The 114,172-nt window shown below is 71.7% G+C and carries 102 protein-coding genes and 1 tRNA gene (2 of these 103 running past the window's edge); 62 read left to right on the top strand and 41 right to left on the bottom strand.

Features of this window, described 5'->3' with window-relative positions:
• Positions 1-228 carry the start of a helix-turn-helix domain-containing protein gene (locus E0F75_RS20270; RefSeq protein WP_187623953.1) on the bottom strand. The gene continues 552 nt to the left of window position 1, outside the view, so the window shows 228 of its 780 coding nt (coding positions 1-228); the start codon lies at positions 226-228; the stop codon falls past the left edge of the window.
• Between the two features lie 113 nt (positions 229-341).
• Positions 342-414: transfer RNA gene (locus E0F75_RS20275), tRNA-Leu, on the bottom strand.
• Between the two features lie 99 nt (positions 415-513).
• Between E0F75_RS20275 and E0F75_RS20280 the strand changes: the two genes are divergently transcribed.
• Positions 514-1,167: an ANTAR domain-containing response regulator gene (locus E0F75_RS20280; RefSeq protein ID WP_187623954.1), complete on the top strand. Its 654-nt coding sequence runs from the start codon at positions 514-516 to the stop codon at positions 1,165-1,167.
• An 89-nt stretch (positions 1,168-1,256) separates the two neighbouring features.
• Here E0F75_RS20280 and E0F75_RS20285 read toward each other — a convergent pair whose 3' ends face one another.
• The 7 genes from E0F75_RS20285 to E0F75_RS20320 form a co-directional block, all read right to left on the bottom strand.
• Positions 1,257-1,973 carry an ABC transporter ATP-binding protein gene (locus E0F75_RS20285; RefSeq protein WP_187623955.1) on the bottom strand — a complete coding sequence of 239 codons (717 nt, stop codon included), beginning with the start codon at positions 1,971-1,973 and terminating at the stop codon, positions 1,257-1,259.
• Positions 1,970-3,031, bottom strand: a complete 1,062-nt coding sequence (locus tag E0F75_RS40065; protein WP_187623956.1) for an ABC transporter ATP-binding protein — start codon at positions 3,029-3,031, stop codon at positions 1,970-1,972. Before E0F75_RS40065 ends, E0F75_RS20285 begins: the two co-directional genes overlap by 4 nt.
• A gap of 3 nt (positions 3,032-3,034) precedes the next feature.
• Entirely contained in the window at positions 3,035-4,867 is a 1,833-nt protein-coding gene (locus E0F75_RS20300; protein WP_187623957.1) for a branched-chain amino acid ABC transporter permease, read from the bottom strand.
• Between the two features lie 5 nt (positions 4,868-4,872).
• Positions 4,873-5,802: a branched-chain amino acid ABC transporter permease gene (locus tag E0F75_RS20305; RefSeq protein ID WP_056645839.1), complete on the bottom strand. Its 930-nt coding sequence runs from the start codon at positions 5,800-5,802 to the stop codon at positions 4,873-4,875.
• Between the two features lie 116 nt (positions 5,803-5,918).
• Positions 5,919-7,136 carry a branched-chain amino acid ABC transporter substrate-binding protein gene (locus E0F75_RS20310; protein WP_194481362.1) on the bottom strand — a complete coding sequence of 406 codons (1,218 nt, stop codon included), beginning with the start codon at positions 7,134-7,136 and terminating at the stop codon, positions 5,919-5,921.
• A 562-nt stretch (positions 7,137-7,698) separates the two neighbouring features.
• The gene (locus tag E0F75_RS20315; protein WP_187623959.1) at positions 7,699-8,193 is read right to left on the bottom strand and encodes a PaaI family thioesterase; all 495 of its coding nucleotides are present in this window, start codon (positions 8,191-8,193) and stop codon (positions 7,699-7,701) included.
• A 65-nt stretch (positions 8,194-8,258) separates the two neighbouring features.
• Complete coding sequence (locus tag E0F75_RS20320) at positions 8,259-10,541, bottom strand: FdhF/YdeP family oxidoreductase (RefSeq protein WP_187623960.1); 2,283 nt, start codon at positions 10,539-10,541, stop codon at positions 8,259-8,261.
• Positions 10,542-10,675: 134 nt separating this feature from the next.
• Here E0F75_RS20320 and polA point away from each other — a divergent pair, with 134 nt between their 5' ends.
• Positions 10,676-13,387: a DNA polymerase I gene (gene polA / locus E0F75_RS20325; RefSeq protein WP_187623961.1), complete on the top strand. Its 2,712-nt coding sequence runs from the start codon at positions 10,676-10,678 to the stop codon at positions 13,385-13,387.
• Between the two features lie 46 nt (positions 13,388-13,433).
• On the opposite strand, the gene E0F75_RS20330 is transcribed toward polA, so the two are convergent.
• Positions 13,434-14,339 (bottom strand): DUF4184 family protein, encoded by a 906-nt coding sequence (locus E0F75_RS20330; RefSeq protein ID WP_187623962.1) that lies wholly within the window; start codon positions 14,337-14,339, stop codon positions 13,434-13,436.
• A 283-nt stretch (positions 14,340-14,622) separates the two neighbouring features.
• Here E0F75_RS20330 and E0F75_RS20335 point away from each other — a divergent pair, with 283 nt between their 5' ends.
• The 3 genes from E0F75_RS20335 to E0F75_RS20345 all read left to right on the top strand — a co-directional run bounded on the left by E0F75_RS20335 (position 14,623) and on the right by E0F75_RS20345 (position 17,813).
• A complete protein-coding gene (locus E0F75_RS20335) occupies positions 14,623-16,425 on the top strand; it encodes a lytic transglycosylase domain-containing protein (RefSeq protein ID WP_187623963.1) in 1,803 nt (600 codons plus the stop codon).
• A 257-nt stretch (positions 16,426-16,682) separates the two neighbouring features.
• Positions 16,683-16,823: an SPW_0924 family protein gene (locus E0F75_RS20340; RefSeq protein ID WP_106975990.1), complete on the top strand. Its 141-nt coding sequence runs from the start codon at positions 16,683-16,685 to the stop codon at positions 16,821-16,823.
• Positions 16,824-16,832: 9 nt separating this feature from the next.
• The gene (locus E0F75_RS20345; RefSeq protein ID WP_187623964.1) at positions 16,833-17,813 is read left to right on the top strand and encodes a DUF3068 domain-containing protein; all 981 of its coding nucleotides are present in this window, start codon (positions 16,833-16,835) and stop codon (positions 17,811-17,813) included.
• Here the strand turns inward: E0F75_RS20345 and E0F75_RS20350 are convergent.
• Both E0F75_RS20350 and E0F75_RS20355 read right to left on the bottom strand, forming a co-directional pair.
• Positions 17,797-20,496: an ATP-dependent helicase C-terminal domain-containing protein gene (locus E0F75_RS20350; protein ID WP_187623965.1), complete on the bottom strand. Its 2,700-nt coding sequence runs from the start codon at positions 20,494-20,496 to the stop codon at positions 17,797-17,799. The two genes, E0F75_RS20345 and E0F75_RS20350, sit on opposite strands and share 17 nt — an antisense overlap.
• A gap of 83 nt (positions 20,497-20,579) precedes the next feature.
• Positions 20,580-21,419, bottom strand: a complete 840-nt coding sequence (locus E0F75_RS20355; protein ID WP_187623966.1) for a class I SAM-dependent methyltransferase — start codon at positions 21,417-21,419, stop codon at positions 20,580-20,582.
• Positions 21,420-21,765: 346 nt separating this feature from the next.
• On the opposite strand from E0F75_RS20355, the gene rpsA reads away from it, so the two are divergent.
• The 4 genes from rpsA (at position 21,766) to E0F75_RS20375 (ending at position 25,512) form a co-directional block, all read left to right on the top strand.
• Positions 21,766-23,280 carry a 30S ribosomal protein S1 gene (rpsA, locus tag E0F75_RS20360; protein WP_187623967.1) on the top strand — a complete coding sequence of 505 codons (1,515 nt, stop codon included), beginning with the start codon at positions 21,766-21,768 and terminating at the stop codon, positions 23,278-23,280.
• A gap of 240 nt (positions 23,281-23,520) precedes the next feature.
• Positions 23,521-24,459: a PAC2 family protein gene (locus E0F75_RS20365; protein WP_187623968.1), complete on the top strand. Its 939-nt coding sequence runs from the start codon at positions 23,521-23,523 to the stop codon at positions 24,457-24,459.
• Positions 24,460-24,490: 31 nt separating this feature from the next.
• Entirely contained in the window at positions 24,491-25,093 is a 603-nt protein-coding gene (coaE, locus tag E0F75_RS20370; protein WP_187623969.1) for a dephospho-CoA kinase, read from the top strand.
• Positions 25,094-25,143: 50 nt separating this feature from the next.
• Complete coding sequence (locus tag E0F75_RS20375; protein ID WP_187624134.1) at positions 25,144-25,512, top strand: tetratricopeptide repeat protein; 369 nt, start codon at positions 25,144-25,146, stop codon at positions 25,510-25,512.
• A gap of 48 nt (positions 25,513-25,560) precedes the next feature.
• On the opposite strand, the gene E0F75_RS20380 is transcribed toward E0F75_RS20375, so the two are convergent.
• On the bottom strand, positions 25,561-25,830 hold the full coding sequence (locus E0F75_RS20380) for a DUF6343 family protein (RefSeq protein ID WP_187623970.1): 270 nt from the start codon (positions 25,828-25,830) through the stop codon (positions 25,561-25,563).
• A gap of 75 nt (positions 25,831-25,905) precedes the next feature.
• Positions 25,906-26,244 carry a hypothetical protein gene (locus tag E0F75_RS20385; protein ID WP_187623971.1) on the bottom strand — a complete coding sequence of 113 codons (339 nt, stop codon included), beginning with the start codon at positions 26,242-26,244 and terminating at the stop codon, positions 25,906-25,908.
• 208 nt (positions 26,245-26,452) lie between these two features.
• Between E0F75_RS20385 and E0F75_RS20390 the strand changes: the two genes are divergently transcribed.
• The 3 genes from E0F75_RS20390 (at position 26,453) to E0F75_RS40420 (ending at position 31,504) form a co-directional block, all read left to right on the top strand.
• Positions 26,453-29,311: a DEAD/DEAH box helicase gene (locus E0F75_RS20390; protein WP_187623972.1), complete on the top strand. Its 2,859-nt coding sequence runs from the start codon at positions 26,453-26,455 to the stop codon at positions 29,309-29,311.
• Positions 29,308-30,576, top strand: a complete 1,269-nt coding sequence (locus tag E0F75_RS20395) for an SWIM zinc finger family protein (protein WP_187623973.1) — start codon at positions 29,308-29,310, stop codon at positions 30,574-30,576. The genes E0F75_RS20390 and E0F75_RS20395 overlap by 4 nt, the downstream gene beginning before the upstream one ends.
• Before the next feature lie 124 nt (positions 30,577-30,700).
• Positions 30,701-31,504 carry a chaplin gene (locus E0F75_RS40420; protein ID WP_187623974.1) on the top strand — a complete coding sequence of 268 codons (804 nt, stop codon included), beginning with the start codon at positions 30,701-30,703 and terminating at the stop codon, positions 31,502-31,504.
• 47 nt (positions 31,505-31,551) lie between these two features.
• Here E0F75_RS40420 and E0F75_RS20405 read toward each other — a convergent pair whose 3' ends face one another.
• The 3 genes from E0F75_RS20405 to E0F75_RS20415 all read right to left on the bottom strand — a co-directional run bounded on the left by E0F75_RS20405 (position 31,552) and on the right by E0F75_RS20415 (position 34,014).
• Positions 31,552-32,241 (bottom strand): DUF2293 domain-containing protein, encoded by a 690-nt coding sequence (locus E0F75_RS20405; RefSeq protein ID WP_187623975.1) that lies wholly within the window; start codon positions 32,239-32,241, stop codon positions 31,552-31,554.
• A gap of 13 nt (positions 32,242-32,254) precedes the next feature.
• Complete coding sequence (locus E0F75_RS20410) at positions 32,255-32,713, bottom strand: hypothetical protein (protein WP_187623976.1); 459 nt, start codon at positions 32,711-32,713, stop codon at positions 32,255-32,257.
• An 89-nt stretch (positions 32,714-32,802) separates the two neighbouring features.
• Positions 32,803-34,014, bottom strand: a complete 1,212-nt coding sequence (locus tag E0F75_RS20415) for a pyridoxal phosphate-dependent aminotransferase (RefSeq protein WP_187623977.1) — start codon at positions 34,012-34,014, stop codon at positions 32,803-32,805.
• 91 nt (positions 34,015-34,105) lie between these two features.
• Here E0F75_RS20415 and E0F75_RS20420 point away from each other — a divergent pair, with 91 nt between their 5' ends.
• Complete coding sequence (locus E0F75_RS20420; RefSeq protein ID WP_187623978.1) at positions 34,106-34,747, top strand: helix-turn-helix domain-containing protein; 642 nt, start codon at positions 34,106-34,108, stop codon at positions 34,745-34,747.
• 85 nt (positions 34,748-34,832) lie between these two features.
• Here the strand turns inward: E0F75_RS20420 and E0F75_RS20425 are convergent, their stop codons facing one another.
• The 3 genes from E0F75_RS20425 to E0F75_RS20435 are packed head-to-tail and all read right to left on the bottom strand — an operon-like array spanning position 34,833 to position 36,441.
• Positions 34,833-35,189 carry a MerR family transcriptional regulator gene (locus E0F75_RS20425; protein WP_194481369.1) on the bottom strand — a complete coding sequence of 119 codons (357 nt, stop codon included), beginning with the start codon at positions 35,187-35,189 and terminating at the stop codon, positions 34,833-34,835.
• Between the two features lie 26 nt (positions 35,190-35,215).
• Positions 35,216-35,968 (bottom strand): SDR family NAD(P)-dependent oxidoreductase, encoded by a 753-nt coding sequence (locus tag E0F75_RS20430; protein ID WP_187623980.1) that lies wholly within the window; start codon positions 35,966-35,968, stop codon positions 35,216-35,218.
• Between the two features lie 56 nt (positions 35,969-36,024).
• Positions 36,025-36,441 (bottom strand): VOC family protein, encoded by a 417-nt coding sequence (locus E0F75_RS20435; protein ID WP_229312752.1) that lies wholly within the window; start codon positions 36,439-36,441, stop codon positions 36,025-36,027.
• Positions 36,442-36,552: 111 nt separating this feature from the next.
• Between E0F75_RS20435 and E0F75_RS20440 the strand changes: the two genes are divergently transcribed.
• Entirely contained in the window at positions 36,553-37,188 is a 636-nt protein-coding gene (locus E0F75_RS20440; RefSeq protein ID WP_187624136.1) for a uridine kinase, read from the top strand.
• A 103-nt stretch (positions 37,189-37,291) separates the two neighbouring features.
• Here E0F75_RS20440 and E0F75_RS20445 read toward each other — a convergent pair whose 3' ends face one another.
• Entirely contained in the window at positions 37,292-38,206 is a 915-nt protein-coding gene (locus E0F75_RS20445) for a carbohydrate kinase family protein (protein ID WP_187623981.1), read from the bottom strand.
• Complete coding sequence (locus E0F75_RS20450) at positions 38,203-39,207, bottom strand: pseudouridine-5'-phosphate glycosidase (RefSeq protein WP_229312753.1); 1,005 nt, start codon at positions 39,205-39,207, stop codon at positions 38,203-38,205. The genes E0F75_RS20445 and E0F75_RS20450 overlap by 4 nt, the downstream gene beginning before the upstream one ends.
• Positions 39,208-39,480: 273 nt before the next feature.
• Here E0F75_RS20450 and E0F75_RS20455 point away from each other — a divergent pair, with 273 nt between their 5' ends.
• From E0F75_RS20455 to E0F75_RS20470, 4 genes are all read left to right on the top strand, one after another.
• Positions 39,481-39,837: a cupin domain-containing protein gene (locus tag E0F75_RS20455; RefSeq protein WP_187623982.1), complete on the top strand. Its 357-nt coding sequence runs from the start codon at positions 39,481-39,483 to the stop codon at positions 39,835-39,837.
• A gap of 312 nt (positions 39,838-40,149) precedes the next feature.
• Positions 40,150-41,490: a discoidin domain-containing protein gene (locus E0F75_RS20460; RefSeq protein ID WP_187623983.1), complete on the top strand. Its 1,341-nt coding sequence runs from the start codon at positions 40,150-40,152 to the stop codon at positions 41,488-41,490.
• Positions 41,490-42,797: an MFS transporter gene (locus E0F75_RS20465; protein WP_187623984.1), complete on the top strand. Its 1,308-nt coding sequence runs from the start codon at positions 41,490-41,492 to the stop codon at positions 42,795-42,797. Before E0F75_RS20460 ends, E0F75_RS20465 begins: the two co-directional genes overlap by 1 nt.
• 3 nt (positions 42,798-42,800) lie before the next feature.
• Positions 42,801-43,796: a PD40 domain-containing protein gene (locus E0F75_RS20470; RefSeq protein WP_187623985.1), complete on the top strand. Its 996-nt coding sequence runs from the start codon at positions 42,801-42,803 to the stop codon at positions 43,794-43,796.
• A 110-nt stretch (positions 43,797-43,906) separates the two neighbouring features.
• Here the strand turns inward: E0F75_RS20470 and E0F75_RS20475 are convergent, their stop codons facing one another.
• Positions 43,907-45,205 (bottom strand): MFS transporter, encoded by a 1,299-nt coding sequence (locus E0F75_RS20475; protein WP_374115416.1) that lies wholly within the window; start codon positions 45,203-45,205, stop codon positions 43,907-43,909.
• A gap of 88 nt (positions 45,206-45,293) precedes the next feature.
• Complete coding sequence (locus E0F75_RS20480; RefSeq protein ID WP_187623986.1) at positions 45,294-45,860, bottom strand: methylated-DNA--[protein]-cysteine S-methyltransferase; 567 nt, start codon at positions 45,858-45,860, stop codon at positions 45,294-45,296.
• Between the two features lie 210 nt (positions 45,861-46,070).
• On the opposite strand from E0F75_RS20480, the gene E0F75_RS20485 reads away from it, so the two are divergent.
• The 5 genes from E0F75_RS20485 to E0F75_RS20505 all read left to right on the top strand — a co-directional run bounded on the left by E0F75_RS20485 (position 46,071) and on the right by E0F75_RS20505 (position 53,305).
• A complete protein-coding gene (locus E0F75_RS20485; RefSeq protein WP_187623987.1) occupies positions 46,071-46,970 on the top strand; it encodes an MHYT domain-containing protein in 900 nt (299 codons plus the stop codon).
• A 62-nt stretch (positions 46,971-47,032) separates the two neighbouring features.
• Positions 47,033-49,162 carry an excinuclease ABC subunit UvrB gene (gene uvrB, locus E0F75_RS20490; RefSeq protein ID WP_187623988.1) on the top strand — a complete coding sequence of 710 codons (2,130 nt, stop codon included), beginning with the start codon at positions 47,033-47,035 and terminating at the stop codon, positions 49,160-49,162.
• A gap of 177 nt (positions 49,163-49,339) precedes the next feature.
• On the top strand, positions 49,340-49,918 hold the full coding sequence (locus E0F75_RS20495) for a TerD family protein (RefSeq protein WP_055601217.1): 579 nt from the start codon (positions 49,340-49,342) through the stop codon (positions 49,916-49,918).
• Positions 49,919-50,100: 182 nt separating this feature from the next.
• Positions 50,101-52,032 (top strand): TerD family protein, encoded by a 1,932-nt coding sequence (locus E0F75_RS20500; RefSeq protein WP_187623989.1) that lies wholly within the window; start codon positions 50,101-50,103, stop codon positions 52,030-52,032.
• A 256-nt stretch (positions 52,033-52,288) separates the two neighbouring features.
• The gene (locus E0F75_RS20505; protein WP_187623990.1) at positions 52,289-53,305 is read left to right on the top strand and encodes a TerC/Alx family metal homeostasis membrane protein; all 1,017 of its coding nucleotides are present in this window, start codon (positions 52,289-52,291) and stop codon (positions 53,303-53,305) included.
• Between the two features lie 76 nt (positions 53,306-53,381).
• Here E0F75_RS20505 and E0F75_RS20510 read toward each other — a convergent pair whose 3' ends face one another.
• The 3 genes from E0F75_RS20510 to E0F75_RS20520 all read right to left on the bottom strand — a co-directional run bounded on the left by E0F75_RS20510 (position 53,382) and on the right by E0F75_RS20520 (position 56,267).
• Positions 53,382-54,680: an MFS transporter gene (locus E0F75_RS20510; RefSeq protein WP_187624138.1), complete on the bottom strand. Its 1,299-nt coding sequence runs from the start codon at positions 54,678-54,680 to the stop codon at positions 53,382-53,384.
• A 178-nt stretch (positions 54,681-54,858) separates the two neighbouring features.
• Complete coding sequence (locus E0F75_RS20515) at positions 54,859-55,515, bottom strand: MBL fold metallo-hydrolase (protein WP_187623991.1); 657 nt, start codon at positions 55,513-55,515, stop codon at positions 54,859-54,861.
• Positions 55,516-55,565: 50 nt separating this feature from the next.
• Positions 55,566-56,267: a maleylpyruvate isomerase family mycothiol-dependent enzyme gene (locus E0F75_RS20520; RefSeq protein ID WP_187623992.1), complete on the bottom strand. Its 702-nt coding sequence runs from the start codon at positions 56,265-56,267 to the stop codon at positions 55,566-55,568.
• A gap of 189 nt (positions 56,268-56,456) precedes the next feature.
• Here E0F75_RS20520 and uvrA point away from each other — a divergent pair, with 189 nt between their 5' ends.
• The gene (gene uvrA, locus E0F75_RS20525; RefSeq protein WP_187623993.1) at positions 56,457-59,528 is read left to right on the top strand and encodes an excinuclease ABC subunit UvrA; all 3,072 of its coding nucleotides are present in this window, start codon (positions 56,457-56,459) and stop codon (positions 59,526-59,528) included.
• 135 nt (positions 59,529-59,663) lie between these two features.
• Positions 59,664-60,101, top strand: coding sequence for a Rieske (2Fe-2S) protein (locus E0F75_RS20530; protein WP_187623994.1), 438 nt, complete (start codon positions 59,664-59,666; stop codon positions 60,099-60,101).
• 166 nt (positions 60,102-60,267) lie between these two features.
• On the opposite strand, the gene E0F75_RS20535 is transcribed toward E0F75_RS20530, so the two are convergent.
• The gene (locus E0F75_RS20535; RefSeq protein WP_187623995.1) at positions 60,268-61,197 is read right to left on the bottom strand and encodes a hypothetical protein; all 930 of its coding nucleotides are present in this window, start codon (positions 61,195-61,197) and stop codon (positions 60,268-60,270) included.
• Between the two features lie 238 nt (positions 61,198-61,435).
• On the opposite strand from E0F75_RS20535, the gene E0F75_RS20540 reads away from it, so the two are divergent.
• Together E0F75_RS20540 and E0F75_RS20545 are read left to right on the top strand one after the other, a co-directional pair.
• Entirely contained in the window at positions 61,436-62,023 is a 588-nt protein-coding gene (locus E0F75_RS20540) for a papain-like cysteine protease family protein (RefSeq protein ID WP_187623996.1), read from the top strand.
• A gap of 5 nt (positions 62,024-62,028) precedes the next feature.
• Entirely contained in the window at positions 62,029-62,844 is an 816-nt protein-coding gene (locus E0F75_RS20545; protein WP_194481313.1) for a hypothetical protein, read from the top strand.
• Positions 62,845-63,441: 597 nt separating this feature from the next.
• Here E0F75_RS20545 and E0F75_RS20550 read toward each other — a convergent pair.
• The gene (locus E0F75_RS20550) at positions 63,442-64,182 is read right to left on the bottom strand and encodes an SDR family NAD(P)-dependent oxidoreductase (RefSeq protein WP_229312754.1); all 741 of its coding nucleotides are present in this window, start codon (positions 64,180-64,182) and stop codon (positions 63,442-63,444) included.
• Positions 64,183-64,252: 70 nt separating this feature from the next.
• Here E0F75_RS20550 and uvrC point away from each other — a divergent pair, with 70 nt between their 5' ends.
• The 14 genes from uvrC to E0F75_RS20620 all read left to right on the top strand — a co-directional run bounded on the left by uvrC (position 64,253) and on the right by E0F75_RS20620 (position 81,614).
• On the top strand, positions 64,253-66,256 hold the full coding sequence (uvrC, locus tag E0F75_RS20555) for an excinuclease ABC subunit UvrC (protein WP_187623999.1): 2,004 nt from the start codon (positions 64,253-64,255) through the stop codon (positions 66,254-66,256).
• Positions 66,253-67,230, top strand: a complete 978-nt coding sequence (rapZ, locus tag E0F75_RS20560) for an RNase adapter RapZ (RefSeq protein WP_187624000.1) — start codon at positions 66,253-66,255, stop codon at positions 67,228-67,230. The genes uvrC and rapZ overlap by 4 nt, the downstream gene beginning before the upstream one ends.
• Positions 67,227-68,252: a uridine diphosphate-N-acetylglucosamine-binding protein YvcK gene (yvcK, locus tag E0F75_RS20565; protein WP_055598491.1), complete on the top strand. Its 1,026-nt coding sequence runs from the start codon at positions 67,227-67,229 to the stop codon at positions 68,250-68,252. Before rapZ ends, yvcK begins: the two co-directional genes overlap by 4 nt.
• Positions 68,243-69,232, top strand: coding sequence for a DNA-binding protein WhiA (whiA, locus tag E0F75_RS20570; protein ID WP_030205188.1), 990 nt, complete (start codon positions 68,243-68,245; stop codon positions 69,230-69,232). Before yvcK ends, whiA begins: the two co-directional genes overlap by 10 nt.
• Before the next feature lie 163 nt (positions 69,233-69,395).
• Positions 69,396-72,347, top strand: a complete 2,952-nt coding sequence (locus tag E0F75_RS20575) for a M14 family metallopeptidase (protein WP_187624001.1) — start codon at positions 69,396-69,398, stop codon at positions 72,345-72,347.
• 218 nt (positions 72,348-72,565) lie between these two features.
• Positions 72,566-73,576: a type I glyceraldehyde-3-phosphate dehydrogenase gene (gap, locus tag E0F75_RS20580; protein ID WP_187624002.1), complete on the top strand. Its 1,011-nt coding sequence runs from the start codon at positions 72,566-72,568 to the stop codon at positions 73,574-73,576.
• A 104-nt stretch (positions 73,577-73,680) separates the two neighbouring features.
• Positions 73,681-74,892: a phosphoglycerate kinase gene (pgk, locus tag E0F75_RS20585; RefSeq protein WP_187624003.1), complete on the top strand. Its 1,212-nt coding sequence runs from the start codon at positions 73,681-73,683 to the stop codon at positions 74,890-74,892.
• A gap of 7 nt (positions 74,893-74,899) precedes the next feature.
• Positions 74,900-75,679: a triose-phosphate isomerase gene (gene tpiA / locus E0F75_RS20590; RefSeq protein WP_030322488.1), complete on the top strand. Its 780-nt coding sequence runs from the start codon at positions 74,900-74,902 to the stop codon at positions 75,677-75,679.
• 97 nt (positions 75,680-75,776) lie between these two features.
• On the top strand, positions 75,777-76,007 hold the full coding sequence (secG, locus tag E0F75_RS20595; protein WP_017238647.1) for a preprotein translocase subunit SecG: 231 nt from the start codon (positions 75,777-75,779) through the stop codon (positions 76,005-76,007).
• A 77-nt stretch (positions 76,008-76,084) separates the two neighbouring features.
• On the top strand, positions 76,085-76,420 hold the full coding sequence (locus E0F75_RS20600; protein ID WP_071891222.1) for an RNA polymerase-binding protein RbpA: 336 nt from the start codon (positions 76,085-76,087) through the stop codon (positions 76,418-76,420).
• Between the two features lie 134 nt (positions 76,421-76,554).
• Positions 76,555-77,769 carry an MFS transporter gene (locus E0F75_RS20605; protein ID WP_187624004.1) on the top strand — a complete coding sequence of 405 codons (1,215 nt, stop codon included), beginning with the start codon at positions 76,555-76,557 and terminating at the stop codon, positions 77,767-77,769.
• Positions 77,770-77,825: 56 nt separating this feature from the next.
• On the top strand, positions 77,826-79,478 hold the full coding sequence (pgi, locus tag E0F75_RS20610; RefSeq protein ID WP_187624139.1) for a glucose-6-phosphate isomerase: 1,653 nt from the start codon (positions 77,826-77,828) through the stop codon (positions 79,476-79,478).
• 4 nt (positions 79,479-79,482) lie between these two features.
• Positions 79,483-79,983, top strand: coding sequence for a PH domain-containing protein (locus E0F75_RS20615; protein WP_187624005.1), 501 nt, complete (start codon positions 79,483-79,485; stop codon positions 79,981-79,983).
• On the top strand, positions 79,980-81,614 hold the full coding sequence (locus tag E0F75_RS20620) for a PH domain-containing protein (protein WP_187624006.1): 1,635 nt from the start codon (positions 79,980-79,982) through the stop codon (positions 81,612-81,614). The genes E0F75_RS20615 and E0F75_RS20620 overlap by 4 nt, the downstream gene beginning before the upstream one ends.
• A 23-nt stretch (positions 81,615-81,637) precedes the next feature.
• Here E0F75_RS20620 and pgl read toward each other — a convergent pair whose 3' ends face one another.
• Genes pgl through tkt form a run of 5 tightly spaced genes read right to left on the bottom strand, consistent with a single transcriptional unit; the run spans position 81,638 to position 88,255 of the window.
• Positions 81,638-82,420 (bottom strand): 6-phosphogluconolactonase, encoded by a 783-nt coding sequence (gene pgl / locus E0F75_RS20625; protein WP_187624007.1) that lies wholly within the window; start codon positions 82,418-82,420, stop codon positions 81,638-81,640.
• Positions 82,417-83,478, bottom strand: coding sequence for a glucose-6-phosphate dehydrogenase assembly protein OpcA (opcA, locus tag E0F75_RS20630; protein WP_187624008.1), 1,062 nt, complete (start codon positions 83,476-83,478; stop codon positions 82,417-82,419). Before opcA ends, pgl begins: the two co-directional genes overlap by 4 nt.
• Entirely contained in the window at positions 83,475-85,007 is a 1,533-nt protein-coding gene (zwf, locus tag E0F75_RS20635; RefSeq protein WP_187624009.1) for a glucose-6-phosphate dehydrogenase, read from the bottom strand. The genes opcA and zwf overlap by 4 nt, the downstream gene beginning before the upstream one ends.
• 5 nt (positions 85,008-85,012) lie before the next feature.
• Positions 85,013-86,131: a transaldolase gene (gene tal / locus E0F75_RS20640; protein WP_187624010.1), complete on the bottom strand. Its 1,119-nt coding sequence runs from the start codon at positions 86,129-86,131 to the stop codon at positions 85,013-85,015.
• Positions 86,132-86,167: 36 nt separating this feature from the next.
• Positions 86,168-88,255 (bottom strand): transketolase, encoded by a 2,088-nt coding sequence (gene tkt, locus E0F75_RS20645; RefSeq protein ID WP_187624011.1) that lies wholly within the window; start codon positions 88,253-88,255, stop codon positions 86,168-86,170.
• Positions 88,256-88,569: 314 nt separating this feature from the next.
• Here tkt and E0F75_RS20650 point away from each other — a divergent pair, with 314 nt between their 5' ends.
• From E0F75_RS20650 to E0F75_RS20660, 3 genes are all read left to right on the top strand, one after another.
• Positions 88,570-89,517, top strand: coding sequence for a heme o synthase (locus E0F75_RS20650; RefSeq protein ID WP_187624012.1), 948 nt, complete (start codon positions 88,570-88,572; stop codon positions 89,515-89,517).
• A gap of 143 nt (positions 89,518-89,660) precedes the next feature.
• Positions 89,661-89,981 (top strand): hypothetical protein, encoded by a 321-nt coding sequence (locus E0F75_RS20655; protein WP_187624013.1) that lies wholly within the window; start codon positions 89,661-89,663, stop codon positions 89,979-89,981.
• 75 nt (positions 89,982-90,056) lie between these two features.
• Positions 90,057-91,157, top strand: coding sequence for an amidohydrolase family protein (locus E0F75_RS20660; protein WP_187624014.1), 1,101 nt, complete (start codon positions 90,057-90,059; stop codon positions 91,155-91,157).
• A gap of 29 nt (positions 91,158-91,186) precedes the next feature.
• Here the strand turns inward: E0F75_RS20660 and E0F75_RS20665 are convergent, their stop codons facing one another.
• The 3 genes from E0F75_RS20665 to E0F75_RS20675 all read right to left on the bottom strand — a co-directional run bounded on the left by E0F75_RS20665 (position 91,187) and on the right by E0F75_RS20675 (position 93,979).
• Entirely contained in the window at positions 91,187-92,155 is a 969-nt protein-coding gene (locus E0F75_RS20665; protein WP_229312763.1) for a heme A synthase, read from the bottom strand.
• 73 nt (positions 92,156-92,228) lie between these two features.
• Positions 92,229-92,978, bottom strand: coding sequence for an ABC transporter permease (locus E0F75_RS20670; protein ID WP_194481378.1), 750 nt, complete (start codon positions 92,976-92,978; stop codon positions 92,229-92,231).
• Positions 92,979-93,043: 65 nt separating this feature from the next.
• Positions 93,044-93,979 carry an ABC transporter ATP-binding protein gene (locus E0F75_RS20675; protein WP_187624017.1) on the bottom strand — a complete coding sequence of 312 codons (936 nt, stop codon included), beginning with the start codon at positions 93,977-93,979 and terminating at the stop codon, positions 93,044-93,046.
• Positions 93,980-94,300: 321 nt separating this feature from the next.
• Between E0F75_RS20675 and E0F75_RS20680 the strand changes: the two genes are divergently transcribed.
• The 8 genes from E0F75_RS20680 (at position 94,301) to E0F75_RS20715 (ending at position 100,894) form a co-directional block, all read left to right on the top strand.
• Positions 94,301-95,026, top strand: a complete 726-nt coding sequence (locus E0F75_RS20680; RefSeq protein ID WP_187624018.1) for a metalloregulator ArsR/SmtB family transcription factor — start codon at positions 94,301-94,303, stop codon at positions 95,024-95,026.
• Entirely contained in the window at positions 95,023-96,438 is a 1,416-nt protein-coding gene (gene sufB, locus E0F75_RS20685; RefSeq protein ID WP_187624019.1) for a Fe-S cluster assembly protein SufB, read from the top strand. The genes E0F75_RS20680 and sufB overlap by 4 nt, the downstream gene beginning before the upstream one ends.
• A gap of 71 nt (positions 96,439-96,509) precedes the next feature.
• Positions 96,510-97,727 (top strand): Fe-S cluster assembly protein SufD, encoded by a 1,218-nt coding sequence (gene sufD / locus E0F75_RS20690; protein ID WP_187624020.1) that lies wholly within the window; start codon positions 96,510-96,512, stop codon positions 97,725-97,727.
• Positions 97,727-98,044 (top strand): bifunctional 3-phenylpropionate/cinnamic acid dioxygenase ferredoxin subunit, encoded by a 318-nt coding sequence (locus E0F75_RS20695; protein ID WP_030322524.1) that lies wholly within the window; start codon positions 97,727-97,729, stop codon positions 98,042-98,044. Before sufD ends, E0F75_RS20695 begins: the two co-directional genes overlap by 1 nt.
• A gap of 7 nt (positions 98,045-98,051) precedes the next feature.
• Positions 98,052-98,819 (top strand): Fe-S cluster assembly ATPase SufC, encoded by a 768-nt coding sequence (sufC, locus tag E0F75_RS20700; RefSeq protein ID WP_024757174.1) that lies wholly within the window; start codon positions 98,052-98,054, stop codon positions 98,817-98,819.
• Positions 98,816-100,084, top strand: a complete 1,269-nt coding sequence (locus E0F75_RS20705; RefSeq protein WP_187624021.1) for a cysteine desulfurase — start codon at positions 98,816-98,818, stop codon at positions 100,082-100,084. The genes sufC and E0F75_RS20705 overlap by 4 nt, the downstream gene beginning before the upstream one ends.
• A 10-nt stretch (positions 100,085-100,094) precedes the next feature.
• A complete protein-coding gene (gene sufU, locus E0F75_RS20710; RefSeq protein ID WP_187624022.1) occupies positions 100,095-100,559 on the top strand; it encodes a Fe-S cluster assembly sulfur transfer protein SufU in 465 nt (154 codons plus the stop codon).
• On the top strand, positions 100,556-100,894 hold the full coding sequence (locus E0F75_RS20715) for a metal-sulfur cluster assembly factor (protein ID WP_055602247.1): 339 nt from the start codon (positions 100,556-100,558) through the stop codon (positions 100,892-100,894). Before sufU ends, E0F75_RS20715 begins: the two co-directional genes overlap by 4 nt.
• 114 nt (positions 100,895-101,008) lie before the next feature.
• On the opposite strand, the gene E0F75_RS20720 is transcribed toward E0F75_RS20715, so the two are convergent.
• The gene (locus E0F75_RS20720) at positions 101,009-102,121 is read right to left on the bottom strand and encodes an oxidoreductase (protein ID WP_187624023.1); all 1,113 of its coding nucleotides are present in this window, start codon (positions 102,119-102,121) and stop codon (positions 101,009-101,011) included.
• A 63-nt stretch (positions 102,122-102,184) separates the two neighbouring features.
• Here E0F75_RS20720 and E0F75_RS20725 point away from each other — a divergent pair, with 63 nt between their 5' ends.
• The 4 genes from E0F75_RS20725 (at position 102,185) to E0F75_RS20740 (ending at position 104,471) form a co-directional block, all read left to right on the top strand.
• Positions 102,185-102,505, top strand: a complete 321-nt coding sequence (locus E0F75_RS20725; protein WP_187624024.1) for a multidrug efflux SMR transporter — start codon at positions 102,185-102,187, stop codon at positions 102,503-102,505.
• Positions 102,505-103,053: a TetR/AcrR family transcriptional regulator gene (locus E0F75_RS20730; protein ID WP_187624025.1), complete on the top strand. Its 549-nt coding sequence runs from the start codon at positions 102,505-102,507 to the stop codon at positions 103,051-103,053. Before E0F75_RS20725 ends, E0F75_RS20730 begins: the two co-directional genes overlap by 1 nt.
• 153 nt (positions 103,054-103,206) lie before the next feature.
• Complete coding sequence (dapD, locus tag E0F75_RS20735; RefSeq protein ID WP_187624026.1) at positions 103,207-104,190, top strand: 2,3,4,5-tetrahydropyridine-2,6-dicarboxylate N-succinyltransferase; 984 nt, start codon at positions 103,207-103,209, stop codon at positions 104,188-104,190.
• A gap of 62 nt (positions 104,191-104,252) precedes the next feature.
• Positions 104,253-104,471 (top strand): hypothetical protein, encoded by a 219-nt coding sequence (locus tag E0F75_RS20740; RefSeq protein WP_187624027.1) that lies wholly within the window; start codon positions 104,253-104,255, stop codon positions 104,469-104,471.
• On the opposite strand, the gene dapA is transcribed toward E0F75_RS20740, so the two are convergent.
• Complete coding sequence (dapA, locus tag E0F75_RS20745) at positions 104,450-105,349, bottom strand: 4-hydroxy-tetrahydrodipicolinate synthase (RefSeq protein ID WP_187624028.1); 900 nt, start codon at positions 105,347-105,349, stop codon at positions 104,450-104,452. The genes E0F75_RS20740 and dapA overlap by 22 nt on opposite strands.
• Positions 105,350-105,482: 133 nt before the next feature.
• On the opposite strand from dapA, the gene E0F75_RS20750 reads away from it, so the two are divergent.
• Positions 105,483-106,235 carry an SDR family NAD(P)-dependent oxidoreductase gene (locus E0F75_RS20750; RefSeq protein WP_187624029.1) on the top strand — a complete coding sequence of 251 codons (753 nt, stop codon included), beginning with the start codon at positions 105,483-105,485 and terminating at the stop codon, positions 106,233-106,235.
• Positions 106,236-106,303: 68 nt separating this feature from the next.
• On the opposite strand, the gene E0F75_RS20755 is transcribed toward E0F75_RS20750, so the two are convergent.
• Positions 106,304-106,762 carry a GNAT family N-acetyltransferase gene (locus E0F75_RS20755; RefSeq protein WP_187624030.1) on the bottom strand — a complete coding sequence of 153 codons (459 nt, stop codon included), beginning with the start codon at positions 106,760-106,762 and terminating at the stop codon, positions 106,304-106,306.
• Between the two features lie 98 nt (positions 106,763-106,860).
• Between E0F75_RS20755 and E0F75_RS20760 the strand changes: the two genes are divergently transcribed.
• On the top strand, positions 106,861-107,574 hold the full coding sequence (locus tag E0F75_RS20760; RefSeq protein WP_187624031.1) for an antibiotic biosynthesis monooxygenase: 714 nt from the start codon (positions 106,861-106,863) through the stop codon (positions 107,572-107,574).
• Between the two features lie 54 nt (positions 107,575-107,628).
• On the opposite strand, the gene E0F75_RS20765 is transcribed toward E0F75_RS20760, so the two are convergent.
• Positions 107,629-109,488, bottom strand: a complete 1,860-nt coding sequence (locus E0F75_RS20765) for an endonuclease/exonuclease/phosphatase family protein (RefSeq protein WP_187624032.1) — start codon at positions 109,486-109,488, stop codon at positions 107,629-107,631.
• 239 nt (positions 109,489-109,727) lie between these two features.
• Here E0F75_RS20765 and E0F75_RS20770 point away from each other — a divergent pair, with 239 nt between their 5' ends.
• The 4 genes from E0F75_RS20770 to E0F75_RS20785 all read left to right on the top strand — a co-directional run.
• Positions 109,728-111,188: a hypothetical protein gene (locus E0F75_RS20770; RefSeq protein WP_187624033.1), complete on the top strand. Its 1,461-nt coding sequence runs from the start codon at positions 109,728-109,730 to the stop codon at positions 111,186-111,188.
• 271 nt (positions 111,189-111,459) lie between these two features.
• Complete coding sequence (locus E0F75_RS20775) at positions 111,460-112,908, top strand: alkaline phosphatase PhoX (RefSeq protein WP_187624034.1); 1,449 nt, start codon at positions 111,460-111,462, stop codon at positions 112,906-112,908.
• Between the two features lie 66 nt (positions 112,909-112,974).
• Positions 112,975-113,718 (top strand): GntR family transcriptional regulator, encoded by a 744-nt coding sequence (locus tag E0F75_RS20780; RefSeq protein WP_187624035.1) that lies wholly within the window; start codon positions 112,975-112,977, stop codon positions 113,716-113,718.
• A gap of 116 nt (positions 113,719-113,834) precedes the next feature.
• A protein-coding gene (locus tag E0F75_RS20785; protein WP_187624036.1) for a 1-aminocyclopropane-1-carboxylate deaminase crosses the window boundary here: on the top strand, positions 113,835-114,172 show its start. It continues 682 nt past the right edge of the window; only the first 338 of its 1,020 coding nucleotides appear in the window; it begins with the start codon at positions 113,835-113,837; its stop codon lies off the right edge, out of view.

Raw genomic sequence — 114,172 nt, forward strand, 5'->3', positions numbered from 1 at the left:
GAGCCCCAGGAGGTAGGCGTAGGCCGGCGCGTCGAAGGTTCGCCCAGTGCACCGGGGGCAGTCTGTCGGGTGCTGGTATCGGACGCCGCGCCGTCGCCGGTCCTCCGAGAGCCACCAACCGACCGTGCCGCGCGGCACGTTGAGTTGTTCGGCGACTGTCCTGTTGCTCAGACCTCGGCGGAGGAGTGCGAGAGCTTCTTCGCGAATCGAAGGATTGTGCTGCCCCATGTCGGCAGCTTGGCCCGACGGGCGCTCCCCGACCTGCAATCGAAGAGGTGTTCACCGTGACGAGTGAAGATCGCCAAGCTTGTTGGATTGATTCCTTGGAATCGAAGGTAAAGTGCCCCGGGTGGGATTCGAACCCACGCTGTATGGTGTTTGAGACCATTGCCTCTCCCGCTGGGCTACCGGGGCTCCTTCGAAACGAAGGTACATGGCAACCTGCTGTGTCTCAAACATACAGGACCTAGGTAGGCTCATGTAGCAGTACCTGCCCCGCAACGAGGAGCCCCCGTGACCGCCCCCGAGTCGCCCCAGCCCGCCGACGACGCCGACGCGTCGCACGTCCCGCCGCTGACGACCCGCGTCGTCATCGCCGAGGACGAGGCCCTCATCCGCCTCGACCTCAAAGAGATGCTGGAGGAAGAGGGCTACACGGTCGTCGGCGAGGCCGGTGACGGTGCCACGGCCGTCGAGCTCGCCCGCGAGCACCGCCCCGACCTCGTCATCCTCGACGTGAAGATGCCCGTCCTCGACGGCATCTCGGCCGCGGAGAAGATCGCCGGCGAGTCCATCGCCCCCGTCCTCATGCTCACCGCCTTCTCGCAGCGCGAGCTCGTCGAGCGGGCCCGGGACGCCGGCGCCATGGCGTACCTCGTGAAGCCGTTCAGCAAGAGCGACGTGGTGCCGGCCATCGAGATGGCCGTCTCCCGCTTCTCCGAACTGCGCGCCCTGGAGCAGGAGGTCGCCGACCTCTCCCAGCGCCTGGAGACCCGCAAGCTGGTCGACCGTGCCAAGTCCATCCTGCAGACCCAGTACGGGCTGACGGAGCCGGCCGCGTTCCGCTGGATCCAGAAGACGTCCATGGACCGGCGCATGTCCATGCAGCAGGTCGCCGAGGCCGTCATCGAGGACGCCGAGGAGAAGAAGGCGGCCAAGGGCCAGTAGCCCAGCCCGCCCCCCCGTACGCGTACGGAGAAGGCCCGCCCCACGACTCTGTGGGGCGGGCCTTCTGTCCGTGGTGCCGACCGGGTGGGTCAGTCCTCGCCGAGGTACGCCTTGCGGACGGACTCGTCGTGGAGCAGGTTCTGGCCGGTGCCGGAGAGCACGACCTTGCCGATCTCCATCACGTGACCCTGGTCCGCGAGGGCGAGCGCGGCCTGGGCGTTCTGCTCGACGAGCAGGATCGTGGTGCCCTGGGCCTTCAGCTCGGCGATGGTCGCCATGATCTTCTGCATCATGATCGGCGAGAGACCCATGGAGGGCTCGTCGAGCATGAGCAGCTTCGGCTGGGACATCAATGCCCGGCCCATGGCGAGCATCTGCTGCTCACCGCCGGAGAGCGTGCCGGCGGCCTGCTTGCGACGCTCGCCCAGGATCGGGAAGAGGTCGTAGGCGCGCTGGACGTCCTTGGCGATGCCCGCGGTGTCCTTCCGGAGGAAGGCGCCGAGGAGGAGGTTCTCCTCGATCGTCATCCGGGGGAAGATGTGCCGGCCCTCGGGGGAGTGGGCCAGACCCAGCGAGACGATCTTGTGTGCGGGGACCTTGCGGAGGGACTTGCCCTCGAACTTGATCTGGCCGCCGACCGGCTTGAGAAGCCCGGAGAGGGTCCGCAGGGTGGTGGTCTTTCCGGCGCCGTTGGTGCCGATGAGGGTGACGACCTCACCGGCTTCGACGGAGAAGGAGATGCCCTTGACGGCCTCGATCTTTCCGTAGGCGACGCGCAGGTCCTCGACTTCGAGCAGTGCGGTCATGCGTCGTTCTCCTTGCCCGAAGCAGGGTCTTGCGTGGTGTCCTCCGAGGAGGTCTCCTCGGCGGCCGGTGCCTCGTCGGCGGCGGCCTCGGGGGTCTCGGTCGCCTCAGGGGCCTCGGGGGCCGCGGGGGCGTCCGCCTCCGACGGTGCGTCCTCGTCCGACGGTGCGTCCTCCTCGGCGGGCGCGTCCTCGGAGGGGGCGGCCTTCGCGGGAGCCTCCTTCGCGGGGGCCTCCTCCGCCGGGGTGTCCGCGACGGGCTCGCCCAGGTACGCGGCGATGACCCGCTCGTCGCTCTGGACGGTCTGGCTGTCGCCCTCGATCAGCTTCTGGCCCTGGACGAGTACGGCGACCCGGTCGCAGAGGTTGAAGATGAACCGCATGTCGTGCTCGATGACGAGCACGGCGATGCCCATGTCCCGGATGGCGAAGATGAGTTCCTCCGCCGCCCGCGTCTCCTGCGGGTTCATGCCGGCGGTGGGCTCGTCGAGCAGGATCAGACCGGGGTCGCTCGCGAGGGCGCGGGCGATCTCCAGCTTGCGCTGCTCTCCGTACGGGAGGTTCTTGGCGAGGTGCTGCGCCTTGTCCTGGAGTCCGATGAACTCCAGGAGCTCCATGGCCCGGTCCGTCGCCTCCGCCTCGGCCTTCTTGAAGCCGGGCAGACGCAGCAGCGCCGACCAGAGGCCCTGCTTCATCCGGGTGTGGCGTCCGACGAGGACGTTCTCCAGGACCGTCATGTTGTGGAACAGACGGATGTTCTGGAAGGTGCGGGCGATGCCGGCGTCGGTGACCTTGTACGAGGTGGGCGGCAGGACCGTGCCCTTGTACCGGACCTCACCCTCGGTGGGGACGTAGAGACCGGTGAGGCAGTTGAAGAAGGTGGTCTTGCCGGCGCCGTTGGGGCCGATGAGACCGACGATCTCGCCGCTGTTGACGGTCAGGTTCACATCGCGCACGGCGGTGAGGCCGCCGAAGCGCATGGTGACCCCGCGCGCGTCGAGCACGGTCTCGCCGGCGGTCGGCGCGGCGGTGGCGTCGGCGGTCTTCGTGGTGGTCGTCATGGTTCAGGCACCTGCCTTGGCGAGCGTGGCGGGCGTCTCGTCGTTCTCGTGGAACTCCAGCTGGTTGCGCCGGTTGGCGATCATGCCTTCCGGGCGGAAGCGCATGAGCAGGATCAGTGCGACGCCGAAGGCGAAGAGCTGGTACTCGCCCATGAACTGGAGCTTGTTGGGGATGAGGAAGAGCAGCGAGGCGCCGACCAGCGGGCCGCTCATCGTGCCCATGCCGCCGAGGACGACGGCTGCGAGCAGGAAGGCGGAGTTGGGCGGGATCGGACCGGCGAAGAGGTACTGCTCCGGGGTCACCGTGTAGGTCACGTGGGCCTGCACGGTGCCGGCGAGGCCGGCGAGGGAGGCGCCGAGTGCGAAGGCGATGAGCTTGACCCGGAAGCCGTTGATGCCCATGGCGAGCGCGGCGGTCTCGTCCTCGCGGATGGCGACCCAGGCGCGGCCGATGCGGGAGTCGCCGCTGCGCCGGAAGACCAGCACGACGACCGCCATGATCAGCAGCATCAGGAAGAAGTAGTTCGCGAAGCGGCCGATGGTGAATCCGGCGATCGAGTGCTCGGCGCCGAAGTCGAACCCGAAGATGTTGAGGTTCGGGATGGACGCGATGCCGTTGGAGCCGTTGGTGATGTCCGGACCGGAGGTGCCGTCGGTGTTCATGACGGCGATACGGAAGATCTCACCGAAGCCGAGCGTCACGATGGCGAGGTAGTCGCCGCGCAGTCGCAGGGTCGGGGCGCCGATGAGGACGCCGAAGACCAGGGAGGCTCCGGCGCCGACCAGGATGGCGGCCCAGAAGGGGAAGTGCACGCCGAACGGCGAGGTCGGGGCGCCCGAGACGAGGGCGGCCGCGTAGGCGCCGACGCCGAGGAAGGCGACGTAACCGAGGTCGAGGAGACCGGCGAGGCCGACGACGATGTTCAGACCCAGGGCGACCGTGGCGAAGATCAGGATGTAGACGCCGAGGGTCGCGTACTGGTCGTCGGTCTGGGTGAAGGGGAAGAGCGCCGCCGCGGTGAAGGCGCCCGCGATGGTGAGGTTCTGGTGCTTCTTGGTGAGCTGCGTGGCCTGCTGCATGAGGCCCGACTTGTTGACCGCGGCGAAGCCGAGGGCGGCCGTGATCAGGAAGCCGAGGAACAGCTCGTCGTACTCGGTGCCGACGCCGTAGGTGAAGACGCCGAGCGCCACGGCGAGGATGCCCGTGATGATCAGGATCTCGACGGAGGAGTGCAGCGGGGGCAGCTTGCGGGCGGGGCCGGTGGCGGCGAAGGCGCCCTTGAAGGCCGTCCAGCCGTTGCCGGCGCGGTGCTTGAACTGGTCCCAGCCGGTGTCCTCGGGGTCCACGGGCAGCACCTTGGGCCGCTCGAAGGGAAGGGCGAGGGCGCCGAGGAGGGTGATCAGGGTGGCGAACGCGACGATCGCGCCGCCCGGCTCCAGGTTGACCGGGCCGCCGAGCGAGATGCTGATCGCGGCGACGGTGTACCAGGTGGTGCCGAAGGCGGCGAGCGCGGCGACCTTGACGGCCGCGTCGGCGCCGGCCGGGGTGAGCCAGCGGGTGCCCTTGACGCCGTACGAGGAGACGGCGAAGAGGGCGGTGAGCAGACCCAGGACCAGGACCTGGAGCTGAAGGCCGGCCGGGGAGCCGTAGTACGTGAGGTCGCCGGGGAACGTGGGCGTCCAGGTCCACGAGAGGAAACAGCTGGCGACGGTGAGGACGGCGCCGCCCAGGGTGAGGGCGCGGGCGGCCTTGGCCGGCACGAAGCCGATGAGACCGGTGGCCTCGTCCTGCTTGGAGACCGGTGCTGCCTGGGGGTTCTCGGAGATGGTGGTCATGGTGCTCACGCCCTGTCCGCGACGCGCTCGCCCAGGAGGCCTTGTGGCCGGGCGAGGAGTACGACGATGAGGAGTACGAAGGCCCAGACGTCGGCCCAGGACTGGCCGCCGAGCTGCTCCATACCGGGGATGTGGCTGATGTACGCCGTCGCCATGGTCTCGGCGATACCGAGGACGACTCCGCCGATCATGGCTCCGTAGATGTTGCCGATACCGCCGAGGACGGCGGCCGTGAAGGCCTTGAGGCCGAGGAGGAAGCCCATCTTGTAGTCGACGACGCCGTACTTGAGGCCGTAGGCGACGGCGCCGACGGCGGCCATCGCGGCGCCGAGGGCGAACGCGATCACGATGATCCGGTCCGTGTTGACGCCCATGAGCTTCGCGGTGTCCGGGTCCTGCGCCGTGGCCTGCATGCCGCGGCCGACGCGGGTGCGCATGACGAAGAAGGCGAGGACGGCCATGCAGATCGGGGCGGCGATCAGGAGGAAGACGTCGCCGGTCTGGATGGTGATGGGGCCGAGCTCGATCGGACCGCCGGGAATCTGCGGGAAGGTCCGGGCGGACTTCGCCTCGGGGTACCACACCCACACCGCGTACTGCAGGGCGAGCGAGAGACCGATGGCCGTGATGAGGGGGGCGAGGCGTGGGCCACCGCGGAGCGGGCGGTAGGCGAACCGTTCCGCTCCGACGGCTATGGTGGTCGCGACGATCACGGCACCGATGATCATGACGGGCAGCGCGACCCACATGCTGGTGCCGCCGGGCAGGATGAGCCAGACCGTGAGCGCCCCGAAGCCGCCGGTCATGAAGATCTCGCCATGGGCGAAGTTGATGAGCTGGACGATGCCGTAGACCATCGTGTAGCCGACGGCGACGAGCCCGTACATGGATCCCAGTAGCAGGCCGTTGACCAGCTGCTGCGGCAGTTCGTTCACCGCATTGTCCTCCGAGACTTTCGACGGATGTGACACCGCGCGGGGAGCCAGGTGCGGCCCCCCGCGCGGTGAAAGTGGTGCTGAGTGGTGCTGGTGATGCGGAGTGGTGAGGTTGATCAGCCGCCGAAGGTGTCGGACTTGACGGGCTTGAAGGCGCCGCCCTCGACCTTGTAGACGGTCAGCTGCTTGTTGGTGGTGTCACCGAACTCGTCGAAGGAGACCTTGCCGGTCACGCCCTCGAAGGAGACACCCTGCATGGCCTCGACGACCTTGGCGCGCTCGGGGGCCTTGCCGCCGTTGCCCTCGGTGGCCTTCTTGACGGCCTCGATGATCGCCCAGGTGGAGTCGTACGCGTAGCCGCCGTAGGCCTCGTAGGCCTCCTTGTAGCCCTTGGCCTTGTAGTTGGCCAGGAACTCCTTGGCGGAGTCGAGGGACTCGATCGGCGCGCCGACGGAGGTGGCGATGTCGCCGTTGGTCGCGGCCGCGCCGCCGAGCTTCACGTACTCGGGGCTGTAGATCGCGTCGCCGCCGACGACGACGACCTTCGCGCCGGCTTCCTTGATCTGCTTGGCCAGCGGGCCGGCGGCCGGGTACTCGCCACCGTAGTAGACGACGTCGGCGCCGGAGCTCTTCACCTTGGTCGCGACCGCGGAGAAGTCCTTGGTGTCGGGGTTGATGTGCTCGGTGCCGAGGACCTTGCCGCCCAGCTTCTCGAACTCGCCCTTGAAGGTGCCCGCGAGGCCGGCGCCGTAGGTCTTCTTGTCGTCGATGATGAAGGCCTTGGTCTTCTTGGCCTCGTTGTAGACGTACTGCGCGGCGAACGGGCCCTGGATGGCGTCCGTGGTCGCGGTGCGGAAGTACGACTTGTAGGTGCGCTTCTTGTCGCCGGTGCTCCAGTTGATGCCCTGGCTCAGCGCCGGGTTGGTGTTGGCCGGGGAGACCTGCACCAGCTTCGCGTCGTCGAAGACCTTCTGCATCGACTCGGCGACGGAGGAGTTCAGCGGGCCGACGACGCCGAGGACGCTCTTGTCGGCGACGAACTTGGTGGCGTTCTGCTGACCGGCGGAGGGCTGCGCCTGGTCGTCCAGGGACTCCAGCTTGAAGGTCACGCCCTTGACGTAGGCCTTCTCGTTGGCGGTCTTGACCGCGAGGTCGGCGGAGTTCTTGATGCCGAGGCCGAGGGCGGACAGCTCACCCGTGAGGGGCGCGTCGAGACCGATGGTCACGGTGACGTTGCCGCTGTCGCCGTCCTTCGCGGCGCCCTTGTCGTCGCGCGAACCACAGGCGGTGAGGGTGAGTGCTCCCGCGGTGACCGCGGTGGTGAGTATGAGCATCGAACGGTTTCGCACGAAGGGTCCTTTCCCTGGCGCGGCCCCCTCGGATGAGGCGGTGCCGTGAAGCTGCGGAGCGAGGGGTGCCGTTTTGGAACGCCGGGCCGTACTGGAGTTGGTACAGGGCCGTGCAGTAGAACGCGCCCGGCGGCGCGGTGACTGGCGGTGACTCTAAGCGCAGGTGGGGAGGGTCGGGGAGCGCCGAGGACAGGATGTGACTGTCTTGTTATGCCGACGGGGAAAGAGTGTGCGCGTCGGGTGGGAAAACCAGGACATAGAGGTCTGTAATGCGGTGTTCACATAGTGAGAACGCGCAGTTCCGCTAAGGGGCTTGAGCGATTCTTGGTACTGACGGTCCGCTCAGCGGACTCTCCGGATATCGGACAACGGCAGAAACCTGAGCGGACGAACCGGCCCCTCCGCTTCGGTATGCGCCACACCGTGTGCATGTGACACAGCGTGACGAATCCGGGGGTGGAGGGGTGCTCGGGAACGCCGAAGGGGCGGCACCCGAAGGTGCCGCCCCTTGGTCGTGCATGGCTGGTCAGGCCCTGTATGTCACCGCTCAGGCGTTCGACGTGTCCGGAATGTTGGACGCGTCCTTCGCGGTGACCTCACGCAGCAGACACGTCAGTCGTGCCGTGCACACCCGCTTGTCCTGTTCGTCGGTGATCACGATCTCGTACGTGGCCGTCGACCGCCCGCGGTGCACCGGCGTCGCCACGCCGGTCACCAGACCGCTGCGCACCCCGCGGTGATGGGTGCAGTTCAGGTCGACGCCCACTGCGATCTTCGAGACCCCGCCGTGCAGCATGGAGCCGATGGAGCCCAGCGTCTCCGCGAGCACCGCCGAGGCGCCGCCGTGCAGCAGACCGTACGGCTGGGTGTTGCCCTCCACGGGCATGGTGCCGACGACCCGCTCGGCGGAGGCCTCCAGGATCTGGACGCCCATCCGGTTGCCGAGGTGCCCGGCCGAGAAGAGCGCCGGGAGGTCGACACCCAGCGCCGCGTACTCGTCGAGGACCTCCTGCGGGAACTTCACGTGCTCCTGCTCACCCATGCCCGGCTCCGTTCGTTTCGTACGTCTTCGTACGGCTGGTCTTCCTGAACTGCCTGAGCAAACGCTTAGGCGGAGGCGGATTCTTCCAGACGGACGATCACGGACTTGCTCGCGGGGGTGTTGCTGACGTCCGCCGTCGACTCCAGCGGCACGAGCACGTTCGTCTCCGGGTAGTAGGCCGCCGCGCACCCCCGGGACGTCGGGTAGTGCACCACCCGGAAGCCGGGCGCCCGCCGCTCGCTGCCGTCCGTCCACTCGCTCACCAGATCCGCGTACGCCCCGTCCGCGAAGCCCAGCGCCGCCGCGTCCTCGGGGTGGACCAGGACGACCCTGCGGCCCCCCTTGATGCCCCGGTAGCGGTCGTCGAGGCCGTAGATCGTGGTGTTGTACTGGTCGTGCGAGCGCAGCGTCTGGAGGAGCAGCCGCCCCTCCGGCACCCTCGGGTACTCCACGGGCGCCGCCGTGAAGTTGGCCTTGCCGGTCTTCGTCGGGAAGCGGCGCTCGTCGCGCGGTCCGTGCGGCAGCTGGAAGCCGCCCGGGTTCGCCGCGAGACGGGCGTTGAAGTTCTCGAAACCGGGCACCACGCGCGCGATGCGGTCCCGGATCGTGGCGTAGTCGGCCTCGAACTCCTCCCAGGGCGTGGCCGATCCGCCGCCGAGGACGGCGCGGGCCATCCTCGCCACGATCGCCGGCTCGGACAGCAGATGCGGGCTCGCGGGCGGCAGATTGCCCCGCGAGGCGTGCACCAGACTCATCGAGTCCTCGACCGTCACGAACTGCTTGCCACCCGCCTGCACGTCCTTGTCCGTACGCCCAAGGGTGGGCAGGATCAACGCGCGCGTGCCCGTCACCGCGTGCGAGCGGTTCAGCTTCGTCGAGACGTGGACGGTCAGCCGGGCCCGGCGCATCGCCAACTCCGTCACCTCCGTGTCGGGCGTCGCCCCCACGAAGTTGCCGCCCATCGCGAAGAACACCTTCGCCTCGCCGTCCCGCAGGGCCTGGATCGACCGGACCACGTCGAAGCCGTGGTGGCGCGGCGAGACGATCCCGAACTCCTTGTCCAGGGCGTCGAGGAAGGCGGGCGCGGGCCGCTCGAAGATCCCCATCGTGCGGTCGCCCTGCACGTTCGAATGGCCGCGCACCGGGCACACCCCGGCGCCCGGCCGGCCGATGTTGCCGCGCAGGAGGAGGAAGTTCACCACCTCGCGGATGGTCGGCACCGAGTGCTTGTGCTGGGTGAGACCCATCGCCCAGCACACGACGGTCCGCTCCGAGGCCAGCACCATCTCCAGGGCCCGCTCGATCTCGGAACGGTCCAGACCGGTCGCGGCGAGGGTCTCGTCCCAGTCGGCCTCCTTGGCCGCCGCCACGAACTCCTCGTAACCATGGGTGTGTTCGCGTACGAACTCCTCGTCGACCGCCCCGGCCGTCTCCAGGACCAGCTTGTTCAGGAGCCGGAAGAGCGCCTGGTCGCCGCCGATCCGGATCTGGAGGAAGAGATCGTTGAGCGCGGCGCCCTTGAGCATGCCCTGCGGGGTCTGCGGGTTCTTGAACCGCTCCAGGCCCGCCTCGGGCAGCGGATTGACCGAGATGATCCGCGCGCCGCCCGCCTTGGCCTTCTCCAGGGCCGAGAGCATGCGCGGATGGTTCGTCCCCGGGTTCTGCCCGGCCACGATGATCAGGTCGGCCCGGTGCAGGTCCTCCAGGGAGACGCTGCCCTTGCCGATGCCGATGGTCTCCGTCAGCGCCGACCCCGAGGACTCGTGGCACATGTTGGAACAGTCCGGCAGGTTGTTCGTACCGAACTCGCGGGCGAAGAGCTGGAGCAGGAACGCCGCCTCGTTGCTCGTCCGCCCCGAGGTGTAGAAGAGCGCCTCGTCGGGGGAGGCGAGCGCCCGGAGCTCCTCCGCCAGGATCGCGAAGGCCCGCTCCCAGGTCACCGGCTCGTACCGGTCGCCGCCCGCCGGCAGCAGCATCGGCTCGGTGATCCGGCCCTGCTGGCCCAGCCAGTACCCGCTGCGGGTCGCCAGGTCCGCCAGCGGGTGCGCGGCGAAGAATTCCGGGGTCACCCGGCGCAGCGTCGCCTCCTCGGCGACCGCCTTCGCGCCGTTCTCGCAGAACTCCGCCACATGCCGCTTGTCCTCTTCGGGCCAGGCGCAGCCGGGACAGTCGAAGCCGTCCTTCTGGTTGACCTTGAGCAGGGTCCGCGCAGTGCGCCGCAGCCCCATCTGCTCCTGGGCGATGCGCAGGGTGTGCCCGATGGCGGGCAGCCCGGCGGCGGCGTGCTGCGGCGGCGTGACCTGCGGTGCGTCCTGGACCGGGTCGCCGACCGGCGGCTTGCTGACCATCGCGCTCTCCCTTGAGCGGTATTCCTGCGGCGTACGTCTCCGATCCTGTCACGCGGCGGTGACAGCCCGGCACCCCGCCGGTGCCGACGGGAACGGTGGGCGGGATTGTCAGTCGTCCGTGGCAGGATCGTCATGTGGCCGAGACAGCATCGAAGAACCCCGCAGACACCCGCCCCCGCCTGCTCCTCATGGACGGGCACTCGCTCGCGTACCGGGCGTTCTTCGCGCTGCCCGCGGAGAACTTCACCACCGCGACCGGACAGCCGACGAACGCGATCTACGGGTTCGCCTCGATGCTGGCGAACACGCTGCGCGACGAGGCGCCCACGCACTTCGCGGTCGCCTTCGACGTGTCCCGCAAGACCTGGCGGTCCGAGGAGTTCCCGGAGTACAAGGCGAACCGCTCCAAGACCCCCGACGAGTTCAAGGGGCAGGTCGAGCTGATCGGCGAGCTCCTCGACGCGATGAACGCGCCGCGGTTCGCCGTCGACGGCTTCGAGGCCGACGACGTGATCGCGACCCTCGCCACCCAGGCCGAGGCCGCCGGCTTCGAGGTCCTGATCGTCACCGGCGACCGGGACTCCTTCCAGCTGGTCTCCGACCACACCACCGTGCTCTACCCGACCAAGGGCGTCTCCGAGCTCACCCGCTTCACCCCGGAGAAGGTCCAGGAGAAGTACGGCCTCACGCCCTCGCAGTACCCCGACTTCGCGGCCCTGCGCGGCGACCCGTCGGACAACCTGCCCGGCATCCCCGGCGTCGGCGAGAAGACCGCGGCCAAGTGGATCAACCAGTTCGGCTCCTTCGACGAGCTCGTCGAGCGCGCCGAGGAGGTCAAGGGCAAGGCCGGCCAGAACTTCCGCGACCACCTGGAGTCGGTCAAGCTCAACCGCCGCCTGACCGCGATGGTCACGGACGTCGCGCTGCCGAAGGGCGTCACGGACCTCGCCCGCGAGCCGTACGACCGCGGGGCGGTCGCCCTCGTCCTCGACACCCTGGAGATCCGCAACCCCTCGCTGCGCGAGCGGCTCCTCGCCGTCGACCCGGGCGCGGCCGAGGACACCGCCCCGGCCCCCGAGGCGGGCGTCGAGATCGACGGCACCGTCCTCGGCGCCGGCGAGCTCGCCCCCTGGCTCGCCGAGCACGGCACCGAGCCCCTCGGCATCGCCACCGTCGACACCTGGGCCCTGGGCACGGGGAACGTGGGCGAGATCGCCCTCGCCGCCGCCGGAGGCGCCGCCGCGTGGTTCGAGCCGAGCGCGCTCGACGAGGCCGACGAGCGGGCCTGGGCCGCCTGGATCGCCGACCCCGACCGGCCGAAGGCCATGCACAACGCCAAGGGCGCCATGCGGGTCTTCCCCGAGCACGGCTGGAGCATCGCGGGCGTCACCATGGACACCGCCCTCGCCGCCTACCTCGTGAAGCCCGGCCGGCGCTCCTTCGCGCTCGACGCGCTCTCCGTCGAGTACCTCCACCGCGAGCTCGCCCCCGCGGCCGCCGCCGACGGCCAGCTCGCCTTCGGCGCCGACGACACCGCCGAGGCCGAGGCCCTCATGACCCAGGCGCGGGCCGTCCTCGACCTCGCCGCGGCCTTCGAGGAGAAGCTCGGCGAGGTCGGCGCCCGCGCGCTCCTCCACGACGTCGAGCTGCCCACCTCCGCCCTCCTCGCACGTCTGGAGCGGCACGGCATCGCCGCCGACCGCGACCACCTCGAGGCCATGGAGCAGCAGTTCGCCGGGGCCGTGCAGCAGGCCGTGAAGGAGGCGCACGCCTCCGTCGGCCACGAGTTCAACCTCGGCTCGCCCAAGCAGCTCCAGGAGGTCTTCTTCGGCGAGCTGAACCTGCCGAAGACCAAGAAGACCAAGACCGGGTACACCACGGACGCGGACGCGCTCGCCTGGCTGGCCGGCCAGACCGAGCACGACCTGCCCGTGATCATGCTCCGGCACCGCGAGCAGGCCCGGCTGCGCTCCACCGTCGAGGGCCTGATCAAGACGATCGCCGCCGACGGGCGCATCCACACCACCTTCAGCCAGACGGTGGCCGCCACCGGGCGCCTCTCCTCCACCGACCCCAACCTGCAGAACGTGCCGGTGCGGACGGACGAGGGCCGCGCCATCCGGCACGGCTTCGTCGTCGGCGAGGGCTTCGAGACCCTCATGACCGCCGACTACAGCCAGATCGAGCTGCGCGTCATGGCCCACCTCTCCGAGGACGAGGGCCTCATCGAGGCCTTCGCCTCCGGCGAGGACCTCCACACCACCGTCGCCTCCCAGGTCTTCGGCGTCGAGCGGTCCGCCGTCGACGCCGAGATGCGCCGCAAGATCAAGGCCATGTCGTACGGCCTCGCCTACGGCCTCTCCGCCTTCGGTCTCTCGCAGCAGCTGAACATCGACCCGGGCGAGGCCCGCGGTCTGATGGACACCTACTTCGAGCGCTTCGGCGGGGTACGGGACTACCTGCGCCGGGTCGTCGACGAGGCCCGCGCCACCGGCTACACCGAGACCATGCTCGGTCGCCGGCGCTACCTGCCCGACCTGAACAGCGACAACCGTCAGCGCCGCGAGGCCGCCGAGCGGATGGCGCTCAACGCCCCGATCCAGGGCACGGCCGCCGACATCGTGAAGGTCGCCATGCTGGGCGTCGACCGGGCGCTGACCGAGGCGGGCCTCGCCTCCCGGATGCTCCTCCAGGTCCACGACGAAATCGTGCTCGAACTCGCCCCCGGCGAGCGCGAGCGGGTCGAGGCCCTGGTCCGCGAACAGATGTCGGCCGCAGCCGACCTGCGCGCCCCCCTGGACGTCTCGGTGGGCGTAGGCCACGACTGGGACTCGGCGGCACACTGACGCGCCACGGCAGGTGGGCGCCACGGCTTCACCCCGCCGGAGAGGATCAGCGAGATCCCTGACGAGGGCGCTCCGCCCGAGGCGCCGGGCGGTCCCCTTCTCCCGGCGACGGGGGAGGGGCGACCGCGGCCTCCGGCCGCGCAGCGGGCGACGCCCCCAGAAGCCGTGCCCCCGTCCCGTACAGCACGAGGCCGACGGCGAGCCCCGCACCGGCCCCGAAGCAGGCCGTCGGAATGACGTCCAGGGGCGTCTCGATCCGGTCCCAGCCCCAGTACGCGGCCCAGCGCAGCACCCGGTGGGCCATCCCGGCGAGGACGCAGCCGCCGATGAGTCCGGCCGCGAGCAGCCGCCCGCGTCGGCCCGGGACCCGTACCCCGGTCGGCAGCTCCACGCCCGCGGCGGAGCGGAGCGCCCGCGCCGTGAACCAGACCAGGAGTCCGAGCGCCAGCGCCGAACCCCCGTACTGCGCATAGAGATAGACGGGGAACCCGGCCACGACGTCACCGAGGAACGGGATCATCCGGGTCCCCCAGCGGTCGAGGTGGGTGAAGGAGTCCCACACGACATGGGTCGTCGAGCCGACGACCGCGGAGAGGCCGAACCACCCGGCGAGCACGGCCGGGTGCCGGTCGCGCCAGACACCGCCCCGGACGAACCCGTACACCCGCCCGCGCCACCGGGCGGGCAGCAGCACGACGAGCGGCTCACGGACCGTCAGCCACAGGGCCACCAGCGCGGCGGTGATCAGGACATCGGCCGTGACGATCCCGACGGGGGAGTGGGTGACGTCCCCGAAGACCATCGCCCCGGGGAGGGCCGTCGCCGCGAAATAGGTCATGTCGGGCGCGAAGGAGCCCGCGACGAGAGCGGACGCGACCAGCGGTCCGCGCGCGGTGCCGTTCCGCCGCAGTCCGGGCAGCACGGCAGCGGCATGGCTCAGCGTGAACGGCAACGGGTGTTCCCCCAGGTTCCGGTGGCGACGGCCGCAGTACATCATCGGCCGCAGTGCAAGAGGTGATCGACCCTCTGCCCGGTTCCCGCCCGGGGGCGCCGGGCCACCTCCGCTCCAGTCGCTCTCCGTGTCCGACCTGGGAAGTCGTCAGGCGGCCGAGAGGTGACGAAAGCGTGAAAGGCGGTCAGGCGCCGGTGTCCGGTGGACCGGAGTTGGCATAGGGTCGCCAGAGGTCTCGCGCGGGGAGCGCGGGACCTCAGTCGAGGGGGAAGGGACCACGGACATGTCAGCGCACTTGGGCCGCAGGCTGCGCAAGGGGGCCACCAGCGGTGCGGTGGTGGCCGCGGCGGTCGCCGCGCTCGCCGCCTCACAGGCGCCGGAGATGACCCCGCCGCCCACCGACAACGCCGGCGGGGACCGGGCCATCGGTGCCGGGGACACCGCGCCGCCGTCCGGCGACGGCTCCGCCACCGGCGACTCGCCCTACTACACCGAGCTGCCGCCGCTGAACACGCCGAACAAGCCCGGGCTGCCCCCCGTCAAGCTGCCGGTGATCACCGGCCCCGCCCAGGCCGGCATACCCGCGTCCGTGCTCGCCGCCTACCAGCGCGCCGAACAGTCGATCCGTTCGACCGCCCCCGGCTGCAACCTGCCCTGGCAGCTGCTCGCCGGCATCGGCAAGGTCGAGTCCGGACAGGCGCGCGGCGGCCGGGTCGACGCCAACGGAACCACCCTCTCGCCGATCCTCGGCCCCAAGCTCGACGGCGTCGGATTCGCCAACATCTCGGACACCGACGACGGCGCCTTCGACGGTGACCGCACCCACGACCGCGCCGTCGGCCCGATGCAGTTCATCCCGTCCACCTGGGCCACCTGGGGCCAGGACGCGAACAGCGACGGGAAGAAGGACCCGAACAACATCTACGACGCCGCGCAGGCCGCCGGTCTCTACCTCTGCGCCAACGACCGCAACCTCGCGCTCAAGGCCGACCTCGACCGCGCCATCCTCAGCTACAACCGCTCGACGGAGTACCTGAACACGGTCATGTCGTGGTTCGAGTACTACCGCCGCGGCACCCACCAGGTCCCGGACGGCACGGGAGTGCTGCCGGTCGACCGAAGCGACGACCGCGGCCAGGACAACCGCCCCACGTCGCCGCTCTCACCGGCCCCGACGACCCCCGCTCCGAAGCCCTCCGAGACGGGCGGGCCGAAGCCCAAGCCCACGAAGCCGGGCGGGCCTTCGGAGGTCACCAAGCCGCCGGTGAAGCCGACCCCGCCGGTGAAGCCCCCGGTCACGCCGCCGACGAAGCCGCCCGTTCCGCCGACCGTGCCGCCGGCCGTCAAGGTCGCGCGCCTCGCGGTCGTCTCCTCCGGTCCCCTCACCGCGACCACCGGAAGCGCCTTCACCAAGGCCCCGACGGTCGCGGCGCTCGACGCCGCGGGCGCGCCGATCACCGGTGTGAGCATCCGCTTCGAGATCACCGGCACCACCGACACCCGCTTCTCCGGCGGCGCGACGACCGCGACCGTCACCACGGGCTCGGCAGGCATCGCCGCCGCCCCCGCCCTGCGGGCGGGCGAGAAGACCGGGTCGTTCACGGTCAAGGCCACCGTCGTGGGCCGCGGCATGGACGCGACCGTGTTCACCGCGACCGTCACCGAACGACAGGCCGACGCCCTCGCCCGGGTCGGCGGCGACCCGCTGTCGGCCACCATCGGCACCACGTTCGGCCAGTCCGTGCAGGTGAAGGCCACCGACAAGGGCGCGATCGCCCCCGGTGTGCTCGTCACCGCCGTGATCGCCGACGCCGCGGGCACCGAGGAGAGCGCCGACGGCCCGTCCTTCAAGGACGGGGTCCGTAGGCTCGTCCTGAAGACGGACGAGAACGGGCTGATCTCGCTGCCGGCGATCCTCGCGGGCGACAAGGCCGGCGAGTACGTGCTCCGCCTCACCGCGCCCGGCGGTGGCACCACGGAGATCAAGCTGATCGTCACCGCGCCCACCGCGACCCCGAGCCCGACCCCGGAGCCGACCTCCTCCGGCACGGGCTCGCCCGAGGCCTCCCCCTCGCCCTCGGCCTGACCCGGCCGCGCATCCCTCTCCTCCCCACGCGCCGCTCCTCCGCCCCCACCGGGCGGGGGAGCGGCGCTTCACGTTCCCCTGGCGGGCGGCGCTTCGCGTTCCCCGGGTGGGCGGGCGAGCGGCCTTTCGGGATGTCGGGGTGGGAGCGGCACCGGGATCCCCGGGCAGGGTGGTGCAACGTGTTCTCATCTCGCGGTCGCGTTGCTACGGTGCCCCCGCCCTGACGACCTATCAGATCGCACCCCGGGAGGCCGACCATGCGTGCCCTCGTCGCCGCCGCCATCGGACTCGCCCCAGTCCTCCTCTTCGTCCTCCTCGTCTCCGTGGTCGATCTGCCGCCCGACGGGCCCACCTCGCCCAAGCCCCTGCTGACCGCCGATCCCGGCCCCAAGAAGTAGGGGGCGACCGTGCGCCGCCGAGCCAGCCTCGTCCTTCTCGCCCTCGCCGTCTTCTGCGTCGCGATGGCCCCGACCCTGCGCTGGTACGCCTTCCCCCGCCTGGCGAAGATCCCGCCGAACCAGTACCAGGAGACCGTCCTGGAGGCGCAGCCCGCGACCCTGCTCAACTACTCCACGCTCAAGGCGGAGAAGGTCGACAAGATCACGATCATCCAGACCCTCAAGGGCAACGTGGAGGAGTCGCGACGCATCGAACGCGACGCCGGGCGCGACGTCGTCGTCTGGGACGCCCTCGCCTACATCACGGGCCCCGACGGCAAGATGGTCTCCAGGATCCCCGAGCGGTACATCTTCGACGCCCACACCCAGGACCCGGTCAACGCCACCGGCGAATCCGTCGACGGCGACCCGGTCCGGCGCGAGGGCATCGAGTTCAAGTGGCCCTTCCTCACCGAGAAGCGGGACTACCAGTACTTCGACGCCCAGACCCGCACCTCGTCCCCCATCCACTACAAGGGCACCCGCACCTTCCGGGGCATGGAGGTCTACTACTTCGAGCAGACCATCCCCTGGACCAAGGTCCCCATGCCCAAGACCATGCCGGTCAAGATCCCCCCGGAGATCATCGCCGAATCCGGACTCACCCGCTGGTACACCACCAAGCGGATGTTCTGGATCGAGCCCGTCACCGGCGCCCCCGTCAACGGCGAGGAGATCCACAAGGAGGAGCTCCGCAACGCCAAGGCGCTGATGGGCGTCGACACCCTCACCGTCTTCGAGGGCCATGTGAAGATGCGCGAGGACTACATCGAGAGCGTCGGCGAGTTGGTCGCCTCCAACCGCCTCACGGTCCTCCTGCTCGTCTCCTATGTCCCCTGGAGCCTGACCTTCCTCGCGCTGCTCCTCCTCGCCCTCGCGCTCTGGCTGGAGGCCCGCTCCCGCCGCCCGGCGCCGGAACCCGCCGCCGCCCCGCTCACCCCTCCCGTCTGAGCCGCGCGCTCGTGAACCGGGTCGCCTCCGCCGCGGAGGGGTCCTCGGGCCACGGATGCTTCGGATACCGGCCTCTCAGCTCCGCCCGCACGGACCGGTAGCCGTCCCGCCAGAACGACGCCAGGTCGGCGGTGACCGCCGCCGGCCGCCCGGCGGGGGAGAGGAGATGGACGAGCACCGGGACCCCCGCCACCCGAGGGGTGTCCGCGAGCCCGAACATCTCCTGGAGCTTCACCGCGAGCACCGGCCGCTCACCGCCGTACTCGACCCGGATCCGCGAGCCGCTCGGCACCTCGATCCGCTCGGGCGCCAGCTCCCCCAGCCGGCCCGCCTCGCCCGACGCCCAGGGCAACAGCCGCCGCAGGGCGTCACCGGCGTCGATCCGCCCCAGATCGGCGCGCCGCGCGGCCCGGGAAAGCTCCGGCTCCAGCCACTCCCCGGCCCGCTCGACCAGCGCCTCGTCCGCCACGTCCGGCCAGGGTTCCCCCACCTCCCGGTGCAGGAAGGCGAGCCGGGCGCGCAGCTCCCCGGCCTCCCGGCTCCATCGCAGCAGCCCGAGCCCCTCGCGCCGCAGCCCGTCGAGCAGGGCCTCCCGCACGAGCGCGGGATCCGCCTTCGCCCCCAGCGGCCGGACCGTCAGCTCGACCGCGCCGAGCCGGTCCACCGACCGCGCGACCACGTCCCCGTCCTCCCAGCGGACCTCCTCACCGGTGGACCGCAGATGCCCGGCCGCCCGCCGCGCCATGTCCTCGTCCACCACCGCCGCCAGCCGCACCCGCGCCGTCGCGTCCCGCGCCGTACGGTCCGCCACCGCCACGGCCAGCCACGGGGTGGCCCGCAGCCCGGAACCCTCACCGAGCCGGGCCCCGCTCCCCGAGACCATCAGATAGCCGCCCTGCTCCCGCGCCCTCGCCACCCGTTCGGGGAAGGCGAGCGCCGTCACCAGACCGGCCACCGCGTCGTCCCCGGTCGGCGCCCCCGCCGAAGCCCCGGCGTCAGCGCGGTGCGCCGAAGCCCCCGAAGCCGTCGAGGTCCCCGAAGTCGCCGAGGTCCGCGAAGTCGCCGAGGTCCGCGAAGTCGCCGAGGTCCCCGAAGCCGTCGAGGTCCCCGAAGTCGCCGAGGTCCGCGAAGCCTCCGAGGCGCCTCCGCCCACCGCCTCCGCCGCCGACCGCTCCAGGCGGCGGGCCTCCGCCTTCCACCGGGCGCCGTACCCGTCGGTGCCCCGGCGCGCGGCGCGCCAGGCCGCCGACAGGTCGTCCCCGTAGTCGCGCGGCGGCTCCTCGCTGAGCAGCGCCACCACCTCCGCCGCCCGCCGCACCCCGACCTCCGGCGCACCGTCCAGGAGCGCACGGCCGAGCCGGGGATGGAGACCGAGCCGGGACATCCGTACCCCTCGATCGGTGGCCCGCCCGGCCTCGTCCACCGCTCCGATCGAGCCGAGGACCGACCGCGCCGCCGTCATCGCCCCGGCGGGCGGCGCGTCGAGCAGCGCCAGCCCCTCCGCCGTCGGGTCGCCCCAGCAGGCCGCCCGCAGGGCGAAGTCCGCCAGGTCGGCGACCTTGATCTCCGGCGACGGGAAGCGCGGCCTGCCCCCGTCGCTCGCCTCCGCCCAGCAGCGGTAGACGAACCCGAAGGCCTCACGGCCCGCCCGGCCCGTGCGCTGGGTCGCCGTCGCCTCCGAGACCGTCACCGTCGCCAGCGAGCCGAGACCGCGGGCGTGGTCCATGCGGGGCTCACGGGCCAGACCCGAGTCCACGACGATCCGCACCCCCGGCACCGTCAGGCTGGACTCCGCCACCGAGGTCGCGAGCACCACCCGCCGCCGCCCGCCCGGCTCCGTACCGCGCAGCACCGCGTCCTGCACCGCCGCCGGTGCCCGCCCGTGCAGCTGGAGCACCTCCGCGTCGACGCCGGCCAGCATCCCGGCCGTCCGTGCGATCTCCCCCGTACCCGGAAGGAAACAGAGGACGTCCCCCTCGTGCCGCTCCAGCGCGAGCCGGACCGTCGCGGCGACGTGCCGGAGCAGCGCCGGATCCACCCAGGTGCCGTGGGCCGGCCGGATGCCCGACGGCGGCGCCTCGAAGAAGACCCGGCAGCCGTGGCCCTCGCCCTTGCTCCACACCACCGGCGCGGGACCGCCGCCGTCCAGGACCGTGAGCAGATCCGCCCAGGCCGCCGCGTCGCTCGTCGCCGACGCGGCGATCAGCTTCAGCTCCGGCCGCAGGGTGGCCCGCACGTCCACCAGGAAGGCCATCGCCGTGTCGGCGTCCAGATGCCGCTCGTGGCACTCGTCGAGCAGCACCACGTCGACACCCGCCAGCTCCGGATCGCGCTGGAGCCGCTGGAGCAGAATGCCCGTGGTCACCACCTCGACCCGCGTCGAGGGGCCGGTCCGCCGCTCGCCGCGCACCGAGAAGCCGACCGTGCCGCCGGCCTCCTCGCCGAGCAGCCACGCCATCCGCCGGGCCGCCGCCCGTACCGCCATCCGCCGCGGCTCCGCCACCAGGACCCGCCGCCGCGGTCCCGCCCCTATGAGACCCGCGAGCGCGAGCGGCACCAGCGTCGTCTTGCCCGTGCCGGGAGGCGCGGACAACACGGCCGTACCGCGCCGGTCGAGCGCGGCGAGCAGCTCGGGGACGGCATGGCGGACGGGGAGAAGGTCGAGTGCGTCGTTTCGGATCACGCACTCAGTCTCGTACGCGCCGCGAAAAAGGTGGGCCCCGTTGTCCACAGGACCCACCTATTAGTAGGACAAGCGCGGTGCCGCTACTCCATGCGTTCGCAGACGAAGACCGCCGTGCCCGGGATCAGATTCCCCCGCAGCGGGGACCAGCCACCCCACTCCTGGCTGTTCCACTCCGGCCACTCGGGCTCGACCAGGTCGAGCAGGCGGAAGCCGCCGGCCACCACGTCCCGCACCCGGTCGCCGATCGTCCGGTGGTGCTCCACGTACACCGCCCGCCCCTGCTCGTCCTGCTCCACATAAGGGGTGCGGTCGAAATAGGAGGCCGCGACCGAGAGGCCCTCGGGACCGGGCTCGTCCGGGAACGCCCAGCGGATCGGATGCGTCACCGAGAAGACCCACCGGCCGCCGGGCCGCAGCACCCGCCGCACCTCCCGGAACACCTTCACCGGGTCGGCGACGAACGGCACCGCGCCGTACGCCGAGCACGCCAGGTCGAAGGAGCCGTCCCTGAAGGGCAGGTCACCGGCGTCGGCCTCCACCAGCGGCACGTCCCCGCCGATCCGCAGCGCGTGCTGGAGCTGGCGGTGCGAAAGGTCGAGGGCCACCGGCCGCGCCCCCTGCGCCGCCAGCCAGCGCGAGCACTGCGCCGCGCCCGCCCCGATCTCCAGGACGTCGAGGCCCTTCAGCGAGGCGGCCGGCCCGAGGAGCCCGGCCTCGGCCTCGTCGAGCCCCTCCGGACCCCAGACGAACCGGTCGTCGCCCAGGAACGGTCCGTGATCGCTCTGGTACTCGTCGGCGTTCCTGTCCCACCAGCCGCGGCTCGCCCGGCTGCTCTCCGCGTCCCCCGCGTCACGCCGGGTCGCCTCCGCCTCCTCCTCGGCCGAGTCGGAGGGGACTTCGTGTTCGTACTCTTGGTTCATCTCGCCCGCCGATGTAGTTTGCGCTCAGTGCCGCTGTGTGCGGATCCCGCCGATGAGGCGTGGAAGGACACGAGTTGGTGCCGGAGTTGAGTAGATCTGCCCCGGGTGCGCGCTTCGCGCATTGACCCTGTCCGGCCGCCCCCGTATGCTAAAGGTTGCGCTGCGGGCCTGCGCGCCTCAGACGGAGCAGGCCGCGCTCGTACCTGTTGTATGTCCCCTCGGTTTTCGAGGCTCCTCCCGTTCGCGGGAAGGGGGCCTCATTGGCTGTCCGGCTTCTTGGTGCGATACGGGCTCTCGGCGTAGCAGTACCTACGACTTTCTGTCCGTAACCGGAGCCCTTTCCCACATGACGAGCAGCACCGAGACCACCGCCACCAGCACCACCCCGCAGGTTGCGGTCAACGACATCGGTAACGAGGAAGCCTTCCTCGCCGCGATCGACGAGACGATCAAGTACTTCAACGACGGCGACATCGTCGACGGCGTCATCGTGAAGGTCGACCGGGACGAGGTCCTGCTCGACATCGGTTACAAGACCGAAGGCGTGATCCCGAGCCGTGAGCTCTCGATCAAGCACGACGTCGACCCGAACGAGGTCGTCAAGGTCGGCGACGAGATCGAGGCCCTGGTTCTCCAGAAGGAGGACAAGGAAGGCCGCCTGATCCTGTCCAAGAAGCGCGCTCAGTACGAGCGTGCCTGGGGCACGATCGAGAAGATCAAGGAAGAAGACGGCATCGTCACCGGTACCGTCATCGAGGTCGTCAAGGGTGGTCTCATCCTCGACATCGGCCTCCGCGGCTTCCTGCCGGCCTCCCTCGTCGAGATGCGTCGCGTCCGCGACCTCCAGCCCTACGTGGGCAAGGAGCTCGAGGCGAAGATCATCGAGCTGGACAAGAACCGCAACAACGTGGTCCTGTCCCGCCGCGCCTGGCTCGAGCAGACCCAGTCCGAGGTTCGCCAGACGTTCCTCACCACCCTGCAGAAGGGTCAGGTCCGCTCCGGCGTCGTCTCCTCGATCGTCAACTTCGGTGCCTTCGTGGACCTGGGTGGCGTCGACGGCCTCGTGCACGTCTCCGAGCTGTCCTGGAAGCACATCGACCACCCGTCCGAGGTTGTCGAGGTCGGCCAGGAGGTCACCGTCGAGGTTCTCGACGTGGACATGGACCGCGAGCGTGTCTCCCTGTCGCTGAAGGCGACGCAGGAGGACCCGTGGCAGCAGTTCGCCCGGACGCACCAGATCGGTCAGGTCGTCCCGGGTAAGGTCACCAAGCTGGTTCCGTTCGGTGCGTTCGTCCGCGTGGACGAGGGCATCGAGGGTCTGGTCCACATCTCCGAGCTGGCCGAGCGCCACGTGGAGATCCCGGAGCAGGTCGTCCAGGTCAACGACGAGATCTTCGTCAAGGTCATCGACATCGACCTCGAGCGTCGTCGCATCAGCCTCTCGCTGAAGCAGGCCAACGAGTCCTTCGGTGCCGACCCGGCCTCGGTCGAGTTCGACCCGACCCTGTACGGCATGGCCGCGTCCTACGACGACCAGGGCAACTACATCTACCCCGAGGGCTTCGACCCCGAGACCAACGACTGGCTCGAGGGCTTCGAGACCCAGCGCGAGGTGTGGGAGACCCAGTACGCCGAGGCGCAGGCTCGTTTCGAGCAGCACCAGGCTCAGGTCATCAAGTCCCGCGAGGCCGACGAGGCCGCCGCTGCCGAGGGCGCTGCCGCCCCGGCCGCCGGTGGCAACGCCGGTGCGAGCATCTCGGGTGGTTCGTACTCCTCGGAGTCGGACGACAACTCCGGCGCCCTGGCGTCGGACGAGGCGCTCGCCGCCCTGCGCGAGAAGCTGGCCGGCGGCCAGAGCTGAACAGGCTCTCCGCTGAGCGCTAGCCGCTAGCGAATCGAGGCCCGCTCCCCTTCGGGGGAGCGGGCCTCGGTCATGTTCCGGGGTCTCCGACTCCGCTCCTCCCCGCCGCGAGAGCCGCGCTCGCCCCGAAAGCCGCGCTCCTCGCCCCGAAGGCCGCACCCGTACGGAAGATCGTGCCGTCCGGGAATGGCGTCGCCGCGCGAGACGTTTCCAGAGAGAACACGAGGAGGAGCGGTAATCGTGCTTGATCCCCAGGATTTGTACGAATGGGACGCCAAGGGCCTGGCTGTCGTCGACCTGGCACTGGCGCAGGAGTCGGCCGGGCTGGTCATGCTGTACCACTTCGACGGCTACATCGACGCGGGGGAGACCGGTGAGCAGATCATCGAGGGCCTGCTCGACTCCCTGCCCCACCAGCTCGTGGCCCGCTTCGACCACGACCGGCTCGTGGACTACCGCGCCCGTCGCCCGCTGCTGACGTTCCGCCGCGACCGCTGGACCGCGTACGAGACGCCGTCCATCGAGGTCCGCCTCGTCCAGGACGCCACCGGCGCCCCCTTCCTCGTCCTCTCCGGCCCGGAGCCGGACGTCGAGTGGGAGCGGTTCGCCGCCGCCGTCCGGCAGATCATCGAGCGCCTCGGCGTGCGCCTCTCCGTGAACTTCCACGGCATCCCCATGGGTGTGCCGCACACCCGGCCCGTCGGCCTCACCCCGCACGGCAGCCGTACCGACCTCATGCCGGGCCACCGCAGCCCCTTCGACGAAGCGCAGGTCCCCGGCAGTGCGGAGGCCCTGGTCGAGTACCGGCTCACCGAGTCCGGCCACGACACCCTCGGTGTCGCCGCGCACGTCCCGCACTACGTCGCCCGCTCCCCGTATCCGGACGCCGCGCTGACCGCGCTCGAGGCCGTGACGGCCGCCACCGGACTTGTCCTCCCCGCGGTCGCGCACTCCTTGCGGACCGAGGCCCGTCGCACCCAGACCGAGATCGACCGCCAGATCGGCGAGGGCGACGAGGAGCTGGTCGCGCTCGTGCAGGGCCTTGAGCACCAGTACGACGCGGCGGCCGGCGCGGAGACCCGTGGCAGCCTGGTCGCCGAGCCCGTCGACCTGCCGTCGGCGGACGAGCTGGGCCGCGAGTTCGAGCGCTTCCTCGCCGAGCGGGAGGGCGACTCCTGACCCGCCGGGGGCAGGCCCTAAGCTGCCGCTCATGCTGAAGGTGGGCCTGACCGGCGGGATCGGCGCCGGCAAGAGCGAAGTGTCACGGCTGCTCGTCTCGTACGGGGCCGTGCTGATCGACGCGGACCGGATCGCCCGCGAGGTCGTCGAGCCCGGCACGCCGGGGCTCGCGGCCGTCGTGGAGGCCTTCGGGGAGGACGTCCTCACCACGGAGGGGACGCTCGACCGGCCGAAGCTCGGCTCCATCGTCTTCGCCGACGCCGGCCGCCTCGCCGCCCTCAACGCCATCGTGCACCCGCTGGTCGGGGCCCGGTCGGCGGAGCTGGAGAGCCGGGCGGGCACGGAGGACGTCGTCGTCCACGACGTACCCCTGCTCGCCGAGAACGGGCTCGCGCCGCTGTACGACCTGGTCGTGGTCGTGGACGCCTCCCCGGAGACCCGGCTCGACCGGCTCGTACGGCTCCGGGGCATGGCCGAGTCCGAGGCACGGGCCCGGATGTCGGCCCAGGCCACGCGCGCGCAGCGGCTGGCCGTCGCGGATCTCGTGATCGACAACGACGGGCCGCTCGACGCGCTCGAACCGCAGGTGCGGAAGGTCTGGGACGAGCTGGAGCGCCGCGCGTCGGTGGAATGAGGGTGCCGGGTCCGGTGTTCAACCACCGGATCGAGGGGAAGGATGCCATGGTGGCCGACAGAAACCCGGAAACGCACGTCATCGATTTCCGCGCAGCCGAGCATCTGCTGGCCGCGCGTGACCCTCGTGGCGCCGTGAAGCTCCTGGACTCGGTGATCGCCGCCCATCCCGAGAACACGGCGGCGCGTCTGCTGCGGGCCCGTGCCTTCTTCGCCGCCGCGCAGCTGCGACCCGCGCAGCTGGAGTTCGAGCTGGTCCTGGAGCGCGAGCCGGACAACGCGTTCGCGCACTTCGCCCTCGCCCGCACCTTCGAGCGATCCGGCCTGACCGCCCAGGCCACCCGGCACTTCCGCCTCGCGGCCGCGCTGGACCCGAAGCCGGAGTACCTCCGGGCCGCCGGGTTCGACACGGAGAAGTAGGCGCGGAGACGTACGCGCGGGGATGGACGAGCCGGCGAAACGCGGGCGTCAGCGACCCGTGCCGCCGTGATCCGGCTCGTACGGCGGGATGTCCCGGCCCGGCTGCCAGTGCGGGCCCTGGCGGATGTGGCGCACCACCATCGCCAGGTCGACCAGGACGACGAGGAACAGCACGCCGCAGGCCGCGGCCCATCCCGGCCGGTCGAGCAGCGAGAAGACGATCGTGCCGAAGGCGGCCCAGAGCAGTCCCCACAGGCCCAGCCAGAAGCGCATCCGCAGGGGACTGCGCGCGGTCGCCGGTTCGTTCCCGGAACGCATGACGGTCACCATCTCCCGTCCGAGCCCCGAAGGGCTCTTCCAGGATGGACCCTGTGGCGGGGTGGAGGGAACCGGCTAGTGGATGACGTTGTAGCTGCGCCACGGCAGGGCGCCCGGCGCGATCTGGTTGCTGCTGTTGGTGGGGAGGTAGATGTTGTGCTTCCCCTTGCAGTCGCGCGTCGGGAACAGCCTGATGTCGACCAGGGTGTTGTTCTCGACCCTGGTCACCCCGCTGGGGGCGAGGAGGCGGTGGCAGCCGTTCACCGAGGGGCTCGTCACGGTCACCACGACCTCGCGCTCCGTCTCGTACGAGAGCGTGCCGACCATGGTGCGTCCCAGGCTCGAACAGCCGGCGACGGCGAAGGTGAGCAGCACGGCCCCGGTGGCGGTCGTGAGACGCCGGCGAACGGACATGGCGGTTCCTCTTCTGTCGGAGTCCGGGTCGGTGTTCCGGCGGCACCTCGGGTGCACCCGGTTCAGGCCACCCTCGCGCGCCCGGGGGCCGGTGTCATCCGCTGCTGGGCCGCTCGGGCGAACCCGCCTGACGGCCGTTGTCAGACCCCCGCCGTAAGGTCGGAGATCCAGTCGACACTCGTCACCCGGTGGGAAGGAGCGCGGAGCCGTGTCACACACCTGGACGACCAGCGCCGCCGTCTTCCTGCCGGCCGCGCTGCCCCGTGAGGGCCGTGTGGCCTTCTGGGCGCCCGACGGCGGTGCGCTGCCGGACCCGGCGGAGAGCGGCGCGGAGCGCGTCGAGCTGACGGTCGCCCGGCGGCACGGCAGCGGCGCCCGGAGCCGGCCCGTCCCCGCCCTGACCCTCCCGGTCGACGCCGCGCTGCCCCATCTCGTAGCGGCCCGCCACCATCCGGCCGCCCACCCCGCGACCGCCGGCTGGGGCGCCGCCGCCCTGCACGCCCTGCATCTGGTGGCCCGCGGCCGCATGCTGCCGGGTCTGACCGCCGACGACCTGGACGCCTGGCGGGCCGGCCCCCTGGACGCCGACGACATCGCCCATCTGCGGGCCGTCGCCGCGGCCCTGCCGTACGAGGCGCACGCCGTGCCCGTGCCCGGGCGGGGACCGCTGCGCCTGCCCGATCCCGAGGCGCTCGTGCGCGCCTTCCTCGACGCGGTCGCCGACATCCTGCCCAGGACCCCGGCCGCCGCCCACGCGGTGGGCGCGCCGTTCGCCGCCCGTGCTCCCCAGCATCTGCCCCGCGCGCGTGCCTGGGCCGCCGAGGCGGCGGCCGGGATGGACGCGGGCGTCCGGGTCTCGCTCCGCCTGGACTTCTCACCCTACGAACTGTTCGACGCCGCCTCCGGCGACGAGGCCGACGACGCCGGCCGGACCCCGCGCGGCGAGCGCCACGCGGCCGCCGCGCTCCTCCAGATCCACAGCCTCGCCGACCCCACCCTGGTCATCGACGCCACGGCCCTCTGGGCGGGCGACGGCGAGCACTTCGGGCCCCGCGCCCGGATCGACGCGGTCCTCGCCCTGCGCCGGGCCGCCCGTGTCTGGCCCCCGCTCGCCCGGCTCCTGGAGCGGGACGTGCCCGACGTCCTCGCGGTCACCGAGGACGAGCTGTACGAACTGCTCGGCCCGGCCGCCGCCCGGCTCGCCGACGCCGGGGTCGCCGTCCACTGGCCGCGCGAGCTGGCCCGTTCCCTCAGCGCCTCCGCCGTCGTCAGCACCCACGCCGCGCCGGGCTCGGCGACCGACGGCACCGCGTTCTTCGACAGCGAGGAACTCCTGCGGTTCAACTGGCAGCTGGCCCTCGACGGCGACCCGCTCACCGAGCGGGAGATGGATCACCTCGCCGAGGCCCATCGGCCGATCGTGCGCCTCCGCGACCAGTGGGTCGTCGTCGACCCCGATCTCGTCCGCAAGGCGCGCAAGCGGGAACTCGGCCTGCTCGAACCGGTCGACGCCCTCGCCGTCGCCCTCACCGGCACCGCGGAGGTGGACGGCGAGACCGTGCCCGCGGTCCCCGTCGGGGCGCTCGCCGCGCTCCGCGACCGGCTCCTCGCCGGACCCGAGGACGTGCAGGCCCCGCCCGGTCTCACCGCCACCCTCCGCGACTACCAGCTGCGCGGCCTCGCCTGGCTGGACCTGATGACCTCGCTCGGCCTCGGCGGCTGCCTCGCCGACGACATGGGCCTCGGCAAGACCGTCACCCTGATCGCCCTCCATCTGCGCCGCGCCCGGCGCGCCCCCACCCTCGTCGTCTGCCCGGCGTCGCTGCTCGGCAACTGGCAGCGGGAGGTGGGGAGGTTCGCCCCCGACGTGCCCGTCCGGCGTTTCCACGGCGCCGAGCGCGACCTCGACGGCGCCGAGGGCGGATTCGTCCTCACCACCTACGGCACGCTGCGGACGAGCGCCGCCGAACTGGCGGGGCGGGAGTGGGGGATGGTCGTCGCCGACGAGGCCCAGCACGTCAAGAACCCGTTCTCCGCGACCGCGAGGGCGCTGCGCGAGATCCCCGCGCCCGCTCGGGTCGCCCTCACCGGCACCCCCGTGGAGAACAACCTCTCCGAACTCTGGGCGCTCCTCGACTGGACCACGCCCGGTCTCCTCGGCCCGCTCAAGGCCTTCCGCTCCCGGCACGCCCGCGCCGTCGAGAACCACGAGGAGATCGAGCACGAGGAGGCCGTCGAGCGGCTCTCCCGGCTCGTCCGGCCCTTCCTGCTGCGCCGCCGCAAGTCCGACCCCGGCATCGTCCCCGAGCTGCCGCCGAAGACGGAGTCCGACCACCCCGTCTCCCTCACCCGGGAACAGGCCTCGCTGTACGAGGCGGTCGTCCGCGAGACCATGGCGCGGATCGAGGAGGCCGAGGGCATCGCCCGCCGGGGCCTCGTCATGAAGCTGCTGACCTCCCTCAAACAGATCTGCAACCACCCCGCGCAGTACCTGAAGGAGGAGGCGCCACGCGGCAGCGGCACCGCGCGCCTCGCCGGCCGCTCGGGGAAGCTCGCCCTGCTCGACGAGCTCCTGGACACGATCCTCGCCGAGGACGGCTCGGTGCTCGTCTTCACCCAGTACGTGACGATGGCGCGGCTCCTCGCCGACCATCTGGCCGCGCGTGGCATCCAGGCCCAACTCCTCCACGGCGGCACCCCGGTGGCCGAGCGGGAGCGGATGGTCGACCGCTTCCAGGCCGGCGAGGTCCCCGTCTTCCTGCTCTCCCTCAAAGCCGCGGGCACCGGCCTCAACCTCACCCGGGCCGGCCATGTCGTCCACTACGACCGCTGGTGGAACCCGGCCGTCGAGGAGCAGGCCACCGACCGGGCCTACCGCATCGGGCAGACCCAGCCGGTGCAGGTCCACCGGCTGGTCGCCGAGGGCACCGTCGAGGACCGGATCGGCGAGATGCTCCGCGCCAAGCGGGCCCTGGCCGACGCCGTCCTCGGCTCCGGCGAGGCGGCCCTCACCGAACTGACCGACCGGGAGCTCGCCGACCTGGTGTCCCTGAGGAGGCCCTCGTGACCACCCCCCGGGGCGCGCGCGGAGCAGTGCCCCGCCACGACGACCGCCGCCGCAGCTTCCCGCAGGTCGCGCCCCGCGAGGCCCCCGACGGGCGGTTCGCCGCCACCTGGTGGGGCAACGCCTGGGTGGAGGCCCTGGAGGACACCGCCCTGGACCCGGCCCGCCTCGCCCGCGGCAAGGCGTACGCGGGGCGCGGCCATGTCGACGCGATCACCGTCACCCCCGGCCGGGTCGTCGCCTACGTCCACGGCAGCCGGCCCCGCCCGTACCGCACCGAGATCAGGATGCGAACCCTCGGCGACGACGGCTGGGAGCGGTTCCTCGACGAGACGACCGCCCGGCCCGACCACATCGCCGCCCTGCTCGACAAGGACGTGCCGCACGCCCTGGAGGCGGTCACCGGACTGCTGCCCGCACCGGGCGACCTCGTCCCCGACTGCTCCTGCCCGGACGACGGTTACCCCTGCAAGCACGCCGCCGCCCTCTGCTACCAGGCCGCCCGGCTCCTCGACGAGGACCCGTTCGTCCTCTTCCTGATGCGCGGCCGCGGGGAGCAGGAACTGCTCGCCGAGCTGACCCGGCGCAACGCCGCCCTGTCCGCCGCCGAGACGACCGCCGCCGCACCCCCGATGCCCACCGTCCCCGCCCGGGCGGTGTTCGACGCGGCGGAGCGGGCCGGGCTGCCGCTGCCCCCTCCGCTGCCGGCCCCGGACCGGCCCGGCCGCCCGGCCGTGTTCCCGCCCGACCCCGACGCCCCCGACCCGCTCGCCCTCGACCTCCTCGCCTCCGAAGCCGCCGTCCGCGCCCACGCGTTCCTCACCACCGGGCACGATCCGGTGGCCGCGCTCACGCCGTGGCAGGACGCCGTCCGGCTGGCCGCCGCGCACCCCGGTTCCGGGCTGACCGCCTCGACCCGTGCCCTCTACCGGGACCTGGCGTACGCGCTGGACCGCACCCCCACCGACCTCGCCCGCGCCGTCGCCGCCTGGCGGCAGGGCGGCGCCGCCGGTCTCGCCGTACTCGAGGAGCCGTGGGATCCGCCGGCGGGTCCGTTCGACCGGGCCAGACCCGCCCTGATCGCCGCCGACTTCCCCGCCTTCCGCCCCTGGCGCAACCGGCTCTCCACCGAGTCCCTCCAGCTCCGCCTCGGCCGGGACGGGCTCTGGTACGGCTACGAGTCGGACGCCGGCCGCGAGGACTGGTGGCCCCGCGGTGCCCCCGACCACGACCCGGTCGGCGCCCTCACCGATCTTCTGGGGCGCTGACCCACACTCGAACGGGGCCCACTCGATGGAGTGAAACCCGTCAACGGCCGGATCCGGCACGTGCGTTTGTCGCGTTGATTCCGGTACGGGCACTTGCCCGCACACCTCCGGAAGGCAGGAAGCCATGAGGCAGATTCGCCGAAGTGGTCTGGCCACACTGTTGGTCACGGGTGGGGCGATCGCCCTCTCGGCCGGCGCCGCGCACGCAGACTCCGGCGCGCAGGGCGCCGCGGTCGGTTCGCCGGGCGTCGGCTCCGGCAATACGGTTCAGCTGCCGGTGCACGTGCCGGTCAACGTCTGCGGCAACACGGTCAGCGTCGTCGGCCTGCTCAACCCGGCCTTCGGCAACGGCTGTGCCAACCGCTCCGCCGAGAAGGAGCCCGACGGCTACGGCTCGGAGGACGGCGGCGGCATCCACAAGGACGAGCCCGGCACCCCGCGCGGCGGCGAGCAGGCAGGCGGTTCGCACGGCGGCGGGTCCTCCGACGGCGGTTCCGCCAACGGCGGCGGGTCCACGGCCGAGACCCACGTCGCGGGCTCTCCCGGCGTGCTCTCCGGGAACGGCATCCAGCTGCCCGTCGACCTCCCCGTGAACATCAGCGGCAACTCGGTCAACGTGGTGGGCATCCTCAACCCGGTCTTCGGCAACACGGCGGTCAACGGCCCCTCGAAGCCCACGCCGCCGGTCGAGACGCCGACGCCGCGCCCGCAGACCCCCGTGCGGAACGTGCCGGTTCCGCAGCCGGAGACCGAGACCGAGACGGCGAAGCCCGTCCCGCTCCCCGCTCCGCAGGGCGAGACGAGCACGGTCGCGCTGGCCTCCACCGGTTCCGACAGCATCGGGTACACCGGCGCCGCGAGCGCCGCGCTGCTGCTCGGTGGAGCCCTGCTGTACCGTCGCGCCCGCCGCACCGCGGACCAGGCCTGACGGTTCCGCCCCCACGGCCGGGCCGACGTGGGCTGACACCCGAGCTGTCAGCCGCGCCGCCCCCGGCCGTCGGTGTCCCCGCCGCGGCGCCAGGCCCGGAGCACCGCCTCGATGGCGGGCGCCACTCTCGTCCGGGCCTGGTGCCGAGGAACACCCCGCATCAGCAAGGTGTCGTACGGCGTGTCGAGATGGCGTACGGAGGCGCGCACCGCGGCCGTGACGGCGCCGCGGTCGAGCGAGCGGCCCGCCGCCGTGCGCCCCACCCGTCCGCTGCCCTTCGCCGAGGCGTGGACGGCGACCTCCGTGGCCCGGTCCGCCGGGATGGACGGGAAGAGCCGCAGGATCTCTGCCCGGAGCACCTCGGTGATCTCCACGTCGAGCGCCGCGCGCCGTACGGCGTCCCGCGCCCGGCGCCTGGCCCGGGCCTCCGCGTCCGCCAGACAGGACAGCTCCGCCTCGGTGAGCGCCGCCTCCTCGACGAGCAGGCCCTGGCGCTCGTAGCGGGTGCGGCGCCGGTTGTGGCGTACGACCACGGCCCAGAGCGTGCTGGCCTCCCGGGCCCGGCGGGTGAGCGCCGTGTCGCCCCGCCGCAGGAAGACGAGATGTCCGAGGTCGGCGCAGTCGAGGCAGACCGGGGCGTTGAACTCGACGATCATCCGCTCGAGGGGCCCCTGCCGGCACTCCGAGCAGCGGCGGCGCTTGAGCGGCTCGACGACCACGGGTGCGACGAGGTCCATGTCCGGGCCCCGCTCAGCGCACGCCGGGCGCGGCCGCGGCGATGAACTCGGCGAGCGCTTCCTTCGCCTCCGCCGAGCGATGGGCGCGCTCGGACTCCCCCCGCGCCTCGTGCATGCAGTGGGTCTGCTCGAAGGCGGCCTCGGCCAGCCGTCGGACCTGCGGGTCGTCGCACACCAACTGCACGCGGAAGAGGGCCTGCCGGGCGGCGGTCCGCTGCCGGTAGGAGGCGTGCCGGGACTCCTCCGCCTCCTCGGAGCCGGGCTCCTCGGCCGCCCGGAACCAGCGGTCGTTCTGGCTGTGCCGGTAGTCGACGACCGCGCCCGCGTAGGCGCTGTACGTCGCGATCCGCTCCTGGCGGAGCTGTTCGGTCCGGGCCAGCGAGGCGGTGCGCTCGGTGGCCCGCCCCTGGAACCAGTGTGTGGCGATGACGCCCAACAGGGTTCCCGCCACCGCTATCAGCGCCACATCCATGACCGGGCGCCCCCTCCCGTCCTGCCGTCCTGTCATCGGCCCGAAGGATCTTCAGGCCCTCAGATCATGACAGTCGAGGGGCTGTCACGTCACTGCCGGTAGCCGCTCAGAAAGCGGCCGATGCGGCTGATCGCGGCGTCGAGGTCATCGGCGTACGGCAGGGTCAGGATGCGGAAGTGGTCCGGGCGGGGCCAGTTGAAGCCGGTGCCCTGGACGACCTGGATCTTCTCGCGCAGCAGCAGGTCGAGGACGAACTTCTCGTCGTCGTGGATCTTGTGCACGGCGGGGTCGAGGCGCGGGAAGGCGTACAGCGCTCCCTTGGGCTTCACACAGGAGACGCCGGGGATCTCGTTGAGCTTCTCCCAGGCCCGGTCGCGCTGTTCGCGCAGCCTGCCGCCCGGCGCGGTCAGCTCGTGGATCGACTGCCGGCCGCCGAGCGCGGCCTGGATGGCGTACTGCGCGGGGGCGTTGGGGCAGAGCCGCATGGAGGCCAGCATGGTGAGGCCCTCCAGATAGTTCCTGGCATGCTCCTTCGGGCCGGTGACGACCAGCCAGCCGGAGCGGAAGCCCGCCACCCGGTACGTCTTGGAGAGCCCGCCGAAGGTGAGGACGACCAGGTCGGGGGCGAGGGAGGCGGCCGGGTGGTGGACGGCCTCGTCGTACACGATCTGGTCGTAGATCTCGTCGGCGAAGACCATCAGGCCGTGGCGCCGGGCGAGCGCGAAGATGCCCTCCAGGATCTCCTTCGGGTAGACGGCGCCCGTGGGGTTGTTGGGGTTGATGATCACGATGGCCTTGGTGCGGTCGGTGATCTTCGACGCCATGTCGTCGAGGTCCGGGTACCAGTCGGCCGACTCGTCGCACAGGTAGTGCACGGGCTTGCCGCCCGCGAGCGTGACCACCGCCGTCCACAGCGGGTAGTCCGGGGCCGGTACGAGGACCTCGTCGCCGTCCTCCAGGAGGGCCTGGACGGCCATCGAGATCAGCTCGGACACGCCGTTGCCGAGGAAGATGTCGTCGACGTCCACGTCCGGCAGCCCCATGCCCTGGTAGCGCTGGGCGACGGCGCGGCGGGCGGAGAGGATGCCGCGCGAGTCGGTGTATCCGTGGGCCTTGGGGAGCATCCGGATCATGTCCTGGACGATCTCCTCGGGCGCCTCGAAGCCGAAGAGCGCCGGGTTGCCGGTGTTGAGGCGCAGGACACTGTGGCCCGCCTCCTCCAGCGCGTTGGCGTGCTCGATGACCGGGCCCCGGATCTCGTAACAGACCTCGCTCAGCTTGCTCGACTGCCGGAACTCCATGTCCGACCTCCCCAAGTCCCCGGAATCAGTGTTGCTTGGTTTTACCAAGTTCGAGCTTGGAAAGTCCAACAACATGTCTAGACTGCGTCGCATGCCACGTCAGCCACGCCGCCGCAGCTACGACCAGTACTGCGCCGCCGCGCGCGCCCTCGACCTCGTCGGCGACCGCTGGACCCTGCTCGTCGTCCGCGAACTGCTCGCCGGGCCGCGCCGCTACACCGACCTCCACGCCGACCTCCCGGGCGTCAGCACCGACATGCTCGCCGGCCGCCTCAAGGACATGGAGGGCGCCGAGCTGGTCACCCGCCGCCGACTGCCGCCGCCCGCCTCGGCGTTCGTGTACGAGCTCACCCCGCGCGGCCGCGACCTGCTGCCCGTGCTGCGCACCCTCGCCGCCTGGGGGGCGCCCGACCTGGGTGAACCGCGGCCCACCGACGCCGTCCGCGCCCACTGGTACGCGATCCCGCTCCTCGGGGCGCTGGCCGAGCTGGGCGCCGGGGTCGTCCAGGTGACCCTGGACGAGGGCGAGTTCTTCGTACGGGTCGGGGGCGACGGGGCCGTGTCGTACGGGGACGGGGTGTACGGCGCCGGTACGGCCGAGGTGCCCGACGCCCGGCTGCGGACCGACGTGGCGACCTGCCGGGCCCTCGCGGCCGGGGAGTCGACGCTCGCCGAGGCGGTCGAGACGGGGCGCGCGACGCTGGAACGGCCCGTACGGGCCGCCCGGTCGTAGCCGCACCCGGGGGTCAGCCCGTTCCCGGGGATCAGTCTGTTCCCGGGCATCAGTCCATCCGCGGGCGCCGGTCCATCCCCGGGCATCAACCCCGGTCCGACACCACGCCCAGCCTTCGGGCCAGCCGGTTCCGGGCCTCGGTCTGTGCCGCGATGCGGGCGTCGAGCACGGCCAGCCGCTCGCGGGCGATCTCCAGGCCGCGGGCGGACGGCGGGGCCGACGGCATGTCACCGTCCAGGCAGGAACGGAACGCGGACACGTCGTCCAGGGTGAGGCCGGCGTCCAGGAGGTACCGGATGTTCGACACGCGCGTCACGGTGTCCTCGCCGTACACCCGGTATCCGTTGGCCGCGCGGGTCGACGTGATCAGGCCCGCCGCCTCGTAGTGGCGCAGGGCGCGCGGCGACACCCCGGTCCGCCGGGCCAGTTCACCGATGCGCAAGGACGCCACCTCCGCGACCACTCCTATCACGCGACCAGCGCACCCCCGTCGACGGGCAGGACGGTGCCGGTCAGGAAGGAGGCGTCCGGCGCCGCGAGCGAGGTGATCGCCCAGGCGACCTCCTCGGGACGGCCGATCCGGCCCAGCGGAACGTGCGCGAGCTGCCAGGCCCGCAAGGCCTTCAGCTGCTCGGGGGAGAGGCCCATGTGGTCCGCGATCGGAGTCTCGATCGGACCGGGGGCGACCGCCACCGCCCGGACGCCGTCGGGCGCGAGCTCCACCGCCCAGCAGCGGGTCAGTGTCTCCAGGGCGCTCTTGGTCGCCGGATAGACGGAGTTGGCCGGCCAGCCGCGCTGGCCGATCGTCGTCGTCACGTTCACCACGACGCCCCGCGACTCCCGGAGCGAGGGGAGGGCGGCCTGCGTCAGCAGGACGGGGGCGACGAGGTTGGTCTCCAGGAGCGGGGTGATCACGGAGCGGTCGAGGGTGCCGAGCGGGCCGCCGAGGGAGATCCCGGCGTTGTTGACGAGCACGTCGAGGCGGCCGTGGCCGGTCACGGCGGCGCGGACGATCTCCTCGGCCGCGCCCTCCGCCGTGACGTCGGCGACGTACGGGTGGATGCCGGGGTGCCCCTCGGAGGTCTCCCGCAGCGGCTCGGCCCTGCGGCCGACGGCGAGGACCGTCGCCCCCTGCCGGGCGAAGGCGTGGGCGGCGGCCCGGCCGATGCCGGTGCCCGCACCGGTGACGACGACGACCCTGGTGGGTGTGGTGGTGTTCATGGGGCTGATGGTCGAACACTGACGCCAGTGACAAGGTCAAGCCGTGGTGCGTGGCGTCAGTGCTCGGGGGAGAGGAACTCGAGCCGGTTCTCGTGGCAGTCGGTGGTGTAGAAGCGCCGGTGTCCGGGGAAGTTGTCGTCCCATGTCACCTCGACGCCCCGGGCGGTCAGCCGCTCGGCCAGGCCGTCGATGTCGGCGACCAGGATGCCCGGGTGCCCCTTGCGGGACGGACGGAAGTCCTCCTCGACCCCCAGGTGGATCTCCAGCGCGTCCGAGCGGACCCACAGGCCACCGCGGGCCGCGAGCACCGGAGGCTTCTGGATCTCGGTCATGCCGAGCACGTCCACATAGAATCGACGGCACACCTCCTCGTCGCCCGGCGGCAGGGCGAGCTGCACATGGTGCAACCCGAGGCCGAACGGGGATGCAACCTCCGTGGTCTCGTAGGGCAGTGGCTGCTGACGCCGACTCATGGGGAACGGATCCTCTCCTCCGGCCGTGCGGTCGTCGCCCGGCCCGGTCACCGTAATGCCGGGGGTGTCGGCCGTTACACGTCAGGGGGAGCTGCGGGCAGGATGAGCGGGATGCGATACGAGGCGATCACCTGGGAACGGCTGGCGGAGGCGCTGGCCCGTCGGCTCGACGGCGCCGCACCGGCCGACGGGAGCAGCCGGCTCAAGGTCGCCGTCGACGGGCCGCCCGCCGCTCCTGGCGGCGAGTTCGCCGAACAGCTCGCCGCGGCACTGCGGACACGCGGGCGCTCCGTCCTCGTCGCGGGGACCGGCGGCTTCCTGCGGCCCGCGTCGCTGCGGTACGAGTACGGGAAGCAGGACCCGGACGCGTACTACGACGGGTGGACCGACACCGGGGCGCTGTGGCGGGAGGTCTTCAAGCCGCTGGAGCCCGGTGGCACCGGACGGGTGCTGCCCGACCTCTGGGACCCGGTGAAGGACCGTGCGACCCGCAGCCCGTACGTGACGCTGCCGCCCGGCGGGGTGCTCGTGCTGCACGGGCCGTTCCTGCTCGGCCACTGGTTCCCCTTCGACCTCACCGTGCACCTGCGGCTCTCGGCCGCCGCCCTTGCCCGGCGCACGGAGGAGGCCTGGACGCTGCCGGCCTTCGCCCGGTACGAGACGGAGGTCGATCCCGGCGACGCGGCGGACGTGGTCGTCCGCGCGGACGACCCGCGCCACCCGGCCTGGACGGGGTTCGGCGGTTAGGGGGGTCGAGGCTTCGCGATCCGCCCCCTGCTTGCGGTCCGTGCCTTGCTTGCGGTCCGTGCCTTGCTTGCGGCACCGCCCGGTGCTCGCGAGCCTCCCCGGGTCACTCGCCCGGTGGCCCCGTCGGCGGTCTGCCGCCGACCGTCGTGACCGCCTGCGCGCCCGCGCGGCAGCCCGCCTCGGCGGCTTTCGCGGGATCCGCGCCCGCGAGCCGGGCCGCCAGGAAGGCCCCGGTGAACGCGTCGCCCGCGCCCGTCGAGTCCACCGGCCGGACCGCAGGAGCCGTCACCCGCGCGGTCACCGAGCCGTCCTCGGCGACCAGGGCGCCCGACGCCCCGAGGGTGACCACGACCAGCGGGAATCGGCGGCTCAACTCGGCCGCCGCCACATCCGGTTCGTCGCGTCCGGTGAGCGACCGGGCCTCGTCGGCGTTGGGCAGCAGCACCTCCGCGCCGTCAGCCGCCGCGAGGAACCGGTCCACCCCCAGCTCCGCGAGGAACCCCGCCGACGCCGGGTCCACACTCACCGGCACCCCCGCCTCCCGTGCGTCCCGCAGCGCCAGCCGGGCGGTCTCGCGGCTCGGCGCGGCGAAGAACAGGTAGCCGGAGAGATGCAGCCGGGCCACGCCGTCGAGCAGGCCCGCCGACCAGTCGCCGGGGGAGAGGCGCAGGGCGGCGCCGCTGTCGGTGAGGAAGGTGCGCTCCGCCGAGGAGTCCACGAGCGCGATCACGCTGGCCGTCGCCGCCTCGGTGTCCGGGACGAGCAGGGGACGCACGCCCGCCCGCCGCAGCGCCCGCTCGTGCCAGTCGGCCGCGTCCGTCCCCACCCGGCCGAGGATGCGCACGTCAGGGCATCCGTAACGCACCGCCCAGCAGGCCGCGTTGGCTCCGGCGCCGCCCGGCAGGGTCCGTATCTCCGCCGCCGTGTCGGTCGCGGGCGTCAGCGGGGTCCGGTGCCGGGCGACGACGTCCGTGACCACGTCCCCGACGACGAGCAGCGCACCCGCCGCCCGGCTCACCGGCCGCCCGCGCCGGGCGCGGACCCGGAGCCGTGCGAGGGCTCGGCGCCGGGCGCGGGTACGGAGTCCCGCCCGGCTTCGGTGCCGGCCGCCGTCCCCGCGCCGTACGCCCCCGCGATCCTCGCCGCGAGCCGCACATTGCCCCGTACCGCCGCCAGGTTGGCCTCCAGGGAGGCCCCTTCCGTGTGCACCGTCAGGTATTCGAGCAGGAACGGCGTCACCGCCTGCCCGGTGATCCCCTTCTCCTTCGCCGCCGCCAGGCCGCCCGCGAGCACCCGGTCGTGCAGCGCGGGATCCAACTGCTCCGCCACCGGCACCGGATTGGCCACGATCAGCGCCGCCCGTGGCCCGCCGAGCCGGTCCTGGGCCCGTATCACCTCGGCCACCGCCTCCGGGGTCCGCAGGGTCCAGTCGACCGGCTCGCCCGAGGAGGCGAGGTAGAAGCCGGGGAAGTGCTCCGTTCCGTACCCGACGACCGTCACGCCGAGCGTCTCCAGGCGCTGGAGCGTCGCGGGCACGTCGAGGATCGACTTGACCCCGGCGCACACCACGGTGGTGCCGACACGGGCGAGCAGCCGCAGGTCGGCGGACTCGTCCTGGGTGTCGGTCCACTCGCGGTGAACACCGCCGAGGCCTCCGGTCGCGAACACCCGTATGCCGGCCGCGTCCGCGAGCCAGGCCGTCGCCGACACCGTCGTCGCCCCGGTCACGCCGGTCGCCAGGGCCGGGGCGAGGTCGCGGTGCCCCAGCTTCCGCACCGCCGGGTCCTCGGCGATCCGGGTCAGCGCCGCCCGGTCCAGGCCGACCCTGGCAGTGCCGTCGACCACGGCGATCGTGGCGGGGACGGCGCCCCCGGCCCGCACCAGCTCCTCAAGCTCCAGGGCCACCGCCAGGTTCCGCGGGCGCGGCAGGCCGTGGGCGATGATCGTCGATTCCAGCGCGACGACGGGACGCCCCTCGTGGAGCGCCTCGCGTACCTCTTCGGACACCTGTGTGGACATGTCCCATTCCTGGCGCGACCACAGGCCCCGCAAACCTCGTCGGCGAGCTCCGGCCACACCGTGGGGGCGCCTTCGGATTCCGTCACGGGGTGCCCGGCGGGGGTGTCCGGGGCGGCCGCGCCACCCGTCCGGCGCTGCGCCGAAGGGGTCGTGCGGATTTCGTCGCCGCGTCGGGTTCCGGGCATCGCGCCTGGTGGGAGGCGAAGCGGAGGGCTTCCGTCCATCCGGGCCCGGCATCGGAGCGGCCCTGGACCCCCGCTACAGTCACCGCCCATGACGACACATGACCAGCCCTCCTTCGCCGTGCACATCCCCGACGCGGAGCTCGAGGCGGAGCCGCTCGACCCCGCCCAGATCGTCTCCGGTACGCCCGAGGTGACGGGCAAGGTGCTGTGGGAGTCCGCCGACGGCAAGCAGCTGCGGGGCATCTGGCAGATCACGCCCGGCGTCGTCACCGACACCGAGGCCGACGAGCTGTTCGTGGTGGTCTCCGGCCGGGCGACCGTCGCCGTCGAGGGCGGGGCCGTCCTGGAGATCGGACCCGGCGACGCCTGCGTGCTCCGCGAGGGCGACCGGACGACCTGGACCGTGCACGAGACCCTGCGCAAGGCGTACCACATCAGCCTCTGATGCCCCCTGGGGCCTCTGAAGTCACGTCGGGCAGCACGGAGTTGAGGTCTGGTAGGAAACCTTCCTATCGGCTAGCATCCCCGGCAGCGGCTTGGCGCGGCGCCCCACCCCAAGGGGCGTGACGCGCTCAGCGAGAGCTCTGACCCGGCCGCCGAGCACCACCCCGCCGTGTGGCGCCCGAATCGCCACCCGGCCGGTCGCCCGTGCCCGTACCCACGGCACGGGCGCCCCGGCCCGCCGCCGCGCGGCGGTCCGTGGTGCGCCGCACCGGTGTCCAGCTCTCGCCGACCCCACAGGCCAGGGAGCCCAGGTATGCGCCTGAACGCCTCCGCCCCACCACGCCGCACCACCACCCCTCTCCCCTTCGTCCTCGCCGCCGTGCTGCTGCTCGTCGGCGGGCTCCTGCTCGCCCTCCCGGACCGGGCCGGAGCCGCCGCCGACGTCCTGATCTCCCAGGGCCGACCGGCCACGTCCTCCTCCGTCGAGGACGGCACCTTCGGCCCGGAGAAGGCCTTCGACGGCGTCTCCAGCACCCGCTGGGCCAGCGCCGAAGGCGTCGACCCCCAGTGGATCCGGGTCGACCTCGGCCCCTCGGCCACCGTCTCCCGCGTCAAGCTCGTCTGGGAGGCCGCGTACGCCAAGGCCTACCGCGTCGAGATCTCCACCGACGGCACCACCTGGACCCGCCTCGCCAACGAGACCGCGGGGAACGGCGCCACGGACGACTGGACCGGACTCACCGGCCAGGGCCGCTACCTCCGCGTGTACGGGACCGCCCGCGGCACCTCGTACGGCTACTCGCTCTTCACGGTGGAGGTCTACGGCACCACCGGCACCACGGAGCCGCCCACCGGCGCGTTCACCGTCGTCGCGGCCGGCGACATCGCCGCCCAGTGCACCGCCTCCAGCAGCTCCTGCGCCCACCCCAAGACCGCAGCCCTGGCCCAGCGGATCGCGCCGTCCTTCTATCTGACGATGGGCGACAACCAGTACGACGACGCCCTGCTCTCCGACTTCAAGAACTACTACGACAAGTCCTGGGGCGCCTTCAAGGCGAAGACCCGCCCCGTGCCCGGCAACCACGAGACCTACGACCCGGCCGGCCCGCTCGCCGGGTACAAGTCCTACTTCGGCTCGATCGCCTACCCGCAGGGCAAGTCGTACTACAGCTACGACCAGGGCAACTGGCACTTCCTCGCCCTCGACTCCAACTCCTTCGACGACGCCGCCCAGATCCAGTGGCTCAAGGACGACCTCGCGCGGAACACCAAGGGCTGCGTCGCCGCCTACTTCCACCACCCGCTGTACTCCTCCGGCGGCCACGGCAACGACCCCGTCTCCAAGCCCGTCTGGCAGATCCTCTACAACGCCAAGGCCGACCTGGTGCTCAACGGACACGACCACCACTACGAGCGCTTCGCCCCGCAGGACCCCAACGGGCGGGCCACCGCCGACGGCATCGTCGAGATCGTCGGCGGCATGGGCGGCGCCGAGCCCTACGACATCGAGACCGTCCAGCCCAACAGCCAGAAGCGGATCAGCGGTCCGTACGGCGTCCTGAAGCTGGACCTCACCGACACCACCTACACCTGGCAGTACGTCGGCACCGACAACCAGGTGAAGGACTCCGGCCCGACCTACACCTGCCACTGATGTACCTCGCGACCACCGGTCGCCCCGACGCGCCGCCCGCCCCCTCGGGGGTCCGGCGGCGCGTCCCCGGCACCGTCCTCGCCCTCGGCGCGGTCAGCCTGGTCACCGACATCTCCTCGGAGATGGTGACCGCCGTCCTGCCGCTCTACCTGGTCCTCGGACTCGGCCTCTCCCCGCTCCAGTTCGGGCTGCTCGACGGCCTCTCGACCGGCGCCACCGCGTTCGTACGGCTCCTCGGCGGCGCCACCGCCGACCGCGGCGGCCGTCACAAGCAGGTCGGCGGGCTCGGCTACGCCCTGTCCGCCTGCTCCCGGCTCGGCCTTCTCCTCGCCGGCGGCGCGACCGGCTGGATCGCGACCGCGATCGCCGCCGACCGGCTCGGCAAGGGCGTCCGCACCGCCCCGCGCGACGCGCTCATCACCCTGCACAGCCCGCCCGAGGACCTGGGGCGCGCCTTCGGCACGCACAGGGCCATGGACACCACCGGCGCCCTGCTCGGCCCGCTGGCCGCCTTCGCGCTGCTGTGGGCGACGGCCGACGCGTACGACGCCGTCTTCGCCGTCAGCTTCAGCGTCGGGGCGTTCGGCGTCCTGCTGTGGGTGCTGCTCGTCCCCGGGCGGACGCGGGGCGACGAGAAGGCACCCGTCGTCCCGGCGGAGCCACGCGCGCGGGGCGGGTTCGCGGAACCACGCGCGCGGGGCGGGTTCCTCGGTGGGCTGCTCGGTGGGCTGCGCTCGCCCGGGTACCGACGGATCGTGATCTGCGCCGGAATCCTCGGCGCCGCCACCATCGGCGACGCCTTCCTCTTCCTGCTGCTCCAGCGACGGCTCGCGTTCGACGCGACCTGGTTCCCGTTCCTGCCGCTCGGCGCGGCCGCCGTCTATCTGCTGCTCGCCGTACCCGCCGGACGTCTCGCCGACCGGATCGGGCGGCGAGCACCGCTCCTGTACGGGCACGGGGCCCTGCTCCTCGCCTACGGACTGCTCCTCGCCCCGCTGCCCGACCCCGTGGTGCTCCTGGGCGTCCTCCTCCTGCTCGGGGTCTTCTACGCCGCCACCGACGGCGTCCTGATGGCCCTGGCGGGCCCCTTCCTGACCGAGGGCCGGCAGGCGAGCGGTCTCGCCGTCGTCCAGACCGCGCAGGCGCTGGCCCGGCTCGGTGCCGCCGTCGCGTTCGGCGCAGTCTGGACCGCGAGCGGGCCGGAGGCCGCGCTCGTCGCCGCGCTGCTCGCCCTCACGGTGGCCCTGTGCTGCGCCGCGCGGCTGCTGCCCACGACTCCTTCCGAGCCCTCCGAGAGGAGCGACTGACCCATGTCCGACCTGACCGGCGCCGGCCCGTCCACCCGTGCGCGCGTGTGGATCCTCGTACTCGCCCTTGTGCTGCTCGGCGGCGGCGCCACCGCCTATACGCTGCGCGCGGCCTCGGGCCGCGAGGCCGCGGTCGCCGGGACCGCCGACCCCGGCTTCACCCTCGAACGCGCCACCGGCGCGCTCTACACGCGGGACACCGCCAGCGGCCGCATCGCGCGCGTGGACCCGTCCGCGCCCGGCGGCCGGGTGGTGGGCGGCCCCTCCTGCGACCGCTTCCACGCGGCCGGGCCCACCGCCCTCTGCCTCCAGCTCAGGCCGGGCGTCCCGGCCCGCTCGTACGTCCTCGTGCTCGACCGGCGGCTGCGCGAGGTCCGCCGGATCGGTCTGCCCGGCATCCCCAGCCGGGCCCGGGTCTCGGCCTCCGGGAACATGCTCGCCTGGACGATGTTCGCGACCGGCGACTCCTACGCGCGCTCGTCCTTCTCCACCCGGACCTCGATCCTCGATCTGCGCACCGGCTACCTGGTGAAGAACATCGAGCAGATCCCGCTCACCCTCGGCGGCCGCCGCCACCACGCCCCCGACGTCAACTACTGGGGTGTCAGCTTCGCCGCCGACGACAACCGCTTCTACGCGACCGTCTCCACGGGCGGCCGCACCCATCTCGTCGAGGGCGACATGCGGACCTGGTCCGCCAAGGCCCTGCGGGAGAACGTCGAATGCCCGTCGCTCTCCCCGGACGGCACCCGGCTCGCCTTCAAGAAGAGGGTCTCCGACGGCCCGAGCGAGCCGTGGCGGCTGTACGTGTACGACCTGGGCACCGGGCGCGAACACGCGGTCGCCGAGCGGCGCGGCATCGACGACCAGGCGCTGTGGACGGACCGGAGCACCCTCGCGTACGGCTACGGGGGAGCGGTCTGGTCGGTCCCGGCCGACGGCACGGGCACCCCGCGCCGGCTGGCGAGCGGGGCGTCCTCCCCGGCGGTGCCGAACTGACCGACGGCGGTGCCGCATGACCCGACCGTACGGCCGTGCCGCATCGACCGACGGCGGTGCCGCACGACCCGACCGGACGGCGGTGCCGCACGACGCGACCGTGCGGAGCCTCACGCCTTCCGGAGCGAGCCCCGGATCACGAGCGCGGCCATCGGCAGCAGCAGGCACGCGGCGATCGCGTTCAGCGGCCCGTATCCCGCCTGCGCCACGATCAGGCCCGCCGCGAGGCCGCCGACGCCGGCGGCGGTGTTCATGATGAAGTCGGAGAGCCCCTGGACCGCCGCCCGAGCGGCCTGCGGCACCGAGTCCGTGAGCAGCGCCGAGCCGGACACCAGACCCGCCGACCAGCCCAGGCCGAGGATGAACAGGCCGAGGGCGGTACGGCCGTGGCTGGGTCCCGCCGTGCCCGCGACGAGCGCCGCCACACCGATGAGACCGACCGCGAGCCCGATCACCGACAGCCTCCCCAGCCGGTCGGACAGCCAGCCCATCAGGGGCGAGAAGGCGTACATGCCGGCGATGTGCCCACTGATGACGAGCCCGATCAGCCGGATGTCCGCCCCGTGGTGGGTGAGGGCCACCGGGGTCATCGACATGATCGACACCATCGCGGTGTGCGAGCCGGCGACGGTGACCACCGCGAGGCGGGCCTTCGGGGACTCCCGCACAGCCCGCATCCCGGCCCGCAGGGAGCGTTCCTCCGGCGCCTCGCCCGCGCCCGTCTCGTCGAGCGCGCGGGCGGTGAGGAGCGGGTCGGGGCGCAGCAGCACGGCCACCACGGCCGCCGCGATCACGAAGACCCCGGCGGCCCAGACGAAGGGGCCCGCGGTGGCGGGTATCCCCAGACCCGCCACGCTCTTCCCGGCCGGCGCGGCGATGTTCGGGCCGAGGACCGCCCCGATCGTCGTCGCCCACACCACGGTGGAGATGGCCCGCGCCCGGCGGTCCGGTTCGGCGAGGTCGGCGGCGGCGAAGCGGGCCGCCAGATTGGCCGAGGACCCGGCGCCGAAGCCGACGAGGCCGAGGAGCAGCAGGGGGAAGCTCTCGGCGACCGCCCCGAGCACGGTGACCCCGGCGCCGACCGCGCCGATGAGGTACGCGAGGACGAGACCGGCCCGGCGGCCCCGCGAGGCCATCAGGGCGGCCAGCGGCATGGCGAGCAGCGCGGGCCCCGCCACGGTCGCCGTGGACGCGAGACCGGACAGCGCCTCGGAGCCGCTGACGTCCCTGGCGAGCACGGCGGCGAGGGCGACGCCGGTGGCGATGCCGAGGCCCCCGAGGATCTGGGTGGCGAGGAGCACGGCCTGGACGCGCCGGCGCAGCGCGGGGAGCTCGGCGTCGGTGACGGGGGCGGGGCCGGGTATGCGGCCGGGCAGGGTGGCGTCAGGGGCACCGGGGGTGTGGGTCACTTACGTGAGTGTGCCAGCCGTCCCACCTGATGGGAACGCCTCCCGGCGCGGCCGGAAGCCCTCCCGGTCCGGCGTTCGGGAGAGGCCCTCAGAACAGCGGCGTCGGCAGCACGCCCTCCAGCGCGAGCAGCTGCCGCTTGGTCTCCAGACCGCCCCCGAAGCCGCCGAGACCGCCGTCGCTCTCCACCACCCGGTGGCACGGCACCACGACCGGCAGCGGATTGGAGCCCATCGCGGCGCCGACCGCCTGCGCCGCCCCCGGCTGCCCCACACGTCTGGCCAGGTCCCCGTACCCGACGACCGTGCCGTACGGCACACCGCTCGCCAGCTCGCGCAGCACCTGCCGGTTGAACCCGGCCGTCAGGCTCCAGTCCAGGGGCAGATCGACATCGCCCGGCTCGCCCGCGAAGTACCGGTCGAGCCGGCGCATCGCGCCCGCGAGCAGCCCCGAGGCGCGCTCCACCGGCTCCGCGCCGAGCTGCGCCGCCAGCCGGTCGAGCATCCGGTCCCGCCGCGCCGCGTCGGCGTGGAACTCGACCCGCACGAGCCCGCGCTCGGTCGCGGCGAGGAAGAGCGGCCCGATGGGGCACTCCATGACCGACCACTCCACCGGGACGGCTCGCCCGCCGCCCTCCGGCCCCGCTTCGATGTCCATGCCGCCCACGGTACGACCCACCACCGACAACGGGGCCCGGAAGGCGGACGCAAGATCACGAACCGGTCTCGCTCAGGTCTCACGAGCGGAAATTCCCCGGTCACGTGGTCGCGTGGCCCCCGGCGCGCCATAATCTCGCCCCGGTAGTACTACCCAGCGGTACCGACTGTTTTCGGACGACGTGGCACCAGGGGTGGAGGACACACGCTCATGCAGGGCACGGTCGACGGATTCAGCTACGGGATCGTCACTCCGGTGGCGGCCTTTCTCATGGCGTGCCTGGGCGGCGCCCTCGGCCTGCGCTGCACCACGAGATCGCTCCGCCACCGCGACAGCTTCAAGGCGGGCTGGCTCGCCCTCGGCGCCACGTCGATCGGCACCGGCATCTGGACCATGCACTTCATCGCCATGATGGGCTTCTCGGTCCAGCAGGCGCCCATCCACTACGACCTGCCCATCACCTTCGCCAGCCTGGGCGTGGCCGTCCTGATGGTCGGCATCGGGATCTTCATCGTCGGATACCGGGGGGCGACCGCCCTCACCCTGGTCACCGGCGGCACCATCACCGGCCTCGGCGTGGCCACCATGCACTATCTGGGCATGGCCGGGATGCGTCTCCAGGGGCGCATCGAGTACGACACGCTCACCGTCGCGATGTCCGTGGTCATCGCCGTCGTGGCGGCCACGACGGCCCTCTGGGCGGCCGTCTCGGTACATGGATTTCTGGCCAGCCTCGGTGCGAGCCTGGTGATGGGCGTCGCCGTCAGTGGTATGCACTACACCGCCATGTCGGCGGTCAGCGTCCACCTGCACGGCGCGGAGCCCGTCAAGGGCACCGGCGACACCGCCACCGCGCTGCTGCTGCCGATGCTGATCGGCCCGGCGGTCTTCCTCATCCTCGCCGCCGTCGTCGTGATGTTCGACCCGCTCCTCGTGATGGGCGACCCGGACTGGCAGGGCCCCGCCGCCCGCACCCCGCACCGCCCCGGCGTGCCCGCCCCGCGCCACGTACCGTCCTACGGCGAGCCCGCCAACTGGACGGCCCGGCCCGCCGGACGCGGGACCCGCAGGAGCGCCCCGCGGGGCGGCCACCGCTCCCAGGACTGGTGACGGAGGGCCGCTGCCGAGCCGATCACCACCCGAGTGTCAGTGCCGGGTCGTACGGTGGTTGCATGCGGCCCGTTTCCAAGATCGAACGTTCGTTGGCGCCCTTCGAGGTCGTCAGTGAGTACAAGCCCAACGGCGACCAGCCCGCGGCCATCGCCGACCTGGAGCGGCGTATCCGCGCGGGCGAGAAGGACGTCGTGCTCCTCGGTGCCACCGGCACCGGAAAGTCCGCCACCACCGCGTGGATGATCGAGAAGCTCCAGCGCCCCACCCTGGTGATGGCGCCGAACAAGACCCTGGCCGCCCAGCTGGCGAACGAGTTCCGCGAGCTCCTGCCGAACAACGCGGTCGAGTACTTCGTCTCGTACTACGACTACTACCAGCCCGAGGCGTACGTGCCGCAGTCGGACACGTACATCGAGAAGGACTCCTCCATCAACGAGGAGGTGGAGCGGCTCCGCCACTCCGCGACGAACTCCCTGCTCACCCGCAGGGACGTCATCGTGGTCGCCTCCGTCTCCTGCATCTACGGCCTCGGCACGCCCCAGGAGTACGTGGACCGGATGGTCCCGCTCAAGGTCGGCGAGGAACTCGACCGCGACCAGCTGCTCCGCCGCTTCGTCGACATCCAGTACACGCGGAACGACCTGGCGTTCACCCGCGGCACCTTCCGGGTCCGCGGCGACACCATCGAGATCTTCCCGGTCTACGAGGAGCTCGCCGTCCGCATCGAGATGTTCGGCGACGAGATCGAGGCCCTCTCCACCCTCCACCCGCTCACCGGCGAGGTCATCAGCGAGGACCGCGAGCTGTACGTGTTCCCCGCCAGCCACTACGTCGCCGGCCCCGAGCGCATGGAGCGCGCGGTCAACGACATCGAGCGCGAGCTGGAGGGCCGCCTCGCCGAGCTCGACAAGCAGGGCAAGCACCTGGAGTCCCAGCGCCTGCGCATGCGGACCACGTACGACCTGGAGATGATGCGCCAGATCGGCTCCTGCTCCGGCATCGAGAACTACTCGATGCACTTCGACGGCCGCGACCCCGGATCCGCGCCCAACACCCTCATCGACTACTTCCCCGAGGACTTCCTGCTCGTCATCGACGAGTCGCACGTCACCGTGCCGCAGATCGGCGCCATGTACGAGGGCGACGCCTCCCGCAAGCGGACCCTGGTCGACCACGGCTTCCGGCTCCCGTCCGCCCTCGACAACCGCCCGCTGAAGTGGGAGGAGTTCCAGCAGCGGATCGGCCAGACCGTCTACCTCTCCGCGACCCCCGGCACGTACGAACTCTCGCGCGGCGACGGCTTCGTCGAGCAGATCATCCGCCCCACCGGGCTCGTCGACCCCGAGGTCGTCGTCAAGCCCACCGAGGGACAGATCGACGACCTGGTCCACGAGATCAGACTGCGCACCGAGCGCGACGAGCGCGTCCTCGTCACCACCCTCACCAAGAAGATGGCCGAGGACCTCACCGACTACTTCCTGGAGCTCGGCATCCAGGTGCGCTATCTCCACAGCGATGTCGACACCCTGCGCCGGATCGAGCTGCTGCGCGAACTGCGCGCCGGTGAGTACGACGTCCTCGTCGGCATCAACCTCCTCCGTGAGGGCCTCGACCTCCCCGAGGTGTCCCTCGTCGCCATCCTCGACGCCGACAAGCAGGGCTTCCTGCGCTCCGGGACCTCCCTGATCCAGACGATCGGCCGTGCCGCGCGAAACGTCTCGGGCCAGGTCCACATGTACGCGGACCGGATCACCCCGGCGATGGAGCAGGCCATCGACGAGACCAACCGGCGCCGCGAGAAGCAGATCGCGTACAACACGGAGAAGGGCATCGACCCGCAGCCGCTCCGGAAGAAGATCAACGACATCGTCGCGACCATCGCGCGCGAGGAGATCGACACCGAGGAACTCCTCGGCAGCGGCTACCGCCAGGGCAAGGAGGGCAAGGGCGCCAAGGCCCCCGTCCCCTCGCTCGCCGCGCACGGCGTCAAGGGCAAGGGCAAGGCCGGCTCGACGGTCGAACTCGGGGACCGGCCCGCCACCGAACTGGCCGCGATCATCGAGGAGATGACCGACCGGATGCGGGCCGCCGCCGCCGAGCTGCAGTTCGAGGTGGCCGCCCGGCTCCGTGACGAAGTGGGAGAGCTGAAGAAGGAGTTGCGCCAGATGAAGGAGGCGGGACTCGCCTGACCGGACGCGGTCCGGTGGAGGATCGGGGGTGTGGTCCGGCGCGCGGTCCGGTGTGTTGCAAGACCGACACAAAACCGGACCGCACCTCCGCGCTGTCAGTGGTGCTGCGTAATGTGCTCGACAACCGCACGCACCGGAACAGCGGGCGCGGGGAACGCTAACGAGAGGGGCAAACGCGTGTCGGTCAACATGACCAAGGGTCAGGCCATCAGCCTGGAGAAGCAGGGTGGGGGCAGCCTCAGCCAGGTGCGGATGGGTCTCGGCTGGCAGGCCGCGCCGCGCCGCGGTCTCTTCGGCAAGCGCACCCAGGAGATCGACCTGGACGCCTCGGCCGTCCTCTTCGCGGACAAGCAGCCGGTCGACGTGGTCTTCTTCCGTCACCTGGTCAGCGACGACGGCTCGGTCAAGCACACCGGCGACAACCTGGTCGGCGGCGCGGGTCAGGGCGGGGACGACGAGGCGATCCTCGTCGACCTCCAGCGGGTCCCGGTGCACATCGACCAGATCGTCTTCACGGTGAACTCCTTCACCGGCCAGACGTTCCAGGAGGTGCAGAACGCGTTCTGCCGCATCGTCGACGAGGCGAACGGCCAGGAGCTCGCGCGCTACACCCTCGACGGCGGCGGCAACTACACCGCGCAGATCATGGCGAAGGTGCACCGGGTCGGCTCCGGCTGGCAGATGACCGCCCTGGGCAACCCGGCCAACGGCCGCACCTTCCAGGACCTGATGCCCGCGATCCTGCCGCACCTGTAGGCAGGACCGCACCGCACCCACCCACAGCTCCCGGAGGCAGCAGGCCACCGGGAGCTGTCCCGCATGAACCGCACCTGTTGTCACGCCGAGAACGCCCAGAACACCGCGAACACCGCGAACACCGCGAACACCGCGAACACCGCGAACACCGAGAACGCCGAAAAGCCGAGGGGACAGAGTCGATGACGGCCGAGCTGGTCCGGGGGCAGAACCACCCCCTGCCCGACACCCGACTGGAGATCCGGGTGTCGGCCGGTCACCCTGTCCTCGCCGGCGCCACCCTCGGCGACGAGCAGGGCAGGGTCCCCGGCGTGGAGTGGATCGCCCACCCCGGAGCGCCCTCCCTGCCCGGGGTCGACGTCCCCGGACAGGCCGCCGCCGACCATCGCCTCTCCGTGGACCTGGAGGCCGTCCCCGGCGCCGTCCACCGGGTCTCCGTGCTCCTCGCGCTGCCCGGGCCGCGCGCGGGCGGAGCTGCCCGCTTCGGAACGGTCGCCGCCCCGTTCGTGGCCGTCGCCGGCCCCGACGGCGCCGAGATCGCCACCTTCACGATCACCGGACTCGACAGCGAGTCCGCCGTCGTCGCCCTGGAGCTGTACCGCCGCCAGGGCACCTGGAAGGTCCGCGCCATGGGCCAGGGGTACGAGGGCGGGCTCGCCGCCCTCCTCGGCGACCAGGGCCTGGAGCGCCCCGCCGACCTGGCCGCGACGATCCTGGAGACCGTCGCGCAGGGACCGGCACCGGTCGCCGCTCCGGCACAGCACGTCCACGAGGCGGAGCGCGTACGCCACACGGCACCGGTGGCGGACCCGGCCCCGACCGCCCCGGCCGGCCCGCCGACCCCGCCGTCGGGCATCGGCACGGACACGCCCGCCCCGGCGACGAGCGGCGGTCCGGTCGACTACGCTCACCCCCGCCGCCAGGCCGCCCCGGCACCCGGTCCCGCACCCGTACCGGAGTCCGAGCCCCGGCACGGGCCGCCCACACCGGTCGCCGGTGACGCGTCGGGCTGGTCCATGGACGAGCGCCTGTACAACCAGGTGTGGGGCATGTTCGAGGACCTGGCCCGGACCGCCGCCGCCTACCGCAGCGCCTGCGAGTTCGCCGAGAACCGGCTCGACCGGGAGCTCGACCAGACGCTCTCCGACTACCGTGCCCGCGCCGACGGCGCCAACGACGCCGCGCGGGCCGCCGCCCGCGCCCGGCACGACGAGCTGGTGGCGCGGGCGCAGGAGGTCCTGGACCGGGACCTCGCCCAGCTCGTGGCCGAGTCCGAGGTCGTCGAGCCCGCCCTGCCCGCCGCCTTCGCCCGCTGGGAGAACCCGGTCTGGCAGGCCTACCGCATCCCGGCCGAGGAGCCGATGGCCGTCCGTCTCGGCGACCTCCACCTTCCCGAGCGGACGGATCTGCGGATCCCCATGCTCGTCCGGCTGCCGCTGGAGCGGGGGCTCTGGGTGGACAGCGGCCGAGGGCACTCCGAGGCCGCCGGTCTCCTCGACGAGGTCGAACTGCGGCGGCTCGCCCTGGACTGCGCGGTCGCGCACGCGGCCCGGCTGCTCGCGGCGCACCCGGCGGGCGCGTTCACCGTCCATGTCGTCGACCCGGCCGGTGCGGGCACCGCCGCGCTCGCGCCCCTCGTGGAGACGGGCGTCCTCGCGGCCCCGCCGGCCCGGGGCGCGGCAGGGGTCTCGGCGGTCCTCGAGCAGCTGACCGAGCGGGTCGACCTGTTGCAGATGGCGGTGCGGGCGGGAGCCTCCGACGCCCTGCCGCCCGGTCTGGACGCGGCCCGGCAGCTGCTGCTCGTGCACGACTTCCCGCACGGCTTCGACGACCGGGCGGTCACCCGCCTCCGGTACCTCGCCGACGAGGGCCCGTCGGTCGGCGTGCACCTCCTGATGGTGGCGGACCGGGAGGACGCGTCCGCGTACGGGCCGCTGCTCGACCCGCTGTGGCGCTCGCTGCTCCGGCTCACCCCCGTCGCGGACGACCACCTCGCCGATCCGTGGGTCGGCCACGCCTGGTCGTACGAGCCTCCGATGCTTCCGCCGGGCAGCGCGGTGCTCCGTCAGGTCCTCGGACAGGTGGCGGCGGCCCGCCACGGAAAGCGGCCCTGAGAGCTGACGGCCCGACAGCCCTGACCTGGCCTCTTGGCGGCCCTTTACCCTTCCCTTTACCTTCTCTTGGGTTTTCGGGTAGTCTTCTCCATGCGGAGGGGAGTACTCCCCATGCGCGGCGTACCCGTCAATACGGACGGATCATCCATGATCCGATCCCGGGGCGTCGGCCCGGCAGCGATCGTCCGTCGCCCGGGTGGAAGAGACCTCCGGCAGCGACGACGCTGATCAGTAGCCGTACGACGCCGGAGGCGCAGTGGACGTTTCAATGACCCTGTGGGTAGTGACCATTCTTGGTCTCGCTGCCCTGATCGGTGCCGACTTCTTCATCGGGCGCAAGCCCCATGACGTGTCGGTCAAGGAAGCCGGAATCTGGACGATCGTCTGGATCGTGCTTGCCGGACTCTTCGGCCTAGGCCTGCTGTTCTTCGGCAACAGTCAGGCGTCCGGCGAGTTCTTCGCCGGCTACATCACCGAGAAGTCGCTCAGTGTCGACAACCTCTTCGTCTTCGTCCTGATCATGGCGAAGTTCGCGGTGCCCTCCCACCTCCAGCAGCGCGTGCTGCTCGTGGGCGTGGTGATCGCGCTGGTGCTCCGCACGATCTTCATCGCCGCGGGCGCCGCGATCATCGCGAGCTTCTCCTGGGTCTTCTACCTCTTCGGCGCGTTCCTGATCTACACCGCCTGGAAGCTCATCCAGGAGGCGCGCGCGGACGAGGACGAGGACGACTGGGAGGAGAACCGCCTCCTCAAGACCGTCGAGAAGAAGTTCGGCGTCGCCGACCGGTACCACGGCACCAAGCTGTTCATCCGGAACAACGGCAAGCGGATCATGACCCCGCTGATGGTCGTCATGCTGGCCATCGGCACCACCGACATCCTCTTCGCCCTCGACTCCATCCCGGCGATCTTCGGCCTCACCCAGGACCCGTACATCGTCTTCACCGCCAACGCCTTCGCCCTGATGGGTCTGCGACAGCTGTACTTCCTGATCGGCGGCCTGCTCAAGAAGCTGGTCCACCTCAGCTACGGCCTGTCGGTGATCCTGGGCTTCATCGGCGTCAAGCTCGTGCTGCACGCCCTGCACGAGTCCGGGGTGCACGTCCCGGAGATCAGCATCCCGTTCTCGCTCGCCGTCATCGGCGGTGTCCTGGTCATCACCACGATCACCAGCCTGATCGCCTCGAAGAGGCAGTCGGAGCGAGCCGCGGCCGAGGGCGTGACCGATGCCGACGGCATCGACGATGCCAAGAAGGACAGCGTCGGCGCCTGACCCGCCCGGCACAGGGCATGAAGACGGCGACGGCCGGCCGGGGACTCCCCGGCCGGCCGTCGCCGTCTCTCCGTCCTCAGGCCGCCGAGGCGGGCTCGGGCTCCGCCCGCCGCTCGGTCTTGGCCTTGGCCGGCAGCGTCTCCGGGAGGAGCGCGAAACAGCCGAGGCTGACGAGGGCGACCACCGTCAGATAGGCCGCGACGCCCCAGGGCGGACCGGAGCCCCCGTCGGAGAGCGCGGTGGCGACGATCGGGGTGAGCGCGCCTCCCAGGACACCGGCGAGGTTGTAGCCGACGGCGGCACCGGTGCAGCGGACGCGGGGCTCGTACAGCTCCGGGAGGTACGCGGCCACCACCGCGAACATCGTGATGAAGGCGAGCAGCGCGCCCAGGAAGCCCAGGAACATCAGGAACGGGCGCGCCGTGTGCAGCAGGGCCACCATCGGGAACATCCACAGCGCGGAGGCCGCGCACCCCGCCAGGCACAGCGGCCGGCGGCCCCAGCGGTCGGCGAGGATCGCGACGAACGGCGTGGTCGCGCCCTTGATCGCGACCGCCGCCATGACACAGGTCAGCATCACCGTGCTGCTCACCCCGAGCCGCTCGGTGCCGTAGGCCAGCGCCCAGGTGGAGACCGTGTAGAAGGTGGCGTACCCGACCGCGAGCGCCCCGGCGGTCAGCAGCACGAGCCGCCAGTGGTCACGGGCGACCTCGGCCAGCGGGGCGCCCGCGGTCTGCCCGGCCGCGGACAGCTTCTCGAACTGCGGGGTCTCCGCGAGCGAGGAGCGCAGCAGCAGCCCGACCGCCGCGAGCACGCCCGCGGCCCAGAACGGCACCCGCCAGCCCCAGGAGCGGAACTCCGCGTCGCTCAGACCGGCCGAGAGCGCCAGCATCACCCCGTTCGCCAGGAGGAAGCCGATCGACGGGCCGATCTGCGGGAAGCTCGACCAGAGCGCGCGCCGGTTCTCGGGGGCGTGCTCGGCGGTGAGCAGGACGGCCCCGCCCCACTCGCCGCCGAGGCCCAGACCCTGGAGGAAGCGGAGCACGAGCAGCAGCAGGGGCGCCGTGATGCCGATCGTCCCGTACGTGGGGACGCAGCCGACCGCGACCGTGGCGCAGCCGGTCAGGAGCAGCGAGGCGAAGAGGACGGGGCGCCGTCCGTACCGGTCGCCGACGTGGCCGAAGAGGACCGAGCCGAGCGGCCGGGACAGGAAGCCGATGGCGAAGGTGCCGAAGGCCGCAAGCGTCCCGGCGAGCGGGGAGAAGTTCGGGAAGAAGAGCGGCCCCAGGACGAGGGCGGCGGCGGTCCCGTAGACGAAGAAGTCGAAGAACTCGATGGCGGTGCCGACGAGCGAGGCGGCGGCGAGCCTGCCCATCGAGGGTGCGGCGGGCACGGCGGGCGGGACGGGCGGAACCGGGGGAGCGGGCGGCGACGGAGCGTTACTGAGGCTCATGTCGCGCCAACTACCCCGCCGCCATCCGGGTTACGGGGCGTGCGGAAGCGCGCGGCTGCTCAGCCGCGCGCTCTCCGTCTCCGCGGGTTTCCCCGAGGGGCTACCAGCCGCGCTCGCGCCACACGGTGAGCGAGGGCCGCTCGTCACCGAGCGTGGTGTCCTTGCCGTGGCCCGGGTAGATCCAGGACTCGTCCGGGAGGACCGCGAAGAGCTTGGTCTCCACGTCGTGGATCAGGCTCGCGAAGGCCTCCGGGTCCTTCCAGGTGTTGCCCACTCCGCCGGGGAAGAGGCAGTCGCCGGTGAAGACGTGCGGGTGGCCGTGCGGGTCGTCGTAGACGAGGGCGATCGAGCCCGGGGTGTGCCCGACCAGGCGGCGCGCGGTCAGCTCGACCCGCCCCACCCGGATCGTGTCGCCGTCCTCGACGGGCACGTCGGTCGCCACCGGGATGCCCTCCGCGTCGTACGCGCCGGCGTACGTCACGGCGCCGGTCGCGGCGACCACGTCGGCGAGCGCCTGCCAGTGGTCCCCGTGCCGGTGGGTGGTGACGACGGACGTGATGCCGTCGTCACCGATCAGCGTGAGGAGGGTGGCCGCGTCGTTCGCCGCGTCGATCAGCAGCTGCTCGCCGGTGGCCCGGCAGCGCAGCAGATACGCGTTGTTGTCCATCGGGCCGACCGCGACCTTCGAGATCATCAGGTCCGTCAGCTCGTGCACGTCCGCCGCCCCGCCGACCTTCACCACTCCGCTGTACGTCATGCGCTCAGACTATCGCCGGGCACCGACGGGCGGGGTCCCGGCCGCCGGGACTACAAGGGCGGGAGCTCCGGAAGGTGGTCGCCCTCGAGGACGGCGAGATGGGCCCCCTTGAGGTCGCGGCCGGAGAGCCAGCCGAGCAGCTCCACGGCGGGGCCGCCCAGGACGACGGGGGCACCGTCGGCGCCGCCGGTCGTCCAGCCGGGGCCGTTCTCCTCGTACCCGATGCGGAGCGTCACCGGCGGGACCTCGGGGCGGCCGGACCAGCGGTCCGCGAGGAACTCGATCTCCCGCAGGACGAACTCCTCGGGAAGGTCCTTGAGGTCGTAGCCGATCCCCAGGTCGACGTGGTGCAGGTCCACCTCGACCCAGCGGCGGAAGGGGATACGGGCGGCCGCGTCCGTGACGCCGTTGCGGAGTTCCACGGTCCGCGCCCAGTCGGCGGGCTCGGCGCCGACGGTCTGGAAGCGCTCGGCGCTCTCGCGCAAGTCGGCGACATGGACGTCCAGCGGGCGCGGGGCGTCGCGCTCGATGTCGGTGTCGCGGGTCGCGGCGTCCTCGTACATGGGCCGGCCCCGGAGGACGTTCACCAGAGCGTCGGCGTTGCGGGCGATGTGGGCCAGAACATGGCCGCGGGTCCAGCCGGGAAGCCGTGACGGCTCGGCCAGCGCCGCGTTGTCCAGGGAGGCGGCTGCGTCGAGGAGTCGCTCGGTCGCTTCGCGTACAGAGGCCAGGTCACGCACATGGTCGATCATGGCGCCGACCCTAGCGCCGCCACTCGATCGGGTGAAGCGGTGCGATCGAGGCCGGAAATCGAATGTACGTGCTATAAGCTCGACGGAAGCATCCGGCATCCTTGGTTGTTGGGTACACAGGCACATCCAGACATCTCTGCGACCCGCACTCTCTGTGCCTCCGCTCTCTCAAGAAAGGTGCGGACCGGCGTGACCGACCGTCTCATCGTTCGTGGCGCTCGTGAGCACAACCTCAAGAACGTCTCGCTCGACCTCCCGCGTGACTCCCTGATCGTCTTCACCGGGCTCTCGGGATCGGGCAAGTCCTCCCTCGCGTTCGACACGATCTTCGCCGAGGGGCAGCGCCGCTACGTCGAGTCGCTCTCCTCGTACGCCCGGCAGTTCCTCGGCCAGATGGACAAGCCGGACGTCGACTTCATCGAAGGTCTGTCGCCCGCGGTCTCCATCGACCAGAAGTCGACCTCGCGCAACCCGCGCTCGACGGTCGGCACCATCACCGAGGTCTACGACTACCTCCGCCTGCTCTTCGCCCGCATCGGCAAGCCGCACTGTCCCGAGTGTCACCGGCCGATCTCCCGCCAGTCGCCGCAGGCCATCGTCGACAAGGTCCTCGAACTCCCCGAGGGCAGCCGCTTCCAGGTGCTCTCCCCGCTCGTGCGCGAGCGCAAGGGCGAGTTCGTCGACCTCTTCGCCGACCTCCAGACCAAGGGCTACAGCCGCGCCCGCGTCGACGGCGTGACCGTACAGCTGAGCGAACCGCCGACGCTGAAGAAGCAGGAGAAGCACACGATCGAGGTAGTCGTCGACCGCCTCACCGTGAAGGACAGTGCCAAGCGCCGCCTCACCGACTCCGTCGAGACCGCGCTCGGACTCTCCGGCGGCATGGTCGTGCTCGACTTCGTCGACCTCGCCGAGGACGACCCCGAGCGCGAGCGGATGTACTCGGAGCACCTCTACTGCCCGTACGACGACCTGTCCTTCGAGGAGCTGGAGCCGCGCTCCTTCTCCTTCAACTCGCCGTTCGGCGCCTGCCCCGACTGCACCGGCATCGGAACCCGCATGGAGGTCGACCCGGAGCTGATCGTCCCCGACGAGGACAAGTCCCTCGACGAGGGCGCGATCCACCCCTGGTCGCACGGCCACACCAAGGAGTACTTCGGCCGGCTCATCGGCGGTCTGTCGCAGGCCCTCGGCTTCAGCACGGACATGCCGTACGCGGGACTGCCGCAGCGCGCCAAGAAGGCGCTGATGTACGGCCACAAGACCCAGGTCGAGGTGCGCTACCGCAACCGGTACGGCAGGGAGCGGGCGTACACGACCCCGGCCTTCGAAGGTGCCGTCTCCTTCGTCAAGCGGCGCCACACCGAGGCCGAGAGCGACTCCAGCCGCGAGCGCTTCGAGGGCTACATGCGCGAGGTGCCGTGCCCCACCTGTGAGGGCACCCGCCTCAAGCCGATCGTCCTCGCGGTCACGGTCATGGAGAAGTCCATCGCCGAGGTCTCCGCGATGTCGATCAGCGACTGCGCCGAGTTCCTCTCCCGCCTCACGCTGAACGCCCGGGACAAGAAGATCGCCGAGCGGGTCCTCAAGGAGGTCAACGAGCGGCTGCGCTTCCTCGTCGACGTCGGCCTCGACTACCTCTCGCTCAACCGCGCCGCGGGCACCCTCTCCGGCGGCGAGGCCCAGCGCATCCGGCTCGCCACCCAGATCGGCTCCGGCCTGGTCGGCGTGTTGTACGTGCTCGACGAGCCGTCCATCGGCCTCCACCAGCGCGACAACCACCGGCTCATCGAGACCCTCGTACGGCTCCGGGACATGGGCAACACGCTCATCGTCGTCGAGCACGACGAGGACACCATCAAGGTCGCCGACTGGATCGTCGACATCGGCCCCGGCGCCGGTGAGCACGGCGGCAAGGTCGTCCACTCCGGCACCTTGAAGGAGCTCCTCGGCAACGAGGAGTCGATGACCGGGCAGTACCTGTCCGGCCGCCGGGAGATCCCCACCCCGGACATCCGCCGCCCGGTCGACCCCGGCCGCCGGCTCACCGTGCACGGGGCCCGCGAGAACAACCTGCAGGACATCGACGTCTCCTTCCCGCTGGGTGTCCTCACCGCCGTCACCGGCGTCTCCGGCTCCGGCAAGTCGACCCTGGTCAACGACATCCTCTACACCCACCTCGCGCGCGAGCTGAACGGCGCCAAGTCGGTGCCCGGCCGGCACACGCGCGTGGACGGCGACGACCTCGTCGACAAGGTCGTGCACGTCGACCAGTCCCCGATCGGCCGCACCCCGCGGTCGAACCCGGCGACGTACACCGGAGTCTTCGACCACGTCCGCAAGCTCTTCGCCGAGACGATGGAGGCCAAGGTCCGGGGCTACCTGCCCGGCCGGTTCTCCTTCAACGTCAAGGGCGGCCGCTGCGAGAACTGCTCCGGCGACGGCACGATCAAGATCGAGATGAACTTCCTCCCGGACGTCTACGTCCCGTGCGAGGTCTGCCACGGCGACCGGTACAACCGGGAGACCCTGGAGGTCCACTACAAGGGCAAGTCCATCGCCGAAGTCCTGAACATGCCGATCGAGGAGGCCCTGGACTTCTTCGAGGCCGTCCCGACCATCGCGCGCCACCTGCGCACGCTCAACGAGGTCGGCCTCGGGTACGTCCGGCTCGGCCAGTCCGCGCCGACGCTCTCGGGCGGCGAGGCGCAGCGCGTGAAGCTCGCCTCCGAGCTCCAGAAGCGCTCCACGGGCCGCACGGTCTACGTCCTGGACGAGCCGACCACCGGTCTGCACTTCGAGGACATCTCGAAGCTGATCAAGGTCCTGTCCGGTCTGGTCGACAAGGGCAACTCGGTGATCGTCATCGAGCACAACCTCGATGTCATCAAGACCGCCGACTGGCTCATCGACATGGGCCCCGAGGGCGGCAGCGGCGGCGGCCTGGTCGTCGCCGAGGGCACGCCGGAGGAGGTCGCCTCGGTCCCCGCGAGCCACACCGGCAAGTTCCTCCGCGAGATCCTCGACGCGGACCGGGTCAGCGACGCCGGGGTGACCGTCCCGGCGGCCCGGGGGACGAGGAAGACGGCGGCGAAGAAGGCTCCGGTCAAGGCGCCCGCCAAGAAGGCCGCGGCCACGAAGACGGTCGCCACGACCAGGAAGGCCGCGGCGACCAAGACGGCCGCCACGAAGACGGCCACGAAGGCGACCGCCACCAAGGCCGCCGCGAAGAAGGCGACGACGCGGGCCCGCAAGGCCTGACGCTCCCGGCAGGGCCCCCTCCTCGGGGGCCCTGCTCCGTCTCGGGACGGACCCCGGGCCCGGCCGCCGGCGCCGGGAACCCCGCCGGTATCGTCGGTTCGGTCACGCCTTGCCCCGATCCACCGTGGAGCGCCCATGTCCGGCCAGTCCAGCCGCCGCACCGTACTGAAGGGCGCCGCTCTCGCCGGTGCCGCCGGGCTGGGAGTCGCCGCGTGCTCCACCGAATCCAAGCTGGGCCACGCCGGAGTCCCGACCCCGACCGCCCCGGTCGCCCTCGGCGCCCCGGACGAGATCCCCGTCGGCGGCGCCAAGCTCTACCGCGAGCAGAAGGTCGTGGTGAGCTGCCCGGCCAAGGGCGAGTACAAGGCGTTCAGCGCCCAGTGCACCCACGCCGGCTGCGTCCTCGACAAGATCGAGAACAACGAGGGCAACTGCCCCTGCCACGGCAGCCGGTTCGACGTGACGACCGGCAAGGCACTCAAGGGCCCGGCCACCGTCCCGCTCCCCGCCGTCCCGGTCCGGGTCGAGAACGGCAAGCTGATCGCGGGCCCCGAGACCGCGCCCAAGGCCTGAGCCGAGCCCCGCGCCCGTCGGGTCCGGTCCGCGTCGGGCCCCGCGCCTGTCGGGTCCGGTCCGCGTCGGGCCCCGCGCCTGTCGGGTCCGGTCCGCGTCGGGCCCCGCGCCTGTCGGGTCCGGTCCGCGTCGGGCCCCGCGCCCGTCGGTCCCCGCCCCCGTCAGGTCAGGTCCAGTCCCAGTCGATCCCCAGGATCCCGGGGCGTACCCCCTGCTCCACGACGTGCACCGTGCGGTGCCGGCCACTCACGGTCAGCTCCGCCCGGCCACCGCGCGGCGCCCCCGTCGAGGCCTGCGCGAACCGCCGGCACCGCACCGGCAGCGCCGCCTCGTCGAAGCGCACCTGCAGCACGTACTGCCCGCCCGCGAAGCTGAACCCGCGCACGTACTCCCCGCTCGGTCCCGCCGTACCGTCCTCGAAGCCGTACGAGAAGGGGTACGTGTCCCCGGCGCGCAGCCGCGTGTCGAAGAGCAGCTCCGCCACCAGCACCCCCGTCCCCGCGTCCCATCGCACCCGCCCCGTCCGGCAGTTCTCCGCCGCCCGCACCGTGACCCGTGACGGGTCACAGCCCGGGTCCCCGTGGTGGATGGCCAGATAGCGGTCCACGCCGTCCCGGTGCGCCCGTACGACCTGCTGCGACTCGCGCCCGACCAGCTCCCGCCCGGCCCCGATCCGTACCCGCTCGTGGTGTCCCACCGTGTGCAGCCCGCCGTCGGTCGGCGACTCGAGGCCCGCGAGGAGCTCCTCGACGGAGCCGGACGCCTCCACGAGCGAGCGGTACGAACGGGCCGCCGGTCGCTCCACCTCGGACCGCGCGGACGCGTCCTCCGTGAGCAGTCGAAGCAGCGAGTTCCCCGGCAGCTGGAGCACCTCCTCCAGCGCGCGGACCGCCTTCAGCGACTCCGGCCGCTGGGGGCGGCGGGCGCCCTGCTGCCAGTAGCTCAGACTCGTCACCCCGACCTTGACGCCCCGGTGCGCGAGATGGTGCTGGACCCGCTGGAGCGGCAGCCCGCGCACGGCCAGCGCGGTGCGCAGCGCCAGATGGAAGGGGCCGGTGTGCAGGAGCTGCACCAGATCGGCCTCGGTGTGGCTCACGAGGGCTCCTCAGTGAACGTTCACGACAGGGGAGCGGAGCGTGGCGCCGCGTGGGGTGGGCGGGCAGGTGGGCCGAGGGCGTCCGTTCACACCCGGGTCACACCGTTCACAGTCCGATGTCATCCCGCATTGAAGCGTGTTGACCGGATCCGGACAACGGCAGATGCTCCTGACCAGCGTCCGGACGCGCTCCTCCACCCCCCACATCCCCACACCCCCCCGCTCTGGGAGGAACGCGATGCGCAGAAGAAAGCTGAACCTCGCGGCACTTGCCGCAGCCGCCCTCTTTCTCGTCCCCACCACCTCGGCGTCCGCCGCACCCGCCGGCGAGGACGTGGCCGCCCTCGGCTCCAAGCGGCTGAACATCACCATGCAGGCCCAGCAGAAGACCAACTGGTGCTGGGCGGCCGGCGGCAACACCATCGCCACCTGGTTCGGCCGGAACTACAGCCAGAACCAGTTCTGCAACGCCGCCTTCAACCGCCAGCAGGGCTACGACTGCCCCAACAACCAGGCCACCCTCGGCAACGTCCAGACCGGCCTCAGCTGGGCCGGCATCAACCCCGGCTCCTACGTGACCGGCTGGCTGCGCTACTCCACCGTCCAGACCGAGATCAACGCCGACCGGCCCGTCGAGACCCGCATCCAGTGGTCGAGCGGCGGCGGCCACATGCACGTGATCTACGGCTACGACGACGCCGACAGCTGGGTCTACTGGGGCGATCCCTGGCCGTCGAGCGACCGCTACAACTGGGCCTCGCACGCCTGGTACGTCGACAACAACTCCTTCTCCTGGACCCACTCGCTCTACCGGATAGGGGCGTGACGACGATGAACGCACGTGCCACGGGTGCGGGGCTCCTCACCGCCGCCGCTCTCGTCCTGCTCGGCGCGCTTCCGGCGGACGCGGCGGAGGCCCTGCCGCCCGCGCCCACCCCCGAACAGGCCGCCTCCGCGCCGGGGACCCTGGACACCCTGTCCCGGTTCTTCGCCCGGGACGGCGCCGTCGCCCGCTCGGCGGCCGCGCCGCGCGTCGAGGGCGGGTCGGTGCCGGTACGGATCCTCTCCCCGGACTTCGTCGCCGGGAAGCCGGGGGCGCCCGTCGCCCGGGTCGAGTTCCGGGCCAGCCGGGCCGTGTCCTCGGACGGCCAGAAGGCATCCCTGTGGACGGTCGAGCGGGCGGGCGGCTGGCAGGTCGTCAACATCGCCACCGGCGACGACGAGATCCGGTACGCGGAGCTGGGCGGCGCCGGCCTGGTGTTCCGCGAGCCGCAGATCGACGCCTGGTACGTCCAGAAGGGGGCGAAGGTCCTGCCGCTGGACGAGGACGCGGTGCGGGCGGTCGGCCGGAACGGGACGAGCCTGGCCGCCTACCGGGAGCGGGTGGTCCGGGCGTACGGGGACAAGCTCCCCGGCTCGGCCTACGCGAGGAAGGGCACGGCGGGGGGTTACGGGGGCTCGGAGGCGGGTGCGCCGGGTGCGCCCGGTGCTGGGCCTCGGACGGTGACGACGGCGGCGTCGTCGTCGGACGGGGGTCCGGCGGTGACGGCGGCGTCGGCTACGGCGGGGGCGGGTGCCGTGCTGGCGCTGCTGCTGATATCGGCGGCGGCGATCCGCCGCCGCCGCTCCACCACCCGGGAGCCCTGACCCCTCACGGGGCCCGGCCCGCTGAGCCTCCTCCCCCGTCGGGGGGTGGAGGATCGGCCCCATACCGGCACAGCGGGCCGCCGCCCGCCCACGTTGTGGGCATTCGTTCCGCTGGGGCGGTGCCCCCGCCGCCCACCTCGTTGTGGGCAGTCGTTCCGCTAGGGCGGAACGGGTGGGCACAACGGAACGGCGCCCTTTGCCGGGCCCAGGCTTCCGCGCCTGAACCCGCACCCCTTGTGCACCGAGCAGGGGGTGCGGGTTCAGGCACAGGGGGCGGAGGCGCCGCCGGAGGGCGCCGTCCCGTGTGCCCACCCGTCCCGCCCTGCGGGACGATTGCCCACACGGCGGTGGGCGGGGTGGCGGGCGCAGCCCGCACGGCGGGCGCCCCCGCGCGTGGGCGTGTGGGGGCAGGCACGGACGGGTGCCGGCCCGCGTGGGCGTGTGGTGGGGGCAGGCACGGACGGGTGCCGGCCCGCGTGGGCGTGTGGTGGGGGCAGGCACGGACGGGTGCCGGCCCGCGTCGGCGGGGGAATCGTCCGGTGCCGCACGGCCCGTGCGGCACCCCCCTGTGGGATGCGGGTTCGCGTATGCGTGGGCTCAGCGGGCCAAGTAGCCGCCGTCTACCGGGAGGATCGCGCCCGTGATGAAGGACGCCTCCTCCGACGACAGGAACACGATCGCCGACGCCACCTCCTCCGGCGTCCCGAAGCGGCCCATCGGATGGCCGCGCGCCACCTCCGCCAGGTACTCCGCCCCGCCCGGTTCCACCCGCGCCGCCGCCACCCGTTCCGTCTCGATCGTGCCCGGGGCCACCGCGTTCACCCGGATCCCGTGTTCCGCCCACTCCACCGCCAGGTGCTTGGTCAGGCCGGTGGCGACGAACTTCGCCGGGCCGTAGACCGCCTGCCGGGCCTGTCCTGCCACACCCGAGATCGACGACGTGCAGACGATGGACCCGCCGCCCGAGACGAGCATCGCCTCGATCGCGTACTTGCAGGTCAGGAACATTCCCCGGCCGTCCACCGCCATCACCCGGTCGAAGTCCGAGCCCTCCGCCTCCGTGACGGAGAGCAGTGGGATCACCCCCGCGTTCGCCACCAGGACGTCCAGCCGTCCGAAGCGGTCCACCGCCGTGGTGATCATGCGCCGGGCGTCCTCCTCCCGGGACACGTCCCCGGTCACCGGGACCACGCCCTCCAGCGTCGCCAGCCGGTCCCCGTCGAGGTCGGCGGCGATCACCCGCGCGCCCTCCCGGAGGAACCGTTCCGCCGTCGCCCGTCCGATTCCGCTCGCCGCGCCCGTGATCACGCACACCCGGTCCGCCAGCCGTCCTGCCACCTGATTCGCCATGCTTCGCCAACGAGCGCGCGCGGCCGGAGTGTCGGTGCCCGCCAGTAGGGTGGGGAGCATGGCAGACCCCTCCAGCTATCGCCCCAAGCCGGGTCAGATCCCCGACTCCCCGGGGGTCTACAAGTTCCGCGACGAGCACCGCCGGGTGATCTACGTGGGGAAGGCGAAGTCCCTCCGGCAGCGGCTGGCCAACTACTTCCAGCCGCTCACGAGCCTGCACCCGCGGACGGCCACCATGGTGACCACCGCGGCGTCCGTGGAGTGGACCGTCGTGTCGACCGAGGTCGAGGCGCTCCAGCTGGAGTACTCCTGGATCAAGGAGTACGACCCCCGGTTCAACGTCAAGTACCGGGACGACAAGAGCTACCCGTACCTCGCCGTGACGATGAACGAGGAGTTCCCGCGCGTCCAGGTCCTGCGCGGCCACAAGAAGAAGGGCGTGCGCTACTTCGGGCCGTACGCGCACGCGTGGGCGATCCGCGAGACCGTCGACCTGATGCTGCGGGTCTTCCCGGTGCGCACCTGCTCCGCGGGTGTCTTCCGCAACGCCGCCTCCGCCGGGCGGCCCTGTCTCCTCGGGTACATCGGCAAGTGCTCGGCGCCCTGCGTCGGCCGGGTCACCCCGGAGGAGCACCGCGAACTGGCCGAGGAGTTCAGCGACTTCATGGCCGGCCGTACGGGTACGTACATCCGCCGTCTCGAGAAGCAGATGATGCTCGCGGCCGAGGACATGGAGTACGAGAAGGCCGCGCGGCTCCGCGACGACATAGAGGCGCTGCGCCGGGCCATGGAGAAGAGCGCGGTCGTGCTCGCCGACGCCACCGACGCCGACCTGATCGCGCTCGCGGAGGACGAGCTGGAGGCCGCCGTGCAGATCTTCCACGTGCGCGGCGGACGCGTCCGCGGCCAGCGCGGCTGGGTCACCGACAAGGTGGAGGCCGTCGACACGGCCGGGCTCGTCGAGCACGCGATCCAGCAGCTGTACGGCGAGGAGAGCGGGGACACGGTGCCCAAGGAGGTCCTGGTCCCCGCGCTGCCCGAGGACTCCGCGGCCGTCACCGCCTGGCTCTCCGGCCGCCGCGGGTCCAACGTCTCGCTGCGGATCCCGCAGCGCGGCGACAAGAAGGACCTGATGGAGACCGTCGCGCGCAACGCCCAGCAGGCGCTCGTCCTGCACAAGACGAAGCGCGCCAGCGACCTGACCACCCGCTCCCGGGCCCTGGAGGAGATCGCCGAGGCCCTGGACCTTGACTCGGCGCCGCTGCGGATCGAGTGCTTCGACATCTCGCACCTCCAGGGCGAGGACGTGGTGGCCTCGATGGTGGTCTTCGAGGACGGGCTGCCCCGCAAGAGCGAGTACCGCCGCTTCCAGATCAAGGGCCGTGTCGGAGACACGCAGGTCTGGCACGGCGAGGGGCAGGACGACGTCCGGTCCATGCACGAGGTGATCAGCCGCCGCTTCCGGCGCTATCTCATGGAGAAGGAGAAGACGGGGGAGTGGGACCCCGAGGGTGTCGTCGAGGACCCGGACGAGGCCGGGCGGCCCAAGCGGTTCGCCTACCCGCCGCAGCTCGTCGTGGTCGACGGCGGGCAGCCGCAGGTCGCCGCGGCCCGCCGCGCCCTCGACGAGCTCGGGATCTCCGACATCGCGGTGTGCGGGCTCGCCAAGCGCCTGGAGGAGGTGTGGCTGCCCGGTGACGACGACCCGGTGGTGCTGCCCCGCTCCAGCGAGGGCCTGTATCTCCTCCAGCGGGTACGTGACACGGCTCACGACTTCGCCATCCGCTACCAGCGGTCGAAGCGCGGGAAACGTATCCGGACCAGCCCTCTCGACGCGGTGCCCGGCCTCGGCGACACCCGGAAACAGGCGTTGATCAAGCATTTCGGCTCGGTGAAGCGGCTCCGACAGGCGACAATCGAGCAGATCTGCGAGGTCCCCGGCATGGGCCGGAAGACCGCGGAGGCGGTCGTCGTGGCCCTCGCACAGGCGGCCCCGGCCGCACCTGCCGTGAACACGGCGACAGGAGAGATCATGGAAGACGACGGGGGCGGCACGGCATGACCGCGCACGAGCAGGACCGGAACGAACCGCAAGACCAGCACGACCGAGAAGACGGAGCAGGACACGTGAGTACGGGCACGAAGGAGACCCCCGGCGACAACGGCGCCGAGGCGGCCATTCCCGAGCTGGTGATCATCTCCGGCATGTCCGGAGCCGGCCGGTCCACCGCGGCGAAGTGTCTGGAGGACCTCGGCTGGTTCGTCGTGGACAATCTGCCGCCCGCGCTGATCCCCACCATGGTGGAGCTCGGCGCCCGCTCCCAGGGCAATGTCGCCCGGATCGCCGTCGTCGTGGACGTTCGCGGCCGGCAGTTCTTCGACAACCTGAGGGAGTCCCTCGCCGACCTGGACACCAAGCAGGTCACCCGCCGGATCGTCTTCCTGGAGTCGTCCGACGACGCCCTGGTCCGGCGCTTCGAGTCGGTCCGCAGGCCGCACCCGCTCCAGGGCGACGGCCGGATCACCGACGGCATCGCCGCCGAGCGCGACCTGCTGCGCGAGCTGCGCGGGGACGCCGACCTGGTGATCGACACCTCCAGCCTCAACGTCCACGAGCTGCGCGCCAAGATGGACGCCCAGTTCGCCGGCGACGAGGAGCCCGAGCTGCGGGCCACCGTCATGTCCTTCGGGTTCAAGTACGGCCTGCCGGTCGACGCCGACCTCGTCGTCGACATGCGCTTCCTGCCGAACCCGCACTGGGTCCCCGAGCTGCGCCCCTTCACCGGCCTCAACGAGGAGGTGTCGAACTACGTCTACAACCAGCCCGGCGCCAAGGAGTTCCTCGACCGCTACACCGAGCTCCTCCAGCTGATCGCCGCGGGCTACCGCCGCGAGGGCAAGCGGTACGTGACCATCGCCGTGGGCTGCACGGGCGGCAAGCACCGCTCCGTGGCCACCGCCGAGCGGCTCGCCGCCCGCATCGCCGCCGAAGGGGTCGAGACCGTCGTCGTACACCGGGACATGGGGCGCGAGTGAAGCCGTACCGTCGACGTGCCTCCACCCTCTCGGTGCGGCGTACGCTCCGCAGGCGCGGCGCCCAGCCGAAGGTGGTCGCGCTGGGCGGCGGCATGGGCCTCTCCGCCTCCCTCGCCGCCCTCCGCAGGATCACCGGCGACCTCACCGCCGTCGTCACCGTCGCCGACGACGGGGGTTCCAGCGGCCGGCTCCGGGAGGAGCTGGGCGTGCTGCCCCCGGGCGACCTCCGCAAGGCGCTCGCCGCGCTCTGCGGCGACGACGACTGGGGCCAGACCTGGGCCCGGGTCATCCAGCACCGCTTCCAGTCCAAGGGCGAGATCAACGGCCACGCCGTCGGCAATCTGCTGATCGTCGCCCTCTGGGAGCAGCTCGGCGACCCCGTGCAGGCCCTCGACCTGGTGGGCCGGCTGCTCGGCGCCCAGGGCCGGGTGCTGCCCATGTCCGCCGTACCCCTGGAGCTCCAGGCCCTGGTCAAGGGCCATGATCCGGAGCGTCCGGACGACGTGGACACCGTGTGCGGTCAGGCGACGGTGGCGCTCACGCCGGGCGACGTGCAGTCCGTGCACCTCGTGCCGAACGACCCGCCGGCGGTGCCGGAGGCGGTCGAGGCGGTCCTGGACGCGGACTGGGTGGTCCTCGGTCCCGGCTCCTGGTTCTCCTCCGTGATCCCGCACCTTCTCGTGCCCGAACTGCTCGACGCGCTGGCCGAGACGAAGGCCCGGAAGGTGCTCTCGCTGAACCTCGCGCCGCAGCCCGGAGAAACCGAGGGCTTCTCCCCGCAGCGTCATTTGGAGGTTTTGGGACGACACGCCCCTAAACTCGCCCTGGACGTGGTGCTGGCCGACGAGGCCGCCGTGCCCGACCGCGAGTCCCTCGCCGATGCCGCCAAGCGGCTCGGCGCCGCGGTCGAGCTGGCGCCGGTGGCCGGGCCCGACGGCTCCGCGAAGCATGACCCGGAGCTGTTGGCCGCCGCGTACGACCGTATTTTTCGGATGCATGGAAGGATCGGCCCATGGCGATGACGGCAGCGGTGAAGGACGAGATCTCCCGGCTTCCCGTCACCCGGACCTGCTGCAGGAAGGCAGAGGTCTCGTCGATCCTGCGGTTCGCGGGCGGGCTGCACCTGGTGAGCGGCCGCATCGTGATCGAGGCGGAACTGGACACCGCGATGGCGGCGCGCCGGCTCAAGCGGGACATCCTGGAGATCTTCGGGCACAGCTCGGAACTGATCGTGATGGCCCCCGGCGGGCTGCGGCGCGGCTCGCGCTTCGTGGTGCGGGTGGTGGCCGGAGGCGACCAGCTGGCCCGGCAGACGGGCCTCGTGGACGGCCGGGGCCGCCCCATCCGGGGCCTCCCCCCGCAGGTGGTCTCCGGGGCGACCTGCGACGCGGAGGCGGCCTGGCGGGGCGCGTTCCTCGCACACGGTTCGCTGACCGAGCCCGGCCGGTCCTCCTCCCTCGAGGTGACCTGCCCGGGTCCGGAGGCGGCGCTCGCCCTGGTCGGCGCGGCGCGCCGGCTCTCCATCGCGGCGAAGGCCCGTGAGGTGCGGGGAGTGGACCGGGTCGTCGTCCGCGACGGCGACGCGATCGGCGCCCTGCTGACCCGGCTCGGCGCGCACGAGTCGGTGCTCGCCTGGGAGGAGCGGCGGATGCGGCGCGAAGTCCGCGCCACCGCCAACCGCCTGGCCAACTTCGACGACGCCAACCTGCGCCGCTCGGCCCGCGCCGCGGTCGCCGCCGGGGCCCGGGTGCAGCGCGCCCTGGAGATCCTCGGCGAGGAGGTGCCCGAGCACCTCGCGGCGGCCGGCCGGCTCCGCATGGAGCACAAGCAGGCCTCCCTGGAGGAGCTGGGCGCGCTCGCCGACCCGCCGCTGACGAAGGACGCGGTGGCCGGCCGGATCCGCCGGCTGCTCGCGATGGCCGACAAGCGGGCGCAGGACCTGGGCATTCCCGGGACCGAGTCCAACCTGACCGAGGAGCTGGACGACAGCCTGGTCGGCTGACCGGGTCAGTCGTCGTACGGAATTCCGAACTCCGGGCTGCCGGTGCCTTTCTGAGGTGCCGGCAGCTTTTTCGTCCACCCGCGAGGCACCCTTGACAGGCCCATGGGCGCCCATGAGCCTGGCGTCTGATCACCTTCGTGACAGACAACAGCAAGGGGGGCTCATGAGACGTAGAGCGAGATCGATCCTCGCCGCGGCTTCACTGCTGATCGCGGGCGTGGCGGCGGCACCCGTCGCCGGAGCGCAGCCGAACGACCGGGACGGCGGTGACGGCCTCACCGTATGGCGCGCCGAGGTCACCAAGGAGCAGGTTCCGCTGCTCCTGGAAGCCGGTGCCGACGCCCATGAACTGACCGAGCGGGTGCCCGCGAAGGGCTCCGCCACGGTCGAGCTCTTCCTCACCGGCCGGCAGGCCGGGCAGCTGCGCGGCCAGGGCGTCGAGCTCGCCGAGCACAGCCTGACCACCTCCGCCGAGAAGCGGGTGGCCGCCGCGGGGGACGGCGTCTTCCGCCCGTACGGAGGCCCGAACGGGCTCAAGCAGGAGATCCTGGACACCGCCCGGGCGAACCCCGGGATCACCAAGGTCGTCTCCATCGGCAAGACCGTCAAGGGCCAGGACGTCCTCGCCCTCAAGATCAGCAAGGGTGCCCCGCGGGTCAAGGACGGCTCCAAGCCGGCCATGCTGTACATGTCCAACCAGCACGCGCGCGAGTGGATCACCCCGGAGATGACCCGGCGGCTGATGCACCACTACCTCGACGGGTACGGCAAGGACGAGCGGATCACCCGGATCGTCGACTCCACCGAGCTGTGGTTCGTGCTCTCCGCCAACCCGGACGGCTACGACCACACGCACGCCGACCCCGCCAACCGGCAGTGGCGCAAGAACCTCCGCGACAACGACGGCGACGGCCGGATCACCCCCGGTGACGGGGTCGACCTGAACCGCAACTTCGCCTACAAGTGGGGCTACGACAACGAGGGTTCCTCGCCCGACCCGGCCGACGAGACCTTCCGCGGAAAGGGCCCCATGTCGGAGCCCGAGACCAAGGCCCTCGACGCCTTCCAGAAGCGCATCGGTTTCACGTACGGCATCAACTACCACTCGGCCGCCCAGCTCCTGCTGTACGGCGTGGGCTGGCAGGTCGCCACCGACACCCCCGACGACGTGGCCCTCAAGGCCCTCGCCGGCACCCCGCAGAACTCCGCCGTGCCCGGCTACCGGCCGCAGGTCTCCTCGGAGCTGTACATCACCAACGGCGAGGCGGACGGACACGCCGCCAACGTCAACGGCATGCAGATGTTCACCCCCGAGATGTCGACCTGTGCGACCGCCTCCCGGGTCGACCCCGGCGACGCCTGGAACCCGGCCGACTGCGCCTCCGTCTTCACCTTCCCCGACGACGAGAAGCTGATCCAGGCCGAGTTCGCCAAGAACATCCCCTTCGCGCTCGCCGTCGCCGAGACCGCCGCCCACCCGGACCGGCCCGTCTCCCCGGTCGGCATCGACGCCCCCGACTTCACGCCGAAGGCCTTCGCCACCTCCTACGCCCGCGGCGAGGAGCAGGAGGTCGCGGTCACCGCGCGCAAGTCGCTGCGCGGCAAGACCCTGAAGTACCGGATCAACGGCGGCCGCACCCACAGCGAGGAGCTCGACGCCTGGAAGGGCGGCGAGACCTACGGCGGCGAGGACAACCTCTACTTCGACGAGTACCGCGCCGAGGTCGAGGACGCCCGGCCCGGCGACTCCGTCGAGGTCTGGTTCACCGCCCGCACCCGGGAGGGCCGGGCCACGGCCTCCGCCCCCTTCACCTACAAGGTGGCCGAGCGGCCCCGCGGCGACGTCCTCGTCCTCGCGGACGAGGGCGGCACCACCGCCGCCCGGCACACCGCGGCGTATGTGAAGGCGCTCGCCGACAACGGCCGGAAGGCCGCCGTCTGGGACGTCGCCACCCAGGGCACCCCGGACGCGCTCGGCGTGCTCTCCCACTTCCGTACCGTCGTCTGGTACACCGGCGCCGAGCGGCCCTCCGGAGCCACCCAGCTCGCCGTCCGCGCCTACCTCAACGAGGGCGGCAAGCTGATCAACACCGGCGAGAAGTCCGGCGGACTCACCCAGGTCGGCCTGGCCGAGACCAACGACTTCGCCCAGTACTACCTCGGCGCCTACCACCGGGCCGGCCTCAAGAACCCGCCCGCCTTCGCCGGCGGCGGCGCCTTCAAGGGCATCGGCGCGGGCCTCGGCGCCTCCGCCGACAACCCGCTGGACAACGCGGGCGCGTACACCGTCACTTCGGACACCCTGAAGCCGAAGGAGTTCCCGCAGTTCGCGAGCAGCGCCTCCGCCGGCTCCTACCCGGGCGTCCGGATGCCCTTCGAGCCCGCCGAGGGCGAGACCTTCGCGGCCGTCAAGCACGCCGACGACACCTGGGCCCGGCTCAGCAGGACCGTCGACCTCACCGGCGTCCCCGCCGCGGTGGCCCCGCGCCTGGACTTCCAGGTCAGCTTCGACACCGAGCCCGGCTACGACAACCTCGTCGTCGAGGCCCACACCGTCGGCCAGGACGACTGGACGACCCTGCCCGACCGCAACGGCGGCACCTCCACCGAGGCCCCCGCCGACTGCGGCGAGGGCTACTACGTCCGGGGCCACCCGTTCCTCGCCCACTACCTCACCGTCGGCGAGGACGGCTGCGCCGTCACCGGCACCACCGGCTCCTGGAACGCCTTCACCGGCCCCTCCAACGGCTGGCGGCAGGCCTCCGTCGACCTGAGCGCCTGGGCCGGCAAGAAGGTCGAGCTCTCGATCTCCTACATCTCCGACCCCGGTACGGGAGAGATGGGCGCCTTCGTCGACGACACCCGCCTCGTCACCGGGACCACCACCGAGGCGGAGGGCTTCGAGACCGCCCTCGGCGCGTGGAACGTACCGGGCGCGCCCGCCGGCAGCCCCGGCAACGGCTCGGACTGGGCGCGCTCCGCGGCGCTCTTCCACTCGCAGGCCGCGGTCACCACGCGTGACACGGTCCTCCTCGGCTACGGCCTGGAGCAGGTGCCCGGTGCGAGCGAGCGGGCACGTCTCGTCGGCCGCGCCCTCGGGGTGCTCCGCCGCTGACGGAGAGTAGTGGGGACAAAGGTCCCACGACGGCCCGTACCCGTTGGTAGGTACGGGCCGTCGGCCGTTCTCCCTCACTTTCCGGGCTCGTACGGATGCGCTGGATGTCACTAGGGGGGTCCTGTGGGGGTAGGGTCGTAAGCGGTCGGGGACATCCCAAAAAACAAAAATCTCGCCGGCGTCGAGCACACCGGCGTACCTAACGAGGAGATCGGTTCGTGACGATCCGCGTAGGCATCAACGGCTTTGGCCGCATCGGCCGGAACTACTTCCGCGCGCTCCTTGAGCAGGGTGCTGACATCGAGATCGTGGCTGTCAACGACCTGGGTGACACCGCGACCACGGCACACCTGCTGAAGTACGACACCATCCTGGGCCGCCTCAAGGCCGAGGTGACCCACACCGCCGACACCATCACCGTCGACGGCCGCACGATCAAGGTGCTCTCCGAGCGCAACCCGGCCGACATCCCCTGGGGCGAGCTGGGTGTCGACATCGTCATCGAGTCGACCGGCATCTTCACGAAGAAGGCCGACGCCGAGAAGCACATCGCCGGTGGCGCCAAGAAGGTCCTCATCTCGGCTCCGGCCACTGACGAGGACATCACCATCGTGATGGGCGTCAACCAGGACAAGTACGACCCGGCGCAGCACAACGTCATCTCGAACGCGTCCTGCACCACCAACTGTGTCGCGCCGATGGCGAAGGTTCTCGACGAGAACTTCGGCATCGTCAAGGGCCTGATGACCACGGTCCACGCGTACACGAACGACCAGCGCATCCTGGACTTCCCGCACAAGGACCTGCGCCGCGCCCGCGCCGCCGCGGAGAACATCATCCCGACCACGACGGGCGCCGCCAAGGCCACCGCCCTGGTCCTCCCGCAGCTCAAGGGCAAGCTGGACGGCATCGCCATGCGCGTCCCGGTCCCGACCGGTTCCGCGACCGACCTGGTCGTGACGCTCGACCGCGAGGTCACCAAGGACGAGGTCAACGCCGCGTTCAAGAAGGCCGCCGACGACGGCGACCTCAAGGGCATCCTCTACTACACCGAGGACCAGATCGTGTCCTCGGACATCGTGGGCGACCCGGCTTCCTGCACCTTCGACGCCTCCCTGACCATGGTCCAGGAAGGCAACACGGTCAAGATCCTCGGCTGGTACGACAACGAGTGGGGCTACTCCAACCGTCTCGTCGACCTCACCGTCTTCGTCGGCGGCCAGCTCTAAACTTCAGGGCGGGCTTTCGATGTGAGCAGGGCTCGGGCAGCGCAACGCCGCGCTGTGCGAGCCCTGTTTGTGTGCTCCACCGCGTACCAAGGAGTCTGTGACAGATGAAGACGATCGACGAGCTTCTCGCCGAAGGCGTCTCCGGCAAGCGGGTGTTCGTCCGCGCCGATCTCAACGTGCCGCTCGACGGCACCACCATCACCGACGACGGCCGCATCCGCGCCGTCGTGCCCACGGTCAAGGCGCTCGCCGACGCGGGTGCCCGCGTCGTGGTCGCCTCGCACCTGGGCCGCCCGAAGGGCGCCCCGGACCCGGCGTTCTCGCTCGCCCCGGCCGCCGCGCGGCTCGGCGAGCTCCTCGGCGCCGAGGTGGCCTTCGCGACGGACACGGTCGGCGAGTCCGCCACCGCCACCGTCGCCGGCCTCGCCGACGGCCAGGTCGCCGTGATCGAGAACCTCCGGTTCAACGCCGGCGAGACCTCGAAGGACGACGCCGAGCGCGGCGCCTTCGCGGACCAGCTGGCCGCGCTCGCCGACGTGTACGTCGGCGACGGCTTCGGTGCCGTGCACCGCAAGCACGCCTCGGTCTTCGACCTCCCGGCGCGCCTGCCGCACGCCGCGGGCTACCTCATCGCCACCGAGGTCGGCGTCCTGAAGAAGCTCACGGACGACGTCCGGCGGCCCTACGTGGTCGCGCTCGGCGGCGCCAAGGTCTCCGACAAGCTGGGCGTGATCGACCACCTCCTGGAGAAGGCCGACCGCATCCTCATCGGCGGCGGCATGGCGTACACCTTCCTCAAGGCCCAGGGCCACGAGGTCGGCATCTCGCTGCTCCAGGCGGACCAGATCCCGGCGGTCCTGGACTACCTGAAGCGCGCCGAGGAGCGCGGGGTGGAGTTCGTCCTCCCCGTCGACGTCCTGGTCTCGGCCGAGTTCCCCGACCTGAAGACCAAGGCTCCGGCCAACCCGGCCACGGTCGCCGCGGACGCCATCCCGGCGGACGAGGAGGGCCTGGACATCGGTCCGGAGACCCGTAAGCTCTACGCCTCGAAGCTCGCCGACGCCGGCACCGTTTTCTGGAACGGTCCGATGGGCGTCTTCGAGCACCCCGACTACGCCGAGGGCACCAAGGCCGTCGCCCAGGCGCTCGTCGACTCCCCGGCCTTCACGGTCGTCGGCGGTGGCGACTCCGCCGCCGCCGTCCGCATCCTGGGCTTCGACGAGAAGGCATTCGGCCACATTTCGACCGGCGGCGGCGCCTCCCTCGAGTACCTCGAGGGCAAGACGCTTCCCGGCCTCGCCGCACTGGAGGACTGACCCTTTCATGAGCAGCACCCGCACCCCGCTGATGGCGGGGAACTGGAAGATGAACCTCAACCACCTCGAGGCCATCGCCCACGTCCAGAAGCTCGCCTTCGCCCTGACCGACAAGGACTACGACGCCTGTGAGGTCGCGGTCCTGGTTCCCTTCACGGACCTGCGGTCCGTGCAGACCCTGATCGACGGCGACAAGCTCAAGATCAAGTACGGCGCCCAGGACATCTCGGCGCACGACTCCGGTGCCTACACCGGCGAGATCTCGGGCCTGATGCTGTCGAAGCTGAAGTGCGCCTACGTGGCCGTCGGCCACTCCGAGCGCCGGCAGTACCACGCCGAGAACGACGAGGTCTGCAACGCCAAGGTGAAGGCCGCCTTCAAGCACGGCGTGACCCCGATCCTCTGCGTCGGCGAGGGCCTGGACATCCGCAAGGCCGGCAACCAGGTCGAGTACACCCTCGCCCAGCTCGACGGCGGTCTGAAGGACGTCCCGGCCGAGCAGGCCGAGACGATCGTGATCGCGTACGAGCCGGTGTGGGCCATCGGCACCGGCGAGGTCGCCACCCCCGACGACGCCCAGGAGGTCTGCGGGGCGATCCGCGGCCGCCTCGCGGAGCTGTACTCGCAGGAGCTGGCCGACAAGGTCCGCATCCAGTACGGCGGCTCGGTCAAGTCCGGCAACGTCGGCGCGATCATGGCGCAGCCGGACGTCGACGGCGCCCTGGTGGGCGGCGCGGCCCTGGACGCCGACGAGTTCGTCAAGATCGTCCGCTTCCGCGACCAGTGAGTATGCGGTAGCGGAGTTACGTCGTACCCTTGCGGGGGTCGGGCAGGTGCCCGGCCCCCGTCCGTATAAGTCCGAGGAAGTTGGTCCAGCCGTGGTTATGGGGTTCTCGATCGCCCTCATCGTCTTCAGCGGGCTGCTGATGCTGCTCGTGCTGATGCACAAGGGCAAGGGTGGCGGCCTCTCCGACATGTTCGGAGGCGGAATGCAGTCCTCCGTCGGTGGCTCCTCGGTCGCCGAGCGCAACCTGGACCGCATCACCGTCGTGGTCGGTCTGCTCTGGTTCGCCTGCATTGTGGTACTTGGTCTGCTGATGAAGTTGGACGGGTAACTCCGAACACTGGACGCGCGTTGGGCCTTACGTAGACTGGGGCATCTTCGAGCACCATCACGCAGGGAGTTACGACCGTGGCAAGTGGCAACGCGATCCGGGGAAGCCGGGTCGGGGCGGGGCCGATGGGCGAGGCCGAGCGGGGCGAATCGGCGCCGCGCGCCCGCATCTCCTTCTGGTGCTCGAACGGGCACGAGACGCAGCCGAGCTTCGCCAGCGACGCGGCGATCCCCGAGACCTGGGACTGTCCTCGGTGCGGCTTCCCGGCCGGTCAGGACCGGGACAACCCGCCGGACCCGCCGCGCACGGAGCCGTACAAGACCCACCTCGCCTATGTGCGTGAGCGGCGCAGCGACGCGGACGGCGAGGCGATCCTCGCCGAGGCGCTGGCCAAGCTGCGCGGCGAGATCTGAGCGCGGTGTGACGATGTGACGAACGGGCCTTGCCCGCGAACTCGGTTCGCGGACAAGGCCCGTTGTCAGTGGCGCGCCCTAACGTCGGTCGAGAAGGGATCTTCGGATCCGGCGGGCGAACGGGGGCGCACACCATGACGATGACGGCGACAGCGGGCCGCAAGGCCGTGCCCGCCTGGCGGGGCGGCTTCGGGAGGCTGTGGACGGCCGCGGTCGTCTCCCGCTTCGGCGACTCCCTGCGCACCGCCGCGATGCCGCTGCTCGCCGCCTCGCTCACCGACGACCCCCTCCTCATCGCCTCCGTCACCGCCTGCGGCCATCTGCCCTGGCTGCTCTTCGGGCTGCTCGGCGGGGCCGTCGCCGACCGCGTCGACCAGCGACGGGCCATGTGGGCCGTCGACCTCGTACGCGGCGCGCTCATGGCCGGGTTCGCCGTCGCCGTCGCACTCGGACACGCCGGCATCGCCCTGCTCCTCGTCCTCGCCTTCGCCCTCACCACCCTGCAGACCCTCTTCGACAACGCCGCCACCGCGCTGCTCCCCTCCCTCGTGCCCGCCGAGACCCTGGCCGGGGCCAACGCGCGCCTGATGACCGGTCAGCAGCTCGCGGGAGGGCTCCTCGCCGCACCACTGGTGCCCGCCCTGCTCCTCGCCGGACCCGCCGTGCCGTACGCCGCGGACGCCGCCACCTACGTCCTGGCCGCGCTGCTCATCGCCTCCCTGCGGACCGGGGCGCCCGAGCGGCCGCCCCGCCCCGCCGGATCCACCCTCCGGGCCGAGATGGCCGAGGGGCTCGCCGTACTGCGCGCGGACCGCTCCCTGCGGTGGCTCTGCATGGCCACCACCCTCTGCAACGTCGGCATGGGCGCCCTCATCGCCACGCTCGTCGTCCTGGTCACCGACGGTCTCCACGCTGGGAACACGGGATACGCGGCCGCCCTCACCGCCTTCGCGGTCGGCGGTGTCGCCGGCGGGTTCCTGGCCCGCCGGATCGCCGAACGGACCGGACGGGTACGCGCGGTGTTCCTCGCCGGGACCGTCCAGACCGGCTGCCTCGTCCTGTTGGGGACGGTGCCCGTCCTCGCGGTGTCGATCGGGGCCATGGCGGTGTTCGGCTTCATGGGGACGGTGTGGAACGTCCAGCAGACCACCCTCATGCAGGAGCGCGCCCCCGAGGGCATGCTCGGCCGCATCGCCGCCGCCTTCCGCACCCTCGCCGTCGCGGGCGCCCCGCTCGGGGCCGTGCTGGGCGGCGCGGCGGCCGCCGGCTGGGGACCGCTCACCCCGGCTCTGCTCGCGGCGGCGCTGTTCGCGCTTGCCGTCACGTCACTCGCCCCCCTGATCAATTAGGTTGGAGAGGCAGCGGGGCAGACAAGCAGTACGAGAAGAAGTGGGCGATGTCCGAGATGAACAACGAAGGCCGCACCAGGCTCAACCGGCTGCCCGAGTGGGCGGCCCTCGGCAAGCACCGTGAGCAGCTGGGCGAGACCCGGCTGCGCGATCTGTTCGCCGCCGACGCGGAGCGTGGCACCGGCTACGCCCTGCGGGTCGGCGACCTCTACCTGGACTACTCCAAGCACCTCGTCACCGACGAGACGCTGACCCTGCTGCGCGAACTGGCGGCCGTCACCGGCGTCTCCGAGCTCCGCGACGCCATGTTCCGCGGCGAGAAGATCAACACCACCGAGGACCGGGCGGTCCTCCACACCGCGCTCCGCGCCCCCCGCGGAGCCGTGATCGAGGTCGACGGGGAGAACGTCGTCCCCGGCGTCCACGCCGTCCTCGACACGATGGGCGCGTTCTCCGACAAGGTCCGCGCGGGCGAGTGGATCGGCCACACCGGCAAGCCGATCAAGAACATCGTCAACATCGGCATCGGCGGCTCCGACCTCGGCCCCGCCATGGCCTACGAGGTCCTGCGCTCCTACACCCAGCGGGACCTGACGCTCCGTTTCGTCTCCAACGTCGACGGTGCCGACCTCCACGAGGCCGTCCGCGACCTCGACCCGGCCGAGACGCTGTTCATCGTCGCCTCGAAGACCTTCACCACCATCGAGACGATCACCAACGCCACTTCCGCGCGGAACTGGCTCCTCACCGGCCTGCGGGCCGACCAGGACGCCGTCGCCAAGCACTTCGTGGCCCTCTCGACCAACGCCGAGAAGGTCGAGGAGTTCGGCATCGACACCGCGAACATGTTCGAGTTCTGGGACTGGGTCGGCGGCCGCTACTCGTACGACTCCGCCATCGGCCTCTCCCTGATGATCGCCATCGGCCCGGAGCGCTTCCGCGAGATGCTCGACGGCTTCCACCTCGTCGACGAGCACTTCCGCACGGCTCCGCCCGAGGAGAACGCACCGCTGCTCCTCGGCCTCCTCGGGGTCTGGTACGGCGCCTTCTTCGACGCCCAGTCGCACGCCGTCCTGCCGTACTCGCACTACCTCTCCAAGTTCACCGCCTACCTCCAGCAGCTCGACATGGAGTCCAACGGCAAGTCGGTGGACCGCGAGGGCAACCGGGTCGACTGGCAGACCGGCCCGGTCGTCTGGGGCACCCCCGGCACCAACGGGCAGCACGCCTACTACCAGTTGATCCACCAGGGCACCAAGGTCATCCCGGCCGACTTCATCGGCTTCGCGCGGCCGGTCGACGACCTGCTGCCGGGCCTCGTCGCCCAGCACGACCTGCTCATGGCCAACTTCTTCGCCCAGACCCAGGCGCTGGCCTTCGGCAAGACCCCCGACGAGGTACGGGCGGAGGGCGTCCCCGAGGAGCTCGTCCCGCACAAGAGCTTCCAGGGGAACCACCCGACCACCACGATCCTCGCCGACGCGCTCACCCCGTCCGTCCTCGGCCAGCTCATCGCGCTGTACGAGCACAAGGTCTTCGTCCAGGGCGCCATCTGGAACATCGACTCCTTCGACCAGTGGGGCGTCGAACTCGGCAAGGTCCTCGCCAAGCGGATCGAGCCGGTCCTGACGGAGGGCGAGGGCGGCGAGCACCTCGACAGCTCCACCGCGGGACTCGTGTCCGCCTACCGCACGCTGCGCGGACGGTAGAGCCATGACGGGGGAGAACGCGGTGCGGCTGCGGCCGCCCAGGAACGCCGTGGCCGAGCGGGCCGTCGCCTGGTGGCGGAGCCGGCTCCTGGCGACCACCGCCGTACCGGCGGTGGTCCTCGGCGTCCTCGGCGCCCTCATCGGGCCCGCCCGGTTCTGGCTGCTGGTCTCGGCCGGGGCCGTGGCGGCCCTGGGCCTCACCTGCACCGCGTTCCTCCCCGCCTGGTGGTTCCGGGTGCACCGCTGGGAGGTCACCGAGGACGCCGTCTACGTCCGCACGGGGGCCCTCTGGCAGGAGTGGCGGATCGCGCCGATGTCCCGGATCCAGACCGTCGACACCTCGCGCGGCCCGCTGGAGCAGGGCTTCCGGCTCGCCACCGTCACGGTGACCACCGCCTCCTCCAAGGGCGCGATCCGGATCGAGGGCCTCGACCACGAACTGGCCGCCGAGCTGGCCGAGCGGCTGACCGTCATCACCCAGGCCACCCCCGGGGACGCCACATGAACGAGGCGACCGAGAAGGCGGCGGACGAGGCCACCGGGACGGCGCCGGGCCCGGCCGCCGACGGGAACCAGGACTCGGACTGGCTCCGCCTCGATCCCCGTACCGTCCTCGTCCGGGTCGTCCTCTTCGGCGGCGTCCTCGCCGGCGCCGCGCTGCCCGTCACCTTCGCGCTGGCCGGGCCGCGCCCGCTCTGGCAGGCCGCCGCCTGGGTCGCCGCGGCCGTCGCCCTCGCCCTGCTCGCCGACATCGTCGCCGAGACCGTCCGCCTCCGCCGCACCCGCTACCGGATCGGCACCGAGCGGAGCGAGACGGGGGCACCCCAGGCCGAAGGCCGGGGGCGGGTGGAGCTCCACACCGGTCTCCTCGTCGTCCAGCGCCGCTCGCTCGCCCGTGAGCGCATCCGCAGCGCCGACCTCACCGCCAACCCGCTCCAGCGCCTCTTCGGCCTCGTCAAGGTCCGTATCGGCACCGGCGAGCACACCGGCGGCAGCGACTCCACGCTCGAACTCGACCTGGTCACCCGGGCCGAGGGGGAGCGGCTGCGCCACGAGCTGCTCGCCCGCCCCGCCGCCACCCCCGGGGCCCCGGACCACGACCCCTCTCTCGCGACGCTCGACCCGCGCTGGATCCGCTACGCCCCCGTCTCCTTCCTCGCCCCCGCCCTCGGCGGCGCGGCGGCCGGAGCGGTCATGCAGGTCAGCGAGTGGTTCGGCGCCCAGGGGAAGGTCATCGACTGGATAGGGGACCGGTTCCAGGACGTCTCCATCCCCTGGATGATCCTCGTCCTGGTCCTCCTCGCCACCGTCGCCGGCGCCGTCGGCGCCCTCGGCCTCTGGGTCGAGATGTGGTGGAACTACCGTCTGGAGCGCGAGCCCGGCGGCACCCTGCGGGTCTCCCGCGGGCTCTTCACCGCCCGCTCGGTCTCCATAGAGGAGCGCAGGCTGCGCGGCATCGAGCTGGTCGAGCCGCTCGGCGTCCGCGTGTTCGGCGCGGCCCGTGTCGACGCCGTCGCCACCGGGCTCGTCAAGGACGACGACGACAAGCACGCCGACCTCAAGAACCTGCTGCCCGCCGCGGAGCGGGCGGTGGCCGACCGGGTCGCCGCCCAGGTCCTGCGCGAGCCGGAGCCGCCCACCGGGGCACCGCTCGTCGCCCACCCCCGGGCCGCCCGCACCCGGAGGGTGCGCTGGGCGCTGGGGAGCGTCCTGGCGCCCGTGGCGGTCCTCGTCCTCCTCGGGCTGCTCCTCACCCCGGTCCTGCTGTACGTGGCGGCCGGCTGCGCGGTCGTCCTCGGCCCGGTCGCCGTGCTGTTCGCCCTCGACGCGTACCGCGCTCTCGGACACGGCGTCAGCGGCGCCTATCTGGTGACCCGTTCGGGTACGGTCCGGCGGGCCACGGTCGCCCTCCAGCGCTCCGGCGTCATCGGCTGGACCGTCAAGCAGTCGTACTTCCAGCGGCGGGCCGGACTGCTGACCCTCACCGCCACCACGGCGGCCGGAGCGGGCGCGTACGACATCCTCGACGCGGGCCGGAGCCAGGGCCTGGCCTTCGCCGCCGGGGCCGTACCGGACCTGCTCGCGCCCTTCCTCGAATCCGTACCGACGCAGGAGGCCCGGTCCACCGAAAGGTGAACCGGGCCTCCGGGGCGTCCGCGTCAGGCGGACGCCGGCGGGTACAGACTCCGCGGCAGCTCCGAGGCCGCCGCCGCGTCCAGCAGCCACAGCGTGCGCGAGCGGCCGTAGGCGCCCGCCGCCGGGGCCTGCACCTCGCCCGCGCCCGACAGCGCGATCGCCGCCGCCTTCGCCTTGTCCTCACCGGCCGCGAGCAGCCAGACCTCCTTCGCCGCCCGGATCGCCGGAAGGGTCAGCGAGACCCGCACCGGCGGCGGCTTGGGCGCGCCGTGCACGCCGACCACCGTCCGCTCGGTCTCGCGGACCGCGGGCAACTCCGGGAAGAGCGAGGCCACATGGGTGTCCGGGCCGACGCCCAGCATCAGGACGTCGAAGGTCGGCACCCCGCCGTGGTCACCGGGGCCCGCGGCGGCGGCCAGCTCCCGCGCGTACGCGGCCGCGGCCGCGTCGACGTCGGAGCCGTACGCGCCGTCCGAGGCCGGCATGGCGTGCACCCGCGCCGGGTCGAGCGGCACCCGGTCGAGCAGCGCCTCCCGGGCCTGGGTGACGTTCCGCTCGGGGTCGCCCTCGGGCAGGAAACGCTCGTCGCCCCACCACAGGTCGAGCCGCGACCAGTCGATCGCGTCCAGCGCGGGCGCCGAACCGAGTGCCGCCAGCAGGCCGTTGCCGTTGCGTCCGCCGGTGAGCACCACCGAGGCGGAGCCGCGGGCGGCCTGGGCGTCCACGATCTTCGTGATCAGCCGGGCCGCCGCGGCCTCGGCCATCAGCTCCTTGTCGCGGTGGACGACCAGCTGGGGGGTGCTCACTTGGCCGCCGCCTTCTTGGCCGGGGCCTTCTTCGCGGCGGGCTTGGCGGCCGGGGCGGCCGACTCCACAGCGGCGTCCGGAGCGGGCTCCGCGACCGTCTCCACGACGACCTCGGGGGCGGTGACGGCCGCCTCCTCGTCGAGCCGTTCGAGGCCGAACTTGAGCGCCGTCGCGTAGGTGTCGTCCGGGTCCAGCCGGCGCAGCTCCTCCGCGATCAGCTCGGCCGTGTCACGGCGCTTGAGCGCCACCGCACGGTCGGGCTGCCCCTGGATGGAGAGCGTGGCGAGCGAGCCGTCCGGCCGGTCGAGGACGATCGGGCCGGAGCTGGTCTCCATCCGTACGGAGGTGAGACCGGGACCCGTCGACTTCGAGCGGCGCACCGGAATCTTCAGCCGCTCCGCCAGCCACATGGCGAGCAGCTCGACGCTCGGGTTGAACTCCTCGCCCTCGACCTCGGCGGAGGTCACCTCGCACACGACCTGGTCGAGCGCGGCGGCGAGCATCGAACGCCACGGGGTGATCCGGGTCCACGCGAGGTCCGTGTCGCCCGGGGTGTACGCGTCCGCGCGCGCGGTCAGCTCGTGGATGGGCTGCTCGGCGGCGTACGTGTCGGTCACCCGGCGCTGGGCGAGGGCGCCCAGCGGGTCCTTCGCCGGGTCGGTCGGCGCGTTCACCGGCCACCAGACGACGACGGGGGCGTCCGGGAGGAGCAGCGGCAGGACCACCGACTGGGCGTGGTCGCCGACCTCGCCGTACAGCCGGAGGACCACCGTCTCACCGGTGCTGGCGTCGGCGCCGAGGCGGACCTCGGCGTCGAGCCGTGCCTTGGAGCGGTCCCGCGGGGAGCGCGAGACCCGCTTGATGACGACGAGGGTCCGCGAGGGGTGCTCGCGGGACGCCTCGTTCGCAGCCTTCAGCGCGTCGTAGGCGTTCTCCTCGTCGGTGACGATGACGAGGGTGAGCACCATGCCGACGGCCGGCGTGCCGATCGCCCGCCGCCCGAGCACCAGCGCCTTGTTGATCTTGGAGGACGTGGTGTCCGTCAGGTCGGTCTTCATGGCCGGCGCCAGCTCCGTCCGTCTCGTGCGAGCATCTCGTCCGCCTCGACCGGACCCCAGGTCCCCGACTGGTACTGCGCGGGCTTGCCGTGCTTGTCCCAGAACTGCTCGATCGGGTCGAGGATCTTCCAGGACAGCTCGACCTCCTCGACGCGCGGGAAGAGGTTGGAGTCGCCGAGCAGGACGTCGAGGATGAGCCGCTCGTACGCCTCGGGGCTGGACTCCGTGAAGGACTCGCCGTAGGCGAAGTCCATCGACACGTCCCGGATCTCCATCTGGGTGCCGGGCACCTTGGAGCCGAACCGCATCGTCACGCCCTCGTCCGGCTGGACCCGGATGACGATGGCGTTGCGGCCGAGTTCCTCGGTCGCGGTGGAGTCGAAGGGGGAGTGCGGGGCGCGCTGGAAGACGACCGCGATCTCGGTGACGCGGCGGCCGAGCCGCTTGCCGGTGCGCAGGTAGAAGGGGACGCCCGCCCAGCGGCGGTTGTCGATCTCCAGCTTGATGGCCGCGTAGGTGTCGGTCTTCGACTGGGGGTCGATGCCGTCTTCCTGCAGGTAGCCGACGGCCTTCGCGCCGCCCTGCCACCCGGCGGCGTACTGGCCGCGGACCGTGGACTTGCCCAGGTCCTTGGGCAGCTTCACCGCGCCGAGGACCTTGGTCTTCTCGGCGGCCAGCGCGTCGGCGTCGAAGGAGGCGGGCTCCTCCATCGCGGTCAGCGCGAGCAGCTGGAGCAGGTGGTTCTGGATGACGTCACGGGCGGCGCCGATGCCGTCGTAGTAGCCGGCGCGGCCACCGATGCCGATGTCCTCGGCCATGGTGATCTGCACGTGGTCGACGTACGACCGGTTCCAGATCGGCTCGAAGAGGGTGTTGGCGAAGCGGAGCGCCAGGATGTTCTGGACGGTCTCCTTGCCGAGGTAGTGGTCGATCCGGAAGACCTCGTTGGGCGGGAAGACCTCGTGGACGACCTCGTTGAGCTCCTTGGCGGAGACCAGGTCGTGGCCGAAGGGCTTCTCGATGACCGCGCGGCGCCAGGAGCCGTCCTTCTGGTCGGCGAGCCCGTGCTTCTTGAGCTGCTGGACGACCTTGGGGAAGAACTTCGGCGGGACCGACAGGTAGAAGGCGAAGTTGCCGCCCGTGCCCTGTGCCTTGTCCAGCTCCTCGATGGTGTCCTTCAGCTGCTCGAACGCGTCGTCGTCGTCGAAGTCGCCCTGGACGAAACGCATCCCCTGGATCAGCTGCTGCCACACCTCCTCGCGGAACGGGGTGCGCGCGTGCTGCTCGACGGCGTCGTGGACCTCCTGCGCGAAGTCCTCGTCCTGCCACTCCCGGCGGGCGAAGCCGATGAGCGAGAAGCCCGGCGGCAGCAGGCCGCGGTTGGCCAGGTCGTAGACGGCAGGCATCAGCTTCTTACGGGACAAATCGCCCGTGACGCCGAAGATCACCAGACCCGACGGCCCCGCGATGCGCGGGAGCCGTCGGTCTGCGGCGTCACGGAGCGGGTTGGCTCCGTGGACTGCGCTCAAAGTGCTTACGCCTCCGAAGGTGCGAGGCGCGAGAGCTCCGCCTCGGTGGACTTGAGAAGGTCGTTCCAGGACGCCTCGAACTTCTCGACGCCCTCGTCCTCAAGGAGCTGGACGACATCGTCGTAGCCGATGCCCAGCTTCTCGACGGCCGCGATCTCGGCACGCGACTGGTCGTAGGTGCCGCGCACGGTGTCACCGGCGACCACGCCGTGGTCGGCGGTGGCCTCCAGGGTGGCCTCCGGCATGGTGTTGACCGTGCCCGGGGCGACCAGGTCCACGACGTACAGGGTGTCCTTGTACGCCGGGTCCTTGACGCCGGTCGAGGCCCACAGCGGACGCTGCTTGTTGGCCTGCGCCTTGTCGAGGGCGACCCAGCGCTCCGAGGAGAAGACCTCCTCGTACGCCTCGTACGCCAGACGCGCGTTGGCCAGGGCGGCCTTGCCCTTGAGGGCCTTGGCCTCGTCGGTGCCGAGGGCGTCCAGGCGCTTGTCGATCTCCGAGTCCACCCGGGACACGAAGAAGGAGGCCACCGAGTGGATCTTGGAGAGGTCGAGGCCGCGCTCGCGGGCCTTCTCCAGGCCCGCCAGGTAGGCGTCCATGACCGCGCGGTAGCGCTCCAGCGAGAAGATCAGCGTCACGTTGACGCTGATGCCGAGGCCGATGACCTCGGTGATCGCCGGCAGACCCGCCTTGGTGGCCGGGATCTTGATGAGCGTGTTGGGACGGTCCACAAGCCAGGCCAGCTGCTTGGCCTCGGCGATGGTGGCGGTCGTCTCGTGGGCGAGACGGGGGTCGACCTCGATGGAGACCCGGCCGTCCTGGCCGTCGGTCGCCTCGAAGACCGGCCGCAGGATGTCGGCGGCGTCGCGGACGTCCGCCGTCGTGATCATCCGGATGGCCTCGTCGACGGTCACCTTGCGGGCGGCGAGGTCGGCGAGCTGCTGCTCGTAACCGTCGCCGTGCGAGATGGCCTTCTGGAAGATCGACGGGTTCGTGGTCACACCGACCACGTGGCTCTGGTCGATGAGCTCGGCCAGGTTGCCGGACGTGATCCGCTTGCGCGAGAGGTCGTCCAGCCAGATCGCGACGCCTTCGTCGGAGAGGCGCTTGAGAGCGTCTGTCATGAGAATTCCATCTCCATTAAGTCGTACGTATGCGGATCAGCGCGCGGCGGCGTCGATCGATTCCCGGGCGGCGGCGACGATGGCCTCCGGCGTGAACCCGAACTCGCGGAACAGGACCTTCGCGTCGGCCGAGGCACCGAAGTGCTCCAGGGAGACGATCCGGCCGGCGTCCCCGACGTAGCGGTGCCAGGTGAGACCGATACCGGCCTCGACCGCGACACGGGCCTTGACCGACGGCGGCAGGACGGAGTCCTTGTACGCCTGGTCCTGCTCCTCGAACCACTCCACGGACGGCATCGAGACCACCCGGGTCGGGACACCGGCGGCCTGGAGCTGCTCGCGGGCCTCGACGGCCAGGTGCACCTCGGAGCCCGTGCCGATCAGCACGACCTCCGGCTCGCCGCCGTCGGCCTCGAACAGCACGTAGCCGCCCTTGACCGTGTCCTCGTTCGGCGCGTACGTCGGCACACCCTGGCGGGTCAGCGCCAGACCGTGCGGGGCGCCCTTGCCGAAGACCTTCGTGTGGCGCTGCATGATCTCGCGCCAGGCGATGGCCGTCTCGTTGGCGTCGGCCGGACGGACCACGTTGAGGCCCGGGATCGCACGCAGCGAGGCCAGGTGCTCCACCGGCTGGTGCGTCGGGCCGTCCTCGCCCAGACCGATCGAGTCGTGGGTCCAGACGTACGTCACCGGGACGTGCATCAGGGCCGACAGACGGACGGCGTTGCGCATGTAGTCGGAGAACACCAGGAAGGTGCCGCCGTAGATGCGCGTGTTGCCGTGCAGCGCGATGCCGTTCATCTCCGCGGCCATGGAGTGCTCGCGGATGCCGAAGTGGATCGTGCGGCCGTACTTGTCGGCCTCAGGCAGCGGGTTGCCCTCGGGCAGGAACGACGAGTCCTTGTCGATCGTCGTGTTGTTCGAGCCGGCGAGGTCGGCCGAGCCGCCCCACAGCTCCGGGATGACCGCGCCGAGCGCCTTGAGGACCTGGCCCGAGGCGGCACGGGTGGCGACACCCTTGCCCGGCTCGAAGACCGGGAGCTTCTCGGCCCAGCCGGCCGGCAGCTCGTTCGCCTGGATGCGGTCGAACTCGGCGGCGCGCTCCGGGTTGGCCGTACGCCACTCGGCGAGCGACTTCTCCCACGCGGCGCGGGCCTCACGGCCGCGGTCGCCGAGCGAACGGGTGTGCGCGATGACCTCGTCGGTGACCTCGAAGGTCTGCTCCGGGTCGAAGCCGAGGACGCGCTTGGTGGCCGCGATCTCCTCGTCGCCCAGCGCCGAGCCGTGCGCGGCCTCGGTGTTCTGCGCGTTCGGGGCGGGCCAGGCGATGATCGAGCGCATCGCGATGAACGACGGACGCTCGGTCTCGGCCTCGGCGGCCTTGACCGCCGCGTAGAGACCGGCCGGGTCCAGGTCGCCGTTGGCCTGCGGCTCGACGCGCTGGACGTGCCAGCCGTACGCCTCGTACCGCTTCATCGTGTCCTCGGACACGGCCGTCTCGGTGTCGCCCTCGATCGAGATGTGGTTGTCGTCCCACAGCAGGATCAGGTTGCCGAGCTTCTGGTGGCCGGCGAGCGAGGACGCCTCCGCGGAGATGCCCTCCTGCAGGCAGCCGTCACCGGCGATCGCGTAGATGCGGTGGTCGAACGGGGAGGTGCCGGCGGCGGCCTCCGGGTCGAACAGACCGCGCTCGAAGCGGGCGGCCATCGCCATGCCCACGGCGTTGGCGACACCCTGGCCCAGCGGGCCCGTGGTGGTCTCGACCGCGGCGGTGTGACCGTACTCCGGGTGACCGGGGGTCTTCGAGCCCCAGGTGCGGAAGGCCTTCAGGTCGTCCAGCTCGAGACCGAAGCCACCCAGGTACAGCTGGGTGTAGAGGGTCAGGGACGAGTGTCCCGCGGAGAGGACGAACCGGTCGCGCCCGACCCACTCGGGGTCGGCCGGGTCGTGCCGCATCACCTTCTGGAAGAGGGTGTACGCGGCGGGCGCCAGGCTCATCGCCGTACCGGGATGGCCGTTGCCGACCTTCTGTACGGCGTCCGCCGCCAGGATGCGGGCGGTGTCGACGGCCCGCTGGTCCAACTCGGTCCACTCGAGGTCTGTGGTGGTCGGCTTAGTGCTCACCCTGGGTCAGGGCTCCTCTCCACATGTCTGAAGCCGGTGACTGAGGGTGTACCGGCGTTGTCGAGCCTACCCCCGCCGGAACGCCCTTCTTTTCGTGTGCATGCCCCTCAAATGAGCGGACACGGCAAGACTGCCGCCGCCCGTGTGAGTTCGCCTCCCGAAGGGCGTCCACGCCTTGGGACACACCCCCTCAACACGACCCCACCCCCGCGAAGATCGGCGTCTGGGCAACGTCTACAGTGGCGTGGTACGCGCAAGCTTCACCCCGCCTTCATCCGGGGAGCTTGCTGGGAATTTCTCTGTCAGGGGTGTGCGTGACGGCCGTCGAGTCCCGACCCGCAGGGGTCGTCTTGACTCCCAGCCCGGGGGGCCATCGGCCGTTCGGGGCCCGCGTCAAGGCATACGTGGCGCTGACCAAGCCGCGGATCATCGAACTGTTGCTCATCACCACCGTTCCGGTGATGTTCCTCGCCGAGCAGGGCGTGCCCGACCTGTGGCTGGTGCTCGCCACCTGCTTCGGCGGCTACCTCTCCGCGGGCGGCGCCAACGCGCTGAACATGTACATCGACCGCGACATCGACGCGCTCATGGACCGAACCTCCCAGCGTCCGCTGGTCACCGGCGTCCTGACGCCGCGCGAGGGCCTGGTCTTCGGCCTCACCCTTGCCGTGGTCTCCACGCTCTGGTTCGGCCTGCTCGTCAACTGGCTCTCCGCCGCACTCTCGCTCGGCGCGCTCCTCTTCTACGTCGTGGTCTACACGATGATCCTGAAGCGCCGCACCGCGCAGAACATCGTCTGGGGCGGGATCGCCGGCTGCCTCCCGGTCCTCATCGGCTGGTCGGCCGTCACGGACTCGATGTCCTGGGCGGCGATCATCCTCTTCGCCGTCATCTTCTTCTGGACGCCGCCGCACTACTGGCCGCTGTCGATGAAGGTGAAGGACGACTACGCCCGCGCCGGCGTGCCGATGCTCCCGGTCCTCGCCTCCAACAAGGTCGTCGCCAAGCAGATCGTCGCGTACAGCTGGGTGATGGTCGCCGTCTCGCTGCTGCTCACGCCGCTCGGCTACACCGGCTGGTTCTACCTGACGGTCGCCCTGCTCACCGGCGGCTGGTGGCTCTGGGAGGCGCACGGCCTGCTCAACCGCGCCAAGGCGGGCGCCACCGGCGCGAAGCTCAAGGAGATGCGCCTCTTCCACTGGTCCATCACCTATGTCTCGCTGCTCTTCGTGGCGGTCGCGGTGGACCCGTTCCTCCGTTAGGGCGTGTCCAGGAGGGACTTTCCGGGACGTCTCATCGGATGTCTCCGCTCAGATGATCTGCTCGGCCGACGGCCGGGTCACGTGGGATAGGCCACGTGACCCGGCCGTCGCCAGTAGATCTACCCCTCGGTAGCATCCCTTTCATGGCAGAAACGAAGCAGGCAGAGCGCAAGGCGGCCAGGCTCGCCAAGGAGATCAAGGCCTTCTCCAAGGAGCACGGCGGCTCCGAGGGACACCTCGCGCACATCGGTCAGGCGGGCACCCGGATCGTCCTCGTCGGCACCGACGGCGGCTGGGGCGACCTCGTCGCGCCGACGTACGAGATCGCGCGCCAGGCCGCCGAGAAGGCCGGCCTCACCCTCCACGAGGAGTTCGACGGCGAGTTCGCCGCCAAGGTCGCCACCGGCCCGTACGAGTGGACCCGGATGGCCGGTATCCAGATCGGCGGCCCCTCCAACAGCTGAGGCAACAACCTCGCGCGGGGCTCACCCGTTAGGACGTGTGGAGAAGCGACACGGCCACACAGGGAGCCCCCCGAGATGATCGACACGCCGAGCCTGGTGGACCAGTACTGCCACGGGGTGCTCCGTACGGAGCTCGGCCTCGGCACCTTCGAGGCCCGCCTCGGCGCCCAGCTGGGCGGCAGCGGCGCGCTGCCCGCCGCGGGCACCACCTTCTTCGACACCCAGACCGGCTTCGCCGTGCGCCGATGGTGCCCGCCGCTGCTCGGTCTCGAAGCGCACTGCCCACCGGCCCGGTATCTCGCGCGCCGCCGCGAACTGGGCGTCGCCGAGGCGGGCCGGCGGCTGCTGCGGGCCTCAGGGATCGCCACGTACCTCGTCGACACCGGACTGCCCGACGACCTCACGGGACCGGCCGAGCTCGGCGCCACCGGCGCCGCGGAGGCCCACGAGATCGTCCGCCTCGAACCCCTCGCCGAGCAGGTGGCCGACACCTCGGGGACCGTCGAGGCCTTCCTCGCCAACCTCGCCGAGGCAGTCCACGGGGCCGCCGTCCACGCCGTGGCCTTCGCCTCCGTGGCGGGGGTACGCCAGGGACTCACGTACACGCCCGCACCCCCGGGACCCGGAGAGGTACGCGGGGCCGCGGGGCGCTGGCTCGCCGGACGCCCGGCCGGCGGCCCGCTCACCGACCCCGTGCTGCTGCGCCATCTGCTCTGGATCGCGGTCACCGCCGGGCGCCCCGTGCAGCTGCACACCGGGCACCGGGACCCGGCCCCGCTCGCCGGATTCGCCGCCGCCACCGCGGGGCTCGGCACCGACCTGGTGCTGCTCCACTCCTACCCGTACCACCGCGCCGCGGCGCACCTGACCGCCGTGCACCCGCATGTCCACGCGGACCTGGGCCCCGTCCTCGCGCACACCGGGGCGCGGGCGGCGGCCGTCCTCGCCGAGGTCCTGGAGCGGGCGCCGTTCGGGAAGCTGCTGTTCTCCAGCGGCGCCCACGGCCTGCCCGAGCTCCACGTGGTCGCCGCGAACGTCTTCCGCACCGCCCTCACCCGGGTGCTGGGTGAATGGGTCATGGACGGCGCCTGGTCCCGTACGGACGCCCAGCGCGTCGCCACGATGATCGCGGCGGGAAACGCACGACGGGTCTACCGGCTCGCGGGGAGCCGGTAGACCCGTCGGGTGCGGGCCGGGCGGAGCGGTCAGGCCGTCGCCAGCTGGGCGTCGGCCTGGGCCGGGATGCCGGCGGTGGGGACCGGGCGCTCGCGCAGGCTCAGGGCCAGGCGCAGGACCGCGATCCACATCAGGGACGAGCCGAGCATGTGGGCGGCGACCAGGAGCTCGGGCACCCCGGTGAAGTACTGCACGTAGCCGACGACGCCCTGCGCGAGCAGCACGATCAGCAGGTCGCGGGCGCGCGCCCGGGTGTCGAGCGGGGCGTCCACCACGCGCAGGACCAGCCACATCGCGAGCGCCAGGGCACAGACGACCCAGGCGGCGATGGCGTGCAGGTGCGCGGCGTTCGTCCAGTCCCACGGCATGCGCGGCACGTCGCTGCTGTCACCGGCGTGCTTGCCGGCGCCGGTCACCGTCGTACCGAGCGCGATCAGCAGGCCCGAGGTGATCGTGATCGCCCAGGACAGCTTGCGGACCGGGCGCGGCACGCGCGGGCGGGCGGCGGTGTCGCCCTCGCCGGTCCGGTGCCAGGTGATGACGGCGACGGTGAGCAGCGCGTTCGCGGCGAGGAAGTGGCCGGCGACCGTCCACGGGTTGAGGCCCATCCACACCGTGATGCCGCCGATGACGGCGTTGCTCATCACGATCCAGAACTGGGCCCAGCCGAGCCGGGTCAGCCCGCGCCGCCACGGCTTGGTGGACCGGGCGGCGATGATCGCCCAGCCGACCGCGGCCGACAGGACGTAGGTCAGCATCCGGTTGCCGAACTCGATCGCGCCGCGGTAGCCCTGCTCGGGCGTCACGATCAGGCTGTCGTCGGTGCACTTCGGCCAGGTGTCGCAGCCGAGACCGGAACCGGTCAGCCGGACCGCGCCACCGGTGACGATGATGAGCACGCTCATCACGACGGCGGAGAGCGCGGCGCGCCGGAGCGTCCTGGGGGACGGAGTCCAGCGCCTGGCGATGGAGGCGAGGGGGGTCAGCACGGGCCCTATCGTAGGCCGGGGCTTGTGCACGGTTTCACGAGGGGTGCCTTGTCGGGAAACGTCACCCTCTGGGACCTGTCCACTACTCCCAGCGGAAGAACTTCGCCGCCGCGCCGAGGCCGAGGACGGCCCAGACCGCGAGGGTCAGCGCGTCGCCCCAGGGCAGGGCGGCGCCGTCCTGGAGGACCGCGCGCAGGCCGTCGGAGAGCGCCGAGATCGGGAGCAGCTCCAGGACCGAGCGGGCCGCGTCCGGGAACTTCGCCAGCGGGACGATGACGCCGCCGCCCACCAGGAGCAGCAGGAAGACCAGGTTGGCGGCGGCCAGGGTGGCCTCCGCCTTCAGCGTGCCCGCCATCAGCAGGCCGAGGCCGGAGAAGGCGGCCGTGCCGAGGACCAGGAGGAGCAGCACCGAGAGCACGCCGGTGAAGGTCGCGGCCCCGTGCGGGGACCAGCCGAGGCCCAGGGCGATCGCCGTCAGCAGGGCGATCTGGAGGACCTCGGTCACCAGGACGGCGAGCGTCTTGGCGGTCATCAGAGCCCAGCGGGGGAGCGGCGAGGCGCCGAGGCGCTTGAGCACCCCGTACCGCCGCTCGAAACCGGTCGCGATGGCCTGGCCGGTGAACGCGGTCGACAGGACGGCGAGCGCGAGGATGCCCGGGGCGAGGAAGTCGACGGCCTTGTCGGCGCCGCCCGTCGTCGACACGGGCACCGTGATGATGTCGACGGTGGAGAAGAGCACCAGGAGCAGCGACGGGATGATCACGGTGAGGAGCAGCTGCTCGCCGTTGCGCAGCAGCATCCGGGTCTCCAGGGCCGTCTGCGCCGCGATCATCCGGCCGACGGGTGCACCCCCCGGCCGGGGGGCGTACGTACCGGTGCTCTCGACCGAACCAGTGCTCACGACCGCAGTTCCTTGCCCGTCAGTTCGAGGAAGACGTCCTCGAGAGTGTGGCGCTCGACGGAGATGCCGTCGGGCATGACGCCGTGCTGGGCGCACCAGCTGGTGACCGTGGCCAGCAGCTGCGGGTCGACGGTGCCGGTGATCCGGTACGTGCCCGGGAGCGGCTCCGCCGCGGCGGTGCCGTCGGGCAGCGCCTTGAGCAGCGAGCCCAGGTCGAGTCCGGGGCGGCCGGTGAAGCGGAGGGTGTTCTCGGCGCCGCCGCGGCACAGCTGCTCGGGGCTGCCCTGGGCGGCGACCCGGCCGGCGTCGACGATGGCGACGTCGTCGGCGAGTTCCTCCGCCTCCTGCATGAAGTGGGTGGTGAGGACCACGGTCACCCCGTCGGCGCGCAGCTCGCGCACGAGGTCCCAGGTGGCGCGGCGGGCCTGCGGGTCGAGTCCGGCGGTCGGCTCGTCGAGGAAGACGAGCTCGGGGCGGCCGACGACGGCCATGGCGAGCGCGAGGCGCTGCTGCTGGCCGCCGGAGAGGCGCCGGTAGGTGGTGCGGCCGCAGGAGCCGAGGCCGAGGCGTTCGATCAGCGCGTCCACGTCCAGCGGGTGGGCGTGCAGCTTCGCCATGTGGCGGAGCATCTCGTCGGCGCGGGCACCGGAGTAGACGCCGCCGGACTGGAGCATGACGCCGATCCGGGGGCGCAGGGCGGCCGCGTCGGCGACCGGGTCGAGGCCGAGGACGCGCACGGTGCCGGCGTCGGGCCTCCGGTAGCCCTCGCAGGTCTCGATGGTGGTGGTCTTGCCGGCTCCGTTGGGGCCGAGGACGGCGGTCACGGTGCCGGCCCGCACGTCGAGGTCGAGGCCGTCGACGGCGGTCTTGTTGCCGTACCGCTTGACCAGGCCACGGACCTGGACGACGCACCCGACGGACTCGTTTCGCATGACGGGAAGTCTAGAGAGGGGTCGGGGGCCCTCCCGGCGCGGGGCCCGCGTCCCCGGAACGTCCGGTTCGGGCGGTCCGCGGCGTGATCTCCTTTTCGTCGTGCCGGGCGGCGAAGTGGCCGGTGGAGCCCCTGTGGCCTGCACGTACTGCCTCGCGAGGCGGCTGGATCCGGCCCGGGGGGAGCAGGGAACGAGGGCGTGATTCGTCCTACGAATGATCGTTTCCGCAGGTCAGGTAAGCCTTACCTGAGTGACGCACCGCACCGTCACCGTGTCCGGCGCGGCTTGTCAGTCCGAGATTAATTACGCAACAATGGCGTTGTGAAAAACGTTGGCGCGGCTCCCATGGAGGAACTCGCGACCCGTGAGCGTTCGACGCGCAACCGGGTCGCACGGTCGATCCTGGATCACGGGCCGTCGACCGTCGCCGATCTCGCCGGACGACTCCGCCTCACCCAGGCCGCCGTCCGCCGCCATCTCGACTCGCTGGTCGCCGACAACGTCGTCGAAGCGCGCGAGCAGCGCGTCTACGGGGCGCGAGCCCGCGGCCGCCCCGCCAAGATCTTCGCGCTCACCGACTGCGGCCGGGACGCCTTCGACCAGTCGTACGACTCGCTCGCGGTCGAGGCGCTCCAGTGGATCGAGCGCAACGCCGGTGGTGAAGCGGCGGTGGCCGCCTTCGCCCGCGACCGGATCGAGGCCCAGGCGGACGCCTACCGCGAAGCCGTCGAGGCCGTCGAACCCGAGCGACGGACCGAGGCGCTTGCCAAGGCCCTGACCGCCGACGGGTACGCTGCCACTGCGCGGAACGCGCCGGTCGGCGAGCAGCTCTGCCAGCACCACTGCCCGGTAGCCCACGTCGCCGAGCAGTATCCACAGCTGTGCGAGGCGGAGACGGAGTTCTTCTCCCGCCTCCTGGGAACGCACGTCCAGCGTCTGGCCACCATCGCGCATGGTGACGGCGTCTGCACCACGTTCATCCCGCACAGCACTCCACAGACCACCGAATCAGCATCCGCAAGTACGGCCGGGAGGAACCCCGCATGACCACCGAGATCAGCCACCCCGAGCTCGAGGGCCTGGGTCGGTACGAGTACGGCTGGGCCGACTCCGACGCCGCCGGTGCCACCGCCAAGCGCGGTCTGAACGAGGACGTCGTCCGCGACATCTCCTCGAAGAAGAACGAGCCCGAGTGGATGCTGAAGCTGCGTCTCAAGGGTCTGCGGCTCTTCGCCAAGAAGCCCATGCCGACCTGGGGCTCCGACCTCTCCGGCATCGACTTCGACAACATCAAGTACTTCGTGCGGTCCACCGAGAAGCAGGCCGAGTCCTGGGAGGACCTGCCGGAGGACATCAAGAACACGTACGACAAGCTCGGCATCCCCGAGGCGGAGAAGCAGCGCCTCGTCGCCGGTGTCGCCGCCCAGTACGAGTCCGAGGTCGTCTACCACCAGATCCGCGAGGACCTGGAGGAGCAGGGCGTCATCTTCGTCGACACCGACACCGCGCTGAAGGAGCACGAGGAGCTCTTCAAGGAGTACTTCGGCACGGTCATCCCGGTCGGCGACAACAAGTTCGCCTCGCTGAACACGTCCGTGTGGTCCGGCGGCTCGTTCATCTACGTGCCGAAGGGCGTGCAGGTCGAGATCCCGCTCCAGGCCTACTTCCGTATCAACACGGAGAACATGGGCCAGTTCGAGCGGACGCTGATCATCGTCGACGAGGACGCCTACGTCCACTACGTCGAGGGCTGCACCGCCCCGATCTACTCCTCGGACTCGCTGCACAGCGCCGTCGTCGAGATCATCGTGAAGAAGGGCGGCCGCTGCCGCTACACGACCATCCAGAACTGGTCGAACAACGTCTACAACCTGGTGACCAAGCGCGCCGTCGCCTACGAGGGCGCCACCATGGAGTGGGTCGACGGCAACATCGGCTCCAAGGTCACCATGAAGTACCCGGCCGTCTACCTCATGGGCGAGCACGCCAAGGGCGAGACCCTGTCCATCGCCTTCGCGGGCGAGGGCCAGCACCAGGACGCCGGCGCCAAGATGGTCCACATGGCCCCGAACACCTCCTCCAACATCGTCTCCAAGTCGGTGGCGCGAGGCGGCGGCCGCACCTCCTACCGCGGTCTCATCGAGATCGGCGAGGGTGCCCCGGGCTCCAAGTCGAACGTGCTCTGCGACGCGCTGCTCGTCGACACGATCTCCCGCTCGGACACGTACCCCTACGTGGACGTGCGCGAGGACGACGTCTCCATGGGCCACGAGGCCACCGTCTCCAAGGTCTCCGAGGACCAGCTCTTCTACCTGATGAGCCGCGGCCTCACCGAGTTCGAGGCCATGGCGATGATCGTCCGCGGGTTCGTCGAGCCCATCGCCAAGGAACTCCCGATGGAGTACGCCCTGGAGCTCAACCGGCTGATCGAGCTGCAGATGGAGGGCTCGGTGGGCTAAGGCCCACCCCGCCCCACAGCACACGCAGCGACCGATTTTCACGTACGCAGGAAGAGAGCAACCCAACAGCCATGGCTGAGGCTCAGAACTCCCCCACTCTCGGCTCCGCTCGAGCGGGGGGACCCCCTCCGGCGGGCTCCACCACCGCCGGCTCGATCGCGGTGGCCGCCGAGTCCACCGTCGCCACGCGCATGAGCGCGCCCCCGTCCTTCGACGTCGCGGACTTCCCCGTCCCGCACGGCCGTGAGGAGGAGTGGCGGTTCACCCCGCTCGCGCGTCTCCGTGGCCTGCACGACGGGACCGCCGTCGCCTCCGGCGAGGGCGTCAAGGTCGAGATCGAGGCCCCCGAGGGCGTCACCGTGGAGACCGTCGGCCGTGAGGACGAGCGCCTCGGCAAGGCCGGCAAGCCCGTCGACCGTGTCGCCGCGCAGGCGTACTCCTCCTTCGAGAAGGCCTCGGTCGTCACCGTCGCCAAGGAGGCCGTGCTCACCGAGCCGATCCGCATCACCGTGCACGGTGAGGGCGGCGTCGCCTTCGGCCACCAGGTCATCGAGCTCGGGGCCTTCGCCGAGGCCGTCGTGGTCCTCGACCACTCCGGTGACGCGGTGCTCGCCGCCAACGTCGACTACGTCCTCGGTGACGGCGCCAAGCTGACCGTCGTCTCCGTCCAGGACTGGGACGAGAAGGCCGTCCACGTCGCCCAGCACAACGCCCTGGTCGGCCGTGACGCCTCCTTCAAGTCCGTCATCGTCACCTTCGGCGGCGACGTCGTCCGCATCCACCCGCGGGTGGCGTACGCGGCGCCCGGCGGCGAGGCCGAGCTGTTCGGTCTGTACTTCACCGACGCCGGCCAGCACCAGGAGCACCGCCTCCTGGTCGACCACAACACCCCGCACTGCAAGTCCAACGTGGCCTACAAGGGCGCGCTGCAGGGCCAGGACGCGCACGCCGTCTGGATCGGCGACGTGCTCATCCAGGCCGCGGCCGAGGGCACGGACACGTACGAGCTCAACCGGAACCTGGTCCTCACGGACGGCGCCCGGGTCGACTCCGTACCGAACCTGGAGATCGAGACCGGCGAGATCGCCGGCGCCGGTCACGCCTCGGCCACCGGTCGTTTCGACGACGAGCAGCTCTTCTACCTGATGTCCCGCGGTATCCCGCAGGCCGAGGCCCGTCGCCTCGTCGTCCGCGGCTTCTTCGCGGAGCTCGTCCAGCAGATCGGTCTGCCGGACGTCGAGGAGCGCCTCATCGCCAAGATCGAGGCCGAGCTGGAGGCCTCCGTCTGATGGCCTTCGTCCGAGTCTGCGCGCTGAGCGAGCTGGAGGCCGACACCCCGAAGCGGGTCGAGGTCGACGGCACGCCGGTGTCGGTCGTGCACACCGAGGGCGAGGTGTTCGCGATCAACGACATCTGCTCGCACGCGAACGTCTCCCTCTCGGAGGGCGAGGTCGAGGACTGTGCCATCGAGTGCTGGCTGCACGGCTCCAGCTTCGACCTCCGCACCGGCAAGCCCTCCGGCCTTCCCGCGACGCGCCCCGTCCCCGTATACCCCGTAAAGATCGAAGGGGACGATGTGCTCGTCTCCGTCACCCAGGAGTCCTGAGTCACCCATGGCAACGCTTGAAATCCGCAACCTGCACGTCTCCGTCGAGGCCGAGAACGGCCCCCGCGAGATCCTCAAGGGTGTCGACCTGACCATCAAGCAGGGCGAGACCCACGCCGTCATGGGCCCCAACGGCTCCGGCAAGTCGACCCTGGCGTACTCGCTCGCCGGCCACCCGAAGTACACGGTCACCGGCGGCACCGTCACCCTCGACGGCGAGGACGTCCTGGAGATGTCGGTCGACGAGCGCGCCCGCGCCGGCGTCTTCCTGGCCATGCAGTACCCGGTCGAGGTCCCCGGTGTCTCGGTCTCCAACTTCCTGCGCACCTCCGCCACCGCGATCCGCGGCGAGGCCCCCAAGCTGCGCACCTGGGTGAAGGAGGTCAAGTCCGCGATGGAGCAGCTCCAGATGGACCCGGCCTTCGCCGAGCGCAACGTCAACGAGGGCTTCTCCGGCGGTGAGAAGAAGCGCCACGAGATCCTCCAGCTGGAGCTCCTCAAGCCGAAGATCGCGATCCTCGACGAGACCGACTCCGGCCTGGACGTCGACGCGCTGCGCCAGGTCTCCGAGGGCGTCAACCGCGTCCGCGAGACCGGCGAGGTCGGCACCCTGCTGATCACGCACTACACGCGGATCCTCCGCTACATCAAGCCCGACTTCGTGCACGTCTTCTCCGAGGGCCGCATCGTCGAGTCCGGCGGCGCCGAGCTCGCCGACAAGCTGGAGAACGAGGGCTACGAGGCCTACAGCACGAAGGGTGGCGCATCCGCGTGACATCTGCCCATCAGGGGCTCTCCGGCCTCCTCGACACCGAGGCGATCCGCAAGGACTTCCCGCTCCTGGATCGCGTGGTCCACGACGGCAAGAAGATCGTGTACCTCGACTCCGCGGCGACCTCGCAGAAGCCGCGGCAGGTCCTCGACGCGCTCAACACGTACTACGAGCGTCACAACGCCAACGTCCACCGCGGCGTCTACACGGTCGCCGAGGAGGCGACGGCGCTGTACGAAGGCGCCCGTGACAAGGTCGCGGCCTTCATCAACGCGCCGAGCCGCGACGAGGTGATCTTCACCAAGAACGCCTCGGAGTCGCTCAACCTGGTGGCCAACATGCTGGGCTGGGCCGACGAGCCCTACCGCGTGGACCATGAGACCGAGATCGCCATCACGGAGATGGAGCACCACTCCAACATCGTGCCGTGGCAGCTGCTCTCGCAGCGCACGGGCGCGAAGCTGAAGTGGTTCGGCCTCACCGACGACGGCCGTCTCGACCTCTCGAACATCGAAGAGGTCATCACCGAGAAGACCAAGATCGTCTCGTTCACGCTGGTCTCGAACCTGCTGGGCACGATCAACCCGGTCGAGACGATCATCCGCCGCGCCCAGGAGGTCGGTGCGCTCGTCTGCATCGACGCCTCCCAGGCGGCCCCGCACATGGTCCTGGACGTGCAGGCGCTCCAGGCCGACTTCGTGGCCTTCACCGGCCACAAGATGTGCGGCCCGACGGGCATCGGCGTCCTCTGGGGCCGCCAGGAGCTGCTCGAGGACCTGCCGCCCTTCCTGGGCGGCGGCGAGATGATCGAGACCGTCTCGATGCACTCCTCGACGTACGCCCCGGCCCCGCACAAGTTCGAGGCGGGTACGCCCCCGATCGCCCAGGCCGTCGGCCTCGGCGCGGCCGTGGACTACCTCTCGGCGATCGGTATGGAGAACATCGCGCGCCATGAGCACGCGATCACCGAGTACGCCGTCCGGCGCCTCCAGGAGGTTCCGGACCTGCGGATCATCGGCCCCACCACGGCCGAGGACCGCGGCGCGGCGATCTCCTTCACGCTCGGCGACATCCACCCGCACGACGTGGGCCAGGTCCTCGACGAAGAGGGCATCGCGGTCCGGGTCGGCCACCACTGCGCGCGGCCGGTCTGCCTGCGGTACGGAATTCCTGCGACCACGCGGGCGTCGTTCTATCTGTACTCCACCCCGGCCGAGGTCGATGCCCTGGTCGCGGGTCTGGAGCACGTACGGAACTTCTTCGGCTAGGGGACGGCTCGTGAAGCTGGATTCGATGTACCAGGACGTCATCCTGGACCACTACAAGCACCCGCACGGGCGCGGTCTTCGGGACGGCGACGCCGAGGTGCACCACGTCAACCCGACGTGCGGCGACGAGATCACGCTCCGCGTGAAGTACGAGGGCTCGCGCATCGAGGACGTGTCGTACGAGGGCCAGGGCTGCTCCATCAGCCAGGCCTCCGCGTCCGTCCTCAACGAGCTGCTCGTCGGCAAGGAGCTGGCGGACGCGCAGAAGATCCAGGGCACGTTCCTGGAGCTCATGCAGTCCAAGGGCCAGATCGAGCCCGACGACGCGATGGAGGAGATCCTGGAGGACGCGGTCGCGTTCGCCGGAGTCTCCAAGTACCCGGCCCGTGTGAAGTGCGCGCTGCTCAGCTGGATGGCGTGGAAGGACGCGACCGCCCAGGCTCTGGGCGACGCGGCGGAGAGGAAGTCGGCATGACCGAGAACGCCGAGGCCACGATGAAGCCGGCCTCCGAGGAAGAAGTCCGTGAGGCGCTGTACGACGTCGTCGACCCCGAGCTGGGCATCGACGTCGTCAACCTGGGCCTGATCTACGGCATCCACATCGACGAGTCGAACATCGCGACGCTGGACATGACCCTGACGTCGGCGGCCTGTCCGCTGACCGATGTGATCGAGGACCAGGCGAAGTCCGCGACGGACGGCATCGTCAGCGAACTGAAGATCAACTGGGTCTGGATGCCCCCGTGGGGCCCGGACAAGATCACGGACGACGGTCGCGAGCAGCTGCGCGCGCTCGGCTTCAACGTCTGATCGACCCTCGCGTACGCGGGTGAACGGCCGTGCCCTCCGGGGCACGGCCGTTTCGCGTTGCCCCGGGCCACGGCCCGTCCGGCCCTGATCCGCCGGACGGGTTCCAGGGGGTGTCTAGGCGAGTCCGGCCGCGCGGGCCAGCTCCGGGGCCAGGTTCTCCTTGCGGATCCGCTGGTCGACGTAGAGCAGCGCGGTGACCAGCGGCGGGAAGACGGAGACGACCACCTGGCTGATCAGCTGACCGAGGATGAGGATCGTGAAGATCACGATCAGCGACGCGATGACGGCGCCGGAGTCCTCGCCGGAGAAGTCGGTGAGCGTCAGCGGGGTCGACGCCAGGGTGGAGAGGACCTGCTGGATCAGCATGCCGACGACGGAGGCCATGATCCCGGCGGCGAGCAGACAGCCGAAGACGCGCCACCCGTCACCGCGGACCAGCTGCGAGGAGCGGCGCATCGAGGCGACCGGGCCCTGGCCCTCCATCACGGCCGCCGCCGGGGCCAGGCTGAACTTCACCCAGATCCAGAGGGCGAACGGCAGGGTCGACAGCGCCACCAGGAACAGCACCAGGGGGAGGACGAACGAGATTCCCGGGCCGTCGGGGTCGGGGCCCGCTCCGGTGCTCGCGTCGGCGAGCCCGGCGAAGAGGGCGATCATCATCGCCACGAAGCCGCCCAGGAACAGGAGCATCGGGATCACCAGCGCCGCGCTCGTCAGGAACACGGTGCCGAGCACGGCCGGCATCCGGTCCCAGGCCCGGCGCCAGATCGCGCCGAAGGTCGTGGGGCGGCCGAGTACCGCCTCCTGGACCACGGCCGGACAGGCCGCCGCCACCAGGGCGTTCGCGCAGACCATCGCGATCATGGCGGCCAGCCAGACGCAGACGAAGGCGATGAGCAGCGGCCGGATGTCCTCCCAGCGCGGCTCCTGGCCCGAGGGCAGGTCGAACACGGCGGGGAAGACGTCGCCGACGACCGCGTACGCGATGCCGATCGCCGCTCCGACGACGAGCAGGGCGCCGAGGTAGATCACCGCCGCCACCCCGAGGAGCTGCTTCCAGTAGCGGCCGAAGGTCGCGAAGGCGCCGGTCAGGATCGTGCTGAAGGTGAGCGGCGCCAGGGGTATCACACCGGGCTTCGGCGGCGGGGGCGGCGGCGGATAGCCGTATCCGTAGCCGTAGGGCGGCGGCCCTGGGTGACCGTGGGGCGGCCCTGGGGGAATCGTCATGCGGGACACCGTATCGGCCATCGTTGTGTACGCCCGTACGCATCGTTGTGTACGCTTGTACGCATGGGTTACGGACTCCTCGCGGGCGCCATCGCGGCCGAGATACTCGCCACCACCTCCATGAAGTACAGCGAGGGCTTCAGCAAGCTCTGGCCGTCGATCGTCACCGGCGTGGGATACGTGGTCGCCTTCGCGCTCCTGGCGCAGGCGCTCAAGACGCTCCAGGTCGGCACCGCGTACGCCATCTGGGCCGGCGTCGGCACCGCCGCCGTCGCCGCCATCGGCATCCTCTTCCTCGGCGAGACCCTCAGCCTCGCCAAGATCGCCGGCATCCTCCTCATCATCGCCGGGGTCGTCGTCCTCAACCTGGGCGGCGCCCACTGATGGCCCGCCCACGCCGGCACGACCCCGAACGGCGGGACCGGATCGTCGACGCGGCCCTCCGGGTCGCCGGACGCTCCGGGATCGCCGGGCTCAGCCACCGCACCGTGGCCGCCGAGGCGGACGTGCCGCTCGGCTCGACCACGTACCACTTCGCCTCCCTCGACGAACTCCTCGTCGCCGCCCTCCGCAAGGCCAACGAGGGCTTCGCGCGGCTGCTCCGCGAGCACTCCGCCCTCAACGCGCCGGACAGCGACCTCGCCGCCGCGCTCGCCCGCTTCATGGGGGAGTGGATCGGCGGCGAACGCGCCCAGGTGGAGCTGGAGTACGAGCTCTACCTCGCCGCCCTGCGCCGCCCCGCGCTCCGCCCGGTGGCCGCCGAGTGGGCCGAGACCGTGGTCTCCCTCCTGTCCCGTCGCACCGACCCGGTCACCGCACGCGCCCTGGTCGCCCTCGTGGACGGCATCTGTCTCCAGTCCCTGCTCACCGGCGAGCCGTACGACGAGGAGTACGCGCGCATGATGCTGACGCGGGTGCTGCGCCCGGCGTGAGCAAGGGCGGGACGAGCATCGGGCAACTGCCGTACCCGACCTGAAGGAAGGACCGAAACGGGCCCTCTCGCGCTCGTCGGAACCGCCTATCCGCTCGACCGACACCTGAGACCGGTTGGCCCGCGCGGGGCCCCGCCGGTTAGGTTTTCCGTCATGACCACTGCTCCTCGCACCACCGGCGCCGTCGCCGCCGGCCTCGCCACCATCGCCGGCGACGGCACCGTTCTCGACACCTGGTTCCCCGCCCCCGAGCTGACCGAGGCGGCCGGCCCCGCCGGCACCGAGCGGCTCACCCCCGACGAGGCCGTGAACGCCCTCGGCGAAGGCGCCGCCAAGGCCCTCGGCGTGGACGCCCGCCGCGGCGTCGAGGTGGTCGCCGTCCGTACCGTCATCTCCTCGCTCGACGAGAAGCCGCTCGACGCCCACGACGCCTACCTGCGTCTGCACCTGCTCAGCCACCGCCTGGTCAAGCCGCACGGTCAGAGCCTGGACGGCGTCTTCGGCCTCCTCGCCAACGTCGCCTGGACCTCGCTCGGTCCGGTCGCCGTCGACGACATCGAGAAGGTCCGCCTCAACGCGCGCGCCGAGGGCCTGCACCTCGCCGTCACCAGCATCGACAAGTTCCCGCGGATGTCGGACTACGTCGCGCCCGCCGGGGTCCGGATCGCCGACGCCGACCGGGTCCGCCTCGGCGCCCACCTCGCGGCCGGCACCACCGTCATGCACGAGGGCTTCGTCAACTTCAACGCCGGCACCCTCGGCACCTCGATGGTCGAGGGCCGGATCTCCGCCGGTGTCGTCGTCGGCAACGGCTCCGACATCGGCGGCGGCGCCTCCACCATGGGCACCCTGTCGGGCGGCGGCAACGTCGTCATCTCGATCGGCGAGCGCTGCCTGATCGGCGCCGAGGCGGGTGTCGGCATCGCGCTCGGTGACGAGTGCGTCGTCGAGGCCGGTCTGTACGTCACCGCCGGCACCCGGGTCACGATGCCCGACGGCGAGATCGTGAAGGCCCGCGACCTCTCCGGCGCCTCGAACATCCTGTTCCGCCGCAACTCGGTCACCGGCGCCGTCGAGGCCCGCCCGAACAACGCGGTCTGGGGCGGGCTGAACGACATCCTCCACAGCCACAACTGATCCGGTGACTCTGCGTTAACAGAACGCAGAGTCACTGCACGCAGACAAGGCGAGGAGTCGACATGAGGACGAAGCCCATGGTCGCAGGAGTGCTCACGACGGCGGCGGTCCTGCTATCGGCCGGGACGGCCGCGGCGGACGAGACGCACACCCACAACGGGCCCACCGTCACCAACGGGCCCAGCCTCTCGCTCCACACGGGTCAGATCGACGACCCGCTGGAGGACGTCCTGGAGCACGCCGCCATCCTCGGCAGGACCTACACCACCGACTCCGCCTGAAGCAGCGCCTCGTACAGCCCCCGCAGCCCGTCGACCGCATCCCGGTCGGCGGGCTGCAGCGGTTCGCGCACCGGGCCGCCGAGCAGCGCCTTGACGGTCACCGTGCCCGGCAGGCCCGCGGCCATCATCCGTTCGGCGAGCGGCAGCAGCCGGGCGTTGAGCCGGGCCGCCTCCGCCGTGTCGCCCGCGTCGAAGGCGTCGAGGACCGCGCGCAGCTGACGGGGCGCCACGTTCGCCACCGTGCTGACATAGCCGGCGCCGCCGACCGCGTACAGCGGCAGGTTCATCTCCTCGCAGCCCGAGTAGTACGCGAGCGGGGTCTCCGCGATCACCCGGGCCGAGCCCAGCAGGTCGTACGCGCAGTCCTTCACCGCCACGATCCGCGGGTGCTCGGCGAGCCGCCGCATCGTCGCCGGCTCGACGCGGGTGCCCGTCCGGCCGGGGATGTCGTAGACCATCACAGGCAGGCCGGTCGCGTCCGCGACCTTGAGGAAGTGGGCCTCGACGGCCTGCTGCGGAGGGCGGCTGTAGTACGGGGTGACGACGAGCAGCCCGTCCGCCCCCGCCGCCTCGGCCTGGCGGGCCAGCTCGGCCGTGTGCCGGGTGTCCGAGGTCCCGACGCCCGACAGGACCGAGGGCCCCGGTCCGACGGCCTCCCGGACGGCGCGGACGAGCGCGGCCTTCTCGGCGTCGGTGGTGGTCGGCGACTCACCGGTGGTGCCGTTCAGGACCAGACCGTCGCAGCCCTCGCCGACGAGCCGGGCGGCCAGCTTGCCCGCCTCGTCCAGGTCGAGCTCGCCGTCCGGGGTGAACGGGGTGATCATCGCGCAGAGCGCGCGGCCGAAGGGACGTGCCGGGCGGGAAGGGGAAGTGCTCATCACCGAAGTCTGAGCGGTTTGCACGGTGAAGGTCCACTTAGATCTGCTTCGGCGGAAAGATCACGATCACTTAAGCATGAGGGCTCTGGCATGATCGACGGGCGCGACAGGGGGACATGGAGAACAGCACAGCATGAGCTCACACAGCACCGACGGCGGGCGCGTCGCCCTCGTCACCGGCTCGTCCTCGGGCATCGGCGCCGCCGTCGCCCGCCGCCTCGCCGAGGCCGGATACCGGGTCGTGGTCAACTCCGCCCGCTCCGTCGAGGCGGGCGAACGCCTCGCCGCCGAACTGCCCGGCGCCGTCTACCTCCAGGCGGACGTCTCCGACGAGACCCAGGCGCAGGCCCTCGTCGAGCGGGCCGTGGAGACCCTCGGCCGCCTCGACCTCCTCGTCAACTGCGCGGGCACCACCCGGTTCATCCCGCACGACGACCTCGAAGCCGCCTCGCCCGAGGTCTGGCGTCACCTCTACGACGTCAACGTCATCGGCGTCTGGCAGACCATCACCGCCGCCGTCCCGCACCTGCGGAAGACCCGTGGCGCCATCGTCAACGTCTCCTCCCAGGCCGGCGTCCGGCCCGGCGGCAGCTCCATCCCGTACGCCGTCTCCAAGGCGGCCGTCAACCACATGACGAAGCTCCTCGCCAAGACCCTCGGCCCCGACGTCCGGGTCAACGCGGTCGCGCCCGGCCTCATCGACACCCCCTGGTTCGACGGGGTCGACGGCGCCGACGCGGCCAAGGCCCATGTGGCCGACGTCGTCCCGCTGCGCCGGGTCGGCCGGGCCGAGGACATCGCCGGGGCCGTCCACGACCTGGCCCACTCCGCGTACATCACCGGCGAGGTGCTCCTCGTCGACGGCGGTGGCCACCTGCTCGGCTAGGGCCTGTCCGGCGGATCCCGTCGAGCTGGCCGGGCCGGGCTCTGAAGGTGCGGGCCGGGTACGCGGCGTCAGAGCGCGAGCTTGAAGCCCTCGTGGCTGCGCGCGTACCCCAGGGAGGCGTAGAAGCGGTGGGCGTCCGTCCGCCGCTTGCCGCTGGTCAGCTGGACCAGCGCGCAGCCGCGTTCCCGCGCGCGTGCCGAGGCCCGCTCCATCAGCTCCCGGCCGAGGCCGCCGCCGCGCCGGTCGGCCCGGATCCGGACCGCCTCGACCAGGGCCCGCTCGCCGCCGCCCTGGCCGAGCCCCGGGATGTACGTGACCTGGAGGCAGCCCAGGACCAGCTCACCGTCCGTCAGGACCAGCATCTCGTTGCGCGGATCGGCCTCGATGTCCGCGAAGGCCCGCTCGTACGCCTCTGTGACGGTGACCGAGCAGGGGTCCACGACCGTGTCCTCGTCGGCCAGGAGCGCGAGGACGGCGGGAAGTTCGGCGCGGGTCGCGGGGCGCAGGGTCAGGTCACGAAGGATCATGGCGCGAAGTCTCGCACGGGAACGGGGGTTGACCTCAACCAAGGTTGAGGGACGACGGTGGAGCGATCCGAGGAACCCCCGAGGAACAGGAGACCCTCATGAACGCCGTCGCCCACCCCGATGCCCGCCCCGACCTCCACCGCCCCGGAGTCGACGCCGTCCTCGTCAGCACCTGGAAGGTCGGCACCCCCGAGCGCCAGCGCGCGGCCGTCGACGCCATCCGCAAGGCCTGGGAGAGCAGGGAATGGCCCGACCTCGGGCTCCTCTCGTACAGCGTCTACGCCGGGACCGACGGGGACACGCTGCTGCACTACTCGCAGTGGACCGCCGAGCAGGCCTACGAGGACTTCGTCCGCACCTACCGCGACGACCGGAACGCCGAGATCGACGCCGCCGTACCCGGCATCGAGCGGGTGGAACTCCGCCGCTACGCCCCGATCCACCGGTCCGCCGTCCTCGGCGCGACGAGCACGGGGGAGCTGCCCGGGGTCGTCGTGATCGTCGAGGCCGACTTCGACGGACCCGACGCGGGACGCCGGCGGGCCTGGGTGGAGACCGTGTTCACCGCCGTCGACGAGGACGCGGCGCTGCGGCCGGGGGTCAGCGGGACCAGCGTCCAGTTCCATCTGTCCACCGACGGCGGCCGGGTCCTGAACTACGCCGAGTGGGAGAGCGAGCGGGCCCATGAGGAGTGGCTGGCCGACGACGGCCGGCTGAGCCCGGCCTGGGCACGGGTGCACCACTACCCGGGGCTCGTGGGCAGCCGGGTGAAGCGGTACACGCCCGCGCTCAGCCTGAGCGCGGGCGTGTGACACGGCCGGACGGTCCGGAGCGGCTCGTCGCCGCGCCGGACCGCCCCCGGGTGACTACGGGCGGAAGCGCACGACCTGGGGGTCGTGGTCGCTGTCCTGGTCGGCGAACTCCGCGTTGATGTGGACGCTGTCGTACTCGAAGTGGCGCACGCCGGGGCTCGTCAGGATCTGGTCGAGCACCTGGCTGTTGCCCTGGAAGACGTACGAGTAGCGCTCGCTGCGCGGCAGCGACTTCACGGCCGGGTAGAGCGCGCCGCCGTCGGTCAGCGCCTTCGTCGTCCCGGAGAACTCGAAGTCGTTGATGTCACCGACGACGAGGACGTCGGCCTGCTTCTCGACCGCGAGGAGCTGCTTCACGAAGCCGTTGACGGACTGCGCCTGGAGCAGTCGCTTCGCCTCGGAGGAGCGGACCGGCGGCTGGTGGTGCGAGACGATGGACTCGTCGCCGCCCTTCGAACCGAAGTGGTTGGCGATCACGAAGACGGTACGGCCGCGGAAGACGAACTCGCCCGCGAGCGGCTTGCGGCTGCTCTCCCAGGCGGTGTTCGCCGGGTCGATCCGGCCGGGGGAGACCGTCAGGGCGGCGTGGCCCTTGCGGCCCGTCACGCCGGTGGCGGAGGTCGCGTCGGTGGCCGCGCGGTCCGTGAAGGAGACCCGCTCGGGGTTGAAGAGGAAGACCTGACGGATATTGCCGCCGGGCTCGCCGCCGTCCTTGTTGTTCTCCGGGTCGACCGAGCGCCACTCGTACGCCGGGCCGCCGGCCGCCACGATCGCGTCCGTGAACTTCTTCACCGTCTGGTCGGCGGCGACCGTGCCGTCGTTCTTGGCGCCGTTGTTGTCCTGGATCTCCTCCAGGGCGAGGATGTCGGGCGAGGCGAGGTTGGTGACGACCGCCTTCGCGAGCGCGTCGAACTTCTCCTGCGGGTCGCTCGGGTCGAGGTTCTCCACGTTGTACGTGGCCACGGCCAGCTCGTTCCTGTGCTGCCTGTCCGTGGACTCGCGCTCCAGGCCGCGGTCGACGACCGTGCCGAGGGTGCGGGCGGTGATCGTGTAGCCGCCGAACTGGTTGAAGTCGAGCGGGCCCTCGGTGGTGCCGGTCAGCCGGTCTCCGACGTTCGCCTTGGGGAACGGCTGCTGGGCGATCGGGGTCAGCGACTGGATCTGGAGCCGGCCGGTGTTCTGCGACTCGTACGAGCCGTAGACCGTGCCGCCGCGCCGGTTGCGGTTCTCCCAGGGCTTCACCGTGACCCACAGCTCGGAGTACGGGTCGGTGGCGCCGACCACGCGCGAGGAGCCGATCCGGACGTTGGTGCCCTCCAGGGACTCGTAGTAGTCCAGGGCGTACGTGCGGGGGTTCAGGGTCAGGCCGTTGACCGAGCCCCCTGCGGCCGGGTCGCCCTCAGGGGCGTACACGCCGGGAACCGACCAGGACGAGATCGTCACCGGGGCCGGGACGGCGTTGCCCTGCGAGACCACGGTGACGACCGGCTTGGAGATCTGGGTCAGCGACTGGTTGCCGGAGTTCAGCCCGCCGGGGACGTACTCCGTGACCGTGCCGCTCAGGCTGACAGCGTCGCCGACGGCGACCGTCGGGACGGAGCTCGTGAAGACGAAGAGGCCCTCGCTGGTGGCCGGATCGGCGTCGCCCTCGGGGTCCTGGATCCAGAAGCCGCGCGAGCCGTAGGTGCGGACGCCGGTGACGATGCCCGTCACGCCGGTGACCTGCTTGCCGACGAGCGGCGAGACGCGCGTGGTGCCCTGGATGTCGTGGATGCGGACACCGGCCGCGTCCTCGGCGGCGGCGTTCGTCGAACCGGCCAGCAGGCCCGCGGCGAGGGCGGCGGCGACGACGGCGGAGACCGCGGCGGAGCGCGCGACGGTGCGGCCGGCAGATCTCGGTATGGAGGAAGGCATCAGGGGGCTCCGAGGGTACTTGGAGGAACGGCAGATGAATCTACGCGCGTCAATCTCTTTGCATCGCGCCCAACTTGTCAAGAGTCGACGGGTGTACGAAGGCTGACGGACACATGAACCGACGGACGGCCCCCCGGATGCGTCTACGCTGAGAGCCGCGCTCCGAGCCCGTCTCCGAGCCCCTTTCACGCCTTCACCCGCCACCCTTCACCCACGGACGCGTCGAGGAGACCCCCCAGATGTCAGCGGAGCACCCCACCCTTCCCCCCGTTCGGCTGCGTGCGGACGCGGAGCTGGCGCGGGACGCGCTGGCGGCCCCTCTCCTCGCGAACGCGGTACGGCTCGCCCGCTGGGCCGGACCCGACACCCGGGTCGACGCGGGCGGCGAGCTCGTCGACGAGCAACTTCCCGAGGCCGTCGAGGTCCTGGGCCTCACCGACGACGAGGACGGCGAGATCTCGGCGGGCGACGCCTGGCGCCTCGCCGTCGACACCGGCCTGGTGAACGTCGAGGACGGCGAGGAGGACGAGGCGGGTGACGCCCCCGGGCGGGCCTCGGCCGGTGACAACCTCGCGGTCGTCACGGCCGGTTCGCCCCAGGACGTCCTCGCGCTCTGGCTGGACGGCTTCGACGCGGTCTTCGCCGACGCCGTCGCCCCGGTCCTCGACGACCTGGACGAGATCGTCGGCGAGGACGGCGAGATCGACATCGAGTCGCTCGACTGGGACCCCGAGATCGAGGCCGAGTTCCTCGAGGGCGTCCTCGGCAACCTCTACCTGCTCACCGTCAGCGAGGGCGGGCCCGGTGAGGGCCCGGTGCCGCTGCCCGCGCTCGCCGCGTCGATGGTGGTCCCCGACGACATGGGCGAACCGACCGACGACGTCCTGGAGCAGGTCTCGGACGCGATGATGCGGCTCGACGAGCAGTTCCGGCTGCTCGAACCGATCGGGCTCGTCGAGTACCAGCCCGTCGACGAGGCGCTGATGGCAGAGGAGGGCGAGGAGCCCGCGCCGCCCATCGACGACGAAGACGTCACCCGGTACGGCATGGTCCGGCTCACCGAGCTCGGTCTCTACGGCGTCCGGGCCCGGATGCTGGACGCCGGCGTGGACGCCCCCGCCGTCGGCGACCTCGCCGGCAAGGGCGCCGACGCGCTGCTCGACGGGATCTCCGGCTACCCGGAGGCCGCCGCCCGCGAGGAGACCGCCGCCTGGCTGACCGGCCGCGACGCGCTCACCGCCGCCCGCGAGCTGCTGCACGCCGCGCGCGGCTCGGACGCCGGCTCGCCGCTGCGCCGCCTCCACTGCCAGCAGACGCTGTCCCTGGTGGGCGCGGAGGCGGAGCCCGCGGTACGGGAGGTCCTGGACGATGCGGAACTCGGCGGCCTCGCGCGGGTCTGGCTCGCGGAGCGGGGCGCGGCGGACGTGCCCGCGCCGCCGGAGTCGATGATCTTCTGGCTGGCGATCGACACGATCGCGGCCCAGCTCGACGCGGAAGGCGACCTGGAGGAGCTCCAGGAGCTGATCGAGGGGCTCACGGGGCGCCACAGCGGCTTCTTCGAGGCGGCCTGGCGGGTGGAGCACCCGGCGACCGCGGAGGTCCTGGAGGCGATGGGGCGTCTGCACCGCGACAAGAGCGCGGCGAAGGAGGCCCGCAAGGCGGCCTTCAAGGCCCGGTCGCGGGCGGGGTCGGGGTCGTAGCGGCGCGGAACGGACGGGGAGCCGACCGCGGGGGACCGGTGGGCCGGGCGCGCCGGGCGGGCGTGGCCGGGGCTGCCGGACGACCGTGGTCCGGGCTGCCGGACGGCCGGGGCCGCGTCGGCCGGGCGGCGGGGGTCGCGTCGGCCGGGTGGCCGTGGCCGGGGCGCCGGGCTGTGCGCCCGGCGGTGTTCCCGTGGCGTTCAGGCGGTGTTCGTTGCGGCGCGGGAGGGTGGCCCGCGACATCCGGGCCAGCACAGGGAGAACGCCACACATGCCCCTCAACCGCAGAGAGTTCACGAAGCAGTCCGCCGTCGCCGGTGCGGGCCTCGCCCTCACCGGTGTCGTCGGCGCTCTCGCCACCGCGCCCGAGGCCCTCGCCTCCGACGACCTGGAGACGTACGGAGCCGGTCACGGCCACGACCACGGTCATGGGCACGGTCACGGCCACCGGCTCGGGTACGGAGAGCTCGTCGCCGACCCCGAGGGGATGCTCGCCCTGCCCGCCGGGTTCTCGTACCGCGTCATCACCCACAGCGGTGTGACCCGGCTGGAGTCCGGCGAGTTCACGCCCTCCAACCACGACGGCACCGCCGCCTTCGCCGGACCGCGCGGCACCACGTACCTGGTCAACAACCACGAGCTCAAGGGCACCCGCGACAAGTGGGACCACCCGGTCCCGCTCACCGAGGGGCTGGTCTACGACCCGGCCGCGGCCGGCGGCTGCACGGTCGTCGAGGTGCACCGGGACGGCACCGTCGCCGAGTGGGTCGGCATCGCCGGCACCTCCACCAACTGCGCGGGCGGCAGCACCGCCTGGGGCACCTGGCTGACGGGCGAGGAGAACTCGGACCGCGCCGGCGTCAACGGCATGACCAAGGACCACGGGTACATCTTCGAGGTCGACCCGCGCGACCGCCGCGCCAACCGCGCCCCCAAGCCGGTGAAGGCCTTCGGCCGGTACGACCACGAGGCCGTCGTCATCGACCCCAAGCGCGGCCACGCCTACCTCACCGAGGACGCCTCCAACCCCAACGGGCTGCTCTTCCGCTGGGTGCCGCCGAGGGGCTTCGAGCACGGCCGCGGCAAGCTCCGTACCCTCGCCGACGACGCAGGTGTGCTCCAGGCCGCCAAGTGCATCGACTCCGCGGGCCGCTTCGTGGACGACCTCTCCCGGGCGAGCCGGATCGGCACCGTCTACGGCGTGGACTGGGTCGACGTCCCGGACCGTGACGGCCGCACCGTCTCCGTCCGCAAGCAGTTCACGGACGGCCAGGTCACCCGCGCCCGCAAGCTGGAGGGCATGTGGTGGGCCGACGGCGGCGCGTACGTCGTCTCCTCCTACGCGCGCGAGGAGAGCCCCGGCGCCGCGCACGACGGCCAGGTCTGGTTCTACGACCCCAAGCGCCGCACCGTCACCCTCAAGGTGCTGCTCGGCGTGAACGCCGCCCCGGACGTGGACGGCGCCTACGACGGCCCCGACAACATCACCGTCTCCCCGTACGGCGGGCTCGTCATCGCCGAGGACGGCGAGGGCGTCCAGCACCTCTTCGGCGCCACCGACTCGGGCCGCACCTACCCGATCGCCCGCAACGACCTCAACGGCAGCGAGTTCACCGGCGTGACCTTCTCGCCCGACGGTGACACGCTGTTCGCCAACATCCAGGACCCGGGCATCATGGTGGCGATCACCGGCCCGTGGCGCCGCCAGCCGCGCCGCTGACCCTCACCCGGCCTTCACTTCTGACCTCTGGTCAGCTCCATGGACTGACATTTAACATGTCAGTCCATGGACGCATTACGGCCCGTGGGCCGGACCCTGCTGCGCGACCGGGCCTACGAGGCGCTGCGCGAGGCCATCGTGCGCGGCGACCTCGCCCCCGGCGCTCCGCTCAAGGACGCCGACCTCGCCGACCGGCTGGGACTCTCGCGCGCACCCGTGCGCGAGGCCCTGGCCCGGCTCGGCGACGAGGGGCTCGTCGAGTCCAAGCCGCAGAGCTACACGCGGGTCACCCGGCCGGTCAGCCGGGTCGTCCGGGACGCCGCCTCGGTGGTCCGGGTGATGCACGAACTCGCCGCCAGGACCGGGGTACCCCTGCTGGGGCCGGAGGGCATCCGGGCCATGCGCGAGGCCAACGAGCGCTTCGCCGCGGCCGTCCGCGCCTCCGACGTCGAGGCCGCCCTCCACGCCGACGACGAGCTGCACCAGGTCCTCGTCGTCGCCAGCGGCAACCATGCCGCCGCCGCCACGATCGCGCGGTACACCCCCCTGATCCGCCGTGTCGAGCGGCGTCTCTTCGGCGACGCCGGGAGCTGCGGCTCGGCCGAGCTGCACGCGCGGCTCATCGACGCGTGCGCGGCGGGGGACGCGGGGGAGGCGGTACGGGTCACCACGGAGATCTGGGCGGCCCTTGAGCAGCTCGCGGACGACGCCATCGAGGTGGCGGAGGTGACGGGCATTCCGGCGCCCGGGGCCCCCACGGCCCCCACGGCGCCCGGGTCCCTCACGGCGCCCGGGTCCGCGGCTCCGTAACGAGCCTGTCCCACGTCCGTCCCGTGCCCGGCCCGCGAGGCCGTCCTCGCGTCCGGCCGCACCCGTCCCCGCGTCCAGGAACGTCGACCAGCAGCCGTCACTCACCGGGAGCCGCATTGCCGATCACCGACTTCGACCGCTACCCGCTCCTCTTCGGGCCCTCGCCGGTCCATCCCCTGGAACGGCTCACCCACCACCTCGGCGGCGCCACCCTCTGGGCCAAGCGCGAGGACTGCAACTCCGGTGTGGCGTACGGCGGGAACAAGACCCGCAAGCTGGAGTACCTGGTCGCCGACGCCCTCGCCCAGGGCTGCGACACCCTCGTCTCCATCGGCGGCGTCCAGTCCAACCACACCCGTCAGGTCGCCGCCGTCGCCGCCCGCGCCGGGCTGCGCTGCGTCCTCGTCCAGGAGAGTTGGGTCGACTGGCCCGACTCCGTCTACGACAAGGTCGG

Source organism: Streptomyces sp. CB02980 (assembly GCF_014451325.2).
Lineage (GTDB): Bacteria > Actinomycetota > Actinomycetes > Streptomycetales > Streptomycetaceae > Streptomyces.

Excerpts from the sequence above, each read along its gene's own strand:
- E0F75_RS20285 (WP_187623955.1), bottom strand. The coding sequence starts at position 1,973 with ATGACCGCACTGCTCGAAGTCGAGGACCTGCGCGTCGCCTACGGAAAG.
- E0F75_RS40065 (WP_187623956.1), bottom strand. The coding sequence starts at position 3,031 with ATGACGACCACCACGAAGACCGCCGACGCCACCGCCGCGCCGACCGCC.
- E0F75_RS20300 (WP_187623957.1), bottom strand. The coding sequence starts at position 4,867 with ATGACCACCATCTCCGAGAACCCCCAGGCAGCACCGGTCTCCAAGCAG.
- E0F75_RS20310 (WP_194481362.1), bottom strand. The coding sequence starts at position 7,136 with ATGCTCATACTCACCACCGCGGTCACCGCGGGAGCACTCACCCTCACC.
- E0F75_RS20315 (WP_187623959.1), bottom strand. The coding sequence starts at position 8,193 with ATGGGTGAGCAGGAGCACGTGAAGTTCCCGCAGGAGGTCCTCGACGAG.
- E0F75_RS20320 (WP_187623960.1), bottom strand. The coding sequence starts at position 10,541 with ATGGTCAGCAAGCCGCCGGTCGGCGACCCGGTCCAGGACGCACCGCAG.
- E0F75_RS20335 (WP_187623963.1), top strand. The coding sequence starts at position 14,623 with ATGTCAGCGCACTTGGGCCGCAGGCTGCGCAAGGGGGCCACCAGCGGT.
- E0F75_RS20340 (WP_106975990.1), top strand. The coding sequence starts at position 16,683 with ATGCGTGCCCTCGTCGCCGCCGCCATCGGACTCGCCCCAGTCCTCCTC.
- E0F75_RS20355 (WP_187623966.1), bottom strand. The coding sequence starts at position 21,419 with ATGAACCAAGAGTACGAACACGAAGTCCCCTCCGACTCGGCCGAGGAG.
- rpsA (WP_187623967.1), top strand. The coding sequence starts at position 21,766 with ATGACGAGCAGCACCGAGACCACCGCCACCAGCACCACCCCGCAGGTT.
- coaE (WP_187623969.1), top strand. The coding sequence starts at position 24,491 with ATGCTGAAGGTGGGCCTGACCGGCGGGATCGGCGCCGGCAAGAGCGAA.
- E0F75_RS20380 (WP_187623970.1), bottom strand. The coding sequence starts at position 25,830 with ATGCGTTCCGGGAACGAACCGGCGACCGCGCGCAGTCCCCTGCGGATG.
- E0F75_RS20385 (WP_187623971.1), bottom strand. The coding sequence starts at position 26,244 with ATGTCCGTTCGCCGGCGTCTCACGACCGCCACCGGGGCCGTGCTGCTC.
- E0F75_RS40420 (WP_187623974.1), top strand. The coding sequence starts at position 30,701 with ATGAGGCAGATTCGCCGAAGTGGTCTGGCCACACTGTTGGTCACGGGT.
- E0F75_RS20405 (WP_187623975.1), bottom strand. The coding sequence starts at position 32,241 with ATGGACCTCGTCGCACCCGTGGTCGTCGAGCCGCTCAAGCGCCGCCGC.
- E0F75_RS20410 (WP_187623976.1), bottom strand. The coding sequence starts at position 32,713 with ATGGATGTGGCGCTGATAGCGGTGGCGGGAACCCTGTTGGGCGTCATC.
- E0F75_RS20415 (WP_187623977.1), bottom strand. The coding sequence starts at position 34,014 with ATGGAGTTCCGGCAGTCGAGCAAGCTGAGCGAGGTCTGTTACGAGATC.
- E0F75_RS20420 (WP_187623978.1), top strand. The coding sequence starts at position 34,106 with ATGCCACGTCAGCCACGCCGCCGCAGCTACGACCAGTACTGCGCCGCC.
- E0F75_RS20430 (WP_187623980.1), bottom strand. The coding sequence starts at position 35,968 with ATGAACACCACCACACCCACCAGGGTCGTCGTCGTCACCGGTGCGGGC.
- E0F75_RS20435 (WP_229312752.1), bottom strand. The coding sequence starts at position 36,441 with ATGAGTCGGCGTCAGCAGCCACTGCCCTACGAGACCACGGAGGTTGCA.
- E0F75_RS20440 (WP_187624136.1), top strand. The coding sequence starts at position 36,553 with ATGCGATACGAGGCGATCACCTGGGAACGGCTGGCGGAGGCGCTGGCC.
- E0F75_RS20450 (WP_229312753.1), bottom strand. The coding sequence starts at position 39,207 with ATGTCCACACAGGTGTCCGAAGAGGTACGCGAGGCGCTCCACGAGGGG.
- E0F75_RS20455 (WP_187623982.1), top strand. The coding sequence starts at position 39,481 with ATGACGACACATGACCAGCCCTCCTTCGCCGTGCACATCCCCGACGCG.
- E0F75_RS20460 (WP_187623983.1), top strand. The coding sequence starts at position 40,150 with ATGCGCCTGAACGCCTCCGCCCCACCACGCCGCACCACCACCCCTCTC.
- E0F75_RS20465 (WP_187623984.1), top strand. The coding sequence starts at position 41,490 with ATGTACCTCGCGACCACCGGTCGCCCCGACGCGCCGCCCGCCCCCTCG.
- E0F75_RS20470 (WP_187623985.1), top strand. The coding sequence starts at position 42,801 with ATGTCCGACCTGACCGGCGCCGGCCCGTCCACCCGTGCGCGCGTGTGG.
- E0F75_RS20480 (WP_187623986.1), bottom strand. The coding sequence starts at position 45,860 with ATGGACATCGAAGCGGGGCCGGAGGGCGGCGGGCGAGCCGTCCCGGTG.
- E0F75_RS20485 (WP_187623987.1), top strand. The coding sequence starts at position 46,071 with ATGCAGGGCACGGTCGACGGATTCAGCTACGGGATCGTCACTCCGGTG.
- uvrB (WP_187623988.1), top strand. The coding sequence starts at position 47,033 with ATGCGGCCCGTTTCCAAGATCGAACGTTCGTTGGCGCCCTTCGAGGTC.
- E0F75_RS20500 (WP_187623989.1), top strand. The coding sequence starts at position 50,101 with ATGACGGCCGAGCTGGTCCGGGGGCAGAACCACCCCCTGCCCGACACC.
- E0F75_RS20510 (WP_187624138.1), bottom strand. The coding sequence starts at position 54,680 with ATGGGCAGGCTCGCCGCCGCCTCGCTCGTCGGCACCGCCATCGAGTTC.
- E0F75_RS20515 (WP_187623991.1), bottom strand. The coding sequence starts at position 55,515 with ATGACGTACAGCGGAGTGGTGAAGGTCGGCGGGGCGGCGGACGTGCAC.
- E0F75_RS20520 (WP_187623992.1), bottom strand. The coding sequence starts at position 56,267 with ATGATCGACCATGTGCGTGACCTGGCCTCTGTACGCGAAGCGACCGAG.
- E0F75_RS20530 (WP_187623994.1), top strand. The coding sequence starts at position 59,664 with ATGTCCGGCCAGTCCAGCCGCCGCACCGTACTGAAGGGCGCCGCTCTC.
- E0F75_RS20540 (WP_187623996.1), top strand. The coding sequence starts at position 61,436 with ATGCGCAGAAGAAAGCTGAACCTCGCGGCACTTGCCGCAGCCGCCCTC.
- E0F75_RS20545 (WP_194481313.1), top strand. The coding sequence starts at position 62,029 with ATGAACGCACGTGCCACGGGTGCGGGGCTCCTCACCGCCGCCGCTCTC.
- uvrC (WP_187623999.1), top strand. The coding sequence starts at position 64,253 with ATGGCAGACCCCTCCAGCTATCGCCCCAAGCCGGGTCAGATCCCCGAC.
- rapZ (WP_187624000.1), top strand. The coding sequence starts at position 66,253 with ATGACCGCGCACGAGCAGGACCGGAACGAACCGCAAGACCAGCACGAC.
- whiA (WP_030205188.1), top strand. The coding sequence starts at position 68,243 with ATGGCGATGACGGCAGCGGTGAAGGACGAGATCTCCCGGCTTCCCGTC.
- E0F75_RS20575 (WP_187624001.1), top strand. The coding sequence starts at position 69,396 with ATGAGACGTAGAGCGAGATCGATCCTCGCCGCGGCTTCACTGCTGATC.
- pgk (WP_187624003.1), top strand. The coding sequence starts at position 73,681 with ATGAAGACGATCGACGAGCTTCTCGCCGAAGGCGTCTCCGGCAAGCGG.
- tpiA (WP_030322488.1), top strand. The coding sequence starts at position 74,900 with ATGAGCAGCACCCGCACCCCGCTGATGGCGGGGAACTGGAAGATGAAC.
- secG (WP_017238647.1), top strand. The coding sequence starts at position 75,777 with ATGGGGTTCTCGATCGCCCTCATCGTCTTCAGCGGGCTGCTGATGCTG.
- E0F75_RS20605 (WP_187624004.1), top strand. The coding sequence starts at position 76,555 with ATGACGATGACGGCGACAGCGGGCCGCAAGGCCGTGCCCGCCTGGCGG.
- pgi (WP_187624139.1), top strand. The coding sequence starts at position 77,826 with ATGAACAACGAAGGCCGCACCAGGCTCAACCGGCTGCCCGAGTGGGCG.
- E0F75_RS20615 (WP_187624005.1), top strand. The coding sequence starts at position 79,483 with ATGACGGGGGAGAACGCGGTGCGGCTGCGGCCGCCCAGGAACGCCGTG.
- E0F75_RS20620 (WP_187624006.1), top strand. The coding sequence starts at position 79,980 with ATGAACGAGGCGACCGAGAAGGCGGCGGACGAGGCCACCGGGACGGCG.
- opcA (WP_187624008.1), bottom strand. The coding sequence starts at position 83,478 with ATGAAGACCGACCTGACGGACACCACGTCCTCCAAGATCAACAAGGCG.
- tal (WP_187624010.1), bottom strand. The coding sequence starts at position 86,131 with ATGACAGACGCTCTCAAGCGCCTCTCCGACGAAGGCGTCGCGATCTGG.
- E0F75_RS20655 (WP_187624013.1), top strand. The coding sequence starts at position 89,661 with ATGGCAGAAACGAAGCAGGCAGAGCGCAAGGCGGCCAGGCTCGCCAAG.
- E0F75_RS20660 (WP_187624014.1), top strand. The coding sequence starts at position 90,057 with ATGATCGACACGCCGAGCCTGGTGGACCAGTACTGCCACGGGGTGCTC.
- E0F75_RS20670 (WP_194481378.1), bottom strand. The coding sequence starts at position 92,978 with ATGATCGCGGCGCAGACGGCCCTGGAGACCCGGATGCTGCTGCGCAAC.
- E0F75_RS20675 (WP_187624017.1), bottom strand. The coding sequence starts at position 93,979 with ATGCGAAACGAGTCCGTCGGGTGCGTCGTCCAGGTCCGTGGCCTGGTC.
- sufB (WP_187624019.1), top strand. The coding sequence starts at position 95,023 with ATGACCACCGAGATCAGCCACCCCGAGCTCGAGGGCCTGGGTCGGTAC.
- sufD (WP_187624020.1), top strand. The coding sequence starts at position 96,510 with ATGGCTGAGGCTCAGAACTCCCCCACTCTCGGCTCCGCTCGAGCGGGG.
- E0F75_RS20695 (WP_030322524.1), top strand. The coding sequence starts at position 97,727 with ATGGCCTTCGTCCGAGTCTGCGCGCTGAGCGAGCTGGAGGCCGACACC.
- sufC (WP_024757174.1), top strand. The coding sequence starts at position 98,052 with ATGGCAACGCTTGAAATCCGCAACCTGCACGTCTCCGTCGAGGCCGAG.
- E0F75_RS20715 (WP_055602247.1), top strand. The coding sequence starts at position 100,556 with ATGACCGAGAACGCCGAGGCCACGATGAAGCCGGCCTCCGAGGAAGAA.
- E0F75_RS20720 (WP_187624023.1), bottom strand. The coding sequence starts at position 102,121 with ATGACGATTCCCCCAGGGCCGCCCCACGGTCACCCAGGGCCGCCGCCC.
- E0F75_RS20725 (WP_187624024.1), top strand. The coding sequence starts at position 102,185 with ATGGGTTACGGACTCCTCGCGGGCGCCATCGCGGCCGAGATACTCGCC.
- E0F75_RS20730 (WP_187624025.1), top strand. The coding sequence starts at position 102,505 with ATGGCCCGCCCACGCCGGCACGACCCCGAACGGCGGGACCGGATCGTC.
- dapD (WP_187624026.1), top strand. The coding sequence starts at position 103,207 with ATGACCACTGCTCCTCGCACCACCGGCGCCGTCGCCGCCGGCCTCGCC.
- E0F75_RS20740 (WP_187624027.1), top strand. The coding sequence starts at position 104,253 with ATGAGGACGAAGCCCATGGTCGCAGGAGTGCTCACGACGGCGGCGGTC.
- dapA (WP_187624028.1), bottom strand. The coding sequence starts at position 105,349 with ATGAGCACTTCCCCTTCCCGCCCGGCACGTCCCTTCGGCCGCGCGCTC.
- E0F75_RS20750 (WP_187624029.1), top strand. The coding sequence starts at position 105,483 with ATGAGCTCACACAGCACCGACGGCGGGCGCGTCGCCCTCGTCACCGGC.
- E0F75_RS20755 (WP_187624030.1), bottom strand. The coding sequence starts at position 106,762 with ATGATCCTTCGTGACCTGACCCTGCGCCCCGCGACCCGCGCCGAACTT.
- E0F75_RS20760 (WP_187624031.1), top strand. The coding sequence starts at position 106,861 with ATGAACGCCGTCGCCCACCCCGATGCCCGCCCCGACCTCCACCGCCCC.
- E0F75_RS20765 (WP_187624032.1), bottom strand. The coding sequence starts at position 109,488 with ATGCCTTCCTCCATACCGAGATCTGCCGGCCGCACCGTCGCGCGCTCC.
- E0F75_RS20770 (WP_187624033.1), top strand. The coding sequence starts at position 109,728 with ATGTCAGCGGAGCACCCCACCCTTCCCCCCGTTCGGCTGCGTGCGGAC.
- E0F75_RS20775 (WP_187624034.1), top strand. The coding sequence starts at position 111,460 with ATGCCCCTCAACCGCAGAGAGTTCACGAAGCAGTCCGCCGTCGCCGGT.
- E0F75_RS20780 (WP_187624035.1), top strand. The coding sequence starts at position 112,975 with ATGGACGCATTACGGCCCGTGGGCCGGACCCTGCTGCGCGACCGGGCC.